Origin of the sequence: Streptomyces sp. NPDC059002, from assembly GCF_042740435.1 — a bacterium.
Taxonomy (GTDB): Bacteria; Actinomycetota; Actinomycetes; order Streptomycetales; family Streptomycetaceae; genus Streptomyces.
In genome coordinates this window covers 1-100,932 of record NZ_JBHYJI010000033.1, presented here as the reverse complement: position 1 = coordinate 100,932, position 100,932 = coordinate 1, and the positions used below count along the sequence as shown (strand labels likewise).

The 100,932-nt window shown below is 71.5% G+C and carries 81 protein-coding genes; 38 read left to right on the top strand and 43 right to left on the bottom strand.

Annotated elements, in window-relative coordinates; all coding sequences use genetic code 11:
* The 3 genes from ACFWZ2_RS26895 to ACFWZ2_RS26885 all read right to left on the bottom strand — a co-directional run.
* Positions 1 to 277, bottom strand: a 277-nt coding sequence (locus ACFWZ2_RS26895) for a transposase (protein WP_384549869.1), incomplete at its 3' end; no start/stop codon positions are given.
* Positions 278 to 342: 65 nt separating this feature from the next.
* Positions 343 to 1,182: an ABC transporter permease gene (locus ACFWZ2_RS26890; RefSeq protein ID WP_384549879.1), complete on the bottom strand. Its 840-nt coding sequence runs from the start codon at positions 1,180 to 1,182 to the stop codon at positions 343 to 345.
* Between the two features lie 92 nt (positions 1,183 to 1,274).
* Positions 1,275 to 2,447: an ABC transporter ATP-binding protein gene (locus ACFWZ2_RS26885; protein WP_384549868.1), complete on the bottom strand. Its 1,173-nt coding sequence runs from the start codon at positions 2,445 to 2,447 to the stop codon at positions 1,275 to 1,277.
* A gap of 207 nt (positions 2,448 to 2,654) precedes the next feature.
* On the opposite strand from ACFWZ2_RS26885, the gene ACFWZ2_RS26880 reads away from it, so the two are divergent.
* A complete protein-coding gene (locus tag ACFWZ2_RS26880) occupies positions 2,655 to 3,707 on the top strand; it encodes a hypothetical protein (protein WP_384549866.1) in 1,053 nt (350 codons plus the stop codon).
* Here the strand turns inward: ACFWZ2_RS26880 and ACFWZ2_RS26875 are convergent.
* The 6 genes from ACFWZ2_RS26875 to mce form a co-directional block, all read right to left on the bottom strand.
* On the bottom strand, positions 3,704 to 4,516 hold the full coding sequence (locus ACFWZ2_RS26875) for a hypothetical protein (RefSeq protein ID WP_384549864.1): 813 nt from the start codon (positions 4,514 to 4,516) through the stop codon (positions 3,704 to 3,706). The two genes, ACFWZ2_RS26880 and ACFWZ2_RS26875, sit on opposite strands and share 4 nt — an antisense overlap.
* Before the next feature lie 15 nt (positions 4,517 to 4,531).
* Positions 4,532 to 5,302: an ABC transporter permease gene (locus ACFWZ2_RS26870; RefSeq protein ID WP_384549863.1), complete on the bottom strand. Its 771-nt coding sequence runs from the start codon at positions 5,300 to 5,302 to the stop codon at positions 4,532 to 4,534.
* A gap of 3 nt (positions 5,303 to 5,305) precedes the next feature.
* Entirely contained in the window at positions 5,306 to 6,280 is a 975-nt protein-coding gene (locus ACFWZ2_RS26865; RefSeq protein ID WP_384549862.1) for an ABC transporter ATP-binding protein, read from the bottom strand.
* Between the two features lie 81 nt (positions 6,281 to 6,361).
* A complete protein-coding gene (locus ACFWZ2_RS26860; protein WP_384549861.1) occupies positions 6,362 to 7,297 on the bottom strand; it encodes a cellulose-binding protein in 936 nt (311 codons plus the stop codon).
* Positions 7,298 to 7,480: 183 nt separating this feature from the next.
* On the bottom strand, positions 7,481 to 11,395 hold the full coding sequence (gene scy, locus ACFWZ2_RS26855) for a polarized growth protein Scy (RefSeq protein WP_384549859.1): 3,915 nt from the start codon (positions 11,393 to 11,395) through the stop codon (positions 7,481 to 7,483).
* 247 nt (positions 11,396 to 11,642) lie between these two features.
* The gene (mce, locus tag ACFWZ2_RS26850) at positions 11,643 to 12,083 is read right to left on the bottom strand and encodes a methylmalonyl-CoA epimerase (RefSeq protein WP_384549858.1); all 441 of its coding nucleotides are present in this window, start codon (positions 12,081 to 12,083) and stop codon (positions 11,643 to 11,645) included.
* Between the two features lie 138 nt (positions 12,084 to 12,221).
* Between mce and ACFWZ2_RS26845 the strand changes: the two genes are divergently transcribed.
* Positions 12,222 to 13,424, top strand: a complete 1,203-nt coding sequence (locus ACFWZ2_RS26845) for an acetyl-CoA C-acetyltransferase (protein WP_384549856.1) — start codon at positions 12,222 to 12,224, stop codon at positions 13,422 to 13,424.
* A gap of 64 nt (positions 13,425 to 13,488) precedes the next feature.
* Positions 13,489 to 14,445, top strand: coding sequence for a methylmalonyl Co-A mutase-associated GTPase MeaB (gene meaB, locus ACFWZ2_RS26840; RefSeq protein WP_384549854.1), 957 nt, complete (start codon positions 13,489 to 13,491; stop codon positions 14,443 to 14,445).
* A 68-nt stretch (positions 14,446 to 14,513) separates the two neighbouring features.
* Here the strand turns inward: meaB and ACFWZ2_RS26835 are convergent, their stop codons facing one another.
* Positions 14,514 to 15,221 (bottom strand): PepSY domain-containing protein, encoded by a 708-nt coding sequence (locus ACFWZ2_RS26835; RefSeq protein ID WP_384549852.1) that lies wholly within the window; start codon positions 15,219 to 15,221, stop codon positions 14,514 to 14,516.
* A gap of 155 nt (positions 15,222 to 15,376) precedes the next feature.
* On the opposite strand from ACFWZ2_RS26835, the gene ACFWZ2_RS26830 reads away from it, so the two are divergent.
* Positions 15,377 to 16,042 carry a response regulator transcription factor gene (locus tag ACFWZ2_RS26830; RefSeq protein ID WP_384549850.1) on the top strand — a complete coding sequence of 222 codons (666 nt, stop codon included), beginning with the start codon at positions 15,377 to 15,379 and terminating at the stop codon, positions 16,040 to 16,042.
* Positions 16,039 to 17,511, top strand: a complete 1,473-nt coding sequence (locus tag ACFWZ2_RS26825; RefSeq protein WP_384549849.1) for a sensor histidine kinase — start codon at positions 16,039 to 16,041, stop codon at positions 17,509 to 17,511. Before ACFWZ2_RS26830 ends, ACFWZ2_RS26825 begins: the two co-directional genes overlap by 4 nt.
* A gap of 31 nt (positions 17,512 to 17,542) precedes the next feature.
* Here the strand turns inward: ACFWZ2_RS26825 and ACFWZ2_RS26820 are convergent, their stop codons facing one another.
* From ACFWZ2_RS26820 to ACFWZ2_RS26805, 4 genes are all read right to left on the bottom strand, one after another.
* A complete protein-coding gene (locus tag ACFWZ2_RS26820) occupies positions 17,543 to 18,019 on the bottom strand; it encodes a MarR family winged helix-turn-helix transcriptional regulator (protein ID WP_384549848.1) in 477 nt (158 codons plus the stop codon).
* A gap of 118 nt (positions 18,020 to 18,137) precedes the next feature.
* Positions 18,138 to 18,893, bottom strand: coding sequence for an AIM24 family protein (locus tag ACFWZ2_RS26815; RefSeq protein WP_384549846.1), 756 nt, complete (start codon positions 18,891 to 18,893; stop codon positions 18,138 to 18,140).
* A 47-nt stretch (positions 18,894 to 18,940) separates the two neighbouring features.
* Positions 18,941 to 19,591, bottom strand: a complete 651-nt coding sequence (locus ACFWZ2_RS26810; RefSeq protein WP_384549844.1) for an AIM24 family protein — start codon at positions 19,589 to 19,591, stop codon at positions 18,941 to 18,943.
* A gap of 1 nt (position 19,592) precedes the next feature.
* Entirely contained in the window at positions 19,593 to 20,231 is a 639-nt protein-coding gene (locus ACFWZ2_RS26805; RefSeq protein ID WP_384549842.1) for an AIM24 family protein, read from the bottom strand.
* A gap of 166 nt (positions 20,232 to 20,397) precedes the next feature.
* Here ACFWZ2_RS26805 and ACFWZ2_RS26800 point away from each other — a divergent pair, with 166 nt between their 5' ends.
* The 7 genes from ACFWZ2_RS26800 (at position 20,398) to ACFWZ2_RS26770 (ending at position 27,798) form a co-directional block, all read left to right on the top strand.
* Positions 20,398 to 20,742, top strand: coding sequence for a DUF3817 domain-containing protein (locus ACFWZ2_RS26800; RefSeq protein WP_384549840.1), 345 nt, complete (start codon positions 20,398 to 20,400; stop codon positions 20,740 to 20,742).
* Positions 20,739 to 21,032, top strand: coding sequence for an MTH1187 family thiamine-binding protein (locus tag ACFWZ2_RS26795; protein ID WP_384549838.1), 294 nt, complete (start codon positions 20,739 to 20,741; stop codon positions 21,030 to 21,032). Before ACFWZ2_RS26800 ends, ACFWZ2_RS26795 begins: the two co-directional genes overlap by 4 nt.
* Positions 21,033 to 21,287: 255 nt before the next feature.
* The gene (locus ACFWZ2_RS26790) at positions 21,288 to 21,998 is read left to right on the top strand and encodes a hypothetical protein (protein ID WP_384549837.1); all 711 of its coding nucleotides are present in this window, start codon (positions 21,288 to 21,290) and stop codon (positions 21,996 to 21,998) included.
* A complete protein-coding gene (locus ACFWZ2_RS26785) occupies positions 21,995 to 22,684 on the top strand; it encodes a DUF4166 domain-containing protein (RefSeq protein ID WP_384549835.1) in 690 nt (229 codons plus the stop codon). The genes ACFWZ2_RS26790 and ACFWZ2_RS26785 overlap by 4 nt, the downstream gene beginning before the upstream one ends.
* The gene (locus tag ACFWZ2_RS26780; protein ID WP_384549833.1) at positions 22,681 to 23,334 is read left to right on the top strand and encodes a TetR/AcrR family transcriptional regulator; all 654 of its coding nucleotides are present in this window, start codon (positions 22,681 to 22,683) and stop codon (positions 23,332 to 23,334) included. The genes ACFWZ2_RS26785 and ACFWZ2_RS26780 overlap by 4 nt, the downstream gene beginning before the upstream one ends.
* Positions 23,335 to 24,039: 705 nt before the next feature.
* Complete coding sequence (locus ACFWZ2_RS26775; RefSeq protein WP_384549831.1) at positions 24,040 to 25,830, top strand: glycosyltransferase family 2 protein; 1,791 nt, start codon at positions 24,040 to 24,042, stop codon at positions 25,828 to 25,830.
* A 3-nt stretch (positions 25,831 to 25,833) separates the two neighbouring features.
* On the top strand, positions 25,834 to 27,798 hold the full coding sequence (locus tag ACFWZ2_RS26770; protein WP_384549829.1) for a galactose oxidase-like domain-containing protein: 1,965 nt from the start codon (positions 25,834 to 25,836) through the stop codon (positions 27,796 to 27,798).
* Positions 27,799 to 27,807: 9 nt separating this feature from the next.
* Here ACFWZ2_RS26770 and ACFWZ2_RS26765 read toward each other — a convergent pair whose 3' ends face one another.
* Entirely contained in the window at positions 27,808 to 28,833 is a 1,026-nt protein-coding gene (locus tag ACFWZ2_RS26765) for a glycoside hydrolase family 6 protein (RefSeq protein ID WP_384549827.1), read from the bottom strand.
* Positions 28,834 to 28,890: 57 nt separating this feature from the next.
* Entirely contained in the window at positions 28,891 to 29,892 is a 1,002-nt protein-coding gene (locus ACFWZ2_RS26760; protein ID WP_384549825.1) for a DUF5937 family protein, read from the bottom strand.
* 84 nt (positions 29,893 to 29,976) lie between these two features.
* On the opposite strand from ACFWZ2_RS26760, the gene ACFWZ2_RS26755 reads away from it, so the two are divergent.
* From ACFWZ2_RS26755 to ACFWZ2_RS26735, 5 genes are all read left to right on the top strand, one after another.
* Positions 29,977 to 31,254: an MFS transporter gene (locus ACFWZ2_RS26755; RefSeq protein WP_384549823.1), complete on the top strand. Its 1,278-nt coding sequence runs from the start codon at positions 29,977 to 29,979 to the stop codon at positions 31,252 to 31,254.
* Positions 31,255 to 31,264: 10 nt separating this feature from the next.
* Positions 31,265 to 31,774, top strand: a complete 510-nt coding sequence (locus ACFWZ2_RS26750; protein ID WP_384549821.1) for a MarR family winged helix-turn-helix transcriptional regulator — start codon at positions 31,265 to 31,267, stop codon at positions 31,772 to 31,774.
* 68 nt (positions 31,775 to 31,842) lie between these two features.
* Positions 31,843 to 32,175, top strand: coding sequence for a DUF3817 domain-containing protein (locus ACFWZ2_RS26745; protein ID WP_384549820.1), 333 nt, complete (start codon positions 31,843 to 31,845; stop codon positions 32,173 to 32,175).
* A gap of 73 nt (positions 32,176 to 32,248) precedes the next feature.
* Complete coding sequence (locus ACFWZ2_RS26740) at positions 32,249 to 33,949, top strand: methylmalonyl-CoA mutase (protein WP_384549818.1); 1,701 nt, start codon at positions 32,249 to 32,251, stop codon at positions 33,947 to 33,949.
* Between the two features lie 150 nt (positions 33,950 to 34,099).
* Positions 34,100 to 35,191: an alpha/beta fold hydrolase gene (locus ACFWZ2_RS26735; RefSeq protein ID WP_384549816.1), complete on the top strand. Its 1,092-nt coding sequence runs from the start codon at positions 34,100 to 34,102 to the stop codon at positions 35,189 to 35,191.
* Here ACFWZ2_RS26735 and ACFWZ2_RS26730 read toward each other — a convergent pair.
* Positions 35,181 to 36,590 carry a sensor histidine kinase gene (locus tag ACFWZ2_RS26730; RefSeq protein ID WP_384549815.1) on the bottom strand — a complete coding sequence of 470 codons (1,410 nt, stop codon included), beginning with the start codon at positions 36,588 to 36,590 and terminating at the stop codon, positions 35,181 to 35,183. The two genes, ACFWZ2_RS26735 and ACFWZ2_RS26730, sit on opposite strands and share 11 nt — an antisense overlap.
* A complete protein-coding gene (locus ACFWZ2_RS26725; RefSeq protein ID WP_384549814.1) occupies positions 36,587 to 37,345 on the bottom strand; it encodes a response regulator transcription factor in 759 nt (252 codons plus the stop codon). The genes ACFWZ2_RS26730 and ACFWZ2_RS26725 overlap by 4 nt, the downstream gene beginning before the upstream one ends.
* A gap of 64 nt (positions 37,346 to 37,409) precedes the next feature.
* Here ACFWZ2_RS26725 and murG point away from each other — a divergent pair, with 64 nt between their 5' ends.
* Both murG and ACFWZ2_RS26715 read left to right on the top strand, forming a co-directional pair.
* Positions 37,410 to 38,591 carry an undecaprenyldiphospho-muramoylpentapeptide beta-N-acetylglucosaminyltransferase gene (gene murG / locus ACFWZ2_RS26720; protein ID WP_384549812.1) on the top strand — a complete coding sequence of 394 codons (1,182 nt, stop codon included), beginning with the start codon at positions 37,410 to 37,412 and terminating at the stop codon, positions 38,589 to 38,591.
* A complete protein-coding gene (locus ACFWZ2_RS26715; protein ID WP_384549810.1) occupies positions 38,588 to 39,586 on the top strand; it encodes an SDR family NAD(P)-dependent oxidoreductase in 999 nt (332 codons plus the stop codon). Before murG ends, ACFWZ2_RS26715 begins: the two co-directional genes overlap by 4 nt.
* 72 nt (positions 39,587 to 39,658) lie before the next feature.
* Here ACFWZ2_RS26715 and ACFWZ2_RS26710 read toward each other — a convergent pair whose 3' ends face one another.
* Complete coding sequence (locus ACFWZ2_RS26710; protein WP_384549809.1) at positions 39,659 to 40,294, bottom strand: TetR/AcrR family transcriptional regulator; 636 nt, start codon at positions 40,292 to 40,294, stop codon at positions 39,659 to 39,661.
* Between the two features lie 314 nt (positions 40,295 to 40,608).
* Between ACFWZ2_RS26710 and ACFWZ2_RS26705 the strand changes: the two genes are divergently transcribed.
* The 4 genes from ACFWZ2_RS26705 (at position 40,609) to ACFWZ2_RS26690 (ending at position 44,914) form a co-directional block, all read left to right on the top strand.
* On the top strand, positions 40,609 to 41,589 hold the full coding sequence (locus ACFWZ2_RS26705) for a tetratricopeptide repeat protein (protein WP_384549807.1): 981 nt from the start codon (positions 40,609 to 40,611) through the stop codon (positions 41,587 to 41,589).
* Positions 41,590 to 42,236: 647 nt separating this feature from the next.
* A complete protein-coding gene (locus ACFWZ2_RS26700; RefSeq protein WP_384549806.1) occupies positions 42,237 to 42,857 on the top strand; it encodes a DUF6230 family protein in 621 nt (206 codons plus the stop codon).
* A 169-nt stretch (positions 42,858 to 43,026) separates the two neighbouring features.
* Complete coding sequence (locus ACFWZ2_RS26695) at positions 43,027 to 43,593, top strand: DUF6114 domain-containing protein (RefSeq protein WP_384549805.1); 567 nt, start codon at positions 43,027 to 43,029, stop codon at positions 43,591 to 43,593.
* Between the two features lie 94 nt (positions 43,594 to 43,687).
* A complete protein-coding gene (locus tag ACFWZ2_RS26690) occupies positions 43,688 to 44,914 on the top strand; it encodes a hypothetical protein (RefSeq protein ID WP_384549803.1) in 1,227 nt (408 codons plus the stop codon).
* A gap of 88 nt (positions 44,915 to 45,002) precedes the next feature.
* On the opposite strand, the gene pyk is transcribed toward ACFWZ2_RS26690, so the two are convergent.
* The 3 genes from pyk to pta form a co-directional block, all read right to left on the bottom strand.
* Positions 45,003 to 46,433, bottom strand: a complete 1,431-nt coding sequence (gene pyk / locus ACFWZ2_RS26685; RefSeq protein WP_384549801.1) for a pyruvate kinase — start codon at positions 46,431 to 46,433, stop codon at positions 45,003 to 45,005.
* 74 nt (positions 46,434 to 46,507) lie between these two features.
* Complete coding sequence (locus tag ACFWZ2_RS26680; protein ID WP_384549799.1) at positions 46,508 to 47,725, bottom strand: acetate kinase; 1,218 nt, start codon at positions 47,723 to 47,725, stop codon at positions 46,508 to 46,510.
* A gap of 26 nt (positions 47,726 to 47,751) precedes the next feature.
* Complete coding sequence (gene pta, locus ACFWZ2_RS26675) at positions 47,752 to 49,827, bottom strand: phosphate acetyltransferase (RefSeq protein ID WP_384549798.1); 2,076 nt, start codon at positions 49,825 to 49,827, stop codon at positions 47,752 to 47,754.
* Positions 49,828 to 50,082: 255 nt separating this feature from the next.
* Here pta and ACFWZ2_RS26670 point away from each other — a divergent pair, with 255 nt between their 5' ends.
* Complete coding sequence (locus tag ACFWZ2_RS26670; RefSeq protein WP_384549796.1) at positions 50,083 to 51,108, top strand: 6-phosphofructokinase; 1,026 nt, start codon at positions 50,083 to 50,085, stop codon at positions 51,106 to 51,108.
* 21 nt (positions 51,109 to 51,129) lie between these two features.
* On the opposite strand, the gene ACFWZ2_RS26665 is transcribed toward ACFWZ2_RS26670, so the two are convergent.
* From ACFWZ2_RS26665 to ACFWZ2_RS26640, 6 genes are all read right to left on the bottom strand, one after another.
* Positions 51,130 to 51,759, bottom strand: a complete 630-nt coding sequence (locus ACFWZ2_RS26665) for an XRE family transcriptional regulator (protein WP_384549877.1) — start codon at positions 51,757 to 51,759, stop codon at positions 51,130 to 51,132.
* A 239-nt stretch (positions 51,760 to 51,998) separates the two neighbouring features.
* On the bottom strand, positions 51,999 to 52,835 hold the full coding sequence (locus ACFWZ2_RS26660) for a carbohydrate ABC transporter permease (protein ID WP_384549794.1): 837 nt from the start codon (positions 52,833 to 52,835) through the stop codon (positions 51,999 to 52,001).
* A 3-nt stretch (positions 52,836 to 52,838) separates the two neighbouring features.
* A complete protein-coding gene (locus tag ACFWZ2_RS26655; protein ID WP_384549792.1) occupies positions 52,839 to 53,741 on the bottom strand; it encodes a carbohydrate ABC transporter permease in 903 nt (300 codons plus the stop codon).
* 260 nt (positions 53,742 to 54,001) lie between these two features.
* Positions 54,002 to 55,369 carry an extracellular solute-binding protein gene (locus tag ACFWZ2_RS26650; RefSeq protein WP_384549790.1) on the bottom strand — a complete coding sequence of 456 codons (1,368 nt, stop codon included), beginning with the start codon at positions 55,367 to 55,369 and terminating at the stop codon, positions 54,002 to 54,004.
* Positions 55,370 to 55,554: 185 nt separating this feature from the next.
* Entirely contained in the window at positions 55,555 to 56,235 is a 681-nt protein-coding gene (locus ACFWZ2_RS26645) for a response regulator (RefSeq protein ID WP_384549788.1), read from the bottom strand.
* Complete coding sequence (locus ACFWZ2_RS26640; RefSeq protein ID WP_384549786.1) at positions 56,232 to 57,908, bottom strand: ATP-binding protein; 1,677 nt, start codon at positions 57,906 to 57,908, stop codon at positions 56,232 to 56,234. Before ACFWZ2_RS26640 ends, ACFWZ2_RS26645 begins: the two co-directional genes overlap by 4 nt.
* Positions 57,909 to 58,084: 176 nt before the next feature.
* Here ACFWZ2_RS26640 and ACFWZ2_RS26635 point away from each other — a divergent pair, with 176 nt between their 5' ends.
* On the top strand, positions 58,085 to 59,491 hold the full coding sequence (locus ACFWZ2_RS26635) for a cation:dicarboxylate symporter family transporter (protein ID WP_384549784.1): 1,407 nt from the start codon (positions 58,085 to 58,087) through the stop codon (positions 59,489 to 59,491).
* 122 nt (positions 59,492 to 59,613) lie between these two features.
* On the opposite strand, the gene ACFWZ2_RS26630 is transcribed toward ACFWZ2_RS26635, so the two are convergent.
* On the bottom strand, positions 59,614 to 60,204 hold the full coding sequence (locus tag ACFWZ2_RS26630; protein WP_384549782.1) for a TetR/AcrR family transcriptional regulator: 591 nt from the start codon (positions 60,202 to 60,204) through the stop codon (positions 59,614 to 59,616).
* Between the two features lie 194 nt (positions 60,205 to 60,398).
* On the opposite strand from ACFWZ2_RS26630, the gene ACFWZ2_RS26625 reads away from it, so the two are divergent.
* Both ACFWZ2_RS26625 and ACFWZ2_RS26620 read left to right on the top strand, forming a co-directional pair.
* Positions 60,399 to 62,099 (top strand): MFS transporter, encoded by a 1,701-nt coding sequence (locus ACFWZ2_RS26625; protein WP_384549875.1) that lies wholly within the window; start codon positions 60,399 to 60,401, stop codon positions 62,097 to 62,099.
* Between the two features lie 178 nt (positions 62,100 to 62,277).
* Complete coding sequence (locus tag ACFWZ2_RS26620) at positions 62,278 to 62,646, top strand: hypothetical protein (protein WP_384549780.1); 369 nt, start codon at positions 62,278 to 62,280, stop codon at positions 62,644 to 62,646.
* Here ACFWZ2_RS26620 and ACFWZ2_RS26615 read toward each other — a convergent pair.
* The gene (locus ACFWZ2_RS26615) at positions 62,635 to 64,734 is read right to left on the bottom strand and encodes an ATP-binding protein (RefSeq protein ID WP_384549778.1); all 2,100 of its coding nucleotides are present in this window, start codon (positions 64,732 to 64,734) and stop codon (positions 62,635 to 62,637) included. The genes ACFWZ2_RS26620 and ACFWZ2_RS26615 overlap by 12 nt on opposite strands.
* Positions 64,735 to 64,878: 144 nt before the next feature.
* Complete coding sequence (locus ACFWZ2_RS26610) at positions 64,879 to 65,988, bottom strand: PP2C family protein-serine/threonine phosphatase (RefSeq protein WP_384549776.1); 1,110 nt, start codon at positions 65,986 to 65,988, stop codon at positions 64,879 to 64,881.
* A 257-nt stretch (positions 65,989 to 66,245) separates the two neighbouring features.
* On the opposite strand from ACFWZ2_RS26610, the gene ACFWZ2_RS26605 reads away from it, so the two are divergent.
* Complete coding sequence (locus tag ACFWZ2_RS26605; RefSeq protein ID WP_384549774.1) at positions 66,246 to 66,854, top strand: dihydrofolate reductase family protein; 609 nt, start codon at positions 66,246 to 66,248, stop codon at positions 66,852 to 66,854.
* 223 nt (positions 66,855 to 67,077) lie between these two features.
* Here ACFWZ2_RS26605 and ACFWZ2_RS26600 read toward each other — a convergent pair whose 3' ends face one another.
* A complete protein-coding gene (locus tag ACFWZ2_RS26600) occupies positions 67,078 to 67,884 on the bottom strand; it encodes an alpha/beta fold hydrolase (RefSeq protein WP_384549772.1) in 807 nt (268 codons plus the stop codon).
* Between the two features lie 112 nt (positions 67,885 to 67,996).
* On the opposite strand from ACFWZ2_RS26600, the gene ACFWZ2_RS26595 reads away from it, so the two are divergent.
* The 3 genes from ACFWZ2_RS26595 (at position 67,997) to ACFWZ2_RS26585 (ending at position 70,621) form a co-directional block, all read left to right on the top strand.
* The gene (locus ACFWZ2_RS26595) at positions 67,997 to 68,908 is read left to right on the top strand and encodes a MerR family transcriptional regulator (RefSeq protein ID WP_384549873.1); all 912 of its coding nucleotides are present in this window, start codon (positions 67,997 to 67,999) and stop codon (positions 68,906 to 68,908) included.
* A 47-nt stretch (positions 68,909 to 68,955) separates the two neighbouring features.
* Positions 68,956 to 69,579 (top strand): DsbA family protein, encoded by a 624-nt coding sequence (locus tag ACFWZ2_RS26590; protein WP_384549770.1) that lies wholly within the window; start codon positions 68,956 to 68,958, stop codon positions 69,577 to 69,579.
* Between the two features lie 148 nt (positions 69,580 to 69,727).
* Positions 69,728 to 70,621, top strand: coding sequence for an NAD(P)-dependent oxidoreductase (locus ACFWZ2_RS26585; protein ID WP_384549768.1), 894 nt, complete (start codon positions 69,728 to 69,730; stop codon positions 70,619 to 70,621).
* Here the strand turns inward: ACFWZ2_RS26585 and narI are convergent, their stop codons facing one another.
* From narI to ACFWZ2_RS26565, 4 genes are read right to left on the bottom strand one after another with little or no spacing between them, the layout of a single operon-like run.
* Positions 70,622 to 71,332 carry a respiratory nitrate reductase subunit gamma gene (gene narI / locus ACFWZ2_RS26580; protein ID WP_384549766.1) on the bottom strand — a complete coding sequence of 237 codons (711 nt, stop codon included), beginning with the start codon at positions 71,330 to 71,332 and terminating at the stop codon, positions 70,622 to 70,624.
* Positions 71,329 to 71,943 carry a nitrate reductase molybdenum cofactor assembly chaperone gene (gene narJ, locus ACFWZ2_RS26575; RefSeq protein WP_384549765.1) on the bottom strand — a complete coding sequence of 205 codons (615 nt, stop codon included), beginning with the start codon at positions 71,941 to 71,943 and terminating at the stop codon, positions 71,329 to 71,331. The genes narI and narJ overlap by 4 nt, the downstream gene beginning before the upstream one ends.
* The gene (narH, locus tag ACFWZ2_RS26570; RefSeq protein WP_384549763.1) at positions 71,940 to 73,556 is read right to left on the bottom strand and encodes a nitrate reductase subunit beta; all 1,617 of its coding nucleotides are present in this window, start codon (positions 73,554 to 73,556) and stop codon (positions 71,940 to 71,942) included. The genes narJ and narH overlap by 4 nt, the downstream gene beginning before the upstream one ends.
* Positions 73,557 to 73,559: 3 nt before the next feature.
* A complete protein-coding gene (locus ACFWZ2_RS26565) occupies positions 73,560 to 77,222 on the bottom strand; it encodes a nitrate reductase subunit alpha (RefSeq protein ID WP_384549761.1) in 3,663 nt (1,220 codons plus the stop codon).
* A gap of 289 nt (positions 77,223 to 77,511) precedes the next feature.
* On the opposite strand from ACFWZ2_RS26565, the gene ACFWZ2_RS26560 reads away from it, so the two are divergent.
* The 3 genes from ACFWZ2_RS26560 (at position 77,512) to ACFWZ2_RS26550 (ending at position 80,675) form a co-directional block, all read left to right on the top strand.
* On the top strand, positions 77,512 to 77,904 hold the full coding sequence (locus ACFWZ2_RS26560) for a MerR family transcriptional regulator (protein WP_384549759.1): 393 nt from the start codon (positions 77,512 to 77,514) through the stop codon (positions 77,902 to 77,904).
* 16 nt (positions 77,905 to 77,920) lie between these two features.
* A complete protein-coding gene (trxA, locus tag ACFWZ2_RS26555; protein WP_384549757.1) occupies positions 77,921 to 78,253 on the top strand; it encodes a thioredoxin in 333 nt (110 codons plus the stop codon).
* Positions 78,254 to 78,425: 172 nt separating this feature from the next.
* On the top strand, positions 78,426 to 80,675 hold the full coding sequence (locus ACFWZ2_RS26550; protein ID WP_384549755.1) for a HelD family protein: 2,250 nt from the start codon (positions 78,426 to 78,428) through the stop codon (positions 80,673 to 80,675).
* On the opposite strand, the gene glgB is transcribed toward ACFWZ2_RS26550, so the two are convergent.
* From glgB to ACFWZ2_RS26525, 5 genes are all read right to left on the bottom strand, one after another.
* Positions 80,650 to 82,869, bottom strand: a complete 2,220-nt coding sequence (gene glgB, locus ACFWZ2_RS26545) for a 1,4-alpha-glucan branching enzyme (protein ID WP_384549872.1) — start codon at positions 82,867 to 82,869, stop codon at positions 80,650 to 80,652. The two genes, ACFWZ2_RS26550 and glgB, sit on opposite strands and share 26 nt — an antisense overlap.
* 224 nt (positions 82,870 to 83,093) lie before the next feature.
* On the bottom strand, positions 83,094 to 84,545 hold the full coding sequence (locus tag ACFWZ2_RS26540; protein WP_384549754.1) for a maltokinase: 1,452 nt from the start codon (positions 84,543 to 84,545) through the stop codon (positions 83,094 to 83,096).
* Positions 84,546 to 84,663: 118 nt separating this feature from the next.
* Positions 84,664 to 86,382, bottom strand: coding sequence for a maltose alpha-D-glucosyltransferase (gene treS, locus ACFWZ2_RS26535; protein ID WP_384549752.1), 1,719 nt, complete (start codon positions 86,380 to 86,382; stop codon positions 84,664 to 84,666).
* On the bottom strand, positions 86,379 to 88,385 hold the full coding sequence (locus tag ACFWZ2_RS26530) for an alpha-1,4-glucan--maltose-1-phosphate maltosyltransferase (RefSeq protein WP_384549750.1): 2,007 nt from the start codon (positions 88,383 to 88,385) through the stop codon (positions 86,379 to 86,381). Before ACFWZ2_RS26530 ends, treS begins: the two co-directional genes overlap by 4 nt.
* A gap of 208 nt (positions 88,386 to 88,593) precedes the next feature.
* Positions 88,594 to 89,808, bottom strand: coding sequence for a S8 family peptidase (locus ACFWZ2_RS26525; protein WP_384549748.1), 1,215 nt, complete (start codon positions 89,806 to 89,808; stop codon positions 88,594 to 88,596).
* A 360-nt stretch (positions 89,809 to 90,168) separates the two neighbouring features.
* Between ACFWZ2_RS26525 and ACFWZ2_RS26520 the strand changes: the two genes are divergently transcribed.
* Both ACFWZ2_RS26520 and ACFWZ2_RS26515 read left to right on the top strand, forming a co-directional pair.
* Positions 90,169 to 90,618, top strand: coding sequence for a nuclear transport factor 2 family protein (locus tag ACFWZ2_RS26520; protein WP_384549870.1), 450 nt, complete (start codon positions 90,169 to 90,171; stop codon positions 90,616 to 90,618).
* Between the two features lie 595 nt (positions 90,619 to 91,213).
* The gene (locus tag ACFWZ2_RS26515; RefSeq protein ID WP_384549747.1) at positions 91,214 to 91,486 is read left to right on the top strand and encodes an IPT/TIG domain-containing protein; all 273 of its coding nucleotides are present in this window, start codon (positions 91,214 to 91,216) and stop codon (positions 91,484 to 91,486) included.
* A 113-nt stretch (positions 91,487 to 91,599) separates the two neighbouring features.
* Here the strand turns inward: ACFWZ2_RS26515 and ACFWZ2_RS26510 are convergent, their stop codons facing one another.
* Both ACFWZ2_RS26510 and ACFWZ2_RS26505 read right to left on the bottom strand, forming a co-directional pair.
* The gene (locus ACFWZ2_RS26510; RefSeq protein WP_384549746.1) at positions 91,600 to 93,948 is read right to left on the bottom strand and encodes a protein kinase; all 2,349 of its coding nucleotides are present in this window, start codon (positions 93,946 to 93,948) and stop codon (positions 91,600 to 91,602) included.
* A gap of 62 nt (positions 93,949 to 94,010) precedes the next feature.
* A complete protein-coding gene (locus tag ACFWZ2_RS26505) occupies positions 94,011 to 96,608 on the bottom strand; it encodes a protein kinase (RefSeq protein WP_384549744.1) in 2,598 nt (865 codons plus the stop codon).
* A 155-nt stretch (positions 96,609 to 96,763) separates the two neighbouring features.
* On the opposite strand from ACFWZ2_RS26505, the gene ACFWZ2_RS26500 reads away from it, so the two are divergent.
* Both ACFWZ2_RS26500 and glgP read left to right on the top strand, forming a co-directional pair.
* Entirely contained in the window at positions 96,764 to 98,092 is a 1,329-nt protein-coding gene (locus tag ACFWZ2_RS26500; RefSeq protein ID WP_384549742.1) for a carboxylesterase/lipase family protein, read from the top strand.
* Between the two features lie 108 nt (positions 98,093 to 98,200).
* Complete coding sequence (gene glgP, locus ACFWZ2_RS26495; RefSeq protein ID WP_384549740.1) at positions 98,201 to 100,858, top strand: alpha-glucan family phosphorylase; 2,658 nt, start codon at positions 98,201 to 98,203, stop codon at positions 100,856 to 100,858.
* Positions 100,859 to 100,932 lie beyond the last annotated feature (74 nt).

The following is a 100,932-nucleotide window of genomic DNA, read 5'->3' as shown; positions in this document are numbered from 1 at the left end:
CGACCAGCCAGTCCACCTCGGCCCGTGCCTGAGCCGAGGCCAGTATCCGCTCGAAAGTGCCGTCGGTGGACCAGCGGGCAAAGCGGCCGTGCACGGTCTGCCAGGGCCCGAACCGCTCCGGCAGATCCCGCCAGGGCAGTCCGGTGCGGAACTTGAACACGATGCCTTCCAGTACCTGACGGTGATCACGCCAGCGGCCCCGGGCCCGACCGGCGGGCGGCAGCAACGGAGCGATCACCGCCCACGCCGCATCAGAGATCTCGGCTGCATCCCTCACACCGAACCCAACGATCCGATGATCGGAAAGACACCCCCTAGGGCCCGCCAGGGCCCCGGCCCGGGCTATACGTCGCGCTTCTCCAAGAGGGCGAACGCGCCGGCCAGGGCCGCGGCCGTGACGACGAGGAGCACCACCAGCTGCGAGCTGCCGCCGGTGCCCGCGTCCTCCGCGCCGAAGATCTTGGCGAGGGCGGTGATGGCGTTGTAGTCGTTCATCTTCTCGCCGAGCGACTGCGTGCTCTCCCAGATCATCAGGAACGCGGGCATGATCGCGGGGACCAGGACGAGGCCGAGCATCGCGGTGATGGCACCCGCGGAGTGCCGCAGCATGGAGCCGACGGCGAGGGCGAGCACACCGAGCAGTGAGACGTACAGGCTGCCCTTGAAGACCGTGCCCATCCACGGGATGTCGCCCGCCTCGGGGCCGCTGTTCATGCTCGACGTCACCAGGCCCACGAACAGGATGGCGCACGCGGACACCACGAAGGCCGTGACGAAGAAGACCAGGACCTTCGCGGCGAGCACGCGGTGGCGCTGCGGCGACGCGGTGAACGTCGTACGGATCATGCCCGTGCCGTACTCGGACGAGGTGACCAGGACGCCCAGCGTGATCAGGCAGATCTGCCCGAGCATCAGGCCGAAGAAGGCCGGCACGGTGAACGGCATGTCCGCGTAGTTGCGCGGCTGGGTGTTCGCGGCGGCGAGCAGGCCGATGCCGACGACGAGGGCCAGGAAGATGCCCAGGGTCCACATCGTCGAGCGGACCGACTTGATCTTCGTCCACTCGGAGGCGAGGGCGTTGCCGATGTGGGTCTTCGTGACCGGGATCGGCGAGGTGTAGGCGTTGGCCATCGCCTGCTGCCAGGCGGAGGGCGGCGCGGGGGCGGCGGGCGGCGGGGCCATCGGGGCGCCGTGCGGCGCGGGCGCGCCGGCCTGCGCGTACATCTGCTGGGGCTGCTGCGCCTGCGGCTGCTGCTGCGGAGTCGGAGGCGTGGTCATCGTGCATCCTCGTTGTCGGTGGCGCGCTTGGTCATGTCGGGGGCCGCAGCCGCGGCCGGAGCCTGCTGCGGCGCCGCGGCGTAGGGGTTCTGCCCGTCCTGCGGCTGCGGCATCGCGAAGGGCTGACCGCCCTGCTGGGGCGGCGGCGGCGCGTACCAGCCGGGCTGGCCCTGGCCGGGCATCGGCATCGGCGGCTGGCCCTGGGGCAGCGCACCGGGCTGCGGCTGCTGCTGCAGGCCCGCGCGCTGGTCGACCGTGGAGCGGTAGTCGACGGCGCCCTGCGTCATCCGCATGTACGCCTCTTCCAGCGAGGCCTGGTGCGGGGAGAGCTCCCACAGGCGGACGTCCGCGCCGTGCGCGAGGTCGCTGATGCGGGGCAGCGGCAGGCCCGTGACGCGCAGCGCGCCGTCCTGCTCGGGCAGGACCTGGCCGCCCGCCTCGGTCAGCGCGGCCGTCAGCTTCTCGCGCTGCTGCGGCTCGCTGTCCGGCGTGCGGACGCGCGCGAAGTCGGCGGAGTTGTGGGAGATGAAGTCCGTCACGCTCATGTCGGCGAGCAGCTGGCCGCGGCCGATGACGATCAGGTGCTCGGCGGTGAGCGCCATCTCGCTCATCAGGTGGGACGACACGAAGACCGTGCGTCCCTCGGCCGCGAGCGACTTCATCAGGTTGCGGACCCAGAGGATGCCCTCGGGGTCGAGGCCGTTGACCGGCTCGTCGAAGAGCAGCACCTGCGGGTCGCCGAGCAGTGCCGCGGCGATGCCCAGGCGCTGGCCCATGCCGAGCGAGAAGCCCTTGGAGCGCTTCTTGGCGACGTCCTGCAGTCCGACCACGCCGAGCACCTCGTCGACCCTGCGGGCCGGGATGCCGGAGAGCTGCGCGAGGCACAGGAGGTGGTTGCGGGCGTGCCGGCCGCCGTGCACGGCCTTGGCGTCGAGCAGCGCACCGACCTGGCGGGGGGCGTTGGGGAGCTTGCGGTACGGGTAGCCGCCGATCGTCACCTGCCCGGTGGTGGGCGCGTCGAGCCCGAGGATCATGCGCATCGTCGTCGACTTGCCCGAGCCGTTGGGGCCCAGGAAGCCGGTGACGGTACCCGGCCGCACCTGGAAGGAAAGGTTGTACACGGCTGTCTTGGCGCCGTAGCGCTTCGTCAGGCCGACTGCCTCGATCATTCTCCGCACCCATCGAATGGTTCAGGACGTCGGGGCACACGCCCCCGTAAGGGTTAGGAGGATAGCCGGGAGCTGACGGTTCCAGCCAAGAGCAGGCAAAGTCGCCGTCCTGTCGCGGGCGCCCCGAGGTTGCCCCCGAGAGCCGCCGGGAATGACCCTCCTCGCACCGCGCGAAGCGACGGGACCGACCGCATTCAGGGGGCTCACGTGAATGTGCTCAGCGGACTCAGGACGCCCGGCGGGCTCAGGACACCCGGCGGACTCAGGGGGCTCGGCGCGCTCAGGACATCCGGCAGGCTCGGCGCGCGGAACCGGCACAGCGGACCGCATCCCCGCCACCACACGTCCGCCCGGCTGTGGATCGCCGCACGCTCCGCGCCCGCACTGCTCCTGATGACCCTCGGCGGTCTGGTCACCCTGTCCGTGGCCATCGCCGCCGTGTGGACGCTGACCGACGATTCGGGGCGGGGCGTGGGGGAGCGGTTCGGCGACGCGGAGCGGCTTCTGAATCTGGGGCTCACCGCCCTGCGGGCCTGCGTGGGCACCGACAGCCTCGACCCGGAGCCCGGCAGCGCGAGCCACGAGCTGCTCGCCACGCTCGCCTCGGTCACCGGTGCGCTCGCGCCCGCGGTGGTGCTCGGGATCGTCCTCGTCAAGCTGTTCGCGCTGCGGCCGTTCGTCTGGCGGCGGCGCGCGAGCGTGTCGTACGCGAAGTACGCGGACTTCTCCGAGTACGCGCGGGCCCACCGGGACAGGGACGACGCGATCATCGCGGTGCGCTTCTACAGCCGCTTCGACAATCTCTCCGTCGTGGACCTGCGGGCGCGGGCCTATCTGCGCTTCCTCGAGCCGTCGCCCCATGACGACGGGGCGAGCCTGATCATCCGCCAGCAGTGGCTCCGGATCCTCGACGAGAAGGGCGAGCCCGCCGATGAGCGGTCCTGGCTCGCGGTCGACCGCGGGGCGCCGTTCACGGTGTGGATACCGGTCGGGGCGCCCGTGTGCCCGCTGCCGCTCCAGGAGATCCAGGGCAAGGACCTGTCGGTCGCCGTCGGTGCCAAGTTGCTCGTCAGGGTGACCGCGCGGACGGTCGGTCTGGGCACGGAGGTGGCCGACGAGCGCTGGTTCGACATCAGGACGGACGACTTCGAGAGTGGCCGCTTCGCTCCGGTGAAGCCCGATCTCACCAAGGCCGTGTGGGAGTGGGAGGGCTGGCGGGACTTCGACGAGCTGCTGAGCGAGGGCGGGGACGGGCCCTAGGCGTCGTCGGCCTGCCCCGGGAAGCTCGCGGGCCGCACCCAGCCCGCCTCGCGGAAGGCGCGGCGGCCGCGTTCGCGCCGTGCCGGATCGGCGGCCGCACGGCACACCCAGGACGCCGGATCGGGACCGAGCAGCTCGCGCAGGACCGGTGACCCGTCGAGCAGCGCGGAGAGCAGGGCCGCCTGGTCGCCCCCGCCGGGGCGGGGCAGGCCGGTGGCGGGGTCGGTGAGGACGCTGTGCGTGCTGACGTAGACGTACGCGGCGGTGAGCGGTTCGCCGGACGGCAGCGTCATCGCGTGCGCGTCGCCCCGCAGCAGCACGCGCCGGTAGTTGAGTTCCGTGCCGTCGACCGCCGCGAGCTGGGCCGGGTCGAGCCAGGAGACGACGAGCGTGGCCCCGGCCGCCGGATCGGGGTAGGGGGCGGCGGCCACGTATCCGGCGCGGCCGATGTGGGCCGAGCAGCCCACGCCGATGCCGCGCGTGCGCACGGGGACCATCGGCACGGCGTCCGGGAGGCCGTGCCGGGCGAGCTTGTGGGCGAGCTGGCCGGGGGAGGCGTTCGAGCCGACGGCGATGACGGGGTCGCGGTGCGCGGTGTCGGCCTGCCCGAGGTCCGTCAGGAGTGCGTCGAGCCGTCGGCCCGCCACCTCCCACGCGCCGATCCCGCCAGGTCGTACGCCGAGTGGGAGCAGCTCGGCGCCGGTCAGCAGGGAAGGGGCCGTGACGGGCAGGCCCGGGTAGCTGAGGGGCTGCAGGGCGGGCACGCCGTCCAGGCCGAGCGCCGCGAGCCCGCGGTCCTGCGTCGTCACACGCCCCGCCCTCTCCTACGCGTCCCGCTTCTTCAGCAGTACGTACCCACCGAGCAGCGCGAGAACGACCCACGCCACCATGATCGCGAGCCCGCCCCACGGCCCGTAGGGCGTGTCGTCGTCGAATGGCGTCTTGACCTGCATGATCTTGCTCCCGGCCTGGTCGGGCAGGAAGCGGCCGATCTTCTTGGTCGCCGAGACATTGCCGAGGATGTTGGAGATCAGGAAGAAGAACGGCATCAGGATGCCCAGCGACAGCATCGGGCTGCGCAGCATGGCCGCGACGCCCATCGAGAACATCGCGATGAGCGTCATATAGAGCCCGCCGCCGATGACGGCGCGCAGGACGCCGGGGTCGCCGATCTGAGCCTTGTACTGGCCGAGCATCGCCTGCCCCACGAAGAACGTGATGAAGCTGGTGGCGAGGCCCACCACGAAGGCCAGCACCGTGGCCACCAGGACCTTGCTGAACAGGAACGTGCCGCGCTGGGGGACCGCGGCCAGCGAGGTGCGGATCATGCCGGTGCTGTACTCGTTCGAGACGACGAGCACCCCGAAGACGATCATCGCGAGCTGGCCGAGGGACATCCCGGCGAAGCTGATGAAGGTCGGGTCGAAGGTCAGCTTGTCCTGGGCGTCGAGCTTGTCGTAGTCGTTCTTGGACAGGATGCTGATCAGCATCCCGAGGGCGATCGTGACCACCACGGCGAGGCCGAGCGTCCACACGGTCGACGACACCGAGCGGATCTTGGTCCACTCCGACTTCAGTACCTGCGTCGCGGCCATCGCTCAGGCCTCCTTCCGCTGCTGCCAGCCATCGCCCCAGCCGGTGGTGTCCGGGGGCGGCGCGCCTTCGTGGTCCGCGTGCGCGTGGTACTCCACGGACTCCGCGGTGAGCTGCATGAACGCCTCTTCCAGCGAGGCCTGCTGGGGACTCAGCTCATGGAGTACGAGCTGGTGGCTCGCGGCGAGTTCGCCGAGCTGCTCCGATGCCGTGCCGTCCACTTCGAGGGTGCCGTTGCCCGCCTCGACGGCGGTGATGCCCGCCTCGTGCAGCACGTCGAGCAGCCGCTCGCGCTGCGGGGAGCGCAGCCGGACGTACGACCGCGAGTTCTGCCGGATGAAGTCCGACATGGAGGTGTCGGCGAGCAGGCGGCCCTGGCCGATGACGACGAGGTGGTCGGCGGTGAGTGCCATCTCGCTCATCAGGTGCGAGGAGACGAAGACCGTACGCCCTTGCGCGGCAAGGGACTTCATCAGGTTCCTGATCCAGTGGATGCCCTCGGGGTCGAGCCCGTTGACCGGCTCGTCGAACATCAGGATCTCGGGGTCGCCGAGCAGCGCGCCCGCGATGCCGAGCCGCTGGCCCATGCCGAGCGAGAAGCCCTTGGCCTTCTTCTTGGCGACGGCGGTCAGGCCGACCGTGTCGAGGACCTCGGTGACGCGGCCGCGCGGGATGCCGTTGCTCTGGGCGAGGCAGAGCAGATGGTTGAAGGCGCTGCGGCCGCCGTGCATGGCCTTGGCGTCGAGGAGGGCGCCGATGTACTTGAGGGGGTCCTTCAGCTGGGAGTAGTGCTTGCCGTCGATGCGGACGGCCCCGGCGGACGGGTTGTCGAGCCCCAGCATCATGCGCATGGTCGTCGACTTCCCCGCACCGTTCGGTCCGAGGAAGCCGGTGACGATGCCGGGGTGGACGGTGAAGGTCAGATTGTTGACGGCCACTTTCTCGCCGTACCGCTTGGTCAGCCCCTCGAGCTCGATCATGCGGCCACGCTAAAACGTGACAAAGCCCCCTGCCACTGGGATGTGGCAGAGGGCTTGGGGGCGCCCCGCAAGGGACGAACCTCAGCGGGTCTGCTGTGCCGGAACCCCACGTGAAATGGGCTCGTCCTCGACCGGCGTACCCGCGGCAGCGACCGCCGCACCGGTGAGCGTCGCCAGCATCTCGCGCACGTTGGTGAGCTGCGCGTTGATGCTGTCGCGCCGGTTCGTCAGCGCCGCAAGCTCCCGCTCGGACTCCGAGCGGATGCGGTCGGCCTTCGCATTCGCGTCCGCGACGATGTCCTCGGCCTGACGCTGAGCCGTCTCGACGGTCTGGCGAGCACGACGCTCCGCGTCGGTCCGGAGCTTCTCCGCCTCAAGACGCAGCTGCTCCGCGCGGTGCTCGATCTCCGCGAGCCGCTTCTCCGCCTTCGCCTGCCGCGAGGCGAGGTCGCGCTCGGACTGCTCGCGGCGCTTGGCGAGGTTCGTCTCGAAGTCCGCGGCGGCCTGGGCGGCCTTGGCGCGGGTCTCCTCGAAGAGGGCGTCCGCCTCCTCGCGCTTGGACTGCGCGTCCTTCTGCGCCTCGGCGCGCAGCGCGTTCGCCTCGCCCTTGGCCTTCTCGACGATCCGGACGCCCTCGTCCTCGGCCTTGGCCTTGCGCTCGGAGGCGAACGATTCGGCGTCGTTGCGCACCTGCTGGGCGGCGGACTCGGCAAGTTCGCGGTGCTGCTCGGCGGCGCGACGGGCCTCCTCGCGCAGGTCCTTCGCCTCCTCCTCGGCGAGGCGGAGGATCTTCTCGACGCGGGCACCGAGACCGGCGTACGACGGCTCGGCGTCGGCAACCTGGGCCTGGGCGTTCTGCGTCTCGAGGTGCAGCTCCTCGATGCGCTTTTCCAGAGCAGTGATACGAGCAAGAGCGCTGTCACGGTCGGAGACGAGCTTGGAGATACGTTCGTCCACCTGAGCGCGGTCGTACCCACGCCGCACAAGCTCGAAGCCGTAGGGGGAAGTGTCGCTCATGGGGTTCCTGTCGAATGAGACCGGTGAGGTGATAGAGGGAATCCTAGGGGTCCAAGCGGCGTGTCATCGAGCAGATGCCCGTTTGATCTGGAGAATGACACCCCTTTTGAGTGGCTAACCGCCGGAGCGCTTGCCAGCGACAGGGCCGAAGGTCCTTACGGAGCACGGAAGATGCCTGGCTGGCTAGCCCTCTGACGGCTTGCCACCCGAACGAGTCGATCCCGCCGCAGCCCCGGCCTTGACGCCACCGTCCTTCGCGCCGCCCGACGGGGCCTCGAAAGATTCCAACGCTTCGAGCACGTCCTGGACACGGGAGATCTCCGCATTGATGTCCTCGCGGCGTCGCACGAGCACCTCCAGCTCGCGCTTGCCCTCGTCGACCAGGCGCGTCGCCTCGGCCTCCGCGTCCGCCTTGATCCGCTCGGCCTCGCCGACCAGCGAGGTCTTCTTCGTCTCGGCCTCCTTGAGGAGCGCCTCCGCCTTCTTCACCGCGGCGATACGGACCTTGCCCGCCTCGGAGTTGGCGTCCGACACCAGCTCCTTGGCCTTCGCCTGGGCCTCGGCGAGCTGCTCCTCGGCGGCCTTGACCAGCGCGTCGCAGCGCTCGCCCGCGGTCTTCATCGCCTCGGCGGACTCGCGGCGGGCGCGCTCGTGCAGCTCCTCGATCTCGGCGGTGAGACGGTCGCGCTGCTCCTCGGAGCGCTCCCTTATGGCGGTCGCGTCGCGGCGGGCGCCGACCAGCAGCTCGTCCGCGTCCGTACGGGCCTTCTCCACCAGGGAGTTGCCCTCGACCGTCGCCTCGGCGACCAGACGCTCGGCCTCGCTGCGGGCCGCGCCGACCATCGTGTCGGCCTGCGCCTCCGCGTCCGTGGTCGCCTTGAGCGCCTTCTCCTGGGCGTCCGCCGTCAGCTTCTCGGCCTCGGCCGCGGCCTCCGTGATGAGCGTGTCGACCTGCTCGGCGGCTTCCTGGCGGCGCTTGTTGGCGGCCTGGCGGGCCTCGTCGAGGGTGCGCTCGGCCTCGTCGCGCGCCTCCGACGTGAGCCGCTCGGCCTCGTTCGCCGCGTCGGCCTTGACGCGCTCGGATTCGCCGCGGATCCGCTCGGCGTGCTGCTGGGCGGAGTTGACCGTCTCGGAGGCCTCGGCGCGCAGCCGCTCGGCGTCGCCCGTCGCGTCCGAGATGAGCTTCTCGGCCTTCGCCACGGACTCCGCGCGCAGCCGCTCCGCCTCGGTGGTCGTCTCGGACTTGAGTCGCTCGGCCTGCTCGGTGGCCTCGGTGCGGACGCGCTCGGCCTCCGCGGCCGTCTCGTTCTGCAGCCGCTCGGCCTCGCTGCGGGCCTCGCCGATCAACTGGTCGGCCTGGCCCGCCGCGTCGCTGCGGATGCGGTTGGCGTCCTCGCGGGCGTCGGCACGCGTGCGTGCGGCGTCCTGCTCGGCGGACGCGATGGTGTCGGATGCCTCCGTGCGCACCCGCTGGGCGTGCTCCGAGGCGTCCGAGCGCATCCGCTCGGCCTCCGCGATCGCGTCCGAAACCGTGCGCTCCGCAAGGGACTTCGCGGCCTCGGAGGACTCGGTCGCCTCGCGTCGGGTGCGGTTGGCGTCCTCGGTGGCGCGCTCCCGCTCGGCGTAGGCGTCGGCGCGGACGCGGTCGGCCTCCTCCTGCGCCTCGGTCTTCGTGCGCTCCGCGGCGTGCTCGGCGGCCGAGCGCAGGCCCGCGACCTCTTCCTGTGCGCTCTCGTGCAGACCCGCGACCGAGTCCCGTACGGACTGGGCGTGCTGCTCGGCGGCCGAGACCAGCTCGGTGGCGCGGCGGTCGGCCTCCTCGACCAGGCGGACCGCCTCGGCCTGGGCCTCCTCGACGCGCTTGCGGGCGGACGCGAGGAGTTCCTCGCTCTGCTCGCGGACCCGCTCGCGCTCCTGATCGGCTTCCGCGCGCGCGGAGTTGAGGGTCTCCTCGGCCTCGCGGCGGCGCCTCGCGGCCTCCTCCTGGGCGGCGGACAGCGCCTCCGCTGCCTCCGCGCCGACGCGCTCGGCGGCCGCGGCGGCCTCCGCGCGCACCCGGTCCGCGGACTCCTGCGCCTCGGTCTTGAGCCGCTCGGCCTCGGCCGCGGCCTCCGAACGCAGCCGTACGGCGACGGACTCGCCCTCCGCGCGGGCCTGCGACGCGTCGGCGGCGGCCTCCGTGCGCAGCCGCTCGGCCTCCGTCTCGGCCTGCGACTGGAGCGTACGGATCCGCTCGGCGGACTCCGTACGAAGCCGGTCGGTCTCCTCCGTGGCCTCCTTGCGGATGCGCTCGGCCTCGGCGCGGGCGTCGGTGAGCGCCTGCTCGGCGGTCGCCAGGCGCTCCTCGGCCTCCGTGTGGAGGCGCGTCAGCTCCTCGGCGGCCTCGGCCTGCCGTGCCGCTATGGCCCGCTCGGTCTCCTCGCGCAGCTCCCGCGCGGCGTCCTCGGCCTCCGACCTGGTGGTCTCGGCCTGCTCGGCGGCCTCCTCGCGGTGCCGCTCGGCCTCCGCGCGGGTGCGCTCCAGGGTCTCCTCGGCCTGCTTGCGCAGCGTCGTGGCGCGCTCGATGGCCTCGGTGCGGACCCGCTCGCTCTCGGCGGTCGCCGCGGACTTCAGCTCGTCCGCGTCGGCCTTCGCCTTGGCGAGCAGCTCCTCGGCGGACCTGGCCGCCTCCTCGATCTGCTGGACGGCCTCGCGGCGGGCCTCGGCCCGGATCCGCTCGCCCTCCTCGACGGCCTCGGCCCGCAGCTGCTCGGCCTCGCCGCGCAGCCTGCGCGCCTCCTCCTGCAGCTCGACGGTCTTGGCGCGGTACTCCTTGGTGTCGTCCTTCGCCGCGCCCTTGAGCTCCTCGGCGATGTCGTGCGCCTGGCTGCGCAGCCGGTCCGCCTCGGCCTCGGCCTCCGAGCGGATCCGCTCGGCCTCCTCGGTGGCGGCCTTGGTGGTCTCCTTGGCCTCCTTGGACGCCTTGTCGAGGACCTCCTCGGCGGTCCGCGCGGCCTTCGCGAGCTGGCCCGCGGTCTCCTCCGCGGTGATCGTGCGGGCCTTCTCGGAGGCGTCCGCGATCAGCTTCTCGGCCTCCGCGCGGGCGTCGGCGACCAGCTGCTCGGCCTCGGACCTGGTGGCCTCGGCCTCCTTGGTGGCCTCGCCGACGAGGCGGGCGACCTGCTCCTTGGCGGTGCGGGTGCGCTGTTCGTTCGCGCCCTCTGCGGCCGCGAGCTGCTTGGACGCGGTCTCCTTGGCCTCGGCGAGTACCTTCTCCGCCTCGGCGCGCGCCTCGCGCAGCGCCGTGTCGGCCTCGGTCATGCGCTGCTCGGCGGCCCGGCTCGCCTCGGCGGCCTGGCGGCGCGCCTGCTCGGACTCGGTGGCCGTGGTGGAGCGCAGCTGCTCGGCGTGGTCGGTGGCCTCCTGCGCCTGTGTGGAGGCGGCGTTCAGGAGGCGCTCGGCGTCCGTGCGGGCGCGGCGCAGGGTGGCCTCGGCCTCGGCGCGGGCGGACTCGGCGTCGCTCGCCATCCGCTGGCGGGCCTGCTCGGCGACGCGCTCGGCCTCGGCGCGGGCGGCGGCGAGGGCCTGGTCGGCCTCGGCGCGGGACTCGTCGAGCAGGCGGCGGGCCTGCTGTTCGGTGCGGGCGCGGAGCTGTTCGGCCCAGGCCACGTTCTCGTTGACGTGGGACTCGACGGTCTGCCGGCGCTCGTTGAGTTCCTGGTCGAGCTGCTGGCGCCGGGTCACGGCCTCGGTGTGCAGCTCGGACTGGAGCCTGGCCTGCTGCTCGGCGTGCTCCTGGAGGATGCGCTGGGTCTGCGCCCTGGCGTCGCGCAGTTCGCGCTCGGCGTCGGCGCGCAGCTGCTCGGCCTGGATCTGGGCGTTGCGGAGCAGCTGTTCGGCCTGGTAGCCGATGTCCGCGCTGTCGTAGGCAGGGCGGGACGCGAGGTTGCGGCGCGCCTCGTGCAGCTTGGCGCGCAACACCTCGACCTGGTAGCCGAGGTCCTCGGCGTGCTGGACGGCCTTCTCCCGCTCGGTCTTCAGCCGGTCCATCTCGGCCTCGAACCGCGAAAGACTGTCGGTCTCAGCCCGCGAGTTCTCCTGGCGTTCGTAGCCCCGCACTGCGCGGTCCCATCCTTCCCCGAGCTCTTGGCTGCGCTCGAGCAGGGGACGCCCCACTCCTGGTCGCAAGTCTCTCCAACGAGCCCCGTCCATCCGCCGAACGGGGCCCCCGGGGGAATGGTGTCAGATCAACAGCGGAGCATGGGCTGCTGCCCCGACGCTCGTCCCCCGAAACCCGGACCCCGGCACGTGGCCGCCCAGAGTTCGGACGGCCGCGACCAACCCTACCGGCCCAGATATACGGAGGTCAGTGCTCCGGTGACTCGGAAGGCGCGGAAGTGACAAGTTCCGTCAGGACGCCGTGGCAGTCCTTGGGGTGCAGGAAGGTGATGCGCGACCCCATGGAACCGATCCGGGGCTCTTCGTAGAGGACGCGTACGCCCTTGTCCTTGATGGCCGCGGCGTCTCCGTCGACGTCCGCGGTGCCGAAGGCGATGTGGTGCACGCCCTCGCCGTTCTTCTTCAGCCATTTGCCCACCGCGGAGTCGTCGCGGGTGGGTTCGAGCAGCTGGAGGTAGGAGGCGCCGCCGTCGCTGGTCTCGTTGATCTTGAGCATGGCCTCGCGTACGCCCTGCTCTTCGTTGACCTCGGTGTGGAACACCTCGAATCCGTACGTCGCGCGGTAGAACTCGACGGTCTTGTCGAGGTCGAAACAGGCGATCCCGATGTGATCGATTCGCGTCAGCATGCTTCAAGTGCAGCGCTTCATGCGGTGATTACGCAACGTGCGCGCGATCACACTCGCCGCCCGGTGACGTCGGAGGTACCGCTCAGTACATTCAGATAAACCCTCGTTAACTCCTCTCCTCCCAAGGGGCCGTGCCACATGTCTGGAACGACCGGTACCACCTCAGTGATCGTCGCGGGCGCGCGCACGCCCATGGGCCGTCTGCTCGGCTCCCTGAAGTCCTTCTCGGGCGCCGACCTGGGCGGCTTCGCCATCAAGGCCGCGCTCGACCGGGCCGGCATCGGCGGCGACCAGGTGCAGTACGTGATCATGGGCCAGGTGCTGCAGGCCGGGGCAGGGCAGATCCCGGCACGCCAGGCCGCCGTCAAGGCGGGCATCCCCATGAACGTCCCCGCGCTCACCATCAACAAGGTGTGCCTCTCGGGCCTCGACGCCATCGCGCTCGCCGACCAGCTGATCCGCGCGGGCGAGTTCGACGTGGTCGTGGCCGGCGGCCAGGAGTCCATGACCAACGCCCCGCACCTGCTCCCCAAGTCCCGCGAGGGCTACAAGTACGGCGCGATCGAGATGCTCGACTCCATGGCGTACGACGGTCTGACCGACTCCTTCGAGGGCGTCGCGATGGGCGAGTCGACGGAGAAGCACAACACCCGCCTCGGCATCGCCCGCCCCGAGCAGGACGAGATCGCCGCGCGGTCGCACCAGCGCGCCGCGGCCGCCCAGAAGAACGGCATCTTCGAGGCCGAGATCACCCCGGTCGAGATCCCGCAGCGCAAGGGCGACCCGGTCCTGTTCAGCAAGGACGAGGGCATCCGCGCCGAGACGACCACCGAGTCCCTCGGCAAGCTGCGCCCCGCCTTCGCCAAGGACGGCACGATCACCGCGGGCACGTCCTCGCAGATCTCCGACGGCGCCGCGGCCGTCGTCGTCATGTCCAAGGCCAAGGCCGAGGAGCTCGGCCTCGACTGGATCGCGGAGATCGGGGCACACGGCAACGTGGCGGGCCCGGACAACTCGCTCCAGTCGCAGCCGTCCAACGCCATCCAGCACGCCCTGAAGAAGGAGGGCCTGGCCGTCGACGACCTCGACCTCATCGAGATCAACGAGGCCTTCGCGGCCGTCGCCGTGCAGTCAATGAAGGACCTCGGGGTGTCCTCGGAAAAGGTGAACGTCAACGGCGGAGCCATCGCCCTCGGCCACCCGATCGGGATGTCCGGCGCCCGTGTCGTGCTGCACCTCGCCCTCGAACTGAAGCGGCGCGGCGGCGGTGTGGGCGCGGCGGCGCTGTGCGGTGGCGGTGGCCAGGGCGACGCGCTGATCGTCAAGGTGGCGAAGAGCTGACGCTCGCCCTCGTATCCCGTACGCGCACGGCGTACGCGTCTCGTACGCAAGGAACGGAGCTGTGATGCAGGACGTCCCCTCCCTGGTGGCGCAGGCCCGCGAGGGCAGGCCGCGGGCCGTGGCCCGGCTGATCTCACTGGTCGAGGGGGCGTCCCCGCAGCTGCGCGAGGTGATGGCCGCGCTGGCTCCGCTGGCCGGTCACGCGTACGTGGTGGGCCTGACGGGGTCGCCCGGAGTCGGCAAGTCGACCTCGACGTCCGCGCTCGTGAGCGCCTACCGGCGGGCGGGCAAGCGGGTCGGCGTGCTCGCCGTCGACCCGTCGTCGCCCTTCTCGGGAGGCGCGCTCCTCGGCGACCGGGTGCGGATGTCGGACCACGCGTCCGACCCCGGCGTCTACATCCGCTCCATGGCCACGCGCGGACACCTCGGCGGACTCGCGTGGGCCGCGCCGCAGGCGATCCGGGTCCTGGACGCGGCGGGCTGCGACGTGATCCTCGTCGAGACCGTCGGCGTCGGACAGTCCGAGGTGGAGATCGCCTCGCAGGCCGACACGTCGGTGGTGCTGCTCGCGCCCGGCATGGGCGACGGCATCCAGGCCGCGAAGGCCGGAATCCTGGAGATCGGCGACGTGTACGTCGTCAACAAGGCGGACCGCGACGGCGCGGACGCGACCGCGCGCGAGCTCAACCACATGCTGGGGCTCGGCGAATCCCGTGGCCCCGGCGACTGGCGGCCGCCCATCGTGAAGACGGTCGCGGCGCGCGGCGAGGGCATCGACGAGGTCGTCGAGGCGCTGGAGAAGCACCGGGCCTGGATGGAGGAGCGGGGCGTCCTCGCGGAGCGGCGTGCCGAGCGGGCCGCGCACGAGGTGGAGGCCATCGCGGTCACCGCGCTGCGGGAACGGATCGGCTCCCTGCACGGCGACCGCCGCCTGTCGGCCCTCGCGGAGCGGATCGTGGCGGGCGAGCTGGACCCCTATGCGGCGGCTGATGAGCTGGTCGCCGGGTTGACGTCGGCCTGAGCGCACGCCGGAGGCGGCGTCGATGACGCCGCCTCCGCGGGGGGACGGGGGTGCTGCTCGGTGCTGCCTCAGTCGTCGGAGTCGTCGGAGTCGTCGTCGTGGCCGTCGTGGTCGCCACGGTCGTCGTGGTCGTCCTTGCCGTCACGGTCGTCGTGACGGTCCGAGCGGTCCGCGGTGACCTTGTCGCCCGTCAGGCCCACGTGCCAGTCGGCCTCGGCGCCCTTGGAGTCGGTCGTCTCGACCTCCCACGCGCCGGCCGTGCCGTCGTCGTCCAGGTCGACGGAGGTCACGGTGCCCTTGGCCGCGCCGGCCCGCGCCGCGTCCTCGGCGCTGGTGGACGCGCCCTTCAGCGCGGAGTTCACGCGGGCGGCGTCGGCGGCGTCCTCAGCGGCGTCGTCACCGTCGTCGTCCTTGTCGACCCAGGAGCCCAGGACCTTGCCGGTGCCGGGGTCGACCTCGACGTTGTGCCAGGTGGTGCCCTTCAGGATGTCGACGCCCCAGACCAGGCCGCCGTCCTCGTCGTCGAGCTCGGCGGAGACGGCGGTGCCGGAGGTGTCCGCGAGGGCCGCCTTGATGGCGTCCGCGGCCGTCACCTTCGCGGCCTTGGCCTCGGTGGTGTTCTCCACCGCGTCGACGCGCTCGTCGTCCTTGACCTGGACGCTCGACCTGCCGGCGGCCGTCGGCTCGTCGTCGCCCGTGACCGCGATGGCGGTGGCGGTGCCTCCGGCGACCAGGGCCGCGGCGGCGACAGTGGCGATGACGATGTTGCGCTTCATGAGGGTTCCTCCCGAGACGGTGGGCGAGTGGCCGCGGCCGGTGAGCCGCGCCGCAGCCGTTCGCTTTCGACGAGGACCAATCTGGCGGAGCGACCCTGAACCCAGCCTGAAGCCGCCTGAAGAACTCTTCAGGTTCGCTCTGCGACCCTGAACGCATGCGTTTGTTGATCGTGGAGGACGAGAAGCGGCTTGCCCTGTCGCTCGCCAAGGGCCTGACCGCCGAGGGCTTCGCCGTCGACGTCGTCCACGACGGCGTCGACGGACTGCACCGCGCCAGCGAGGGAACGTACGACCTGGTGGTCCTCGACATCATGCTGCCCGGCATGAACGGCTACCGGATCTGCTCCACGCTGCGCGCGGCGGGCCACGACGTGCCGATCCTGATGCTCACCGCCAAGGACGGCGAGTACGACGAGGCGGAGGGCCTGGACACGGGCGCCGACGACTACCTCACCAAGCCCTTCTCGTACGTCGTGCTCGTGGCCCGCGTGAAGGCGCTGCTGCGCCGCCGCGGCTCCGCGGGGCCGTTCCCGGTCCACACGCTGGGGGACCTCAAGGTCGACACGGCCGCGCGCCGCGTCTTCCGCGGCGCGGACGAAGTCACCCTCACCACCAAGGAGTTCGCCGTCCTGGAGCAGCTGGTGCTGCGGGCGGGAGAGGTGGTCTCCAAGGGCGACATCCTGGAACACGTCTGGGACTTCGCGTACGAGGGGGACCCCAACATCGTCGAGGTGTACATCAGCACCCTGCGGCGCAAGCTGGGCGCGTCCCTCATCAGGACCGTGCGCGGCGCGGGCTACCGCCTGGAGACCCCGCGATGAGGCGGCTGTTCGGCTCCGTGCGCGCCAGGGCCACGCTCGGCGCGAGCCTCGTCGTCGCCCTCGCCCTGGTCGCCGCGGGCGCCGCCGTGCTGCTCTCGCTGCGCGCCAACCTCACCGACCAGGCGGACGCCAGGGCCGCGTCCGCCGCCCGCGAGGTCGCCTCGCAGCTCGCGTCGAACCGTCCGTACGCCGATCTCGACCTGCCCGACGAAGAGGACGGCCCCGTCCAAGTCGTCGACGAGGACGGGCGGTTGGTGGCCGCCAGTGAGGACCTGGAGCGGATCAGCGGCACCGGGACCGACGAGGTGAAGCCCCGCCCCGCGGCCGGGCAGCCGTCCGGCGACGACGACAGCGAGGAGAAGGACGGGGAGAAGGACGAGAAGCGGGGCGAGGGGAACGGCGACGACTCGTCCGAGTCCGGCGAGATCTCCGACGACACCGAGTACAGCGGCGGGTCCGCCACCATCGACGGCGAGAGCGCCGACTACCGCTTCGCCGCCGTCGAGGTCGGCACGGAGTCGAAGGGCGATCTCACGGTCTACGCGGGAGGCTCCCTCGCCGACGAACAGAGCGCCGTGTCAACGGCGTTGACCGCCATGCTGATCGGTTTCCCGCTGCTCCTCGCCGTCGTCGCGGGGGTGACCTGGCTGGTGACGCGGCGCGCCCTGCGCCCGGTGGCCGCGATCACCCGGGAGATGTCCGCCATCACCGCGTCGGAGGACCTGGCGCGCCGGGTCCCCGAGCCGGACACGCACGACGAGATCGCCCGTCTGGCCCGCACCACGAACGAGACCCTCACGGCCCTGCAGACCTCGGTGGAGCGGCAGCGCCGGTTCGTCGCGGACGCCTCCCATGAGCTGCGCAGCCCCATCGCCTCGCTGCGCACCCAGCTCGAAGTGGGCGCGGCGCACCCGGAGTTGCTGGACGTCGACGGCGCGGTCGAGGACACCGTGCGCCTTCAGGAGCTCGCCGCCGATCTGCTGCTGCTCGCCCGTCTCGACGCGGGGGAGAAGCCGGGCGGCGCGCGGGTCGACCTGGCGGCGTTCGTCCGCGAGGAGCTCTCGCAGCGCACCAGGGACCGCGTCGATGTGCACACCGACCTCAAGAGCGTCGAAGTCGCCGGATCCCGCGGCCAGTTGGCGCGCGTGCTCGGCAATCTCCTGAACAACGCGCAACGGCACGCGCGCTCCCGGGTCACGGTCACCACCCGGACCGATGGTGCCTGGGCGGTCCTTGCGGTGTCCGACGACGGGAGCGGCGTGCCGGAGGGCGAGCGCGAGCGGATCTTCGAGCGCTTCGTACGCCTGGACGACGCACGCAGCAGGGACGACGGCGGGGCCGGGCTCGGCCTCGCGATCGCCCGGGATGTGGCGGTGCGGCACGGCGGCACGCTCGTGGTGCGCGAGGCGCCGTCGGGTGGTGCGCTCTTCGAACTCCGGCTGCCCACCCCTCAGTCGTCGGCGGAATGAGGGACGTCGCTGCCGGGTGCCGAGGTGAGCGTCAGGGCCTGCCGCGCTGTCCCCGCAGATGTTCCGCGATCGGGGTCAGGGCCTTGCGCAGATCGCCGAGCGCCTCGGGTGAGACGAGGTCGACGAAGTGCCGCCGCACGGAGGCGACATGGTGTGGGGCCACCTTCTGCATGGTCTCCATGCCTTCCTCGGTGAGGACGGTGTAGAGGCCGCGCCGGTCGGATTCGCAGTTCTCACGGCGCACCAGGCCCGCGTTCTCCATGCGGGTGATCTGGTGGGACAGGCGGCTCTTGGACTGCAGGGTGGCGGCGGCGAGATCGCTCATGCGCATCCGCAATTCGTCGGATTCGGAGAGATGCACGAGGATGTCGTAGTCGTTCATGGTCAGGTTGAACGGCTGAAGGTCCTTTTCGAGCTGATACGTCAGCATCCTGTTGACCTCCACGTGGGTGCGCCAAGCGCGCTGTTCCTCGTCGGTCAGCCACTGCGGGGCCGTCTCGGTCTCCATGGAATCGATTCTACCTAAGAAGTTGAAAGGTGAACGAACGGTGGGATGTGACGCGCCTCGCACCCCCTGCCTCACGGAGGGGCACAGGCGTTCGCCGTCACACTCCGCAGACTACCGCTCACAGCCCGAAGCGACGCTGGAGGTCTCCCAGTTGTCCGGGAAGACGCGGTGCGCCCGGCTGCTGGCCCGGCTGACCCTGAGCGCCCTGCCCGCCCGGCACCCCCGCCTGGTGCGGCACCTCTCCGACGGTCTGCTCGGCCATGAGCACCTCGGTGGACTGGAGCAGCACCGTGCCGGCGCCCACGAACTCGAACTGGTGCTCCTCACCTGAGCTTCCGCCGATGCCGGTCAGTGCCCGCACGCCTCCGATCACGCCCGTGAGGTATCCGTGGTCGTAGTGATGGCATGGTGAAGGACAGTCGGCCCACCCCACGAGCGCCTGTGGATCCACGCGGATCGGCGGCTCCATGAACACCACGGGGCCGTTCGACGCGGCGACGAACTTTCCGGTGCCGATCAGCGTCAGAAAGCCCGGAACGATCGATTGCTTCAGCGCGAGAGTTGGCTGAAAAGCGAGGAGGTTGCCGGAGCGAATGGTCAGGTTGCCCTCGTCCAGGTCGTAGGAGTTCACGTCGAATGCCCGGTCGGCGAGGAGCATCTTGCCCTGGCCCTCCGCCACGACCCAGTCGCTCGCGTGCAGCGGCGAATGAAAGCTGGTCCGGACCAGTCGGTCGAGGCGGCCGTGCCCGATGCCGTTGAAATCGACGCGCCCGTAGTAGGCGATCATCTTCCCCTTCTGCATGAACCACTGGCTCCCCTTGAGCTCCACGCAGAAGGTGTACGCGTTGACGTTGTCGTCGCTCGGCAGCGTCATGGGGTCGAAGACGGCAGGAGCGCCCGCCGGGGTGAAGACGTTCGGATTCACAGCTTCTCCTCCGAGGCCTGGACGTACACCGCGCCGCTGCCCGACAGCTCCAGCTGGAACGCCTCACCGGACCCGCGGCCCACCATGTCGCGCCAACCGAGCGCCGTGGACAGCTTGTTGCGTACGTCGCCGTGGTGCGCGACATACGCCTGCGGGTCGACATGGACCGGGCGCTGCGGGGTGATCGGGAGCTCGATGACGCCGCCGTGCGCCATCACGGCGACCGCGCCGTGGCCCTTCAGTGTCGTGGTGAACAGGCCCTGGCCGCTGACCTGTCCGCGCACCATGCCCATGATGCCGCCCTGTGAACCCAGGAACATCGTGCCCTGCCGGAGCGTGCCGTCGAAGGCGAGCAGGCGGTCCGCCTCGACATAGAGGGTGTCTCCGGAGAGGCCGATCACCTGGATGTGATGCCCGCCGTGCCCGAACAGGACCGTGCCGCTGCCCTCGACGGTCATCAGGGGCGTGGCCTCATTGGCGATCCGGCGCCCGATCATGGACATCAGACCGCCCTGCCCGCCCTGGAGGTTGGGGGTGAAGGAGACGTCCCCCTTGTAGGCGAGCATGGCGCCGCGCTGGCTGAAGATCTTGGTGCCGGGCTGGACCGTGGCCTCGATCATCTTCGAGTTGATCTCTTGGAAGGGCATCTCAGACGTCCCCCGCGATCGTCGCCCGCTCACTGGGCTGCACATAGACGAGGCCGTCGCCCTCGAAGCGGATCTGGAAGGCCTCGCCGCCGCCCTCGCCCATGAACGTGCGGAAGGTGACGCCGGACTGGAAGCTCTGCCGGACATTTCCCTGATGCGCGATGTACGCCCCCGGGTCCACCGTCAGCGGATACTCCTGCGAGACGCGCAGGACCACCGCGGGGCCGTCGGAGACGATCGCGGCCTGTCCGGTGCCCTCGACGGTCGTCGTGAACACCCCGTTCCCCTGGGTGGCGCCGCGCAGTCCCGTGAAGGTGGTGCCGGTGCGCAGTGCGGCGTCCGTGCACAGCAGATTGCTCGCCTCGACATAGAGCTTGTCGCCGTGCAGCTGCACGAGATTGATCTCGGTGGCACGGTCGGCGAACCAGCACGTGCCGTGTCCTCTCACCTCCATCACCGCCATCTGCTCGCCGGTGACGCGGCGGGTCACCATGCCTCTTATGCCCTCGCCGCCGCCGGTCCTCTTCTTGAAGGCCATCTGGCCGTCGTACGCGACCATCGAGCCGTTCTTCGCCTTTACGGCGTCGCCCGTCATGTCGACGGCGAGCACTCTGCTCCCTTGGAGCCGGAACGTAGCCACGAACCGAAGGTAGCCGTCTCGTACCGGCCCAGAACAGGGTGAAGGGCCCTGAGCGAACCCCGAGAATGCCCCGATGTCACAATGGGGGTCGCTTGTGCGTCCGTTCACAAGATCAGCGCCGCCGAGCGTCCGCCCCTCCCGCCGCCCCACCCACCAAAGGTGACCCGTGGACATCAAGACCGCTTCCGCACTCCGCCGCCTCCGCCTGGTCTCGGCCCCCGAGGCCGTCTCCTTCCTGCTGCTGCTCGTCTGCTCGGTGCTCAAGCGGACCACTGACTTCAACGCCGTGCCGGCGATGGGCATGATCCACGGCGTGCTCTTCGTCCTCTATGTGCTGTTCTGGCTCGACGCCTGGAACCGCACCAAGTGGGACCTGAAGACCGGCGCCCTCTACTTCGTCCTCTCCGTCCTGCCGACCGGCGGCTTCTTCGCCGAGCGCAAGCTCAAGCGCGAGGCCGAGGCCGCGGTGATCGCGTCGCGCGCCCGCCGCGAGGGAGTCGTGGGCGCATGATCGTCGCCTTCTCCGTGACCCCGCTCGGGGTCGGCGAGGATGTCGGCGAGTACGTCGCCGACGCGGTCCGCGTGGTCCGCGAGTCGGGCCTGCCGAACAAGACCGACGCCATGTTCACGTCCGTCGAGGGCGAGTGGGACGAGGTGATGGACGTCATCAAGCGCGCCGTCGCCGCGGTGGAGGCGCGTTCGCCGCGCGTCTCGGTCGTCATGAAGGCCGACGTCCGTCCCGGTGTGACGGACGGGTTGACCTCCAAGGTGGAGACGGTGGAACGTCACCTCTCCGCGTAGGCGCGCCCTCGTTCCCCTTCGGGGGTGCGTGCGCCCCTCCTGAAAGCCCCTGCCTCCCGGCGGGGGCTTTTTGCTGTGCCTGCGGGTGCGGGTCGTATGTGGCTGGTCGCGCAGTTCCCCGCGCCCCTTTGGGCCCGGGGCTTTTGTGTGGGCACGGACTTGAGCGACTGCTCAAACACCTGTACCTTCGGTCGAAGTTGATTTGAGCAGTCGCTCAAAAAGACATCCAAAGACACGCTGACGTGGGGGTTTGTCGTGAGCCTGTACATCGAGGCGCGGATACGTGCCGATCTTGACGAACTCTGGGCCCGCACCCAGGAGCCCGCCCAGCACCAGCGCTGGGACCTTCGGTTCACCGAGATCGCGTATCTGCCGTGCCGGGAAGGGGAGCCGCAGCACTTCCGGTACGCCACGCGCGTGCTGCCCTTCCTGACGATCGCGGGCACCGGGATCTCCGCGGGGGAGAAGCGGCGCCCCGACGGCACCAGGACGTCCGCCCTGCGCTTCGCCTCGCCGCACCCCCTGTCCCTCCTCGAAGAGGGCAGCGGCTACTGGCGCTACGTGCCGACCGACGACGGCGACGGCATCCGCTTCCTCACCGGCTACGACTACCGGCCGCGCTGGGGCCGCTTCGGGAAGACCGCCGACCGCGTGCTCTTCCGCCCCCTCATGGGCTGGGCGACCGCCTGGTCCTTCGACCGGCTCAGGCTCTGGCTGGAGCGGGGCATCACCCCCGAACGCGCCCTCCTGAACACCGCGGCGGACGTCCTGCTGCGTGTCCTGTGCGTGCTCGCCGCGGTGCTCCTCGTCCCCATGACGGCCCTCGCCGCAGCGGCGCTCGCGCTGATCCTGCCGCCCCTGCCGACCACCCCGGCGGCTCGCCGCTGCCTGCGCACCCCACCGGAACGCGCGCGTGCCCCGCGCATCCTGTCCACCCTCGCCACCGCCAAGGAGCAGCACTCATGAAGCAGCCCGCGTCGATCTTCCGCACCGTGCTGGGCGCCGACTTCGAGCGGCTGCACCCGCAGATCCAGCGCCGCTTCTCCGTCGGCCTGGACAGCGGCGAGGCCTGCACGGGCCGGGGCGTGATGGACCGCATCTGGCACGGCAGGGGATTCGTGAAGCCGTTCCTCGCCGTCGGCGGCACGCGCAACATCCTCGTACCGCGCCAGGGCAGGAACGTGCCGTTCGTCATCGAGAACGTGCCGTACGTCGACACATACGGCCGTGAGACGGTGACCTTCGTGCGCACCTTCGACCTGCCAGGCGGCCCCCGCCGCTTCGACGCCCAGATGGTCCTGAGCCCCAAGGGCGACCGCGTGCTCGACTACCTCGGCACGCATCAGCACCTCGCCAGCGACCTGCACTTCCGCGCGGAGCCCGACGGCTCGCTCGTGATCCGCTCCGGAGAACACCGCTTCCGCGAGGGCCCCGTGGACTGCCGCGTCCCCGGGGTCATCGCGGGCGACGCCGAGGTGCGCGAGTCCTACGACGACGCGGCGGGCCGCTTCCGCATCCAAGTCCGGGTGTCCAACCGGTACTTCGGGCCGCTCTTCGGATACGAGGGGTCCTTCGAGGCGACATACGCGGACGTCCGCACGTGCGGGGTCCGCCCCGGGCTGCGCCCGGTGCGTGAGGAGGCGCGCGCGTGAGTGCCGCCAAGGACCCGGCCAAGGGCCAGGAGACCCGGACCAAACTCCTCGACGGCGCGCTGCGCACGCTCACGGAACAAGGCATCGCCAAGACGTCCGCGCGGACCATCGCGGCGACCGCCGGGGTCAATCAGGCGCTGGTCTTCTACCACTTCGGGTCCGTCGACGAACTCCTGTCGGCGGCGTGCCGGCACGGAACGGAGCAGCGGGTCACCCGGTACCGGGAGCGGCTCTCCGCCATCTCCTCCCTCTCCGAACTGCTCGCCTTCGGGCGGGAGATGCACGAAGAGGAACGGGCCGCAGGACATGTCGCCGTGCTCGGCCAGCTGCTCGCCGGATCGCAGACGCAGCCGAGGCTCGCCGAGGCGACGGCCGCGGGGCTCGCCCTCTGGATCGAGGAGATCGAGAAGGTCCTCACCCGCGTCCTTTCCGCCTCCCCGCTGGGGGAGTTCGCGGATCCCGTCGGGCTGTCCCGGGCCGTGGCGGCGTCCTTCGTCGGCATGGAGCTCTACGAAGGGGTTGATCCTGTCGGGACGGGGCGGGCGTTGGACGCGCTCGAGCAACTGTCCGTCCTCGTCACCGCCGTCGAGGACCTCGGGCCCCTCGCCCAGCGAGCCGTCCGCCACCGCCTGCGCCGAACCCGCGCCTGACCCCCACGATGGGCTGCGCCCCGCCTGCGCCTCCGTTCGCGGCCCCCTGCACCGTGGGCTGCGCCCCGCCTGCACCGTGCTTGCGCCTCCGTCCACGGCCCCCGGCGACGTGGGCTGTGCCCACCCTTCCCCAAGCTCTCGGCTTCGCTCGAGCAGGGGAGACCCCACTCGCCCAGCGGCACGATTGCCCACAGCGGCAGCGGCGCGGCCTGCGGCGGCGTTGGGGTGGGTGGGGGAGGCGGTGGTACCGCAGAGCGGCCACCGCAGCGCCGGGGCGGCATCGGGCGGGTGGGGGAGGCGGGGGGGCACACCTGCCCGCCCCGGCCTGCGGGGCGAGGGGGCGGAGGGGCACCCCCACCGGCCCGCAGCCGCGAACGCTCGCGAGGGGACGTGGGGGTATGTGCGCACGGAGCACCTTGACCCACGCTGACGGCAAACACTGACGGAGGCATCAAGCACGGGATGGCGAGTACGCACATACCCCCGCGGCCCCGCCCCACAACCGAAGCAAAGGCGCAGACCCCAGCCAGGCGCCCCCGCCAGCACCCAGCACCCAGCACCCCCCACCCCCCACCGCAACCCCACCAAAACCGCCCACCCTAAAACCGCTCGCACGGGCGAACCCGGTTCGACACGCCGGAGAAACTCCACTTTCGTGTGGGTATCGGCTCGTTCGATCACCGGAACCAGAACCTGGAGGGCGCTGTGCGGCAGCCGGAGGGCTACGACTACGAGACCCACAGCACGCTCGCCGGCCCGCTCACCGAGCCGGACGGCGAAGGCAGTGACGGCCACGGCGGCTATCGGGTCCAGTACCGCAAGCTCCTCTCCCGTGAGCCCCACCGAATACGCGCCGTCCTCCTGATGACGCTGGCCCCCCTGCTCACCGGCCTCCTGCTCGTCTACCTCGTCTGGCCCACGCACTGGACCGAACGCGAGGGCGGCGACCGCTGGCTGATCGGCCTGGACATCACGATGCTCGTGGCGATCGGCCTGATCGAGCTGTTCATGCTGGTCAACGTCATATCGATCGCCCACGCGACGATGGTGGCGAGGGACCCGATCCCGGTCGTCCCCGAGGAAGGCACCCGCGTCGCCTTCCTCACCACGTACGTCCCCGGCAAGGAACCGCTCACCATGGTCCGGGCCACGCTCGAGGGGGCCGTCCGGATACACCACACGGGCCCCCTGGACGTATGGCTCCTGGACGAGGGGGACGACGCCGACGCCAAGGCGCTGTGCGAAGAGCTGGGCGTGCACCACTTCACTCGCGACGGCGTACCGGAGTGGAACCGCAAGAAGGGCCCGCACAAGGCGCGCACGAAGCACGGCAACTACAACGCGTGGCTCGCGATGCACCACGCCGACTACGACTTCTTCGCCTCGGTCGACACCGACCACGTCCCGCTCCCCAACTTCCTGGAGCGGATGATGGGCTACTTCCGGGACCCGGACGTCGCGTTCGTCGTGGGACCGCAGGTCTACGGGAACTACACGACCCCCGTCACCAAGGCCGCCGAGTCCCAGCAGTTCCTCTTCCACGCGCTGATCCAGCGCGCGGGCAACCGCTACCGCGCGCCCATGTTCGTCGGCACGAACAACGTCGTACGCATCAGCGCGCTCACCCAGATCGGCGGCCTGTACGACTCGATCACCGAGGACATGGCGACGGGCTTCGAGCTGCACCGGCACAGGAACCCCGCCACCAAGAAGCACTGGCGCTCGGTCTACACCCCGGACGTGCTGGCGGTCGGCGAGGGCCCGGCGTCCTGGACGGACTTCTTCACGCAGCAGATGCGCTGGTCGCGGGGCACGTACGAGACGCTGTTCAAGCAGTACTGGAAGGCACCGTTCACGATGCCGCCGGGACGGCTGTTCTCGTACACGCTGATGCTCGTGTACTACCCGATGACGGCGGTCAACTGGTTGCTCGGCGTGCTGAGTTGCGTGCTGTTCCTGTGGTTCGGAGCGAGCGGAACCCAAGTGGCGGCCTCCGTCTGGCTGATGCTCTACAGCGACGCGGCGGCGCTCCAGATCGGCCTGTATCTCTGGAACCGCCGCCACAACGTCTCCCCGCACGAGCCCGAGGGCTCCGGGGGCCTCGCGGGCATGGGGATGTCGGCGCTCTCGGCGCCCATCTACGCCAAGTCCCTCGGCGCCGCCTTCCTGCGCCGCCCGAGCCGCTTCGTGGTCACGCCCAAGGGCGGCGACGCGAGCCCGGACCGGATCCTCACCTTCCGGATCCATCTCTTCTGGGCGGCGGTGCTCGCCAGCTCACTGGTCGCCTCCTTCGTGCTCGGCCACACGCACGTGGCGATGCGCACCTGGGCGGTGCTCGCGATGATCATCTCCCTCGCCCCGGTGGCGATCTGGAGCTATACGGCCGTCAAGGAGCGCAGGGCACGCAAGGAGGCCGTGCGGGCCGCGCGGGCCGCGGACGCGGAGGGCGAGCCGGAGCCGGCGTTCGCCACAGGTACGACGACAGGAGGGAACTGACCCATGGCATACCGGCCCTCGAAGCGCACCAAGAAGGCGCTCATCGGAGTCGGCGCGGGCGCGCTGCTCGTCGGACTGAACGCACCGGCCGCGCTCTCCTTCGCCGAGGAGCAGTACTACGCGTACAAGATCGCCCAGCCCGGCTACAAGAAGAAGTACGGCTCCTGGAAGCAGGTCGACATCCCCGAGGAGTTCCGCACGAACGCGATCCACGCGGCGCTCCTGCACACCGGGAAGGTGCTGATCGTCGCGGGCTCGGGCAACGAGCAGAAGAAGTTCGACGCGGGGTCGTTCGACACGGTCCTGTGGGACCCGGCGAACGACACGTTCAAGAAGATCGAGACGCCCGAGGACTTCTTCTGCTCCGGACACGCCCAACTCCCCGACGGGCGGCTCCTGGTGGCGGGCGGCACCGCGCGCTACGAACTGCTCGACGACGAGGTCGAGCGGGCGGGCGGCGGCATGCGGGTGAAGAACGAGAACCCGGACAAGCCGGTGCGCCTGAAGAAGGGCACCACGTTCCGCTCGCCGTCCGGCGTCGAGTACAAGAGCAAGTTCGACGTCGAAGTCCCCAGGGCGAAGCGGGACTTCGAGATCACGTACTCCAAGTCCGGTGTGATGCAGCCCTGGAAGACGAAGGTCAAGGCGAGCGAGGCACGGGTCTTCGTCGAGGCGGTCGAGACGGGCAGGCAGGCGATCACCGAGAAGTCCGCGCAGTACGAGATCGAGGGCCTGACCGGCGAGGACGCCGACAACGCGTACGGCATCGCCGAGAAGATCGACATGGAGAAGCAGGACTTCCAGGGGATCAAGGCGGCGTACGAGTTCGACCCGAAGGCCGAGAAGTACATCCCGGTGGACCCGATGGACAAGGCCCGCTGGTACCCCACGCTCGTCGGCCTCGAGGACGGCAAGGTGCTCGCGGTCTCCGGCCTCGACGACGTGGGCGTCATCGACCCGGGCGACAACGAGATCTACGACCCGAAGACGAAGCAGTGGTCGGAGGGGCCCAAGCGGTACTTCCCGACGTACCCCGCGCTCTTCCTCACCAAGGGCGGCAAGCTCTTCTACCCGGCGTCGAACGCGGGCTACGGCCCCGCCGACAAGGGCCGCGAGCCGGGCCTGTGGGACCTGGACACGAACAAGTTCGAGAAGGTGCCGGGCCTTGAGGACCTCGACCAGACCGAGACGTCGGCGTCCGTGCTGCTTCCGCCCGCGCAGGACCAGAAGGTGATGATCCTGGGCGGCGGGGGAGTGGGCGAGTCGGAGAAGGCGACGCGCCGCACGGCCGTGATCGACCTCAAGAAGGACAACCCGTCCTTCAAGACGGGCCCCGAACTCCCGCAGGGCACCCGCTACTTGAACAGCGTGATCATGCCGGACGACTCGGTGTTCACGTCCAACGGCTCGGGCGACTACCGGGGCCGCAGCGCCAGCAACATCCTCAAGGCGCAGTTCTACGACCCCAAGGCCAACGCCTTCCGCGACGCCGCGTCCCCCAAGGTGGGCCGCAACTACCACTCGGAGGCGCTGCTGCTGCCCGACGGCCGGGTCGCCACGTTCGGCTCCGATCCGCTCTACGACAACGAACAGAACACCAAGCTCGGCCACTTCGAGCAGCGCATGGAGATCTTCACGCCGCCCGCGTTGCACCGGGGCGGCAAGGACCGTCCGGTGCTCGGCGAGGGCCCGGAGCGCCTCGCGGCGGACGGGCGCGCGACGTTCCGGACCGACCACCCCGAGAACATCGCGTCGGCCCGCCTGATGCGGCCGAGCGCGGTGACGCACACGACGGACGTCGAACAGCGCTCGATCGCCCTGGACGTCAGCAAGGGCAAGGGTTCGGTGACGGTGGACGTGCCGCGCGGCGACGCGGCGCTGGTGCCGCCCGGCTGGTACATGCTGTTCGTCACGGACACGGACGGCACGTTCTCGAAGGCGAAGTGGATCCACGTCGGCGACGAGTGAACCCGCGCCTCACGCCTCCTTGGCGTTGCGCGCGAGCCCCAGCGCGTAGTCCGGCCACCACTGCCCGGCCGCGGGGCCGCCCCGGCACGGTCCGTCCGAGTCGCCGGGGCGCTTGATCCACAGGACGGCGTCGAGCAGCGGGTCGCCCGTGCGGTCGGTGGGCGGAGTGCCGAGGCCGCGGCCCGGCGGGTTGCACCACGCGTCCTGGCGGTCGCCCGCGAGGGGGCCCTTGCCGTTGCGGCTGGTGTCCATCACGAAGTGCTTGCCGCCGACGGTGGCCGAGAGCGCCCGGCCGTACGCCTTCGTCGTCTCGTCGTTCTGGAAGTTGGAGACGTTCAGGGAGAAGCCGTCGGCCTGCACGATGCCCGCCTTCTGGAGCGGCTCGGTGAGCTTGCGGGCGTCGGAGATCCAGCCCGGGTTGCCCGCGTCGAGGTAGACCTTCACCTTCGGCTGGCGCTTGAGCCGCTGGATGGCCTCGGACAGGAGCTGGTAGCGGTCCGCGTGGTACTCGGCGGGGGTGCAGCCGTCCACGATGTGCGGGATCGCGTCGGGCTCGAGGACGACCACGGCGGGCGCGGTGCCGATGGCGTCGGCGAAGGTGTTCACCCAGTTCCGGTAGTAGTCGGCGCTGCCCGCGCCGCCCGCCGAGTGCTGGCCGCAGTCGCGGTGCGGGATGTTGTAGGCGACGAGCACGGCGGTGCGGCCCTCCTTCGCCGCGCCCCTGGTCGCCGCGCCGATGTCCGGCGCCGGGTCGTCCCCGGCCGGCCACACGGCCATCGGCTGCTCGGAGATCCGCTTGAGCGCCTCGGCGTCCCGGTCGCGGCCCTGCTCCTGCCACTCCTTGACCTGGCGGGCGGCGGCGCTGTCGGGGTCGACCCAGAAGGCGCCTCCGGGCTGCCGGGCGCCGCCGGTGGCGGGGCCGCGCACGGCGGACGCCTCCTGCGCGCCGGACCCGGAGCCGGACGAGCAGCCCGCCGTGAGCCCGATGGCGGTGAGGGCCGCGAGTGCCGTGAACGTGCGGAGCAGCCGGTGCATCCAGCCCCCTTGGGCGACGGTGACGGTCAGTCAGCCCGGCAATCGTGACATAAAGGGCTAATCCCGCCCTTGTGCCACACCGCCCCCGGCGACGAGCGCGATGCCCAGCGGCGTGCACTCGTAGAACACCTGATGCCCGTACCGCCGCGACACCAGGAGCCCGGCACCCCGCAGCGCCGCCAGATGCGCGGACACCGACGACGGGGCGAGCCCGAGCCGGTGCGCGAGCCCCGACGTGGTGGCGGGCGCGTCGAGCGAGGCGAGCACCGTGGCTCGGCCGCGGCCGAGGAGTCGTACGAGCGCTTCGGGCGTACGTTCCGAGGGCTCGGCCCACAGTCCCGCGATGCCCCGCACCGGATAGGCGATCGTCGGCTGCCACGGAGGGTCGAAACCGCTGATCACGTCCGGCCACGAGAAGACGCTCGGGATCAGGATCAGCCCCTGCCCCGCCAGGTGCCGCACATGCTCCTCGCGCCACTCGACGGTCAGCGTGCCCGCGTCCCAGGACAGCCGGGGATCCAGCTCGGGCAGCAGGCCACCGAGGCCGACCTCCGCCAGCCGCCGCGAATGGAAGGCCACATCGGCCTCCAGCAGAGCGCGCAGGCGCGGCCAGTCCGGCTCGATCAGCGCGTGCCAGGCGGCCTCCAGCGCATCCGCCAACTCCTGGACGGCGCCCGCGGGATCGGCCAGCAGCGCCCGCCCCTTCGGTGAATCCGCGGCCCCCGGCGTACAGGCGAGCGCCCGCGCCATGTCGTCCCGCGCGGCCTCGGGATCGGCCGCGCGCACCCCGGCGATCTCCTCGTCGAACGGGGCGGCGGGCCCGATCGGCGGCGGGCCCAAGAAGTCGGGGGAGTGCCCGCGCCGCGGCATCAGGAGCCAGAGCGCACCGAGGTCGAGGCCCCGGCCCGCCGCGCGGATCCGGCGCAGCCAGTGCGGGTGGTAGCCGTGCCGGTCGGGACGCTTGAGCGTCCGCACGGCCTCCTGCGTCTCCCACAGCGGCGACACCGCGAACCGGCAGCGCAGCAGATCGTCCTGCCCGAAGTGGATGTGGTACGGCATCCGAACCCCCCTCGCCATGCACCGAAGATTCGCCCCAGGCCGAAACTTTAGGGCCCGGCACCGCCCCCGCGTGAGGCTGCGGCCATGCCAGAAGAGCCCACCGGGTACACCCGTGTCTTCGCCGTGCGCGAGTTCCGCGCGGTCTTCGCCGCGTACGCCTTCTCCCTGCTCGGCGTCATCGTCAGCGAGATCGCCCTGACCGTCCTCATCTACGGGCTCACCGGATCACCGCTCCTGAGCGCCCTCACCTTCGCGCTCGGTATGCTGCCCTACCTCGTCGGCGGAACACTCCTGTCCGGGATCGCGGACCGCTGTCCGCCGCGCCGGGTGCTCGTCGTCTGCGACGTACTGTGCGCGGCCTGCGCGGCGCTCATGGCACTGCCCGCCACCCCCGTCGCCGCACTGCTCGCCCTGCGCTGCGCCATCGCCCTCGTCGCTCCCGTCTTCAACGGCACCCGCATGGCGACCCTCACCGACATCCTCGGCGACGGCGACCTCTTCGTGCTCGGCCGCTCCCTGCTGCGGATCGTCTCGCAGAGCTCCGTCCTCGTCGGCTTCGGACTCGGCGGCGTACTCCTCACCTTCGTGACCCCGCGCGGCGCGCTCGTCATCACCGTCTGCACGTTCGCCGTCTCCGCGCTGCTCCTGCGCTGCGGGACGAAGCGGCGGCCCGCGCGCGCGGGCGGCGGTGGCGCGCTCGTGCGGTACTCGCTCGGCGGGGCACGCCAGGTGCTCGGCGACCGCCGCGTACGGGCCCTGCTCCTGCTCTTCTGGACCCCGCCCATGTTCATGGTCGCCCCCGAGGTCCTTGCCGCCCCGTACGCCGACGAGATCGGGATCGGCGTCGCGGGCGTGGGCCTGCTGATGTGCGCCCTGCCGGTGGGCACCATCGCGGCCGAGCTGTACGCGGGGTCCGCGCTGTCCACCGCGGCCCGCGCCCGCATCGTGCTGCCGCTCGCCTCGCTCACGCTGCTCCCGCTCGTCGCGTACGCACTCACACCCGGTCTCGCCCTCGCGGTCCTCGTCCTGGTGCTCGCCGGAGCCGGATCCGCGTACACCCTGGGCCTCGACCGCTGGTTCGTCGACGCCGTGCCCGAGGAGCTGCGGGGGCGCGCGATGACCGTCCACACCGCGGGGCTCATGACCGTCCAGGGGATCGGCATGGCGCTCGCGGGCCTGGCCGCCGAGTTCTTCGCGGTCAGCACGGTCGTCACGGCCGCGGGGCTGCTCGGCACGCTCTGCTGTCTGTTCCTGGTGGCGGAGGTGCGGCGCACGGCCCCGGCGGCTCCCGGGTCCGCGGCCGCGCAGGAACATACGCCCGAATCGCGAGACGGGGCTGACCAGCATATGACCGGCGGGTAAGGTCGTTGGCGTGCCGAAGCCCCTCAGCCTCCCTTTCGATCCCATCGCCCGTGCCGACGAACTCTGGAAGCAGCGCTGGGGATCCGTCCCGGCCATGGGCGCGATCACCTCGATCATGCGCGCGCACCAGATCCTGCTCGCCGAGGTGGACGCGGTCGTCAAGCCGTACGGACTGACCTTCGCGCGGTACGAGGCACTGGTGCTCCTCACCTTCTCGCAGGCCGGTGAGCTGCCGATGTCGAAGATCGGCGAGCGTCTCATGGTGCATCCGACGTCCGTCACGAACACGGTGGACCGGCTCGTGAAGTCCGGCCTCGTCGACAAGCGCCCCAACCCGAACGACGGCCGCGGCACGCTCGCCTCCATCACGGACAAGGGCCGCGAGGTCGTCGAGGCGGCAACGCGCGAGCTGATGGCGATGGACTTCGGGCTCGGGGTGTACGACGCGGAGGAGTGCGCGGAGATCTTCGCGATGCTGCGGCCCCTGCGGGTGGCGGCGGAGGATTTCGAGGAGAAGTAGGGTCCACCCGTTCCGCTCCGGGCGGGGGCGCTGAAGATCGCGCAAATCGGGCCGTTACCCTCGATTGCATGAAGCGAAGCGTGCTGACCCGCTACCGGGTGATGGCCTATGTCACCGCCGTCATGTTGCTCGTGCTGTGCACCTGCATGGTTTTCAAGTACGGCTTCGACAAGGGTGAGGGCCTGACGCTGGTCGTCTCCCAGATCCACGGCGTGCTCTACATCATCTACCTGATCTTCGCCTTCGACCTGGGCTCCAAGGCCAAGTGGCCGTTCGGCAAGCTGCTCTGGGTGCTCGTCTCCGGCACGATCCCGACGGCCGCGTTCTTCGTCGAGCGCAAGGTCGTCCGCGAGGTCGAGCCGCTGATCAACGACGGCTCCCCGGTCACCGTCAAGGCGTAACCTCCACCGCCATGGGCAAGCCCATGGCGGTTTGCCATCGACATTTAGTAGGACGTCCTAGTAAATTCGAAGCATGGACGCTGACGCCATCGAGGAAGGCCGCCGACGCTGGCAGGCCCGTTACGACAAGGCCCGCAAGCGGGACGCGGACTTCACCACGCTCTCCGGCGACCCGGTCGACCCGGTGTACGGGCCCCGCCCCGGGGACACGTACGACGGGTTCGAGCGGATCGGCTGGCCCGGGGAGTACCCCTTCACGCGCGGGCTCTACCCCACCGGGTACCGCGGCAGGACCTGGACCATCCGCCAGTTCGCGGGCTTCGGCAACGCCGAGCAGACGAACGAGCGCTACAAGATGATCCTGGCCAACGGCGGCGGCGGCCTCTCCGTCGCCTTCGACATGCCGACCCTCATGGGCCGCGACTCCGACGACCCGCGCTCGCTCGGCGAGGTCGGGCACTGCGGCGTCGCCATCGACTCCGCCGCCGACATGGAGGTCCTCTTCAAGGACATCCCGCTCGGCGACGTGACGACGTCCATGACGATCAGCGGGCCCGCCGTGCCCGTCTTCTGCATGTACCTGGTCGCGGCCGAGCGGCAGGGCGTCGACCCCGGCGTCCTCAACGGCACGCTGCAGACCGACATCTTCAAGGAGTACATCGCGCAGAAGGAGTGGCTCTTCCAGCCCGAGCCGCATCTGCGCCTCATCGGCGACCTGATGGAGCACTGCGCGCGCGACATCCCCGCGTACAAGCCGCTCTCGGTCTCCGGCTACCACATCCGCGAGGCCGGGGCGACGGCCGCGCAGGAGCTTGCGTACACCCTCGCGGACGGGTTCGGGTACGTGGAGCTGGGGCTCAGCCGCGGGCTCGACGTGGACGTCTTCGCGCCCGGCCTCTCCTTCTTCTTCGACGCGCACGTCGACTTCTTCGAGGAGATCGCCAAGTTCCGTGCCGCGCGCAGGATCTGGGCGCGCTGGCTGCGCGAGGAGTACGGCGCCAAGACCGACAAGGCCCAGTGGCTGCGCTTCCACACGCAGACCGCGGGTGTGTCGCTGACCGCGCAGCAGCCGTACAACAACGTGGTGCGTACGGCGGTCGAGGCGCTCGCCGCGGTCCTCGGCGGCACCAACTCCCTGCACACCAACGCCCTCGACGAGACCCTCGCCCTGCCCAGCGAGCAGGCCGCGGAGATCGCGCTCCGTACGCAGCAGGTGCTCATGGAGGAGACCGGCGTCGCCAACGTCGCGGACCCGCTGGGCGGTTCCTGGTACATCGAGCAGCTCACCGACCGCATCGAGGCCGACGCGGAGAAGATCTTCGAGCAGATCAAGGAACGGGGGCGCCGCGCCCATCCCGATGGGCAGCACCCCATCGGGCCGATCACCTCGGGCATCCTGCGGGGCATCGAGGACGGCTGGTTCACCGGGGAGATCGCCGAGTCGGCCTTCCAGTACCAGCAGTCCCTGGAGAAGGGCGACAAGCGGGTGGTGGGCGTGAACGTCCACCATGGTTCCGTCACCGGTGACCTGGAGATTCTGCGGGTGTCCCACGAGGTGGAGCGGGAGCAGGTCCGTGTTCTCGGGGACCGGAAGGGGGCGCGGGACGATGCGCGGGTCCGGGCCTCGCTCGACGCGATGCTTGCGGCTGCGCGGGGCGGGAGCAACATGATCGCGCCCATGCTGGACGCGGTGCGGGCCGAGGCGACTCTCGGGGAGATTTGTGGGGTTCTCCGGGATGAGTGGGGGATCTATGTGGAGCCGCCGGGGTTCTAGGTTCTAGGTTCGGGGGCTTTGTGGGGGTGGGGATCTGCGGTCCCGTTGTGGCTGGTCGCGCAGTTCCTCGCGCCCCTTACGGGGCTGGTGTGGATGTTGGTGAACTGGGTAGGCGCCGGCGGTCAGCCAGTCCTGTCTCTGGAGTCACCCTTGAGTTCGAACGGTCATGCCCGTACCGCCGCCGTCGCGATAGGCGCCGCCACCTGCACCATCCTCGGTGCGTTGCTCGTGGGTGGTTCCGGTGAGGTGAGTGCGAGTCCGCCGGCGGAGCCGAAGGTGCAGGACGAGTTCGATTCGCTCGGTCCTGAGGTGCGGGCGGCGAAGCTGTCGGACGGGCGGACCGCGCACTACTCGGACACCGGGAACAAGGACGGCAGGCCCGTGCTGTTCATCGGGGGGACCGGGACCAGTGCGCGGGCCTCGCACATGACGGACTTCTTCCGTACGACGCGGCAGGACCTGGGGCTTCGGCTCATCTCCGTGGAGCGCAACGGCTTCGGCGACACCGAGTACGACAAGGGGCTCGGCAAGGCCGACTTCGCGAAGGACGCCCTCGAAGTCCTCGACAAGGTCGGTGTCGACGAGGTGTCCGTGATCGCGATCTCCGGTGGCGGGCCGTACGCCGCCGAGCTCGCCGCGCGGGCCCCCGGGCGGATCGCGCAGCTCCATCTCGCCGCCGCCCTGCCGCCGTTCGGCGCGCGGCCCGCGTACTGCGGGCTCTCCGACGACGCGCTCGCCGCCGCCGTGAAGGAGCAGATCAAGGACCCGCGCAAGTGGTGGGCCTTCCCCGACGACAGTCCCGTGAAGTCGATCCCGGGCTTCGCCGACACGGCGTACGAGGAGGGCGCGCGGACCTACAACCAGCGGGGCCAGCAGGCCGACCCCGCGCCCCAGGTGCACGAGCAGAAGCTGTACTGCGAGCGGCCTGGCCCCGATCTGTCGAAGCTCGACGCGCCCGTGTTTCTCTACGGCGGCAAGAAGGACACCACCGTGCCGCCGTCGACGCTGAAGACGTGGCAGGAGGCGCTGCCGGGCGAGGCGAAGGTGCGGACGTACGCCGACTCGGGGCACGACGTGCAGTACCGGCACTGGGACCAGATCCTGGTGGACCTGGCCGGGCACGGGGACCGTACCGTCGTGTGCAAGGGCGACAGGACCCGTGTCCTCGCCGCCCGTGAGGCCGACCGGTTCGTCGCCAAGGGCAAGGCCACGCTGGGCAGTTGCGCCTGGGTCAAGAAGTAGGCAGCGTCAGGCGGAACAGTGCGCCGCCGCCCGGTGCCTGCTCCGCCGTCAGTTCGCCGCCGTGCGCGTGCGCGATCTGGCGGGCCATCGCGAGGCCGAGGCCGGAGCCGGGCAGGGCGCGGGCCTTCTCGGCGCGGTAGAAGCGGTCGAAGACGTACGGCAGGTCCTCCTCGGCGATGCCGGGGCCGTGGTCGCGGACGGTCAACTCGCGGCCGGACAGGGTGACTTCGACCGGGGCGCCGGGCGGGCTGAACTTGGCCGCGTTGTCCAGGAGGTTGGTGAGGAGGCGGGAGAGGCGGGCCGGTACGCCGGGGACGGTGCGGTCCGCTGCTTCGGGGGTCACCTGGAGCGTGAAGGGGACGGCGGGCCAGTGGCCGCGGGCGGCGTCCACGGCGTGGGCGACCAGCGGGGCGGGCCGCACCTCTTCGAGCAGCGGCTGCGGCTCCTCGTCCCTGGCCAGTTCGATCAAGTCGTTGACGAGGCCGGTGACTTCGCGCAGCTGGCGGCCGAGCGCGCCGGACGCCCGGTCGCGCTGGGCGTCCGTCAGACGGTCGGCCCTGGCGAGGAGTTCGGCGTTCGTGCGGAGCGCGGTCAGTGGGGTGCGCAGCTCGTGCGAGGCGTCGGCGACCAGGCGGCGGCGGGCCGCGACGGACTCCTCCAGTTCGGCGAGCATGGTGTTGAACGTGGCGGCCAGGCGCGTGACCTCGTCTTGATGGCCTCGGTGGCCCTCGCGTCCCGGCGGGCCTGGCGGCAGCTCGATGCGGTGGCGGGCGTCACGGGTCGCCGCGATGCGTTCGGCGGTGGCGGTCAGGCGGGTGATCGGCGCTAGTCCGGTGCGCGAGACCCAGTAGCCGCCGACGGCGGAGAGCAGTACGCCCGCGCCGCCCACGGCCGCGAGCAGGGACGCGGCCTGGCTGACGCCGCGTTCGGCGATGTCGGCGCGCAGGGCGACCTGGACGGCCTCGCCGTCCTTGCCGAACGTGGTGGTGTACATCCGTCCCGGCTTCCCGCCGGGCAGGTCGAAGTTCGAGTAGTACGGGACGTGCCGGCCCGCGGCGACCGCGCGCGTCTCGGCGGACACGGGCAGCAGATACGGCCTGGCCGGGTCGTCCGCCGGGTCCTCGGGGACGATCTGCGAGCAGGCGGGCGCGCCCAGGTACCGGCATTCGCCCGTGATGACGCCGAGGCCCTCGGCGCGGTGCTGCTGCGCGATGAGGGTCGCCGACTGGGCGAGGTTCTGGTCGAGCTGCTGGTACAGCTTGTAGCGGATCACGAAGAACGCGGCGGCGCACACCCCGATCGCCACCAGTGCCACGGCCGCCGCGGCGGCCACCGCGAGGCGGGTGCGCAGCGGCCTGCGGCGCCGCCAGCGCGCGCCGAGCCTGCGCCGCGCGGTCACGGGGAGCCCAGGCGGTAGCCGACGCCGTGCACGGTGTGGACCAGGCGCGGTTCGCCGCCCGACTCCAGTTTGCGCCGCAGGTAACCGACGTACACGGCAAGGGAGTTGGAGTCGGGGCCGAAGTCGCGGCCCCACACCGTGCGCTGGATCAGATCGCGCGGCAGGACCTGGCCCGCGTTGCGCAGGAGCAGTTCGAGGAGGGCGGCCTCGGTGCGGCTGAACTCCACGGAGCGCCCGCCGCGGCGTCCGGTGCGGGTGGCGGGGTCGAGGACGAGATCGCCGTACGAGAGGGTGTCGCCGTCCTGCGCGGGCTGCTCGGGCGTCAGGCGCCGCAGCAGCGCCCGCACCCGGGCCACCAGCTCGTCCAGGGCGAACGGCTTGACCAGATAGTCGTCGGCGCCCGCGTCCAGGCCGTCCACGCGCTCGCTCACCGAGTCCAGGGCGGTGAGCACGAGGACCGGGGTGCGGTCGCCCGCGGCGCGCAGCTGGCGGCAGACCGCGAGGCCGTCCATGACCGGCATCAGGACGTCGAGGACGAGGAGGTCGGGCTGCCAGCGGGCCACCGCGAGCAGCGCGCGATGGCCGTCGGCCGCGCCGCGGACGCGGTGCCCCTCGATGGTCAGGGCGTCCTCCACGGCCGCGCGCACCTCGGGGTCGTCGTCGACGACGAGGATCTTGTGGGGCGCCGCGTCGGCGGCGCCCGGTGGGGCGCCCTTGCCGGTCGCGCTCGGGAAGCCCGTGCTCGGGAAGCTCATGCACCCACGGTGCCAAACGTGCTTCTTAAAACCCTCTTAGACCCTCTCGTAATGCTCCATTGCCATGCGAACCTCTCACTCCGACCCCTCGGAACGCCCGGGCCCCTCCCGTCTCTCCGTCGTGATCGGTGCGGGCGGCACCGGCGGACACATCTACCCAGGCCTCGCCCTCGCCGACGCGCTGCGCCGTGCCGTGCCGGACGCGGTGATCTCCTTCGTCGGCACGGAGCGCGGCCTGGAGACCCGGCTCATACCGGACGCCGGCTACCGCCTGCACACCGTCGACATGATCCCCTTCGACCCCTCGCTCGGCGCCCGCCGCTATCTGCTGCCCGCCGCCCTGATGAAGTCCGGCGCCCAGTGCCGGGCCATCCTGCGCGAGCAGGGCGCGCAGGTCGCCGTCGGCATGGGCGGCTACCCGAGCGCCCCCGTCATCGTCGGCGCCCGCATGGCGGGACTGCCGAGCGTCATCCACGAGTCCAACGCCGTGCCGGGCCGCGCCAACCGGTTCGCGGCCAGGCTCACCCCGAACATCGCGGTCGCCTTCGACCGCAGCCGCGCCCATCTGCCCGGCGGGGAGCGGGCGTTCACCACGGGCATGCCCATCGCCGCGCCCCTCGCCGCGCTCGACAGGGCCGCGCTGCGGGTCGAGGCGCGGCGCGCGCTCGGGGTGCCCGAGGGACGGCGCCTCGTCCTCTTCAACGGCGGCAGCCTGGGCGCCGCGCGCCTGACGGAGGCCGCGCTCGGGCTCGCCGCCCGGTGGCAGGGGCGCTCCGACGTGCAGCTGCTGATCAAGACCGGGCCCGCGGCGCTCGACGACGCGCGCGACCGCCTCGCGTACGAGGGCGGCAGCGCCGTCGCCGAGGCCGTGCCCTACCTCGACCGCATGGACCTCGCCTACGCCGCCGCCGACCTCGTCGTCTGCCGCGCGGGCTCGGCGACCGTCGCCGAACTCGCCGCCACCGGCGTGCCCGCCGTCCTCGTGCCCTACCCGCACGCGCCCGGCGACCACCAGACCCACAACGCCCGGGTCCTCACCGACGCGGGCGCGGGGCTGCTGCTGCCCGACGCGGAGACCACCGCGGAACGCCTCGCGGAACTCGTCGGGCCGCTGCTCGCCGACCCCGCGCGGCTCACCGCGATGAGCGGTGCCGCCGACCCCGCGCCGCACGCCCGCGCCGCCGACCTGCTGGCCGGCCGGGTCCTTCAACTCGCCGATGTATCGCCTCACTTGGAGTACGCATGAACACCCCCTTCTCCTGGCAGAACCGCACCGTCCTCGTCACCGGCGCCGAGGGCTTCATCGGCTCGACGCTCGTCGACCTGCTCCTCGCGGAGGGCGCGAAGGTGCGTGCCTTCGTGCACTACAAGCCGTACGCCGAGAAGGGCCATCTCGCGCATCTGCTGGGTGACCCGCGGGTCGAGATGATCGCGGGCGACGTGCGGGACGCGGGGCGCGTGATGGACGCGGTCGCCGGGTGCGACACGGTCTTCCACCTCGCCGCGCTGATCGGCATCCCGTACTCGTACGACTCCCCGGGCGCGTACGTCCAGACGAACGTCGTCGGCACCGAGAACGTCGCGGAGGCGTGCCGTCGGCACTCCGTGCGGCGGCTCGTGCACACCTCCACCAGCGAGGTGTACGGGACCGCGCTCACGGCGCCGATCAGCGAGTCACACCCGCTGCAGCCGCAGTCGCCGTACTCCGCGTCGAAGATCGGCGCCGACATGATGGCGCTGTCGCACTGGCACGCCTTCGAGCTGCCGGTGACGGTGGTGCGGCCCTTCAACACGTACGGTCCGCGTCAGTCGGCCCGTGCGGTCATTCCCACGATCCTCGCGCAACTGCACGCGGGCGCGCGGGAGATCAAGCTGGGGTCGCTGACGCCCACGCGGGACTTCACGTATGTCACGGACACGGCGCGGGGGTTCATGGCGATGGCTGTCGCCGACCGGGCGCTCGGGCATGCGGTGAATCTCGGGGTGGGGCGGGAGATCTCCATCGGTGACCTGGCGGAGGCGTTGATCGCTGCGTCTGGGCGGGAGGCGTCCGTGGTCGTCGATCCGGCGCGGCTCCGCCCCTCGGGCAGTGAGGTGGAGCGGCTGCTGTCTGACAACTCCCGGGCCCGGGAGTGGGCCGGGTGGGTTCCCGAGGTCTCCTTGGCGGAGGGGCTGAAGCTGACCTCGGCCTGGGTCGCCGAGAATCTGCACCTGTTCGCCGCGGAGCGGTATCAGGTCTGACCTTTGGCTGCGGGGCGTGGGGATTGCTCGCGCCCGCGCGGCGGAGCCGCACATGTCACAGCCCCGCGCCCCTCACGGGGCTTGTGTCGCCGCTGCCGCCAAGCCGCCCAGCAGGAGCAGGGTGAAGCGGGCCGCCCACTCCTCGTCCACCGGTTCCGCGCTGACCAGGGCGCGGTGCACGACCGCGCCCGCGATCACGTCGAAGATGAGGTCGGCGGTGTGGGCTGCGGCGACGGGGTCGGACTCGGGTGGCAGTTCGCCCCGTTCCTGGGCCCGTGCCCGTCCGGCGAGGACCAGGCGTTTCTGGCGGTCGACGATGGAGGTGCGGATGCGTTCGCGCAGGGGTGCGTCCGTCGTCGACTCGGCCACCACCGCCATGAGTGCCGTCTTGGTCTCGGGGCGGCCGAGCAGCACCGCGAACTGGAGGACGACGCCTTCGATGTCGGCGGCGAGGCTGCCCCTGTCGGGGAGTTCCAGCTCGTCGAAGAGTTCCGCGACCGCGTCCACGACCAGCTCGCTCTTGCCCGCCCAGCGCCGGTACAGGGTGGTCTTGGCGACGCCCGCGCGTGTGGCGACGGCGCCGAGCGTCAACTTGGACCAGCCCAGTTCGACGAGGCCCTGACGGGTCGCCTCCAGGATCGCGGCGTCGGCCGTGGCACTGCGGGGGCGGCCTCCGGTGCGGGCGGAAGGGGGGGTGCGGCTCTGCATGCCCGCGACCATACCGGCCAGTACGGTCCGGTTCCCGGCGCCGAGTGAGCGAGATCACCGGGGCCGTCTTCCCACGCCGGGGGCCCGGCAGTTACGCTACGACGCGTAGCGAAAGCAGACGGGCACGGCGAACGGCGAACCTCCGGAGCCCGTCAGCGAGAGCCACGAGTGACAACCACATGCGCGGGGTGGGGACCCCGCACCAACCATCGGTCCTCCTCGGGACCTTGGACTGTTCCTCGCGTATGCCCCGCAATCCGGCGGGGGGCTGCGGACAGGAGCAGTTCCCGCACGGCTTGGGGGAGGATGTACTCATGCAGCCACGGAACATGTCCATGAGCGGAGTCGTCGACCTCGCCGCGGTGAAGGCGGCCCAGGAGGCCAAGGCGAAGGCGGAGCAGGCGCGCGCCGAAGCGGCCAGGCAGGGCGGGGGCGCCCCCGGTGCCGTGTCGCCCGCGAGCCTCGTCATCGATGTCGACGAGGCCGGTTTCGAGCACGAGGTCCTGCAGCGCTCCACCGAGGTCCCGGTCGTCATCGACTTCTGGGCCGAGTGGTGCGAGCCGTGCAAGCAGCTGAGCCCCCTCCTCGAGCGCCTCGCGCAGGAGTACAACGGCCGTTTCCTCCTTGCCAAGATCGATGTCGACGCGAACCAGATGCTGATGCAGCAGTTCGGGGTCCAGGGGATCCCGGCTGTCTTCGCGGTGGTGGCCGGACAGGCCCTGCCGCTTTTCCAGGGTGCGGCCCCCGAGGCGCAGATCCGCCAGACCCTCGACCAGCTCATCCAGGTCGGCGAGGAGCGCTTCGGCCTGACCGGGCTCGTGGTCGACCCGGACGCGCAGGGCGAGCAGGCCCCCGTCGCGGCCGAGGTGCCGGCCGGGCCGTACGACGCGTTGCTCGAGGCGGCCGTGCGGGCGCTCGACGCGGGCGATCTCGCTGGTGCCGTACAGGCGTACAAGAATGTGCTCAGTGACGACCCGGGCAACACCGAGGCCAAGCTCGGCCTCGCCCAGGCCGAACTGCTGCAGCGCGTGCAGGGCCTGGACCCGCAGCAGGTCCGCAAGGACGCGGCCGACCGGCCCGCGGATGTGGCGGCGCAGATCGCGGCGGCCGACCTGGACCTGGTGGGCGGTCATGTCGAGGACGCTTTCGGACGTCTCGTCGACGCGGTCAGGCGCACGGCGGGCGACGACAGGGATGCGGCGCGGGTGCGGCTGCTCGAACTCTTCGAGGTGGTGGGCTCGGACGACCCGCGGGTGACGGCGGCGCGCACGGCGCTCGCGCGGGTGCTCTTCTGACCCGTACGCCGTCCCGTCGGCTGACCAGTCCCTAAACGCCGGGGCTTGTGATGCCCGAGTGAAAACCTTGTCCCCAGGGCGCCACAGTGGCCGCGTTTTACCAAAACTTGGTAAACGCGGCCGCTGTTACTTGGAGTAAGACAGCAGTGCCTTTCTGATCGGATTCGGCCACCGTTGTCCCGTTCTGCTCCAACCGATTACGCCACCGTCTGTGGCCGACCGATACCGCGCGGTCGCGCATCGGTTATCCCCCCGTTACTAGCGAGTAACGAACCCCCTTGTGCGGGGGCCGAGAATGCACCACGATCGGCGACGCTCGGTCCATTAACCCGCAGCCCGAAAGCCACTCGGGGAGCGGTGCTTCTGGGTCCCCACCGAGCAGGCCGGTGACGCCGTCGCCGGTCTTGGACAGGGGGGTTCCTGCCGGTTCCGGCAGGGCCTGTCCGCGAGGTTGTGCGTGATGCGTCAGGCGCGACCAGTGGTTGTCGCTCGGGGGTGATCGCCGGTGATGTGTGGTGCGGTTGTGCGCCTCCGAAGCGGGCGCTCTCCTTCCCGAGGACGTAGCACTTCTCCCATCCCTGCCCGGCTGAGCCGCCCGAACGGGAGCAGTCAGGGCTGGAGATGTACGTCCGAGAAGGAGGAAAGTCATGGAGTCCGTGGCTCGTGGCGGAACCAGATGGAAGCGGTTCGCCGTAGTCATGGTGCCGAGCGTCGCGGCGACTGCCGCGATAGGCGTGGCCCTGTCCCAGGGTGCGCTCGCGGCATCGTTCAGTGTGTCCGGTCAGCAGTTCAAGGTGACGGCTGAGACGCTCGACGGCGAGGGGTTCGTCCAGTACGGCGCCCTCGACAGCGGGAAGTCGGGCAATCACCCGGTGTCCGTGGTCGGCATCGAAGAAGCCAAGATCACCAACCTCTGCCAGTCCGTCGTCGTGCCGGTCCCGGTCTTCGGCGATGTGTCGATGACCCTCAGGGCCGGCGGCAAGGGCAACGACCGCGTCGAGGCCAAGAAGCTGTACATCGACGCCGACAGCATGAAGGTCGCCAAGCCGACCTTCAACAACGTCGACATCGGTGTCTCGGTCGACCAGACCACCAAGGGGCCGGGTCCGGCCAAGGGCGACAAGTACGCCCCGGACTCGTTCGCGCAGCAGGCCGAGTCGGTGCACTTCGAGGGCGTCAAGCAGCGTGCGTGGGCGACCACCGCGGGCACCTTCAAGCTCTCCGGCCTCGGCATGTCGGTCAAGAAGGGCAAGCACGAGTGCTACTAGGGCAGTTGATGCCCTGGTGCCGCGTACGCGGATGAGTACGCGGGTCGGTACGCACTCGATGCGATGAACGGCCGGGCGCGGGGGCGCGACGGCACATTGACGGAGCCGTCCCCGTGCCCGAATCCGCACGACACACAGAACCAACGCCATTCCCGAGGAGCTGTACGACATGAGCGCCGAAGCGCAAGTGGGACTGGGCGACAAGCTCGGCCGGATGCGCCGATCGTTCCGAGGGTGGCGCGGTCAGCGCCCGTTCTGGGGTGGTCTGCTGACACTTCTCGGCGGCATCCCGATCATGTATTTCCCGTACGCGAACCTCACGCTCGGCACGATGACGATCCGGATGGCGACCACCGCCGGTGCCGGATCGCTGATCATCGGCGTGCTGTTGGTCGTGCTCGGCCTGACCATGTGGTTCCAGCCGCACTCCCGGGTCTTCGCGGGTGTCGCGGCGATTCTGCTCGGCCTGGTCTCCCTGGTGGTCTCCAACTTCGGCGGCTTCGTCATCGGCTTCCTGCTCGCCCTGATCGGCGGCGCCCTCGGCGTCTCCTGGGCGCCCGCACGGCCCGCCGGTGAACCCGCGAAGGGCGGGGCCAAGGGGTCCGGCGACCCCGTGGACGACGGGGCTCCCGAGCCCGCCGCCGCGGCGGCCGCGGGCAGGACGAGCGGCGAACAGGACGATCTGTCAGGAACGAGCCCGACAAACGGGACGAACGGGAGGCACCGTGCCGGCTGACGAGGTGCACCACGAGAGCTCCGCGGGGGAGCCTCGTGCGAGAACCGGGCCGCGCCACGCGGCACCCAGGAAGCCGCTCCTTAACCGGCTGCAGGTGCCCGCGGGGAAGGCGATCGCGATCGCGGCGATGCCCACCGCCGTCCTCATGGGCATGGGCCTGACGCCGACGCTCGCGCAGGCGAAGCCGGGTGTGCCGGACAACCCCTTCCAGGACGGCCCGTGTGTCACGGCGCCGGACAAGGACGCGGAGCAGGACGCCGCGGCCAAGGAGAAGGAAGCCGCCAAGAAGGAAGCGGCCAAGAAGGAGGCCGCCGAGAAGGAGGCCGCCGAGAAGGACGCGGCGAAGAAGGACGACGCCAAGGAGCCGACCCCGTCGACCTCGCCCTCGGGCGACAAGGCGGACCAGGACGACAAGGCCGAGCCCACGCCGAAGCCCTCCGACGGTGCGGACGACAAGGAGTCCGAGCCGGCCCCCGAGCCCACCGAGACCAGGAACCCCTGGGACCCGCTGGGTGTCGGTGACGCGCTCAAGGACGTCTTCACGCCCGACGAGAAGGAGTCCGAGAGCCCGGAACCCGACCCGTCGGCGTCGAAGGAGACCGAGTCCCCCGAGGACGCGGCCAAGGACACCACGGACAAGGTCACCGAGCCCGCCGACGACGCGAAGGACACCGTCGACAAGGTCGGGGACGGCCTGAAGGACGGCGCCGACAAGGCGAAGGACGGGGCCGACAAGGTCACGGACGACGTCGGGAAGGCGGCGAAGGGCGCGGCGGACAAGGCGAAGGAAGACGCCGGGGCCGAGGCCGAGGACCCGATGGCACCGGACGAGAACGGCAAGAAGCCGTTCCCGTGCGTGGTCGAGAAGAAGGTCGACGGCAAGACCGAGCAGACGCCCTCGCCGATACCGAACCAGCCGTGGCACCTGGAAGCCAGCTCGCTGACGCTCAAGGGCGCCGACTACCAGGGCGTCGTGAACCTCACGATGCCCAACGGCAAGACCAAGCAGGCCCTGAAGTACGTCATCCAGAAGACCGACATCGGTGACCTGCACCAGATCGTCGAAGGACCGGGCGGCAAGAAGTACCACGTCGAGGCCGCCAAGGGCACCACCTCCACGATCCGTGGCGGGGAGACGACGATGTACACCGAGCGGATCTCGGGCAAGCTGTTCGGGCTCATCCCGATCACCTTCGACCCCGAGCACCCGCCGCCGCTGAACATCCCGCTGATCTACTTCACCGACGTCACGGTGCAGCAGGCGGGCCAGTTCGGCGGCAACCTCACCGTTCCCGGACTGCAGCAGTCGATCACCGGCTAGCCGCGCACGGACCTTTCCGGGAGCCGCAACAAGCACTGAGGGCGCCCCCTTTCACAGGGGGCGCCCTCAGTGTCGTACGAGGCGGGGATCAGTCGCGGTCGCCGCCGCCCAGGTGGTGCACCCGGACCATGTTGGTGGTGCCGGGGACGCCGGGGGGCGACCCTGCGGTGATGACGACGGTGTCGCCGTCGTTGAAGCGGTTGAGCTTGATCAGCTCGGCGTCGACCAGCTCGACCATCGCGTCGGTGTTGTCGACGTGCGGCACGACGTAGGTGTCCACGCCCCAGCTCAGGGCGAGCTGGTTGCGGGTCGACTCGTCGGTGGTGAAGGCCAGGATCGGCTGGGCCGCGCGGTAGCGGGACAGCCGGCGGGCCGTGTCACCGGACTGCGTGAAGGCGACCAGGGCCTTGCCGTCGAGGAAGTCCGCGATCTCGCACGCGGCACGGGCCACCGAACCACCCTGCGTACGCGGCTTCTTGCCGGGCACGAGCGGCTGCAGGCCCTTGGAGAGCAGCTCCTCCTCGGCCGCCTTGACGATCTTCGACATCGTCTTGACGGTCTCGATCGGGTACGCGCCGACGCTCGACTCGGCCGACAGCATGACCGCGTCGGCGCCGTCCAGGATCGCGTTGGCGACGTCGGACGCCTCGGCGCGCGTGGGGCGCGAGTTGGTGATCATCGACTCCATCATCTGGGTCGCGACGATCACCGGCTTGGCGTTGCGGCGGCACATCTCCACGAGGCGCTTCTGCACCATCGGGACCTTCTCGAGCGGGTACTCGACGGCCAGGTCGCCACGGGCCACCATCACCGCGTCGAACGCCGCGACGACGCCCTCCATGTTGGCGACGGCCTGCGGCTTCTCCACCTTGGCGATGACGGGGACCCGGCGGCCCTCCTCGTCCATCACCTTGTGGACGTCCTTGACGTCGTTGGCGTCGCGCACGAAGGACAGGGCGACCATGTCGCAGCCCATCTTCAGGGCGAAGCGCAGGTCCTCGATGTCCTTCTCGGAGAGCGCGGGCACGTTCACGGCCGCGCCGGGCAGGTTGATGCCCTTGTGGTCCGAGATGACACCGCCCTCGACGACGATCGTCTTCACGCGCGGCCCGTCCACCTCGACGACGCGCAGCTCGACGTTGCCGTCGTTGATCAGGACCTGGTCGCCCTTGGAGACGTCGCCCGGCAGGCCCTTGTACGTGGTGCCGCAGATCGACTTGTCGCCGGGGACGTCCTCGGTGGTGATGGTGAACTCGTCACCGCGCACCAGCTCGACGGGGCCCTCGGCGAAGGTCTCCAGACGGATCTTCGGCCCCTGCAGGTCGGCGAGGACGCCGATGGCACGGCCGGTCTTCGCGGCGGCCGCGCGGACCCGGTCGTAGCGACCCTGGTGCTCGGCGTGCGTGCCGTGGCTGAAGTTGAAGCGGGCCACGTTCATGCCGGCCTCGATCAGCGAGACGAGCTGCTCTTCGGAGTCGACGGCGGGGCCCAGCGTGCAGACGATTTTGGAACGGCGCATGGGGGCGATCCTATCGGTTTGTTTCGCTACGGAATATTCCGTCTGGTGGAATCTACAAATGGGCGGATGTGTGCTCAGGCGTTGCGGTCGGCGACCAGGGCGTAGGTCTGGTCGGCGATCTCCAGCTCCTCGTCGGTCGGCACCACGGCGACGGCGACCCGGGCGTACTCCGGCGAGATGAGCCGCGCCTCGTCGGAACGTACGGAATTGAGCTCGCCGTCCACCGCGAGACCCAGCTCCTCCAGGCCCGCCACCGCCGCCTCGCGCACCGGGGCCGCGTTCTCGCCGACGCCCGCCGTGAACGCGATGGCGTCGACCCGGCCGAGCACCGCGTAGTACGCGCCGATGTACTTCTTCAGGCGGTGTACGTAGATGTCGAAGGCCAGCGCGGCCTCCTGGTCGCCCTCGTCGATGCGGCGGCGGATCTCGCGCATGTCGTTGTCGCCGCAGAGCCCGATCAGACCGCTCTTCTTGTTGAGCAGGACGTCGATCTCGTCGATGGACATCCCGCCGACCCGGGCCAGATGGAAGATGACCGCGGGGTCCATGTCGCCGGAGCGGGTACCCATCACGAGCCCCTCAAGCGGTGTCAGACCCATCGACGTGTCCACGCACTTTCCGCCCCGAACCGCGCTCGCCGACGCGCCGTTGCCCAGGTGCAGCACGATGACGTTGACGTCCTCGGGCGCCTTGCCGAGCAGCTCCGCGGTCTTGCGCGAGACGTACGCGTGCGAGGTGCCGTGGAAGCCGTAGCGCCGCACGCGGTGCTGGTCGGCGGTCCGCACGTCCATCGCGTAGCGCGCCGCGGACTCCGGCATCGTCGTGTGGAACGCGGTGTCGAAGACGGCGACCTGCGGCAGGTCGGGGCGGAGCGCCTGAGCGGTGCGGATGCCGGTGATGTTGGCCGGGTTGTGCAGCGGCGCCACCGGCACCAGGCGCTGGATCTCGGCGAGCACCTCGTCCGTGACGACGGTCGGCGCGGTGAACTTCAGGCCGCCGTGCACCACCCGGTGGCCGATCGCGGCCAGCTCGGGGGAGTCCAGGCCGAGGCCGTCGGCGGCCAGCTCCTCGGCGACGGCCTTCAGCGCCGCCTCGTGGTCGGCGATCGGCTCCTCGCGCTCCCGCGACTCGGCGCCGCCGCCGGTCAGCGGGGTGTGCTTGAGCCGTGAGGTCTCCTCGCCGATCCGCTCGACCAGGCCGACGGCGAGGCGTGAGCTGTCCCGCATGTCGAGGAGCTGGTACTTCACCGACGAGGAGCCGGAGTTGAGGACGAGTACGCGCGTGGCGGTCACTGAATTGAGGCGCTTTCTGTGGGGGGCTACTGAGTGGGGGTCTGGGCCTGGATCGCCGTGATGGCGACGGTGTTGACGATGTCCTGGACGAGCGCGCCGCGGGACAGGTCGTTGACCGGCTTGCGCAGGCCCTGCAGGACCGGTCCCACGGCGATCGCGCCGGCCGAGCGCTGCACGGCCTTGTACGTGTTGTTGCCGGTGTTCAGGTCCGGGAAGATCAGCACGCTGGCCTGGCCCGCGACGTCCGAGTCCGGCAGCTTGGTCGCGGCGACCGAGGGCTCCACGGCGGCGTCGTACTGGATCGGTCCCTCGATCTTCAGGTCGGGGCGGGTGGCCCGCACCAGCTCGGTGGCCGTGCGGACCTTGTCGACGTCGGCGCCCGAACCGGACGTGCCGGTCGAGTACGAGAGCATCGCGATCCGCGGGTCCACGCCGAACTGCTCGGCGGTGGCGGCCGCCTGGACGGCGATGTCCGCGAGCTGCTCGGCGTTCGGGTCCGGGTTCACCGCGCAGTCGCCGTACACGAGGACCTTGTCGGTGAGGCACATGAAGAAGACCGAGGAGACGATCGATGCCTCCGGCTTGGTCTTGATGATCTCGAAGGCGGGCCGGATGGTGGCGGCGGTGGAGTGCACGGAGCCGGAGACCATGCCGTCGGCGAGGCCCTCCTGCACCATCAGTGTGCCGAAGTAGTTCACGTCCGCCACGACGTCGTACGCCAGCTCGACGGTGACGCCCTTGTGGGCGCGCAGCTCGGCGTACTTGCCGGCGAAACGGTCCCGCAGCTCGGAGCTCTGCGGGTCGATGAGCTCGGAGTCGGCGAGGTCCACGCCGAGGTCCGCGGCCTTCTTGCGGATCTGCTCGACCGGGCCGAGCAGCGTCAGGTCGCAGACGCCGCGGCGAAGCAGGACGTCGGCGGCGCGCAGGACGCGCTCCTCGGTGCCCTCGGGCAGGACGACGCGGCGCCGGTCGGAGCGGGCCTGCTCCAGGAGCTTGTGCTCGAACATCATCGGCGTGACGCGGTCGCTGCTGGGCGCCGAGACGCGGTTCAGGAGGTCCGCCGTGTCGACGTACCGCTCGAAGAGGCCGAGGGCCGTCTCCGCCTTGCGGGGCGTCGCGGCGTTCAACTTCCCTTCCAGCGCGAAGAGTTCACCCGCGGTCGGGAAGGAGCCGCCGGAGACCGCGATCACCGGGGTGCCGGGGGCGAGGCGGTCGGCGAGGGTGAGGATCTCCTGGCCCGGCTGCTCGTTCAGGGTCAGCAGGACGCCCGCTATCGGCGGGGTGCCCGCGCTGTGCGCGGCGAGCGAGCCCACCACCAGGTCGGCGCGGTCGCCGGGGGTGACCACCAGGCAGCCCGGGGTCAGGGCGTTCAGGAAGTTCGGCAGCATGGCGCCGCCGAAGACGAAGTCCAGGGCGTCACGGGCCAGGCCCGCGTCGTCGCCGAGCAGTACGCGGCCGCCGAGGGCGTGGGTGATCTGCGCGACCGTGGGCGCGGAGAGCGCGGGCTCGTCGGGCAGCACGTAGCAGGGCACGGGCAAGCGGGCCTCAAGACGCTCGTGGATCTCGTCGCGGTCGGCAGGGGCCACCCGGTTGGTGATCATCGCGAGGACGTCGCAGCCCAGGCTGTCGTACGCGCGGTAGGCGTTGCGGGTCTCGGCGCGCACCGACTCGGCGGGCTGGTTCTTGCCGCCGACGACGGGGAGCACGGAGGCGCCGAACTCGTTCGCGAGCCGTGCGTTCAGCGCGAGCTCGTCGGGGAGCTGGGTGGCGGCGAAGTCGGTGCCGAGGACGAGGACGACCTCGTACTCGCGCGCGACCTGGTGGAAGCGGTCCACGAGCCGCGAGACCAGTTCGTCGGTGCCCTGCTCCGCCTGGAGCGCGGACGCCTCGTGGTAGTCCATGCCGTACACGGTGGCGGCGTCCTGCGAGAGGCGGTAGCGGGACCGCAGCAGGTCGAAGAGGCGGTCGGGCCCGTCGTGGACGAGCGGGCGGAAGACGCCGACCCGGTCGACCCGGCGGGTGAGGAGTTCCATCACTCCCAGCTCGACGACCTGGCGGCCGTCGCCGCGGTCGATCCCGGTCACGTACACGCTGCGCGTCACGCGTGCTCTCCCCTTCTTCGCTGCCTGCTCAGGAATGGACAAATGGCCCGATATCGCGGCCATGCCCTCTTGACAATACCTCTGCGGCTGGCTAGGTCGCCCGCCGGACGAAAGGTCCGGGGTCAAGGGCCATAAGGCCCCTTCCCGGGGATCGCGCGCGCATCCGTCGGACATCCGTGAGCGGCGACCCCCTTCCGACCGTGGAACAATCGGACCGGCTCACAAGTACCAACAGCGAGCAGGAGACACAGCGCGATGCGTATCGGAATTCTCACCGCGGGCGGCGACTGCCCGGGCCTCAACGCAGTGATCCGGTCGGTCGTGCACCGCGCCGTCACGCACTACGGCGACGAGGTCATCGGCTTCGAGGACGGCTACGCGGGCCTGCTCGACGGGCGCTACCGCCCCCTCGACCTCAACGCGGTCAGCGGCATCCTGGCCCGCGGCGGAACGATCCTCGGATCCTCCCGCCTGGAGCGCGACCGGTTCCGCGCGGCCTGCGAGAACGCCCCCCAGCTGGCCAAGGAGATCGGCTTCGACGTGCTGATCCCCATCGGCGGCGAGGGCACCCTGACGGCCGCGAAGATGCTGTCGGACGCGGGCCTGCCCGTGGTCGGCGTCCCGAAGACGATCGACAACGACATCTCCTCCACGGACCGCACCTTCGGCTTCGACACCGCCGTCGGCGTGGCCACCGAGGCGATGGACCGCCTCAAGACCACCGCCGAATCGCACCAGCGCGTGATGGTCGTCGAGGTCATGGGCCGGCACGCGGGCTGGATCGCCCTGGAGTCCGGCATGGCGGGCGGCGCCCACGGCATCTGCCTGCCCGAGCGCCCCTTCGACCCCGCCGACCTGGTCGCGATGGTCGAGGAGCGCTTCTCGCGCGGCAAGAAGTTCGCGGTGATCTGCGTCGCCGAGGGCGCGCACCCGCAGGACGGCACGATGGACTACGGCAAGGGCGCGATCGACCAGTTCGGTCACGAGCGTTTCCAGGGCATCGGCACGGCCCTCGCCTACGAGCTGGAGTCCCGCCTCGGCAAGGAGGCCAAGCCGGTCATCCTCGGTCACGTCCAGCGCGGCGGCACCCCCACCGCGTACGACCGCGTCCTCGCGACCCGCTTCGGCTGGCACGCGGTGGAGGCGGCGCACCGCGACGAGTACGGCAAGATGACGGCGCTGCGCGGCACGGACATCACGATGGTGCCGCTCGCGGACGCGGTCACCGAGCTGAAGACCGTGCCGAAGGACCGGATGGACGAGGCCGAGTCGGTCTTCTGAGGTCCCGGCGGGGCCGGGGCTTCAGCCCCGGCCGCCCCGGACCAAAGTCCAGAAATGTTCGAGGATTCGGTCCAGGAAGTCCCGCCCGGCCTCCCCTGACGCGTCGGATCCCGCCCCGCCGCCCCAGCTCAGCGTGCGCGCCATCCGCGACTGGTAGTCGTCGTGCATCTGCCGCAGCGCGTCCTCGACGTGCCGCCGCTCCACGGGCAGCAGCTTGCCGACCGGCCGCACATAGCCCTGCCAGCGGGTGGTGACGGCGCTGCGCAGCAGCTCGGCGAGCGGCTCGGCGCGCCCGGTCACCTGGACGAAGTCGGGCAGCGCGAGATCGAGGACCCGGGCGAGCGCCGCGGACTGCCGCTCGTTCCCGCGCCAGGTGCCGGTCTCCTCCATGCGCAGATACGCCTGGAGCTCCACGCCCGCCGCGCGCGCCACGTCCTCGGGGGCGAGCCCCCGCGCGAGCCGGTGCTCGCGCAACGTCCGCGCCGCGCCCATGAGTTCACCCGGTGAGCACCACAACGTCGCGGCCAGGGCGGTGAGTTCCGCCGAGGTCGGCGAGGCGATCCCGCGCTCCCAGGCCACGATCGTGTCGGGCGTGATGTGGGCGAGCCCGTAACTGGCGCGCATGCCGTACGCGACGTGGCCCGGCGCCATGCCGAGCGCCTCGCGCAGACGGCGGGCGGCCGGGAAGTCGAAGGGCGGCGTGGGCTGGCTCGGTTGCACGGGCACACGGTATGGGGGTGAGGGCCCGGCGACTACGGTGCGTTCATACGAGGTTGCGGATTGGTGGGAAGCTACGGGGCCGCGGGGCCACGGGGCCACGGGGTCGCGGGGTCGGGTGGGGCGGGCGGTGCCGGTCAGCTCTTCGGGCGGCCCTTGAGCCAGCCCTCGGCTCAGCCCTTCACCGCGCCGCCCAGTGCGAAACCGCCGCCCAGGCGGCGGGAGATCAGGACGTACAACAGGATCACCGGCGTCGAGTACAGGATCGAGAACGCGGCCAGCTGGCCGTAGACCACGGTGCCCTTGTTGCCGAAGAAGTCATTGATGCTGACCGACGCCGGCATCTGTTCCGGGGTGAGCAGGAGCATGAAGGGGACGAAGAAGTTGCCCCACATCATGACGAATGAGAAGACCGTCACCACGGCGACCCCGGGGCCCATGAGCGGCAGCACGATCCTGACCAGGGACTGGAACGACGACGCGCCGTCCGTCCATGCCGCCTCCTCTAGCTCCTTGGGGACGCCGTCCATGAAGTTCTTCATCAGCCAGATGGCGAAGGGGAGTTGGGACGCCGCGAAGAAGAAGATCGTGCCCTGCATCGTGTCGATCAGGTCGACCTGGACGAACAGCGCGTACACCGGGACCATGATCGCGGTGATCGGCAGGCTCGTCGCGAACAGGATCGTCAGCATGAACGGGCGGTTCAGGCGCGACGTGTAGCGCGAGAGCGGGTAGGCGGCCAGCGCCGCGCAGACCACCGTGAGCAGGGTGCCCCCGCCGCAGAGCAGCAGGCTGTTGAGGAGCGGGGTGAAGGTGATCTCCGGAGTGAGGACCTGGTCGTAGTTGTCCAGGGTCAGGCCGTCGGGTATCCGGACCCTGAGGTCCGCCTTCGGGTCGAAGGAGGACAGCACCACCCAGGCGAGGGGGAGCACGAACGCGGCGGCCACGGTCAGCAGGCCCGCGTCGGCGGCCAGGCGGCGGGTGGTGCGGCGGGAGAGCTTGGTGGCCACGGCTCAGACCTCCGTACGCAGCAGGCGCATATAGACCAGGGAGAACAGGGAGCCGACCAGGAGCAGCAGGAGGGCCACGGCCGTGCCGTAGCCGATCATGCTCTTCTGGAAGGCCTGTTCGTACATGAACAGGGGGAGGGTCTGGCTGCGGTTGCCGGGGCCGCCGCGCGTCATCACCCAGATCAGGCCGAACACGGAGAGGGTCTGGAGGGTGTTCAGCATCAGGTTCGTGCCGATCGAGCGGCGGATCATCGGCAGCGTGATGTGCCACATGCGGCGCCAGCCGCCCGCGCCGTCCACCTCCGCGGCCTCGGTGATCTCCTTGGGGATCTCGTTGAGCGCGGCCGAGTAGACCAGCATCGAGAAGGCCGTTCCCCGCCAGACGTTCGCGAACGACACCGCCAGGATCGGGAGCGTGAACATCCAGTTCTGGGACGGGAGATGGAGGAAGTCCAGGACTGCGTTGAGGGTGCCCTCGCGGCGGAAGAAGGCGTAGAGGAGGAAGCCCGCGACCACCTCCGGGAGGACCCAGGCCGTGACGATGATCGCGCCGGTGAGGGTGCGGACCGGCTTCGACGCGCGCTGCATGAGGGAGGCGAGGGCGAGGCCCAGGGTGTTCTGGCCGATCAGGGAGGACAGGACGGTGAAGACGAGGGTCAGCCAGACGGCGTTGAGGAAGCGTTCGTCGCCGAAGGCTTCGCGGAAGTTGTCCAGGCCCACGAAGTGGGATTCGGCCTGGCCGGTCAGTTGGAGGTCGGTGAAGGCGATGTAGGCGCAGTAGGCGATGGGGCCGGCGAGGAAGATGAGGAGGAGGATGGTGGCGGGGGAGACGGGGAGGGCGCGGAGCAGGGCTCGGGTGGTGCGGGCTCGGGCTCCGGCTCGGGTGGTTCCGGGTGCGGTCGTCACTGGGGGCACTCACTCTCTGCGGGGCGGTGCGGGTGCGCGGGGGTTCGCTCCGTTTTCCGTGGGGCGGGGCCGCGGCGGTATGTCCGTCCTCGCTATCCCGGTGCACCGCCACCGTCATGTACCTCGGCACGTGGCCTCATGTGCTCCGGGCGGACATACCGCCGCGTCCCCTCCGGTCTCTGTCGCGGCTGCGGGCCGGTGGGCCGTGCAGGTTCCGCTGCGGGCCGGTGGGGGTGTTCCGCTGCCGCGCCACCAAGGGACTATTTGTGGGTGACCTCGCCGTCCGTTGCGGAGTCGACTTCGTCGTCGTAGGTGCCGGCCGCCTTTTCGACGGAGCTGTCGCCCGTGGTGACCGACTCCATCGCTTCCTGGATGGCCGTGGAGACCTTGGGGTACGCGGGGTAGGCGGGGCGGTAGTGGGTCGTGGTGACCAGGTCGGTGAAGAACTTGATGCCGGGCTGGGCCTTGACGTACGCGGGGTCGGACGCGACGTCCTTGCGGACCGAGATGCCGGAGTTGGCGATGTACCACTTCTGGGCGTTGGTCTTGGTCTGCATCGTCTCGATGAACTTGAAGGCCAGGTCGGGGTTGTCGGCCTTGGCGGGGATCGCCCAGGTCCAGCCGCCGGACATGCTCACCTTGCCGGGGGCCTGGCCGTGCTGGGTCGGCATGGCGGCGAGGCCCAGCTTCTGGGACCACTCGGGCCATGCGTGGCCCGCGCCCTTGCCCCAGTCCTGGGGCAGCCAGGAGCCGTCGAGGTTGATGCCCAGCTTGTCCTCGGGGAGGAGTTCGCCGCGTACGCGGGTGGCGAAGTTGGGGTCGAGTGCGTCGGAGACGTCCGGGCCGAGCTTCTCCTTGTAGACCGTCTCCACGAAGCGGAGCGAGTCCTTGAAGCCCTTGCTGCCGGTGACCCACTTCTTTGACTTCGGGTCGTACAGGGGGTTCTTGCCCGTGCCGTACGCCAGCATCTGGAAGCCCTGCATCGAGGCGGTTTCACCGGCGGGCTTGCCCGTGTAGACGTTGAGGGGGGTGACTCCGGGGACCTTCTTCTTGATGGTGCGGGCCGCGGACAGGACGTCGTTCCAGTCCTTCGGCTGCCAGTCGGCGGGCAGGCCCGCCTTCTTGAAGATCGCCTTGCTGAACCAGAGGCCACGGGTGTCGGTGCCGTCCGGTACGCCGTACGTCTTGCCGTCGGCCGCCTTCGCCGCCGTCTTGGACGTGTCGATGAACTGGTCCCAGTCCTTCCACTTGTCCAGATAGGTGTCCAGCGGCTTCAAGTACCCGCTGGTGATGTCCGAGTTGATGAGGAAGGTGTCCTCGTAGACCAGGTCGGGTGCGGTCTTCGGGGAGCGCAGCATCTGCTGGAGCTTGGTGTAGTACTCGGAGTCCGGCGCCTTGATCGGCACCAGCTTGACCTTCTTGCCGGGGTTCGCGTCCTCGAACTGCTTCTTGACGTCCGCCAGATAGGTGTCCATGACCCTGATCTGGTTGTCCGTGGACTGTTTGAAGGAGACCTTGACGGTGTCCGGGTCGTCGCCGGATCCGCCGCCGCACGCGGTGAGGGTGCCGGCGGCGAGCAGGGCGGTGGCGGCGAGGAGCAGCGGGGTGGTGGTGGGGCGCACGGGCACGACCTCCTACGGGCCGACGCGGCTGGGTTGCCACGCGGGGCTGCAGCGCGGGTTGCTGCCCGGTGAACGTAAGGGCGTGATCGGAACAAGGTCAATGCCCGTGCGGGGGCTGGGCGTTGAGGCTTGTCATCATCGTGACAACGTTGTTATTGGCCGGGTGTGGGTGGGGCCCCGGACGTGTCCGTTCACTCTGGGGCGGGGAGCCGGCGGTACACCAGTTCCGGCCGTCCGACATGGCCGTACTGCGGGCTGCGGGCCGCGCGCGCCGTGTCGACCAGATGCTCCAGGTAGCGCCGCGCGGTGATGCGGGACAGGCCCGCCGCCTGGGCGGCCGCGGTGGCGGTCAGGCCGTCGGGGGCGGCGCGCAGGGTGCGGACGACGCGTTCCAGGGTGGGGCCGCTGAGGCCCTTGGGCAGGGCGGCGGGGCCGGGGGCGCGCAGCGTGGCGAGCGCGCGGTCCACCTCGTCCTGCCCGGTGGCCTCGCCGTCGGCGGCGGCCGAGCGGAACTCCGCGTAGCGGGTGAGGCGGTCGCGGAGGGTGGCGAAGGTGAAGGGCTTCAGGACGTACTGCACGACGCCGAGGGACACGCCCTCGCGGACCACCGCCAGGTCGCGGGCCGACGTCACCGCGATCACGTCCGTGGGGTGTCCCGCCGCACGCAGGGAGCGTGCCAGCTGGAGGCCGTGGCCGTCGGGCAGGTGCAGGTCGAGGAGGATCAGGTCGATCGGGGTGCGGTCGAGGACGCGGCGGGCCTCCGCGGCGGAGTGGGCCTTCTCGGTGGCCTCGAAGCCGGGGACGCGGTTCACATAGAGGACGTGGGCGTCGGCCGCGACGGGATCGTCCTCGACCACGAGTACGCGGATCACTCGGTGCCTCCGTGGGCGGTGCGGTCGCCCGTGGGCGGGTCGGTGATCGTGCCGTGGTCCGGCGCGGGGGCGGGCACGGTCACCTCGAACTGCGCGCCGCCCTCCGGGGATTCCTCGATGGTCAGGGTGCCGTTGTTGCGGGTGACCGTCTGGTGGACCAGGGCCAGGCCGAGGCCGCGGCCGGTGGACGCCTTGGTCGACCAGCCGCGTTCGAGGACCGTCTCGCGCTGTGCGGGGTCGACGCCGGGGCCCGTGTCGCCGACGCGCAGCAGCAGGCCCGCCGCGTCCGCCCGTGCCGTGACGGTGACGCGGGCGGCGGGGGAGCCCTGGGCCGCGTCGACCGCGTTGTCGATGAGGTTGCCGAGGATCGTGACCAGGTCGCGGGGCGGCAGGGACGCGGGGAGCATGCCGTCGTCGATGCTGCTGTCCTGGGAGACGACGAGTTCGACGCCGTGTTCGTTGGCCTGTGCCGCCTTGCCGAGGAGGAGCGCCGCGAGGACGGGTTCGCTGACCGCGGCGACGACCTGGTCGGTGAGTGCCTGGGCCAGTTCGAGTTCGGCGGTGGCGAAGTCGACGGCCTCGTCGGCGCGGCCGAGTTCGATGAGGGACACCACGGTGTGCAGCCGGTTCGCGGCCTCGTGGGCCTGCGAGCGCAGGGCGCGGGTGAAGCCGCGTTCGGAGTCCAACTCGCCGGTGAGCGCCTGGAGTTCGGTGTGGTCGCGCAGGGTCACAACCGTGCCGCGGCGTTCGCCTCCGGTCACGGGGGAGGTGTTGACGACGACCACGCGGTCGGCGGTCAGATGCAGTTCGTCGACGCGCGGCTCGGCGGCGAGCAGCGCCCCGGTGAGCGGTGCGGGCAGGCCGAGGTCCGCGACGTTGCGGCCCACGGTGTCGCCGGTGACACCGAGCAGTTCGCGGCCGCCGTCGTTGATCAGTGCGATACGGCGCTGTCCGTCGAGCATCAGGAGCCCCTCGCGCACCGCGTGCAGGGCCGCCTCGTGGTAGTCGTGCATGCGGCTGAGCTCGGCGGCGTTCATGCCGTGGGTGCTGCGGCGCAGGCGGGCGTTGATGACGTAGGTGCCGATGCCGCCGAGGACGAGTGCGGCGGCCGCGACGCCGAGCAGGGCGAGCAACTGGCCGCGTGCCTTGGCGGTGATCTCCTCGATGGTGATCCCGGCGCTGACCAGGCCGATGATCGGGCCGTCCGCGTCGTCGCCCGCGCGGATCGGGGTGACCACGCGCACGGAGGCGCCGAGCGTTCCCGTGTACGTCTCCGAGAAGGTCCTGCCGCGCAGCGCCTGCGCGGTGTGGCCGAGGAAGCGCTCGCCGATGTACCGCTCGACGGGGTGCGTCCAGCGGATGCCGCGCGGATCCATGATCGTCACGAAGTCGACGCCGGTGTGCCGCTGCACCCGGACCGCGTACGGCTGCAGCCGCCGGGTCGGATCGTCGTCGGCGATGGCCTCGCGTACGGAAGGGGAGTCCGCGACCGCCCGTGCCGCCGCGGTCGCCTGGCGCCGCGCGGCCTCCTCGGCCTGGTGCTTGTCGCTCACGTACGTGAAGAGCGCGCACCCGGCGACGACCACCGTGACCAGCACGATCTGCATCGCGAAGAGCTGGCCCGCCAGGCTGCGCGGCAGCCTGCGCGGGCGGGGTCGACGGGTCCGGGGCATGCGGCAAGTCTGCCTCGTCGGTTAAGTACGAACTAAATGAACGCAAGGGTGACCGCCCTCACACGGCGAGAGATAGTCACCGGGATCGCGCAGGACATGAGCCGATCGCCCAGGACGTGAGCCGCACGCACTGCAGGCACCATCAACGCCGACGTCGTCGTTCAAGGAGGGCCCCCGTGACCAGCACGGCCGACCCACAAGCGGCACCCGCAGCCAAGCGGGACCGCACGCACTACCTCTACATCGCCGTCATCGGCGCCGTGCTGCTCGGCATCGCCGTCGGCTTCATCTGGCCGGACTTCGCCAAGGAGCTGAAGCCGGTCGGCGCGGGCTTCGTGAATCTGATCAAGATGATGATCTCGCCCATCATCTTCTGCACGATCGTGCTCGGCGTCGGCTCGGTGCGCAAGGCCGCGAAGGTCGGCAAGGTGGGCGGGCTCGCGCTCGCCTACTTCATGGCGATGTCCGTCGTCGCGCTCGCCATCGGCCTGATCGTCGGCAACATCCTGCACCCGGGCTCGGGCATGGACCTCACCGAGTCCGTGAAGGGCGCGGGCCACACCGCGGCCGACGAGGCGGACAAGGGGCTCGTCGACTTCGTCCTCGGCATCATCCCGACCACGATGGTCTCCGCGTTCACCCAGCAGGAGGTGCTGCAGACCCTGCTGGTCGCGCTGCTCGTGGGCTTCGCGCTGCAGGCCATGGGCCGCTCGGGCGAGCCGGTCCTGCGCGGCATCGAGCACATCCAGAAGCTGGTCTTCCGGGTGCTCGGCATGATCATGTGGGCCGCCCCGGTGGGCGCGTTCGGCGCGATGGCCGCCGTGATCGGCGAGACGGGCGTGGACGCGCTCAAGGCACTCGCCACGATCATGATCGGGTTCTACGTCACCTGTGCGCTGTTCATCGTGGTCGTACTGGGCACGCTGGTGAAGCTGGTGACCGGCGTGAATCTCTTCCAGCTGCTCAAGTACCTGGGCCGCGAGTTCCTGCTGATCCTCTCCACCTCCTCGTCCGAGTCCGCGCTGCCGCGGCTCATCGCGAAGATGGAGCACCTGGGCGTCAGCCGTCCCGTCGTCGGCATCACCGTTCCGACGGGCTACTCCTTCAACCTCGACGGCACCATGATCTACCTGACCATGGCCTCGCTGTTCATCGCCGACGCGATGGACCAGCCGCTCGGCATCGGCGAGCAGATCTCGCTGCTGCTCTTCATGATGATCGCGTCCAAGGGCGCGGCGGGCGTGTCCGGTTCGGGCATCGCGGTCCTCGCCAGCGGACTCCAGTCGCACAAGCCCGCCCTCGTCGACGGCGTCGGCCTGATCATCGGCGTCGACCGCTTCATGAGCGAGGCCCGCGCCCTCACCAACTTCGCGGGCAACGCGGTCGCCACACTGCTGATCGGCACCTGGACCAAGGAAGTCGACAGGGAGAGGGTCGCGTTGGTGCTCTCCGGCCGACTGCCCTTCGACGAACGCACGTTGATCGACGACGGCCACGGGGCGCCGGGCCGCGGCGACGCGGGCGACGACGACGCCGTGCCGGAGCAGCGCGGCGACGGCAAGGAGCCGGCCAAGGTGCTGTAGTGCCCTGACCGGACGGATCGACCCGCGCCGTCCGCGACGTACGAGAGCTTCCCCCTCGTACGCCGCGGGCGGCGCTTCCGCATGGGGAGAGGGACGGGGCGCGGGCACGGGCCCGCGCGTCGTCAGGAGAGGCCCGCGATGATCTCCCGCGTCCGCTCCGCGGAGACGCCCGCGGTCATCAGCGCCGTCGACGCGGCGGCCAGGCCCGCGTCCTTCGGGTCGAGCAGTCCGTCGTTGACGGCCTCCATCAGGCCGAAGAGCTGCTGCTCATGGACGTACGAGAGGGCGGCGGGCGGCAGTGTCGAGGTGAACTCGCCTTTTTCCAGGCCGAGTTGGAGTACGTTCACGCACTGCTCGCGGACCGGGGCGAGGCGCTGCCTGATGCCCTCCATCGCGACGCTGCGCTGGGCGAGCGCGATCAGCAGGCGGTAGCCGTCGGCGATCTCCCAGACGGCGACCATCGAGTGGGCGAGCGATTCGGCGGGGTCGTCGGAGCGGGCCCGGCCCGAGGCGTGGGCCGCGGCGACCGCCTCGACCGCGCCGTCGATGAGCGCGCCGATCAGGGCCTCCCTGCTGGGGAAGTGGCCGTACACCGTCCTGCGGACGACGCCCGCCGCGCGCGCGATCTGGTCCATCGACGCGTCCGGGTCGCGCAGCAGCTCGGCGAGGGCCACCTCCAGGATGCGGCGGCGGTTGGCGTCGGCTCGGCTCATGGGCTCCATTGTGCACGCGGCCTTCCGAGGGGGGTTCCGGGCTTCGCCGCGGGGGTGGTTCCCGCCTGTTTGCACAGAGGTGTGCAGTGGCGTAAGTTGCACACTCGTGTGTAATTGCACAGTGCTGTGCAAGGTCACCGGGCAGGCAGAACGTAGATGGACCATGGAAGGGTGAGGCTTCGGTGGCTCTGCTCATGAAGCAACCGGTCGAGGAGATGAAGCAGCCGTACGCGCGGCGCTGGTGGGCACTGCTCGTGCTCTGCCTGAGCCTCCTGATCATCGTGATGGCGAACACGGCACTGACCGTCGCCGCCCCCGACATGACCAAGGACCTCGGGCTCTCCAGCTCCGACCTGCAGTGGGTCATCGACGGCTACACCGTCCCGTACGCCGCCCTGATGCTGCTGCTCGGCGCGATCGGCGACAAGTACAGCCGCCGCGGCGCGCTCGTGCTCGGCCTCGTCGTCTTCGGCGCCGGATCGGTCGCGGGCTCCCTGGTCGACAGCTCCGGCGGGGTCATCGCGGCCCGCGCGGTGATGGGCTTCGGCGCGGCGATGATCATGCCCGCCACGCTCTCGCTGCTCGCCGCGACGTTCCCGCGCGCCGAGCGGGCCAAGGCGATCGTCCTGTGGACCGCCACGGCGGGCCTCGCGATCGCGGCAGGACCGCTGGTGGCCGGTGCGCTCCTGCAGAGCCACGGCTGGGCGTCGACCTTCCTGATCAACGTGCCGATCGCCGCGCTCGCGATCGTCGGCGCACTCGTCCTCGTACCGCCGTCCAAGGCCGGACACAGCAACCGCATCGACTACGTCGGCGGCGCGCTCTCCGTCATCTGGACCGGCGCGCTCGTCTACATGATCATCCAGGGCCCGCACTTCGGCTGGGACGCCAAGGCGATCTCGGCGGCGGTCGCCGCGGGCGTCGGCCTGCTGGCCTTCGTGGCCTGGGAACTGCGCTACCCGCACCCGATCCTGGACGTCCGCCGCTTCCTCGACCGCCGCTTCGCGGGCTCGAACCTCGCGGTCGCGCTGTTCTTCCTCGCGGTCTTCGGCGCGTTCTACTACCTCACCCAGCACCTCCAGTTCGTGCTCGGCTACAACCCGCTGGAGACCGGCGTACGCATGCTGCCGCTCGCGGGCGCGGTCTTCGTCGGCTCGGCCCTCACGGGCTATCTGACCCCGCGCATCGGCATGAAGATCACGGTGACGGCGGGCATGGTCGCGGGCACGGCGGCGCTCGCGCTCCTGACGCGGGTGGACGCGTCCTCCGCGTACGGCGACTTCGTCGCGCCGCTGATCATCCTGGGCCTGGCCATCGGCCTCGCGCTCTCGCCCTGCACCGACGCGATCATGGGTGCGTTCCCCGAGTCCGAACTGGGCGTCGGCGGCGCGGTCAACGACACCTCCCTCGAACTCGGCGGCTCGCTCGGCATCGCCATCCTCGGCTCCGTGCTCGCCAGTTCGTACTCCTCGAAGCTGTCGGACGCGGCGGCGGCCTCCGGGACGAAGCTGCCGGACGGCACGCTGGACACCGCACAGGACTCCGTCGGCGCGGGCTACGCGGTGGCGCAGGGCATCGGCGACAAGGCCAAGGAGGTCGCCGAGCAGGCGGCGCACGCCGGTTCGCCAGGCCAGGCGGCCCAGCTCAAGGCCCAGGCCGAACAACTCGCCCAGGGCGCCCACAAGATGGCCGACTCGGTCGGCTCCGCGTTCTCGGACGCGGTGGCCCACACGAGCCTGATCGGCGCCGTGATCCTCGGCGCGGGGACGGTCCTTGTGGCCGTGCTGCTGCCGAGGAAGGGGCGGGCGGCCGCCGCGGACCCGACCCCGGCGGCCTCCGTGGCTGCCTCGGGGAAGGCTGCTTCGGAGAAGGCCGTGGAGGAGCTTCAGCGGTAGCGGTCGTGGTGGCGTAGAGGCCACACGGTGCGACGGGTGCGGAACTCACGCGGAGTTCCGCCCCCGACTGCTGTCGGGCGCGGGCCGGGTCTTTCGACCCTATGGGCGGGAATGCCGCCTTTGTTAGCATCGATGGCTCTGTCGTCCGTTCCGACCCGCAGCCGTGGAGGCCCCTCGTATGTCCCAGTGGGCGGTCATCGCCGTCGCCCTCTCCTGCGCGGCCTCCCTGATGAGCCTGGTCTCGTTGGCCAAGACGGTCATGGGGAACCGGCGAGAGGACCGGCGCCGTGCCCTGAGCGGCCCCGACCCGGTCTGCGGATGCGGCCACCACGTGGCCTTCCACGACCCCGCCGAAGGCATCTGCCACTCCCCGGCGCAGGTGGCCGTGGAATGGGACTGGACCGGCGAGCCCAGCAAGTTCGAGGAACGCCGCTGCTCCTGCCGCACCTACGCGGGCCCCGAGCCCCTGCCCTCGTACCACGTGCCCGAACTCGCGACGAAGCACGCCACCCACGACCAGAGCGTGTTCGGCGGATCAGCCCGGTGACGTGAGGGCGTAGGCGATGGCGGCCTCGGGATCCGTGTCGTAGCCGATGTGGAACGCGGACTTGTAGGCGTCGTCGCCGATGAGGCCGCGGGCCTGCTTCTCGCAGGCGTTGCGCGCGGCCACGAGTTCGGGGATGCCCGACTGGGGGGTGCCGACGCTGTGCCAGAGCTGCTCGGCGGTACCGAGGAGCCGGGCGGCCTGCCCGGCGTACCCGGAGGCGAGGGCCGTGGCGGCGAGCAGGTCGACGGCCATGGCGATGCCGACGCTGTCGTGGAGGCGGTGCTTGCCTGCCACGGCGCCGCGGGCATGCGCCGCCGCGTGCTCGGTCCGCCCGAGTCCCAACTCGGCGAGGGCACGCATGTACTCGCTCCAGGCCCGGCACCAGGTCTCGCCGCACCCGGCGCACGCCGCGCTCGCCTCCTCGGCGACGGCCACGGCCTCGGTGAGCTGCCCTAGGTGGACATGGGTCATGGCCCGGGAAGCACGTGCCATGAACCATGCCGCTCGATAGCGCCCTTCGGCCGGCGGGGAGCACGGGGCTTCGTCGAGAGCCTCCGCCGCCTGCGCGTGCAGGCCCCTTGTCACGAGACTGGCACCCTTCAGAACGGCGACGGCGGCCGGAATGGTCGCGTCGGCCTCCCGCAGGTGTTCCGTGGCGGCTCGGAAGGCGGCGTCGAGACGGGCTCCGGCCGCCGCGTCGCCCTGGGTGATGGCGGTGGCGCCGCAGGCCCACAGGGCCTTGGCGCGGACGGGGCCGGGGGTCGGGTCCAGGTCCAGGGCCCGGCCCAGGAAGTGCCTGCCTTCCCTGGAGAAGCCGCAGGCCACCCAGAGGAACCACAGCGCGCCGCCCATGTCCATCGCGCTGTGCCCGTCCCGTTCGGTGAGGCAGAAGTCCAGTGCGGCGCGGAGGTTGGCGTGTTCGGTGGTCGTCCGCTCGTACCAGGTGAGCTGTTCCGGTCCCATCCAGGCGGCGTCCGCTCGGTGGACGAACGCCCGGTAGTGCTCCCGGTGGCGGTGGCGCAGGGTGTGTTCCTCGCCGAGGTGGCGCAGCCAGTGGGCGCCGAACTCGCGGATGGTGTCCAGCATGCGGTAGCGCGGCCCGGGGCCGCCGCCCGGTGCGAGGGTGAGGAGGGACTTGTCCGCGAGTCCGGCCAGGAGGCCGGGGACCGTGCCCCGGGGCAGCCGCTCGTCGGCGCACACCGCCGCCGCCGCGTCGGCGTCGAAGCCGCCCGCGAACACCGAAAGCCGTGCCCAGAGCAGCCGTTCGGCCGGGTCGCAGAGTTCGTGGCTCCAGCCGATCGCCGTGCGCAGGGCCTGATGCCAGGGCGGATCGGCCTCGTCGACCACGGTGTTGGTCTCTCCGAGGACGGCGAAGCGGTCGTCGAGGCGTGCGGTCAGCTCGGCCATGGTCAGCTCGCGCAGGCGGGCTGCGGCCAGTTCAAGGGCGAGAGGCAGGCCGTCCAGGCGGCGGCAGAGGCGTACGAGATCGGGGCGGTTGGCGTCGGTGACGGCGAAACCGGGCACCGAGTCGGCGGCACGCGCGGCCAGGAGGTCGACCGCATCCGCCTCGCCGTGGTTCCCGTCCCGGTCCTGCACCGGCATCGGCGCCACGGTGAGCAGCCGCTCCGGGCGGATGCCGAGGAGGCGGCGGCTGGTCGCCAGGATCCGCAGGCCCGGCGCCGCCGCCAGCAGCTCCTCGACCACCGGCGCGCAGGCGTCCGTCAGATGCTCGCAGGTGTCGAGGACCAACAGCAGCTCCCGGTCGGCCAGGTACTCGGCCACCACCTCGGTCATCGGCCGTGTCGTCTGGTCCGCCAGTGGCAGCGCCTCGGCGATGGTGTGCGCAAGGAGCGCGCCGCGCCGCAGGGCCGAGAGGTCCACCCACCACGCTCCGTCCCGGAAGGACGGCTGTGCCTCGTACGCGGCTCGCAGGGCGAGGCGTGTCTTGCCCACGCCGCCGACGCCCGTCAGGGTGACGAGGCGGGAGTCGCCGAACAGCCGTTGGATCTGGGCCAGTTCCGCGCATCGCCCGATCAACTCCGTGGATTCCGTGGGCAGGTTGTCCGCGAGCTGTCCCTGCGTGGTCATGCTCGTCCCCTCGTCGGCTTCCGAGAGGGGCAGCCTGACGCCTCCTGCCCTGCCGCGTGGCCGCTTGCCGGTAAGTGACCGATTGTGATGACCGCAGGTCGTGATGAGGCAGAAATGGTGCGTGGGTGTGGGTGTGGGCACGAGTCACTGCGAGCGCAGCGGCGGTTGCCGGCCCTCGCTCTCCTGCGCCGGACCCGGGGCGGGCGCCTCGCCGAGCACCTCGGCGCGGGGCTGGACGAGGAGCAGGGTCAGGTCGTCGTCCGCGCCGCGGGCGGCGGCGTGCCGGTGGAACAGGTCGAGGAGGCAGTCGAGTGCCTGCTCGACGGAGGGCGCGGACAGGGCCGCCTTGACCTGATGGTCGAAGGGGAACATGTCGCCCCGGGCGTCGCGGGCCTCGGAGAGGCCGTCGGTGTAGAACAGCAGCCGCTGTTCGGGGCTGAGCATGATCCGCTGCAGACACGGTCGTGGCGAGAGACCGAGGGGCGGGGACGGGCTCGGTGGTTCCAGGAGGTCCAGGCGGCGCCCGGTGCGCAGGGGTGCCGGATGGCCGCAGTTGACCAGGCGGACCCCCTCGGGCACGAAGTCGGCGAGCAGCAGCGTCACGAAGTCCTCGTCGCCCAGGTCGTCCTGGATGCGGTGGTCCAGGGTGCGGGCGAGGCGGACCAGGTCGGGCTCGATGGCCGCGGTCTGCCGGAAGGCGCACACCACGGCCGCGCCGATCCGGGCCGCCTCCACGCCGTGCCCGCGTACGTCCCCGATGACCACCCGGGGACCGGCGGCGGTGAGCGCGACGTCGTACAGATCCCCGCCCAACAGGGTGCCCTCCGTGGCGGAGTTGGTGTGCACGGCCAGGGCGAGGCCGCCGATCTCGGCGGGCAGCGGCCGCGCGTGGGCCTGCTGGGCCAGCTCGGCGATGCGGGTCAGCCGGGCCAGGGCGGCCTCGCAGGACGTACGCGCGTGGGCCATCAGGACCGCCCACAGGCCGACGGCGGCCACGAACAGGACGCACACCGCGTAGTCGGGCGCGACCGGCCATGAGGTCGTGGTGCCGCGTGCGCCCGGGAGCGCCGCGGTGAGGATGACCGCCATGACGGCGAGCGCGGCCGTGGCGCGAACGGTCAGGCGGTAGGCCGCGAGGAGCGGCCCGCCGACGAGGAGTCCGCGGAACGAGACCACCGGGCAGGCAGCGGCGCCCACCGCGACGGCCGCCTCGACCGTCCCCACCCACAGCAGCCAGCCACGCTCCGAGCGCACGCACGCCTCCCCGGCGGCCATCCCTTTCCCGGACGGCGCAATCTCCGCACCCTCTCAGAAATGGTGCGCACGGAGAGTCACTTTCACGCTATCGGTCACCCTGTGTGCAAGTGCGGCTTACATGTGACACGAATGCGGACCAGGGCGACGGCTGGAGAAGAGCCTCGGCGCAATCCATTGACACCACTCCAGGTGAAGTACTACGTTCTGACCACTTCAAGTGAAGTACAACGCTCGACGTGATCCAGAGGAGCCCCATGCGCAAGCTCGTCTACTTCATCGCCGTCAGCCTCGACGGGTTCATCGCGGGCCCCGACGGCTCCGACCCCACGGGCCCCGACGGCTTCTGGCCCGTCGGCCAGGACTATGTGCAGGAACTGGTCGCCCACTACCCCGAGACCCTGCCGGGTCCCGCCAGGGAGGCGCTCGGCATCACCGCGGAGGGGACGCACTTCGACACCGTCCTCGAAGGGCGCAGGACGTTCCAGATCGGCCTGGACGCCGGAGTCCCCAACTGCTACCCGCACTTGAGGCACCTGGTGTTCTCGCGCTCCCTCGCCGAGAGCCCCGACCCGGGCGTCGAGGTGGTCGCCACCGACCCGGTCGCGCGGGTGCGGGAGCTCAAGCGCGAGGCCGGCAAGGACATCTGGCTGTGCGGCGGCGGCGAGCTCGCCGGTGTGCTGCGCGGCGAGATCGACCGCCTCGTCGTCAAGCTCGGCCCGCTGACGCTGGGTTCGGGCATCCCGCTGTTCGGCCAGAAGTCCGCGTTCGACCCCACGGTGTACGAGCGCACGGACGTGACGCTCCTCGACAGCGGGACGGTCTTCCTGACGTACGACAAGACGGTCGGCGCAAGCGATGACTAGGGCCTGTCCGGCGGATCATGCCGCGGGTCGCGGGGTCTGGCACGCACGCCCCCAAGCTCTCGGCTCCGCTCGAGCAGGGAGGTACCCCCTCCGGCGTTGTCGTCGGTTGTCAACGCTCCGCGTTGTCGCCCTCCTCCGCCTTGCAGCTGCACGCACCAGACCCCGCTCACCAGCACCGGACGGTGGGCGCCACCCGTATGCGGCCTGATCCGCCGGACAGACCCTAGCCTTGCGTCAGCCTGTGCCCTTCGCCCTGGGCGGACTTGAGGAGGACGTCCGCGAGTTCGTCCGGGGTGGAGATCATCGGCCAGTGTCCGGTGGCGATCTCGAAGAAGCCCGTGTCGGGGCGGACGAGACCCTGCACGAGGGGCAGGCCCGACGCCACCAGGGCCTCCAGCGCCGAGATGCTCATCGATCCGCCGTCGGTGCAGAAGATGCCCGTGGTCGGCAGGGCGGACGCGGCACCGGAGAGCCGCAGCTTCTGGTTGAGGGGGCCCAGCGGCTGCGGGGACGCGAGGCGCGCGATCCGCTCGAGGCCCTCGGGGGTCACGCCCGCGAGGTTCCCCCACTCCTTCCACTCCTCCAGGGTCGGCACGGGGATCCGCCAGCCGTCCTCGGCGCGCTCCTCCTGGCTCAGCATGCGCCCGCGGGTCGCCTCGTCGGCCATCTGCTCGCGCACCTGGTCCAGCATGGAGTAACCGTCCTGCGGCATCGGCGAGTCCAGGTAGACGAGCCGCGCGACCCGGTCCGCGCGCCGGTCGGCGGCGCCGACGGCCGGGTAGATGCCGTAGCAGTAGCCGACGAGCACCACATCGGGCGCGGCGGTGACATCCAGGTGATCGAGCACCTGCGTCAGGTCCTCGATGTGCGTCTCCAGATCGGTCCCCGGGCCCGCCAGGTGGCGGCGCTCGCCCGTGCCGGTGAGCGTCACCGGATGCGCATCGGCGCCCGCCGCCCGCAGCGCGGCCGCCACGTCCCGCCAGATCCAGCCGCCCGTGTACCCGCCCGACACCAGCACGAACGTCGTCATGAGTCCTCCTCGTACGCCTCGGTCCACGCGGCCCGACCCGAGGGGCCTGCCGCGCTCACCGGTACGGTAGGAACTCCCCCTGAGGGAGGTTCAAGCCTTGTCGACCGACGAAATGTGGAGCATCGGCCGGCTCGCCGAGCAGGCGGGCGTCACCGTCAAGACGGTCCGCTTCTACTCGGACCGCGGCCTGCTGCCCGAGGCCGCCCGCAGCAGCGGAGGCCACCGCCGCTACGGCCCCGACGCGCTCGACCGGCTGCACCTCATCCGCTCCCTGCGCACCCTCGACCTGCCGGTGCCCGACGTGGGCCGGGTCCTTGAGCAGGAGGACACCCTGGGCGACGCCCTGGAGGGTGCCATCGAGGGGCAACTGCGCGAACTGGGCACGCGCTTGACCGCCCTGCGCTGGCGCGAGGCCGCGCTCCGGCTGCTCACCGACTGCACCGCCCAGGAGCGCGCCGAGCGGCTGCGTCTGGTCGGCGCGCTGTCCACGCCGCCCGACACCACTCCGCTCGCGCGGTTCTGGCGCGGCTGGCTGCCCGCCCGCCTGCCCGCCCGGGTCGTCTCCGCGATCGTCGAACAGGCCGTCCCCTCGCCGCCCGACGACCCCACACCGGCCCAAGTCCTCGCGTTCGCCCGGCTGCAGGCGTTCGTCTCCGCGCCCTGCGACGGCAGCGCCCGCTTCCAGCCCGAGGCGCACAGGGCGGGCCGCGGCTACCGCCCCGCCGTGCTCTACGACGGCCTCGCCGAGGCCTACGCGCTGGCGTCCGACGACGTGCGCGCGGGTCGCGCCCCGCACCGGGGCGAGGCGCTCGACTGCTTCGTCGCCGCCCACGCGGGCGCGCTCGGCACCCGAGACACCCCCGACTTCCGGCGGAGCCTCGGTCCCCGACTCGCCGCCGAGCCGCGCCTGGACGGGTACTGGGGGCTCGTCGCCGAACTCACCGCCCCGCCGTCGGGCCCGCGGGAGCCGACGCCCGGCGCGACGGACGACTGGCTCAGGGCGGCTCTGCGCACCGCGGCGTAGGCGCCCCGCACCGAACCTTCAACTTCCCGAAGGCGTACGGTGGTTGAGTGAACGGCACCGACCCCGAACGGCACCGGGTGAACGTCGACTTCTGGTTCGATCCGGTGTGCCCGTACACCTGGATCACCGCACGCTGGCTGCGCGAGGTGGAGCGGGTGCGGGACATCCGCGTGCAGTGGCGGGTGATGAGCCTCGCCATGCTCAACGAAACCCGCGAGATCGACCCGGAGGACCCCGAGGGGCTCTACGGCGAGTACATGAAGGCACACGGCAGAGTGTGCGCCGCGGTGCGGGAACGGCACGGCAACGAAGCGCTCGGGCGGTACTTCGACGCCCTGGGACAGCGCATCCACGCACGGCAGGACTGGTCGGGCATGGCGGCCGCGCTCGCCGAAGCGGGCCTCCCCGCGGAGCTGGAGTCCGTGGCGATGACCGCGCAGTACGACGCCGTGGTGCGCGCCTCGCACGAGGAGGGCGTCGCGCTCGTGGGCGACGACGTCGGCACACCGGTGCTCTCCGTGGAGGGCGTGGGCGCGGTCTTCGGGCCCGTGGTCTCCCCGGCGCCGAGGGGCGAGGCGGCCGGGCGGCTGTGGGACGGCGTGGTGCTGATGGCCGGGGTGACGGGCTTCTACGAGTTCAGACGGCCTTATGGGGAACTGGACTTCGGCTGAGGGGGCGTACGTACGGAACCTGTGTGTACCGGACGTGCGAGGGCCGGACGTGTGCGCACCGGAGTCGCCCCATGCTTACCTTTCGGTGCGTACCTGACCAAATAGTCGGTACTTGTGGGAAGTTGGGCGCCCACGAAGCATGGTGCCCATGACGAACCACACCTCACAGACCCTTCCCCCCGTCACCGTCCTCGGACTCGGAGCCATGGGCCAGGCCCTCGCGGGCGCCTTCCTGAAGGCCGGCCACCCCACCACGATCTGGAACCGCTCCGAGGGCAGGGGCGAGGACCTCGTCGCCCGGGGCGCCACCCGCGCCGCGACGCCCGCCGACGCGGTCCGCGCGAGCGAGGTGGTCGTCGTCTGCGTCGTCGACTACGCCGCGGCCCAGGCGATCCTCGACCAGGCGGCACCCGAGGACTTCGCGGGGCGGCTCCTGGTGAACCTCACCTCCGACACCCCCGAACGCGCCCGCGAGGCCGCCGCCTGGGCCGCCCGGACCGGCGTCGACTATCTGGACGGCGCGGTCATGGTGCCGGTGCCGATGATCGGGACGGCGGACGCGCTGATCTTCCACAGCGGGACGCGGGCCGCGTACGAGAAGTACGAGGCGACGCTCAAGGCGCTCGGCGGGCAGAGCGCCTACGTCGGCGAGGACCACGGGCTCGCCGCCGTGTACGACCTGTCGGTCCTCGACTTCTTCTGGACGGCGATGCACGGCCTGGTGCACGGGTACGCCCTGGCGGCCGCGGACGGGGTGAAGGCCGCGGCCGTCGCCCCCTACATGAAGGTCCTCGTCGACCTGCTGGCGAACGTGGTCGACGGCACGGCGCGGGACGTGGACTCGGGAGAGTTCCCCGGCGAACTGGACAACCTCGTCGTGGAGGCGGCGAACGTCGAGCACATCGCGCACGCCGCCGAGCACCGCGGCCTGGACGCGTCCGCGCTGCGCGGGGTGCTCACCGTGGCCCGCAGGGCGATCGACCTCGGGCACGGGGCCGGCAACTGGTCCTCCTCGGTCGAGGGCATCCGCAAGCCCGCCTGATCACCGGCGCGGCACGGCGGTGGCCCGGGAGCGCGCGCCGCGCGAGCGGTAGACGACGTACGGCCGGACCAGATAGCCGACGGGCGCGGTGAACGCGTGCACCAGGCGGCTGAAGGGCCACAGGGCGAACAGCGCCATCCCGAGCAGGGCGTGGATCTGGTACGCGAGCGGGGCATGGGCCATGGCGGGGACGTCGGGGTCGAGCGTGCCGAGCGAGCGGAACCAGACCGCCACGCCGCGCCGGTAGTCGTAGGGGTGCGGGGCGAGGGTGGTGGCCGTGGCGAAGAGGCCGCTGAGCAGGACGGTGGCAAGGACCGGGTGGACGACGCGGTCGCTGCGCAGGGTCGCGGCACGCACGGCGGGCACGCTCAGCCTGCGGTGCAGCAGGACGGCGAGGCCCGCGAGGGTGGCGAGGCCCGCCGCGCCGCCGACGGCGAGCGCGTTGGCGTGGTACAGCCACTCGTGCACGCCGAGCCGTTCGGTGAGCGACTCGGGGATCAGCAGGCCCACGACGTGACCGGCGACGACGAAGAGCAGGCCGTAGTGGAAGAGGGGGCCTCCCACGGCCAGGAGCCGGTGTTCGTGGAGCTGGCTGGAGCGGGTGGTGAAGCCGAAGCGGTCGTAGCGGTAGCGCCAGGCCGTGCCCGTCACGAGCAGTGCGACGACGAGATAGGGCAGCACGCCCCACAGGGCGGTGTGCAGATGGTTCATCGGGCCGCCCGTGACGGCGGTCCCGCGGTGAACGGCAGCAGGCCGACCGTCTCGGTGGGCGGTCCGGTGCGGGCCATCCGCAGCGCGGCGGCACGGTCGGCGGGCGCCGCCCCCGGCAGGGTGTGGCAGACGGCGCCCACGACGTCCGCGTACGGGCTGCGGTGGTCGGTCAGGGCGATGCGCAGCAGTTCGAGCGCGGCGCGGTGTTCGGTGAGCGCCCGGATGCCGGGGGCGGGGCAGCGGGCGGCGAACTCCAGGGCGAGGGGCAGGAAGTCGGGCAGTTCGTCGGCGGGCGGCTGCCAGCCGTGCGCGCGGTAGAGGTGCTGCCAGCGCAGCAGGGACTCGCCGCGGCGGCGGGTGTCCCCGTCGGTGTAGTACGTCAGGTGCAGGGTGCGGCGGCGGCTCCGGTCGAAGGTGACGATGTACCGGGCGGACAGGTCCAGTTGGGGCGTGTCCGCGACCGCGTCGCAGAACCGGCGCAGTATGTCGGCCTCGTCGCCGGGCAGCCCGGTGAGGGATGCGCGGATGAGGGGCAGGCGGCCGGGCCACTGGAGGCCGGGGTGCTGCAGGAGAAGGGCGGCGGCCTGATGGATGACCGCGGTGTGCGTCATGCCTGTTCTGCTTTCCGGTGGTGGGGGAAGAGTCCGGCGGGGCGGCCCGTGCCGTTCCAGCCGAAGAGGTTGAAGCGGCCGCGCGTGGCGGCGTCCCGCTCCGCGGCGGCGGGTTCGGGTGCCGGGGGCGCGTGGAAGGTGTCGGCCGCGTACATGCCGGGGCCGCCGTCGCCGTCGAGGCCGCATCCGGCGGCCAGGTCGTCGGCGCTGCGGCCGGTGGCGGCCGTATAGCTGGTGGGGATGACGTAGCGGTCCTCGTACTTGGCGACGGCGAGCAGCCGGTACATCGCCTCGATGCCCGCGGGGTCCATGCCGACGGCGCGGGAGATGGTCTCGTCCTGCTCCTCGCCGAGGTTGACGCGCCGCATGTGGGAGCGCATGGCGGCCAGACGGCACAGCGCGGCCTCCACGGGTGCCGGGTCGCCCGCGGTGAACAGTCCCGCGAGGTAGCCGACGGGGATGCGCAGCGAGTCGATCGCGGCGAACAGCTTGGCCGGGTCCTCGCCGTCGTGTCCGGTGGCGGTCAGCGACTCCACGACCGGGGACAGGGGCGGGATGTACCAGACCATGGGCAGGGTGCGGTACTCGGGATGCAGGGGAAGGGCCACCTTGTACGTGCTGATCAGCGCGTGCACGGGAGAGCGGCGGGCGGCGGTGATCCAGTCGTGCGGGATGCCGGAGCGCTCGGCGGCCCTCGCCACCGCGGGGTCGTGCGGATCGAGGAAGCATGCCAACTGGGCGGCGTACAGGTCCTGTTCATCGCTCACGGACGCCGCGTCGCCGACCTTGTCCGCGTCGTAGAGCATGACGCCGAGGTAGCGCAGGCGCCCGACGCAGGTCTCGGAGCAGACGGTGGGCAGTCCGGCCTCGATGCGCGGGTAGCACAGGGTGCACTTCTCGGCCTTGCCGGTGTGGTGGTTGAAGTACACCTTCTTGTACGGGCAGCCGGTGACGCACATGCGCCAGCCGCGGCAGCGGTCCTGGTCGACCAGGACGATGCCGTCCTCGATCCGCTTGTACAGGGCGCCCGACGGGCACACCGCCACGCACGAGGGGTTCAGGCAGTGCTCGCAGATCCGCGGCAGATAGAACATGAACGCCTGCTCGTACTCGTGCCGCACCTGCTCGTTCATCGTCCGCAGCACCGGATCGCCCGCCAGGTGCTCGGGCCCGCCGCCCAGGTCGTCGTCCCAGTTGGGGCCCCAGGTCACCTCGGTGGGGCGGCCGTCGATCAGGGAGCGGGGCGGTGCGGTGGGCACGTCGTCGCCGAGCGGGGCGCTTGTGAGGTTCTCGTAGTCGTACGTCCATGGCTCGTAGTAGTCGTCCAGGGACGGGAGTTCGGGGTTGGCGAAGAGGCGGGCGAGGCGGCGGGCGCGGCCGCCGCTGCGCGGCACGAGGCGGCCGTGCTTGAGGCGCCAGCCGCCCCGCCACTTGTCCTGGTCCTCGTGGCCGCGCGGGTAGCCCTGTCCGGGGCGGGTCTCGACGTTGTTGAACCACACGTACTCGGTGCCGGTGCGGTGGGTCCAGGTCTGCTTGCAGGTGACCGAACAGGTGTGGCAGCCGATGCACTTGTCGAGGTTCATGACCATCGCGACCTGTGCCATGACCTTCATCCGTCAGTACTCCACATTCTGTGCGCGGCGCCGGATCGTGGTCAGGGCGTCGCGCTGGTTGCCGGTGGGGCCGTAGTAGTTGGGCGCGAAGCAGAGCTGGGCGTGGCCGCCGATCAGATGGGTGGGCTTGATCAGCAGCCTGGTCAGGGAGTTGTGCACGCCGCCGCGCCGCCCGGTCGCCTCGGACCTGGGCACGTTCACCAGGCGCTCCTGGACGTGGTACATGAACACGGTGCCGGCCGGCATGCGGTGCGAGACGATCGCGCGGGCCACCACGACGCCGTTGGCGTTGACCGCCTCGATCCAGTCGTTGTCGGCGACACCGACGGCCGCCGCGTCGTCGGGGCTGATCCAGATGACGGGGCCGCCCCTGGCCAGGGTCTGCATCAGCAGGTTCTCCTGGTACTCGGAGTGGATGGACCACTTCGAGTGCGGGGTGAGATAGCGGACGGTCACCGAGCGCTCGTCGCCCGACTCGTGTCCGCGGGTCTGCCCGGAGAGGTCCAACGGCGGCCGGTAGCCGGGGAGTTGCTCGCCGAACTCGGCGATCCACTCGTGGTCGAGGTAGAAGTGCTGGCGCCCGGTGAGGGTGTGCCAGGGCTTGCGGTGCTCGGTGTTGATGGTGAACGGCGCATAGCGCCGGTCCGGGGCCTCCTTGCCGGACCATTCGAAGCTCGCCCCCACCTGCACCGGACGCGCCTGGGTGTCGGAGAAGACGATGCGGCGGTCGGCGACGGACGCGGCGAGTTCCGCCAGGTCGCTCCCGGCTCCGCAGCGTTCGGCGAGCCGGTCGAAGCCCTCGGCGGCGACCCGGCCGTTGGTGGTGCCCGAAAGGGCCAGGATCGCCTCGCAGAGCTTGACGTCCGTGTCCAGGAGCGGCCTGCCGCGCGCCACCCCGCCGTCGGCGGTGCCGCAGCGCTCCGCGAGCCACCGGGATTCGGCGCCCGTGCGCACGGTGAGGCCGCGCACCTGCATGCCCGCGGTGTCCGGCAGCGGCCCGAAGGCCGCCAACTGCTGTGCGAGCGCGGTGTAGTCCCGCTCGACCAGCGTGTACGTGGGCCCGGTCGGTCCTTCGGGCGGGGCCTCGTCCGGGGTGTCGTGCTGCAGGGGAGTGGCCACCAGGTCGTGGCGGACGTCGAGGCGGCCGGGCGCGAGGCGGCTCACCTCGGCGGCCAGGCCGTGGAAGATCTCGAAGTCGGTGCGGGCCTGCCACGGCGGGTCGATGGCGGGGGAGAAGGCGTGCACGTAGGGGTGCATGTCCGTGCTGGACAGGTCGTGCTTCTCGTACCAGGTGGCGGCGGGCAGCACGAGGTCGGCGAAGAGCGTGGTCGACGTCATCCTGAAGTCGAGGGCGAGCAGCAGGTCCAGCTTTCCCCGGGGTGCCCGGTCGCGCCAGGTGACCTCGCGCGGGCGCCGGTCGGGCGGGGCCTGCGGGGCGTCCGCGTTGTCGTCGGCGCCGAGCAGATGGCGCAGGAAGTACTCGTTGCCCTTGGCCGACGAGCCGATCAGGTTGGCCCGCCACACGGTCAGGACCCGCGGCCAGTTCGCCGGGTCGTCCGGGTCCTCGCAGGCGAAGGAGAGACGGCCCGCGGCCCGCTCGCGGCGCACCCACTCGCGCGGCTCCGCGCCCGCCGCGTGCACCCGGCCGCCCAGGTCGAGGGGGTTGTCGGTGAAGGTGGGGCTGGACGGCATCCACCCCTGGCGCACCGAGCGGGCGACCAGGTCCGCGGTGTGCAGCCCGGCGAACGTGCCACGGCCCGTCGCCGCCGCGAGCCCGTCGGCGCCCGCGTCCTCGTAGCGCCACTGGTCCGTGTGCAGATACCAGTACGGCGTGCCCGCCATCTGCCGCGAGGGACGCAACCAGTCGGCGGCGGTGGCCAGTTGCTGCCAGCCCGCGTACGGGCGGACCTTCTCCTGCCCGACGTAGTGCGCCCAGCCGCCCCCGTTCACCCCCTGGCAGCCCGTCAGCAACAGCAGTGACAGGAAGGACCGGTAGATCATGTCGGAGTGGAACCAGTGGTTGGTGCCCGCGCCCATCACGATCATGCAGCGGCCGCGGGTCGCCTCGGCGGTCCGTGCGAACTCCCGCGCCGTGCGCACCACGGCACTGGCGGACACCGAGGTGAGCGCCTCCTGCCAGGCCGGGGTGCAGGGGACCGATGCGTCCTCGTACGAGGCGGGCCACTGCCCCGCAAGGCCCGGCCGCGCCACCCCGTACTGGGCGAGCATCAGGTCGAACACCGTGGTCACCAGGCGCCCGCCGACGCGCCGCACCGGCACGGAGCGTGCCACCGTCCCGTCCGGCGCGTCGAAGCGGGGCAGCAGCACCCGCGCCGAGGGCCCCGACCCGTCGCCGTACAGGCTCAACTCGGGCTCGATGCCGCCGAGGTCGAGGTTCCAGCGGCCCTCGCCGCCCTTGGCCCACCGGTCGCCGAGCGTGCCGTTCGGTACGACGGGTGCCCCGCTCGGCGCGTCGATCAGGACCGGCATCCAGCGCCGCGCCGCGCTCTCCGCCTCCTGCGCCAGATCCAGGTCCGCGGCCGTCACGAAGCGCCCCGGCAGGTACTGGCCGGGACCGCGCTCCTCCACCTCCACGAGGAACGGCAGATCCGTGAACCGCCGTACGTAGTCCGCGAAGTGGGGCACCTGGCGGTCGACGAAGCACTCCTTGAGGATCACGTGCCCCATCGCCATGGCGAGCGCCCCGTCGGTGCCCGGGTGCGGGTGCAGCCATTCGTCGGCGAACTTCGTGGCGTCCGCGTAGTCCGGCGACACCACGACGACCTTCTGGCCCCGGTAGCGCGCCTCCGCCATCCAGTGCGCGTCCGGGGTGCGCGTGACGGGGACGTTGGAACCCCACAGCATCAGATACGCGGCGTCCCACCAGTCACCCGACTCCGGCACGTCGGTCTGGTCGCCGAACACCTGTGGCGAAGCCACCGGCAGGTCCGCGTACCAGTCGTAGAACGACAGCATCGGCGCGCCGATCAGCGCGTGGAAGCGGGCGCCGACCGCGTGCGACGCCATCGACATCGCGGGGATCGGCGAGAACCCCGCGATGCGGTCCGGACCATGCACCTGCAACGTGTGAACATGCGCCGCGGCCGCGATCTCCAGGGCCTCTTCCCAGCTGATCCGGACGAGGCCGCCCTTGCCGCGCGCCGACTGGTAGCGGCGCCGCTTGTCCGGATCCGACGTCACCTCCGCCCACGCCGCGACGGGATCTCCGCCCAGGCTCCGCTTGGCATCCCGGAACATCTCCACCAGGACGCCGCGGGCGTGCGGATAGCGCACCCGGGTCGGCGAGTACGTGTACCAGGAGAACGCGGCACCGCGCGGACAGCCGCGCGGCTCGTACTCCGGGCGGTCGGGCCCCGTCGTGGGGTAGTCCGTCGCCTGCGTCTCCCAGGTGATCAGGCCGTCCTTGACGTACACCTGCCAGGAACAGGAGCCCGTGCAGTTCACCCCGTGGGTCGAGCGGACCACCTTGTCGTGGGCCCAACGCTCCCGGTACGGCGCGTCGTTGACGCTCTGGTCGGTGCGGAAGACGGCCCGCTGGTCCGGCGTGCGCGGCACCGGGCTGAGCCGGCCGCCCGCCCGCAGGAGCCGGTCCGCCGCCTCCGCGGCGGCCCGCTCCGCCTTCCGCCTCGCCCCGCCGAGCGCCACGCCGTGCCCCTTCCGGAATTGGGCATGCCGACCCTGCCGGAGCAGACCGACGCGCCACGAACCGCGTCCGAACGACAGCCTGCTCCCGCCCGCGCCGGTGAAAGGAACCGCTTTTTCGCCACTTGGAGGGATCGGGGATGCATCTTTACTTCACGTTGGCGAAGGAACGTTGTTCGTATAGCGGAGGCCAAGAGGCGGCTCAGCGGACGGTGGCGTGGAGGAGGCCGACGACCCGGTCGTCGCCCGCGGTGCTGGCCTTGACGTCCGGGTCAAGGATTACGGTCGGGGCATGCGAATCGGCGAGCTCGCGGCGCGGGCGGGGACGACGACACGGGCGCTGCGTTACTACGAGGCGCGTGGGCTGCTGCCCGCGCGGCGTACCGGCAATGGGTACCGCACGTACGACGAGGAGGACGTGCGGCTCCTTGAGCAGATCAGGACCCTGCAGGACTTCGGGTTCGATCTTGAGGAGACACGGCCCTTCGTGGAGTGTCTGCGTTCCGGGCATCCGGAGGGCGACTCGTGTCCCGCCTCGCTCGACGTGTATCGGCGCAAGTTGAGCGAACTCGACGCGCTGATCGGCGAGTTGGGTGCGGTGCGGGCTCAGGTCGGTGCGCAGCTGGCGCGCGCGGAGGCGGCGCTCGAAGGCGGGCCCGAGCCGCGGTGCGAACTGACGGGATGAGGACGAGGAGAGCGGCATGAAGGCAGTGGGTGTGGCCGAGGTGACGGACGCGGATTTCGAGGGGGAGGTGTTGCGTGAGACGGACCGGCCGGTGCTCGTGGAGTTCACCGCGGACTGGTGCGGGCCGTGCCGGCAGCTCGCGCCGGTGCTGAGCGAGATGGCGCGGGAGGAGGCGGACCGGCTGAAGATCGTGCAGCTGGATGTGGACCGGAGTCCCGAGACCGCGATCGCCTACAAGGTGCTCTCGGCGCCGACCATGATCGTGTTCCGTGGGGGTGAGCCCGTGCTGCAGATGGTGGGGGCCAGGCCGAAGCGGAAGCTGCTCGCGGATCTCGCCGACGTGCTCTGAGGACCCTCGCTCGACGGACTGAAGGTCCCCGCTCAAGAGAAATGCCCCGGACGAATTGACGTCCGGGGCATTTCTCTGCGTATATTAGATTCTTTCGCGAAGCTCTTGTCATTTACGCATGACGGCTTCACGGGAAGCTTTATAAGAGCACTGTAACCGGCGAGGGGCTGAATTGTCAACCGAGGAATTGCGGGAAGAGCAGCAATTCGTCTCCGGGCTGTACGCGCGTCTGGACGCGCTGCGCGAGGAGGCCGAGACCGCCGTGAAGGCGTCGTTGTCGCAGGTGGGCAACGGTCTGCAGGCGCGCCTTGAGCGCGATGTGATGGTGGCGGAGCAGTCCGGTGTGCTCGCCGCCCTCAACGCGGAGGAGAACGGGCTCTGCTTCGGGAGGCTCGAATTCCGCGACGGCCGTGATCACCACATCGGGCGCATCGGTATCCGCGACTCCGATGCCGAACGCACCCCACTCGTGATCGATTGGCGTGCCGATGTCGCGCGCCCCTTCTATCTCGCGACGGGGCATACGCCGATGGGCCTGCGCAGGCGCCGGCACATCACCACCAAGGGCCGCGAGGTCACGGACCTGCACGACGAGATCCTCGATCTCAGCGACACCACGCGCACCGGCTTCGAGGGCGCCGACGCCGACGAGGTGCTGCTGGCCGCGCTCGACTCGGCGCGCACCGGGCGCATGCACGACATCGTGCAGACCATCCAGGCCGAGCAGGACCGCATCATCCGCGCCCCGCACCGCGGTGTCCTCGTGGTGGAGGGCGGCCCCGGCACCGGGAAGACCGTCGTGGCGCTGCACCGTGCCGCGTTCCTGCTGTACGCGCACCGTGAACTGCTCGCCAAGCGGGCGGTCCTGGTCGTCGGCCCGAACCCGGCGTTCCTCGGCTACATCGGCGAGGTGCTGCCCGCGCTCGGCGAGACGGGGGTGCTCCTTTCCACGGTCGGCGAGCTGTTCCCCGGCGTGACCGCGACGGGCACCGACGGCCCCGCCGCGGCCGAGGTGAAGGGCCGCGCGGAGATGGCGGACGTGCTCGCCGCCGCCGTCCGCGACCGGCAGCGGACCCCCGAGCCGGGCGAGCCCGTCGTCATCGCGCACGACGACGGCGATCTGATCCTGGACTGGACGGTCGCCGACCAGGCGCGCGAGGCGGCCCGCGCCGCGGACGTGCCGCACAACCTGGGGCGCCCGCACTTCGCCTTCCGGATCATCGACGCGCTGACCCGGCAGCTCGCCGACCGCATCGGCGCCGACCCGTACGGCGGCCCCAACTTCCTGGGCCCCGACGACATCGCGCAGCTCGGCAAGGGCATCGCGGCCAGCGCCGAAGTGCACGCGGCCATCGACGAGTTGTGGCCCACGCTCACCCCCGAGGGCTTCGTCGCCTGCTACCTGGAGGAGCCGACGGGCCTCGGCGAGGAGGACGCCGCGGCGATCCGCAGGCCGCGCGGCTCGGCCTGGACGGCCGCCGACGTTCCACTGCTCGACGAGGCGGCCGAGCTGCTCGGGCACGACGACAGCGCCGAGCGGGCGGCGGCCGAGGCCGAGCGGGCCAAGGAGATCGCGTACGCGCAGGGCGTCCTCGACGTCTCGCGCGCGTCCCGTACGTACGAGTTCGAGGACAAGGACGAGGAGGACGCCGAGGTCCTGCTCGCGCACAACATCATCGACGCCGAGCGGATGGCCGAGCGGCACGAGGAGGCCGACCACCGCAGCGCCGCCGAGCGCGCGGCCGCCGACCGCACCTGGGCGTTCGGGCACATCATCGTCGACGAGGCGCAGGAGCTCTCGGCGATGGCCTGGCGGCTGCTCATGCGGCGCTGCCCGACCCGCTCCATGACGCTCGTGGGCGACCCGGCGCAGACCGCGGAGGCGGGCGGCTGCGGCTCGTGGGAGAGCATCCTCGCGCCGTACGTCCAGGACCGCTGGGAGTACACCCGGCTCGGCGTCAACTACCGCACGCCCGTGGAGATCATGGACGTGGCGGCCGAGGTGCCGCGCCTTGCGGGGAACCCCGACTTCCGGCCGCCGAGCTCGGTGCGGTCCACGGGCGTGCGCCCCTGGACGCGCCGCGCCGAGGACCTCGCGGCCGCCGTGGCCGACGCGGTGGCGGCGGAGCGGCGGGACGAGGGCCGCCTCGCGGTGATCGCCCCGCGCGAACTCCACCCGGAGCTCGCCGCACAGCTCCCCGGAGTGACGGCCGGGGAGGCCCCGGACCTGACGCGGCCGGTCGTCCTGATCGACCCGCGTCAGGCGAAGGGCCTGGAGTTCGACACGGTCCTGGTCGTCGAGCCCGCGCGGTACGGCACGAGCGATCTGTATGTGGCGCTGACCCGGGCCACCCAGCGCCTCGGCATCCTGTACGCCGAGGAACTGCCGGTCGCGCTCAAGCAGGTCGAAGCCACACCGTAGCCAGCGGCGGCAGGGTCAGGCGCAGTGACGCGGGGCGGCCGTGGGACGGCACCGGGTCCGGCTTGAGCGGGTCGGGGTTGGTGACGTCGCTGCCGCCGTAGCGGGCCTCGTCGGTGTTGAGGATCTCCTGCCAGGCGGCGAACTCGTCGGGGACGCCCAGGCGGTAGGCGTGCCGGACGACCGGCGAGAAGTGCGAGACGGCGAGCAGCGGCGCGGCCGCTGTGTCTTCGGAGGCATAGCGCAGGAAGGCGAAGACGTTGTCCTCGGCGGCGTCGCCGGCCACCCAGGCGAAGCCGCCGGGGTCGGTGTCGCGCTGCCACAGGGCGCTCTCGCCGCGGTAGCGGGTGTTCAGGTCGCGGACGAGATCGCGGACGCCCCGGTGGTCGGGCTCGGCGCCGTATGCGGGGTCGAGCAGCCACCAGTCCGGGCCGTGCCCCTCCGACCACTCGGCGCCCTGGGCGAACTCCTGCCCCATGAACAGGAGTTGCTTGCCGGGGTGGGCCCACATGAAGCCCAGGTAGGCGCGGTGGTTGGCGCGCTGCTGCCACCAGTCGCCGGGCATCTTCGACACCAGTGCCCGCTTGCCGTGCACCACTTCGTCGTGCGAGATGGGCAGGACGTAGTTCTCGCTGTAGGCGTACACCATCGAGAACGTCATTTCGTTGTGGTGGTACTTGCGGTGCACCGGCTCCTTGGCGACATAGCCGAGGGAGTCGTGCATCCAGCCCATGTTCCACTTCAGGCCGAAGCCGAGACCGCCGAAGCCGCCGGGTCCCTTGTGGTGGGTGGCCCGGGTCACGCCGTCCCAGGCCGTGGACTCCTCGGCGATGGTGACGACGCCGGGGGCGCGGCGGTAGACGGTGGCGTTCATCTCCTGGAGGAAGGAGACGGCGTCGAGGTTCTCGCGGCCGCCGTGCACGTTCGGTGTCCACTCGCCGTGCTCGCGGGAGTAGTCGAGGTAGAGCATGGAGGCGACCGCGTCGACGCGCAGGCCGTCGATGTGGAACTCCTCGCACCAGTAACTGGCGTTGGCTACCAGGAAGTTGCGTACTTCCTTGCGGCCGTAGTCGAACTCCAGGGTGCCCCAGTCGGGGTGCGCGGCACGGCCCGGGTCCTCGTGCTCGTACAGCGTCCTGCCGTCGAACTCGGCGAGCGCCCAGTCGTCGCGCGGGAAGTGCGCGGGCACCCAGTCCATCAGGACGCCGATCCCCGCCCGGTGCAGCGCGTCGATCAGATACTTGAAGTCGTCGGGGGTGCCGAGACGGGCCGTCGGCGCGTAGAAGCCGGTGACCTGATAGCCCCAGGAGCCGCCGAAGGGGTGCTCGGCGACGGGCATCAGCTCGACGTGCGTGAACCCCAGGTCGGCGACGTACGGGGGGAGCTGCTCGGCGAGCTGGCGGTACGTCAGACCGGGCCGCCAGGAGGCCAGATGCACCTCGTACACGGAGAACGGCGCGCGGTGGACCGGCAGTTCGGCGCGTCGCGCGAGCCAGTCCGCGTCGTGCCATTCGTGGTGCGACTCGTGCACGACCGAGGAGTTCGCGGGCGGCGCCTCGGTGCGGCGGGCCAGCGGGTCGGCGCGCAGCGTCGTGGAACCGTCGGGCCGGGTGATCTCGAACTTGTACAGCTCGCCCTCGCCGACGGACGGCACGAACAGCTCCCAGACGCCGCTGCCGCCCAGCGACCGCATCGGGAAGCCGGTGCCGTCCCAGAAGTTGAAGTTCCCGACGATCCGTACGCCCCTTGCGTTGGGCGCCCACACCGTGAACCGGGTGCCGGTCGCGCCCTGGTGGGTCATCGGCCGGGCGCCGAGCGCCTCCCACAGCTGCTCGTGCCGCCCCTCGCCGATCAGATGCAGGTCGAACTCGCCGAGCGAGGGCAGGAATCCGTACGCGTCGGGGATCTCCAGTTCCGCTTCCTCGTACGTGATGCGGAGCCGGTAGTCCTCGGGCACCGACCGCAGCGGCAGCACGGCGGAGAAGAAGCCGTCGCCGTCGTCGTGCAGTTCGGCGCGGAGCTCGGCGGCGACGACGGCGACGGCCTTGGCGTACGGCCGCAGCGCGCGGAAGGCGATGCCGCCGGGCACGGGGTGGGCGCCGAGCACGCCGTGCGGGTCGTGGTGGGTGCCGCTCAGGAGGCGGCCGCGGTCGTCGTCGGGGACGGGGGACTCCGCCGCGACGGGCGCGGCCGGCATGGGCGGCACGCGCGGCGCGGGCTTCGCGGGGGCCTTCGCCGTCGCCTTCTTCGCCGCCGTCGCCCTTTTCGCGGTCTTGGCGGTCTTCGCAGTCTTCTTGGCGCTCCTGGTGGTGCCGGCGGCCTTTCCTGCGCCCTTCGGGCCCTGGGGCTGCGCGGTGGCTTCGTCGTCGGACGGTTTGCGGGGGCGCGGGGTCACGGGGTGGGCCTCCTCCGGGGAGTGGGTCAGTGGGCGTCGTCGGTGGAGCCGTTCCGGGCGAGACGGCGGACCGCGGCCAGCGGGACCGGCAGCCAGTCGGGGCGGTGGCGGGCCTCGTAGAGGACTTCGTAGACCGCCTTGTCCGTCTCGTGGGCGCGCAGCAGCACCGGGTCCATGCGCGGGTCGCGGCCCGAGACGTCCGCGTACCCCGCGCAGTACGCGGCCCGGCAGTCCGCGGCCCACTCGGGCGTCCGCGGCTCGGCGGAGGACACCGCGTAGTCGAAGGACCGCAGCATGCCCGCGACGTCCCGGGCGGTGGGCTGCGGCATGCGGCGTTCGGTGAGCGGGCGCGCGGGCTCGCCCTCGAAGTCGATGAGCGACCAGGTGCCGTCGGGGGAGCGCAGGAACTGCCCCAAGTGCAGGTCGCCGTGGACGCGTTGGGCGGTCCATGCCGTCGGGGACCCGCCTTCGCCGCCCAGGTCGGCCAGCGCCTCGTACGCGGTGAGCAGCGCGGGCGCGAACGGCCGCAGCGCGGGGACGGCCTGCGCCGCGGCGCCGAGGCGCTCCGCCATGCCGTCGGCGATGAGCTCCACCTGGGCCCGGCCGAGCGAGACGGTGGGCAGCGCGGCGGCGAGATCCCTGTGCACCTCGGCGGTGGCCCGGCCGAGCGTCCGTGCCTCGCCGGTGAAGTCCTCGCCCTTGCCGAGCATGCGCAGGGCGAGCTCCCAGCCGTCCTCGGCCCCGGCCAGATAGGGCTGGACCACGCCGAGCCCGTAGGTGTCGGCCGTGGCGGTCGTCTCGGTCGCGAGGTCCGCGTGGAACCACGCGGCGGGCGCGGGCACCCGTGCGCAGCCCCGGCGCGCGAGGTGCAGCGGCAGTTCCAGGTCGGGGTTGACGCCGGGCATGACGCGGCGGAACAGCTTGAGGATGAACGTATCGCCGTACACCACCGAGGAGTTGGACTGCTCGGCGGTGAGCACGCGCGGGGTGAGCCCGGAGGGGATGTCGGTGTGCGGGTCGCGCTCGAAGCGCAGCACGCCGTGCCGGCCGGGCATCCGCAGCCGCTCCAGGAGCAGCGTCATCAGGTGCGGGTCGTGCAGCGCCTCGTACACCGTGTACCCGGCGAGCGGGCCCGTGGTGACGTGGCCGATCAGCGCGGGGGCCAGATGCGGGGCCAGGGCGCGGCGTACGCCGATGAGCAACTGGTAGCAGTCTGCGGCGCGTTCGGCGGTCCTGCCGTCGGCCGCGGTGTCCTGGGCGGGGACCATCGGCCTGCGGGCCCGCACGAGGAGGTGCAGCAGGCCCGTGGGGGAGCTGGGCGGGAGCAGTTCGGTCACCGACACCGGTTCGAGGACGCTGATCGGGCGTCCCTTGCCCGCGAACCACCGTTGCCGCGGCAGCCAGGCGCGCAGCAGCGGGTCGAGCGAGGCGAGCAGCGCGCCGGAGTTCGCATGGGGGCGGGTGGCGGCTTCCGACATGGCGTCGCGTCCTTTCCGCGTCGCGGACAAGGCAGAGTGCGGGAGTGCCGGTTGTGCGTAGGAGTGCCCAGGGCGGGGCGGTGGAAACCGCCCCGCGAGAGTGTCGCGCTGCCGGAGCCTACGCCGGTTCCTTGCGCAACCGGAACCAGTAGAAACCGTGTCCGGCGAGCGTGAGGAGGTAGGGGAGTTCACCGATGGCCGGGAAGCGCACGCCACCGATCAGCTCCACCGGGTGGCGCCCGTTGAAGACTTGGAGATCCAGTTCGGTGGGCTGCGCGAAACGCGAGAAGTTGTGCACGCACAGCACCAGGTCGTCGTCGCCCCCGCCGGATGCGGGAGCCTCCCTGAGGAAGGCGAGCACGGCCGGGTTGGACGAGGGGAGTTCGGTGTAGGAGCCGAGTCCGAACGCCGGGTTCTGCTTGCGGATCTCGATCATCCGGCGCGTCCAGTGCAGGAGCGAGGACGGCGACGACATGGACGCCTCGACGTTCGTGACCTGGTAGCCGTAGACCGGATCCATGATCGTCGGGAGGTAGAGGCGGCCCGGGTCGCAGGACGAGAAGCCCGCGTTGCGGTCGGGCGTCCACTGCATCGGGGTGCGCACCGCGTCACGGTCGCCGAGCCAGATGTTGTCGCCCATCCCGATCTCGTCGCCGTAGTACAGGATCGGGGAGCCGGGCAGCGAGAGCAGCAGGGCGGTGAACAGTTCGATCTGGTTGCGGTCGTTGTCCAGGAGCGGGGCGAGGCGGCGCCGGATGCCGATGTTGGCGCGCATCCGCGGGTCCTTGGCGTACTCCGCGTACATGTAGTCGCGCTCTTCGTCCGTGACCATTTCCAGCGTCAACTCGTCGTGGTTGCGCAGGAAGATGCCCCACTGGCAGCCGGAGGGGATGGCCGGGGTCTTGGCGAGGATCTCCGAGACGGGATAGCGCGACTCTCGGCGCACCGCCATGAAGATGCGCGGCATGACGGGGAAGTGGAACGCCATGTGGCATTCGTCGCCGCCCTGTTCGAAGTCGCCGAAGTAGTCGACGACGTCCTCCGGCCACTGGTTGGCCTCGGCGAGAAGGACCGTGTCCGGGTAGTGGGCGTCGATCTCGGCGCGGACGCGTTTGAGCAGTTCGTGGGTGCGCGGGAGGTTCTCGCAGTTGGTGCCCTCCTCCGCGTACAGATAGGGCACCGCGTCGAGCCGGAAGCCGTCGATGCCGAGGTCGAGCCAGAACCGCAGCGCCGAGACGATCTCCTCCTGTACGGCCGGGTTCTCGAAGTTGAGGTCCGGCTGGTGGGAGAAGAAGCGGTGCCAGTAGTACTGCTTGCGGACCGGGTCGAAGGTCCAGTTCGACGCCTCGGTGTCGACGAAGATGATCCGCGCGTCCTGGTACTGCTTGTCGTCGTCCGCCCAGACGTAGTAGTCGCCGTAGGGGCCCTCGGGGTCGCTGCGGGACTGCTGGAACCACGGGTGCTGGTCGCTGGTGTGGTTCATCACGAAGTCGATGATCACGCGCATGCCGCGCTGGTGCGCGCAGTCCACGAACTCCACGAAGTCGGCGAGGTCGCCGAACTCCGGCAGCACGGCCGTGTAGTCCGAGACGTCGTAACCGCCGTCGCGCAGCGGCGACTTGAAGAACGGCGGCAGCCACAGGCAGTCCACGCCGAGCCACTGGAGGTAGTCCAGCTTGGCCGTGATGCCCTTGAGGTCGCCGATGCCGTCGCCGTTGCTGTCCTGGAAGGAGCGGACGAGCACCTCGTAGAACACGGCGCGCTTGAACCAGTCGGGGTCGCGGTCCTTGGTGGGCGTGTCCTCGAAGGTGTCCTGGACGGGCTCATTGACGATCATGGTGTGGATGACCCTCCGATCAACGTCCGCCCGACGACGAGTATGTGCGCGCCGCCCGGGCCGAGACGCACATAGTTGGCCCTGCCCCAGTGGTAGGTCTCGCCGGTGAGCTCGTCGCGCACCGGTACGGCCTCGTGCCAGCCGAGGCCGAGTCGCGGCATGTTCAACGACACCGTGGCCTCCTGGGTGTGGTGAGGGTCGAGGTTCACGACCACCAGAACCGTGTTCGATCCCGCCGGTCCGTTCGCGGACTTGGAGTAGGCGATCACCGCTTCCTTGTCGGTGGCGTGGAAGTGGAGGTCGCGCAGTTGCTGCAGGGCGGGATGGGACCGCCTGACGCGGTTCAGCGCGGTGAGGAGCGGGGCGATCGTCTCGCCCCTGCGGGCCGCCGACTCCCAGTCCCGTGGCCTGAGTTGGTACTTCTCCGAATGCAGATACTCCTCACTGCCGTGCCGCACGGGGGCGTTCTCGCACAGCTCGAAACCGCTGTAGACGCCCCACGTCGGTGACAGCGTGGCGGCGAGGACGGCCCGCGCCTCGAAGGCGTGCCTGCCGCCCTCCTGGAGATAAGCGTGCAGGATGTCCGGGGTGTTCACGAAGAAGTTCGGCCGCAGATAGTGCCCGGTCTCCGTCGACAACTCGACCAGATAGTCGGTGAGTTCGTCCTTTCCGTTGCGCCAGGTGAAGTACGTGTACGACTGCTGGAAGCCGATGGCGGCCAGCGTGCGCATCATCGCGGGCCTGGTGAACGCCTCGGCGAGGAAGATGACGTCCGGGTCGGTGCCGTTGATGTCCGCGAGCACCTCCTCCCAGAACACCACGGGCTTGGTGTGCGGATTGTCGACGCGGAAGACGCGCACGCCGTGCCCCATCCAGAAGCGCAGGAGCCGCACCGTCTCCGCGATCAGCCCCGGCATGTCCTTGTCGAAGGCGAGCGGGTAGATGTCCTGGTACTTCTTCGGCGGATTCTCGGCGTACGCGATGGAGCCGTCCGCCCGGCGGCGGAACCAGTCGGGGCGCTTGTCCACCCACGGGTGGTCCGGGGAGCACTGCAGCGCGAAGTCCAGGGCGACTTCGAGGCCGAGCCCCTGTGCCGTACGGACGAAGTCGTCGAAGTCGTCGAGCGTGCCGAGGTCCGGGTGGACGGCGTCGTGGCCGCCCTCCGGCGAACCGATCGCCCAGGGCACGCCGACGTCGTCCGGGCCCGCGGAGAGGGAGTTGTCCGCGCCCTTGCGGTAGGTGGTGCCGATGGGGTGGATCGGGGGCAAGTAGACGATGTCGAAGCCCATCTCCGCGATGGCGGGGAGGCGTTCGGCCGCCGTGCGGAAGGTGCCGGAGACGGGCGGGGCGCCCGCGCGGACGACGGCGCCCTCCGAGCGCGGGAAGAACTCGTACCACGCACCGAACAGGGCCCGGCGCCGCTCCACCAGCAGGGGCAACGGTGCGGAGGACGTGACGAGTTCGCGCAGCGGGTGGCGTCCGAGGACCCGCGTCACCTCCGGGGTGAGCGCGGCAGCGAGACGGGCCGCCGGTGGGCGGCCCGTGTCGCGCAGTGCCTCGGCCGCACCGATGACGACCGGTCGTTCGGCGCGGGGGACCCCGGCCGCGGCGCGCTCGTGCAGACGGGCGCCCTCCTCGAGGACGAGATCGGTGTCCAGGCCCGCAGGGATCTTGATGCCCGCGTGGTGCCGCCAGGTGGCGAGCGGATCGCCCCACGCCTCCACGGCGAACGTCCAGCGGCCCTCGGCGTCCGGCGTGACGTCCGCGCCCCACCGGTCGGTGCCGGGGGCGAGCTCGCGCATCGGGGTCCACGGGCCGGGGCGTCCCGCCGGATCGCGCAGGACGACATTGGCGGCGACCGCCTCATGGCCTTCGCGGAAGACGGTCGCGGTGACCTGGAACGTTTCTCCCGGCACGGCCTTCGCGGGTTTTCGGCCGCAGTGGACGGCGGGACGGACGTCCAGGATCGGGATGGTGGGCTGCGAGGTTGAGCCGAGAGACATGTGTGACCGCTCCTGTCCGCGTGCACGGATACGGGGGTGTGGAGAGGTACCGCGGTGCGTGCCGGCCTGTCGCCGGAGTGCGTACCGGAGGAGCCTGCCCACGCGCGTCGGGTGCGCAATCCGGCGCTTTGTTAACTACTAGCGCGTAACGGCACATGCAAGACCGGCCCCGCCCCCAAGGGCAGGACCGGTCCACAACGCATATGCCCTACGGGTTGTTCACCTGGAGGATCCTGTTCGGTGAACCGGGCCCGCCGCCCGTCACCTTGCCGGGCACCGCGCGCTCCACGAGGGCCTTGGCGACCTCCGCGGGCGGCGCCGACGGGTGGTCGGCGAGATAGAGCGCGGCCGCGCCCGCGACGTGCGGCGAGGCCATCGACGTACCGGAGAAGGTCTCCTTGGCCGTGTCACTCGCGTTCGACGCGGAGGTGATCGCCACGCCGGGCGCGAACAGGTCGAGCCTGCCGCCCCAGTTGGAGAAGCTCGCGCGGGCGTCCTTCTGGTCGGTCGCGCCGACCGTGACGGCCTCCTTCACGCGGGCGGGCGAGTAGAGCTCCGCGGGCAGTCCGTCGTTCCCGGCCGCGACGGTGTACGTCACGCCGGACGCGATGGAGTTGCGTACCGCCGCGTCCAGTTGGGCGTTGGCGTAGCCGCCGAGGCTGAGGTTGGCGACGGCGGGCTTCTTCGCGTGCTTGGTCACCCAGTCGATGCCCGCGATGACTTGGGCGGTCGTCCCCGACCCCGCGTCGTCGAGCACGCGCACGCCCACCACGTCGGCCTTCTTGGCGACGCCGTAGCTCTCGCCCGCGACGGTCCCCGCGACGTGCGTGCCGTGGCCGTTGCCGTCCTGCGCGGTGGCGTCGTTGTCGACGAAGTCCCAGCCGCTGTGGGCGCGTCCGCCGAAGTCGTGGTGCGTGGTGCGGATGCCGGTGTCGATGACGTACGCGGTGACGCCCGCGCCCGCCGACTCCGGCCAGGTGTAGGACTTGTCGAGCGGCAGGTCGTTCTGGTCGATGCGGTCGAGGCCCCAGGACGGCGGGTTCTTCTGGGTGTGCCGCAGTGACACCTTGCTGTCCTGGACGACCGAGGCGACCTTCGGATCGGCGGCAAGCCGCTTGGCGTCGACCGAACCGGCCTTCACCGCATAGCCGTTGAGCGCCGTGCTGTAGGTGTGGCGTATTTTCGCCCCGTACTTGGCGGCGAGGTCCTTGCCCGCCTCGGACGGCGCCTTCGTCCCTCCCTTGAGCGTGACGATGTAGCTGTTGCTGACGGAGCCGGGTTTCCCGGCGCCGAGTATGTGCCCCGTGGGTCCCTCGGACGGGGCGGCGCTGACGGGTGACGTGATGGCCGAAAGTACCGCCGCCGTGGTGGCGGCGGTGACGGCTCCGGTCCACCGCAGGCGCCGGGTGCGCGACAGAGTCATACGCTGGCTTCCCCTCCCCAAAACTTCCCTCCCCTACTGGCTACTGGGCAGCCTCTCGTGCGGTGTGAAGTGCCACAAGGCCGTACGAGGGGGCGGAATCGGCCATATCGCCCGTGACGGGTGTGTGAGGGTTGCGGCGATTTCCGGACGGAGTGCGGCCGTCGCGCGAGGTCGACGTCCGATAGCCGCCGGTCCGGGGCGGACGGGCCGGTCAGGGTGGTGACCATGACCACGAACGCTCCCGTCGACCCGCTCGACCCGCTCGACCCGCTCGACCCGCTCGACCCGCATGACGCGCACGGCTCCCACGGCTCCCACGATGCGCACGGCTCCCGCGACGCGCTGCGCGTCCTGACCGGCATGTACGAGGCCGAGGCGGAGTACCTGGCCGCGGGCGGCCCCGGCCGCGCCTCCTTCGACGTGCTCGCCCCCTACTTCGCACCCGATGTCGTGCTGCACCAGGCGCAGGCCCTGCCGTACGGCGGCACCTGGCGCGGCCACGCGGGCATGACCCGCTTCTTCGTCGCGATGAGCGAAACGTGGGAGGTCTTCGACATCGCACACCAGGAGTTCCTCGCCCTGGGGGAGGTCTCGGTGGTCCACAGCGACATCCGCGCCCGCGCCCGCGCGACCGGCAGCGAACTCGCCTTCCCGATCCTGCAGACGCTCACGGTGCGGGCCGGACGGATCGCCGAGGTCCGGCCCTTCTACTGGGACACGGCGCGGATCGCCCGGGCATGCGATATCACGTCGCGTATTCCGCGCGGAGATGGCCGGGGGGTCGCCTCCCTTGAGGTGGAACATCGTTGAACGGGGAATTCTTCGGAGGGGTGAATGGGGTTTCGGGTGACTCGGTTTCCTCTCCCGTACCGGCGGACATCTGCCGTTGCATGATGGGCATTTCTATAGTTGCGCGAGTCATGAAGGAAGCGTCGGGAACTGTCGCGTGCGGGGTTTCCTTCGGGCCCGCACGGCGTCGCTCGAAGGTGACTTCCGCCTCTTGCCGGGACCGTTCCGGGACGCCAGAGTCGTGCGGGCCCAGCCAGCAGCTATAGCGGCCCGCACCCTCAGAGGTGCGGGCCTTTTTTGCTGCCGTGTTGCGCCATTGATAATTCTTCCGCGGGGATTTCAGGTCAGTGTTTCGGTGGCCATTCCGGCGGGGTGGGGCGGAGTGGGGAGGCGCGGCGCGCACTATGGGCCAACATCTTCCGGGTATTCCTGGTCCGATACTCGGATCCCCTGCTCGGGGCCGCGTGAAAGAGTGTCAAGCGCGCCGTACGGGCCATGCGTCAAAAGGGCGGGAGGGGGTGGCCTGTTGGGGATATTCTTCATGGTCGCCGCAATGAACGCCCGCTACCTTCGCTCTGCACGCTCTTCGCTCGCTCATCGAACAAGGGAGCAGGGAATGGCCATTGAGAGCGACCCGCGGCCCGAGCTCATCCGCTTCGAGCCCCCGTCGGGGACCGTGGACGGCGGCCAGCAGGTGACGGTGCACGGCAACCACCTGCAGTACGTCATCGACATCTACTTCGACCACGACGCGGCCATCATCAAGGAGCAGACGGCGACCAAGCTGGTCACCATCACCCCGGCCCACGAAGAGGGACCGGTCTGGGTCGTCGCCGAGAGCAGCGGCGGCTACAGCAACGGGCTGCGCTACCGCTACACCAGCGGCTGATCACCGGACCGACGGCTGATCGCCGCCGGTCGCCCCAGAGGGGCCCGGCCACCGCCGGGCCCCTCTTCCTGTGCCCGCCCGCGCCCGTCCGAGCCCGCCCCGCGCCCGCCGGTTCAGGGCGAGTAGCCGGAGAGGATCCTGCCGTCCTCGGAGTCGGCGAAGAGGGCGCCGCCCGCGTACAGGGGGGACCCGAGGGCGCGGCGGTCGTCGTACTCCGTCTCGCCGTCGGGGCGTGGAATGTCCTTCCTGCGGTAGGAGTTGATGTCGTCCGCCGTGGACCGGCCCCACATCTCGTACAGGCCGACGGCGAGGACCCGCTTGCCCGAGAGGGCGACCGTGACGGTGTCCTGCGGGGCGCCGTAGCGCCACAGGCGTTTGCCGGTGCGCCAGTCGTACGCCGTCATGAAGTGCGTGACCGGGGACTCGGTGTCCTCGTTGCGGCTCGTCACGACCAGGACGCCCGCATCGCCGACCACCGGGGGCAGCGCGGGCGTGCGGTCCGGGGCCAGGGTGCGGCGCGGCTTGAGGGTCGTGGCGTCCAGAACGCGGACTCCGGCGCGGTCGAGGGCCCAGCACAGGATCGTGTCGCGGTGGGCGACGACGCCGTTGCAGCTCTCGTCGGGGGCGGTCGCGGCGCGTTCGCCGTCCTTCGCGGACAGGGCCACCACGCCGTCGCCCTCCAGGGCCGCGTACACCCGGCCGTCCTTGACGAGCAGCGGGCCCTGCACCTTGGTGGGGAGCGGGTCCGACGTCCAGAGGCTGCGGCCGTCGCGGCCGCGGCGGGCCCGCACGATCGCCCTGCTGGAGCCCGACGCCTCGTCCGTGAAGCTGAACTCGGCGGTGTAGACGACGCCTTCGGCCTGGGTGAGTGCCATCACCGCGGCGTTGGAGGGCAGCGGCTTGCGCCAGCGTTCCGCGCCGGACGCCACGTCCACGGCGATGACACCGCGCTCGCTGGGGACGTAGACGCGCCTGCCGTCGCTCTCGGGCGGCAGGACCTGGATGCCCTGCAGCTCGTCCGCGCGGTCGGTGAAGCCGCGCGAGGTCCAGCGGTGGGCGCCGGTCGCCGCGTCCAGGGCCGTCGCCGCGCCCTTGCCGTCCCTGCACACCAGCTTCGGGCCGACCAGGACACAGCCGTACCCCCGGTCGTCCAGGCCCTTCGGGCGCCGCACCGACCAGGGCCGCCATCCCTCGGGCCGGGCGGCAGCGGCGCGCGTGGCGGCCCCGAACTCGCCGGAGTGGCCGGGGTTTCCGTACTCGGTGACGACGCGGGTGGACTTCCCGGGCGCGCCCGGCGCAGTGGGTGCGGGGCCGCCCGCCTCGTTCCCGCCGTTCCCGCCGTTCCCGTCGCTCCCGCCGTCCCCCGGTATCAGCACCGCCGCCACGGTCACCGCGGCCGCCGCCAGCGCCGCCGCGGCGATCCACCGGCCGCGTCGGCGGGGCGCGGCGGGCGTGGGGGACGGGGGCGCGAGCGGCGCGAGCGGTGCGGGCGGCGGCGGGGTGGGCAGGCGCGGGCCGCTGCCGGACGCGCCCGCCGCGGTGTCGGCCGCCGCGAACGAGCCCTCCGCCAGGGCGCGTTCGCAGCGCGCCACCGCCTCCCTGTGCTCGGCGAAGAGGGAGAGCACGGGCGCGGGCCACGGCACGGACGCGGTGGTGCGGTCCGCGAGGCGCTCCGCGAGCCGCGCCGCCGTCGGCCGGTCCTCGGGCGCCGGACGCAGACAGCCGGCGACCACCTCGCGCAGCTCTTCCGGTACGGCGGAGAGGTCCGCGTCGCCCTGTGCGATGCGGAAGATCACCGAGGCGAGTTCCTGGTCGTCGAACGGGCCGCGCCCGGACGCCGCGAAGCACAGCACCGCGCCCAGCGAGAACACGTCGGAGGCGGGCACCACCGCATGGCCGCCCTCGATCTGCTCGGGCGCCATGAAGCCGGGCGTGCCCACCACCATCCCGGCCGCCGTCAGCGCCGTCGCGTCGAAGGCCTGGGCGATGCCGAAGTCGATGAGGGTGGGGCCTTCGGGGGTGAGGAGTACGTTGCCGGGCTTGAGGTCGCGGTGCAGGACCTGCGCGGCGTGCACCGCGGCGAGCGCGCGGGCGAGCCCCGCGCCGAGCGCGCGCACCGCGTCGACCGGCAGCGGACCGCAGCGGCCCACCGTCTGGGCCAGCGAGGGACCGGCGACGTACTCCGTTGCCAGCCAGGGGACGTCGGCGTCCGCGTCACCGTCGAGGAGCGCCGCGGTGCCCGCCCCCGACACCGCCCGCGCCGCCGCGATCTCCCGCCGGAAGCGGATCCGGAAGTCGCGGTCGATGTCGAGGTCGGGCCGCACGGTCTTCACCGCGACGAGCGGCGCGCCGGGCCCAGGACCGCGGGCCAGATACACCTCGCCCATGCCGCCCGCGCCGATGGCGGCGAGCAGCCGGTACGGGCCGACGTGGCGGGGCGGCCCGGACAGGGGGTCGAGCACGGCTTCTCCTGGGGGCGTCGAGTCGAGGGGGGTGGGGCAAGTGGGGTGCGGGTCAAGGGTGTTCAGGAGCGGGGCGGGAGCGCCGTCGACACGACCGTTCCCTGGTCGTACACGATCGTCACGACCCCGCCCAGCGGAAGCACCGTCGGCGGCTTCGGCTTGTCGGCGATCACCGTGCCGGTGTCGACGGGCTCCTTGGGGGTGCGGTTGCCGGGGGCGCCGGGCACGCGCACGGTCTTCGCCGTGCCCTTGGCCGTCAACGGCACGGTCCTGAGCGTGGAGTTGTCGGCGGTCAGGGCCCGGTCCCCGATGAGCAGCGCCGGTGACGACACCGGTTCCTTGATCATGTACTCGGCGACGGAGAGCGGCTCCTTGCGGGTGATGCGGCCGTTGCGCGCGTCGGCGACCAGGAGCTTCTCGCCGGTCGTGTCGTACGCGAGCGCGGTGCCCGAAGCGACCGCGCTCACCACGATGTCGCGCCCCGGGTGCCCGTCCGCGCCGATCGGCGGCGCCTTGAAGCCGAACGCGCCCTTGACCGCGAGGGTCTTGGCGTCGAGCCGGGTCACCCGGGTCTGCGGGTCGGCCGTCGGGTCGTCGAGGCCGCCGGAGTCGCCGACGTGCTGGGTGCACAGGATCTGTCCCGCGGCCGGGGCGGCCATGAGGGCGAGACACTGGCCGCCGTCGTAGACGCCGCCCACCCGGCCGCCCTTCTTCTCCCGGAGGGCGACGACACCGTCCTTGGAGTTGGCGTAGACGACGCCGTCCAGGGCGGTCTCGGCGGTGTAGTTGCCCAGCTCGGCCTCGGCGAGGGTGTCGCCGCTCAGTTCGTACGTCCATGCGGGCCGGGTCCCGCCGTCGAGCGGATACGCCCGGAGCGTGGCGCCCTTCGGCCCTTCCGCGTCCCGCGCCGATCCCTCCGCCGCGAGGACGAGGCGCTCGTCGGTGAGGAGCGCGGAGGTGAAGTGCGTGCCGGCCGGGGCGTCGACGTACCAGCGGACCTTCCCGGACGCCGAGTCGCGCACCTGCACGCGCCCCTTGTACGCGATCACCGCGGTGCCGCCGCGGACCACGGGATGCTGCTGGTCGCCGGGCATGAACAGGTTGCCGGACGGGCTGATGTACGCCTCGCCGCCCATGTCGCCGTCCGCCGCCGACCGGCCGTCGGACGTCCACAGGCGGTGGCCGTCGACGGCACTGCGCGCCTCGTACGTGCCGTTGGTCAGCAGACACACCACGGCCTTCGTGTCGGCCGAGCAACTCATCGGCGCATGACCGAACGTGGCGCGCCACGGCTTCCATCCCCGGGGGCGCTGCGCCTTGAACTGCGGGACGGAGCCGCTGCGTTCGAGCGTGCCCGCGGAGTCGACGCCCGCCCGGGCGACCAGTTCGGCGGGGGACGCCCCCGCCGCGCCCCCGCCCGTGCCGGGCGACCCCTGACCCGCGCCGCCGCTCCCGCCCTGCCCGCCGCTTCCGCCGTCCCCGTCCGGCCCGCGCAACGCGAGCAGCGCACCGACGGCCCCGCCCGCCACGGCCACCGCGAGGACCGTGGCGAGCGCGCCCTTGCGGCCGATGCCGCGGCGGCGCGGGGCGGCGGGCGCCGCCGCGCTCATGGTGGGGAGCCCGTGCACTTCCTGGGCGGGGGAGAGGGGGGTGCCCGGTGCGGCCGGAGTGCGGGTCGGTGTCTGCGTGGGCGTCTGCGTCGCCGGGTGCGGGGCGTCGTGCCCGGGCTCGGGCAGCGGCAGCAGCGGGCTGCCCGCCGCGCACAACTGCGCCACGTCGCGCCGCACTTCGGCGATGGCACCCCGGACGGACGCGGGCCAGGGGGCATCTGCCGCCCCCGCGCCTGCCCCCATCAGCCCCGCGAGCCCCTCCGCAAGCTCCTCGGGCCCGGGGCGTCCGCCCGCCTCCCGTGCCAGACAGGGGGCGAGCAGCTCCCGCAACTCGGCGGGCACGTCGTCCAGCCGGGCCTCGGCCCGCGACACCCGGTACAGCACCGCCGCCACCGGGCCGTCGCCGAACGGGTCGCTGCCCGTGGCCGCGTAGGCCAGGACCGACGCCAGGCAGAAGACGTCCGACGCGGCCACCACATGGCGGCCGCCCGCCACGTGTTCCGGGGACATGAAGCCGGGCGTGCCGACGAGGAGGCCCGTCGAGGTCATCGTGGTCGCGCCGAGCGCCCTGGCCACGCCGAAGTCGATGAGCTGGGGGCCCGCGGCGCCGAGGAGGACGTTCGCGGGCTTCAGGTCGCGGTGCAGGGCGCCCGCCGTGTGCACCGCGGCGAGTGCGCGGGCCACCCCGGCGCCGAGCGCGGCGACGGACGCGGTGGGGAGCGGGCCGTGCCGGCGGACCGCTTCGGCGAGGGTCGGCCCGGCGACGTACTCCGTGGCGAGCCAGGGCTGTTCGGTGCCTTCGTCCGCGTCGCCCGCGACGAGCCGGGCGACGTACGGGCTGTCGACGGAGGCGGCGACGGCGAGCTCGCGCCGGAAGCGGGCGCGGAAGCCGGTGTCGCCCGCGAGGTCCTTGCGGATCGCCTTGACGGCGACCAGCGCGTCGGGTTCGTAGGGCCCTCGCGTGGCCAGGAACACCTCGCCCATGCCGCCCGCGCCGAGCCTCGCCAGCGTCTCGTACGGACCAATCCGCAGCGGCGAAGACTGCCGCAACCGGCCGATCATCAGCCCTGCCCCCCGATGTTTCTGTTGTCAATCCCTGTGACGCGTCAGCGGGTTGCAGATTACAGCGGGTCGCCCGGTGAGGGGGTGCGGAATGCGGGGCACCGGTGTTGCGGATACGGCCGAATCAGGTGTCCAGTGGCTCCATGGCCGACCAGCCGACCGTCTCCACCGCCCACGGCCCGGTCCGCGGCGAGCGCCGTCCCACCGGAGCCCGCTTCCTCGGCATCCCGTACGCGGCGCCGCCGGTCGGCGGACTCCGGTTCGCCGCGCCCGTGGCGCCCGCCCCGTGGGCCGCACCGCTGGACGCCACCGCGTACGGGCCGACCGCGCAGCGCCACGGCCCGGTGGACGGCGCCACGATCCCCGAGCCGTCCGTCCCCGGCGCGGGCACCCTCAACCTGAACGTCTTCACGCCCGCACCGGACCCGGGCGCCGCGCTGCCCGTCCTCGTCTGGATCCACGGCGGCGGCTACGTCGCGGGTTCCGCCGCCAGCCCCTGGTACGACGGGGCGGCGTTCAACCGCGACGGCGTCGTGCTCGTCTCGCTCGGCTACCGGCTCGGCATCGAGGGCTTCCTGCACCTGGACGACGCCCCGGACAACCGGGGCGTGCGCGACTGGATCGCCGCGCTGACCTGGGTGCGCGACAACATCGCGGCGTTCGGCGGCGACCCGGCCAAGGTCACCGTCGCCGGACAGTCGGCGGGCGGCGGCGCCGTCCAGGCGCTCCTCGCCGCACCGGCCGCCCGCGGCCTGTTCCGCGCGGCGATCTCCATGTCCGGCGCGCTGATCGATCCGCAGGAGCGGTGGGTGGGCCCCGCCGCGGCCGAGCTGTTCACCCGGCGCACCGGCGTGCCCGCGACCGCGGCGGCGCTCCGCGACCTCTCCGACGACCGGCTGCGCGCGCTCCAGGACGTCCTGAGCGCCCCGGGCCCCGACCGGGAGCGGCTGCCCGGACCGCTGCTCGGCCCGGTCGCCGACGGCGATGTGCTGCCGCGGCCGGTCCTCGAAGCGCTCACGGAGAGCGACACGGCCGCGGACGTGCCGCTGCTCATCGGCTGCACCCGCGAGGAGTTCCACGCGTTCGGCGGCCAGGACCTCACCGACCTCGTCTTTCGCACCCCCGCCCGCAGGCTCGCCGAGGCCCGTGCGATACGTGAACACCCCACCTGGCTCTACGAGTTCATTTGGCCGTCGGCCGCGCCCGGCGCGACGCACGGCCTGGCCTTCCACTGCCTCGACCTGCCCTTCGCCTTCGACCTGCTCGGCGCCGAAGGCGTCACCGCCGCCACCGGCGAAGGCCCGCCGCAGGCCCTCGCCGACGCGATGCACGCCGCCTGGGTCGCCTTCGTCCGCGACCTGGACCCGGGCGCCGACTGGCCGCGCCACACGACGGCACACCGCGCCACCCGCCGCTGGGACGCCGTGCCGGACCTCGCCGACGATCCGCCGCGGTCCCGCCGGATGGCCTGATCCCCTGACGCGCGCCCCGACGCGCCGTGGTCGGGGACGGCGGGCCGCGGCTACCGTCGATGCGTCACGTCGTCGCGTACACGTACACGCCGTACGAAGGTGGAGACCGTGAAGGCAATCCGTCGATTCACCGTACGTCCCGTCCTTCCCGAACCCCTCGGCGCGCTCGCCGAGTTGGCCCGCAATCTGCGCTGGTCATGGCATCCGCGGACCCGTGATCTCTTCGAGTCCGTCGACCCGGGACTGTGGGAGTCGTCCGGCTGCGACCCCGTGCGGCTCCTCGGCGCCGTGTCGCCCGCGCGGCTCTCCGAACTCGCCCGCGACGAGAGCTACTTGCGACGGCTCGCCGAGGCCGCCGACGAGCTGCGCGCGTACCTCACCGGGGACCGCTGGTACCAGGAGCGGGACCGCGACGTCGAAGGGCGGGCCCGGCTCGGTGCCGAACTCCCGCACGCCGTCGCCTACTTCTCGCCCGAGTTCGGCATCACGGCCGCCCTGCCGCAGTACTCCGGCGGCCTCGGCATCCTCGCCGGTGACCATCTGAAGGCCGCGAGCGACCTCGGCGTCCCCCTCATCGGCGTCGGACTGCTCTACCGGCACGGCTACTTCCGCCAGTCACTGTCCCACGACGCCTGGCAGCAGGAGCACTATCCGGTCCTCGACCCGAACGAACTCCCCGTCTCCCTGCTGCGCGAGGCCGACGGCACCCCCGCCCTCGTCGCGCTCGCCCTGCCCGGCGGGCGCGCGCTGCGGGCCCACGTCTGGCAGGCGCAGGTCGGCCGCGTGCCGCTCCTGATGCTCGACTCGGACGTCGAGGAGAACGACCCCGGCGAACGCGACGTCACCGACCGGCTCTACGGCGGCGGCAGCGAGCACCGGCTGCTCCAGGAGATGCTCCTCGGCATCGGCGGGGTGCGCGCCGTACGCACGTACTGCCGTCTCACCGGCCACCCCGAACCCGAGGTCTTCCACACGAACGAGGGCCACGCGGGCTTCCTCGGCCTGGAGCGCATCCACGAACTGGCCGTCCAGGGCAGCGACTTCGACCCCGCGCTCGAAGCGGTGCGGGCCGGGACCGTGTTCACCACGCACACCCCCGTGCCCGCGGGCATCGACCGCTTCGACCGCGAACTGGTCGCCCGCCACTTCGGGCCCGACGCCGAACTGCCCCGCATCGACGTCGGCGACATCCTGCGGCTCGGCATGGAGACCTACCCGGGCGGCGAGCCCAACGTCTTCAACATGGCGGTGATGGGACTGCGGCTCGGCAGCCGCGCCAACGGCGTCAGCACCCTGCACGGCTCGGTGAGCCGCGAGATGTTCGCGGGGCTCTGGCCGGGGTTCGACGCCGAGGAGATCCCGATCACCTCCATCACGAACGGCGTGCACGCCCCGACCTGGGTGGCCCCCGAGGTGTTCCGGCTCGGCGCCCGGCAGATCGGCGAACGCCGCACCGAGCGCGCCCTCTCCGTCGGCGGCGCGCCGGGCGACGACCGGTGGGACGCGGTGGCCGACATCCAGGACGCCGACATCTGGGAGCTGCGCCGCACACTGCGCGCCCAGCTGGTCCAGGAGGTCAGGCGGCGCCTGCACGACTCCTGGCGGCAACGCGGCGCCGCCACCGCCGAGTTGGGCTGGATCGACGAGGTGCTCGACCCGGACGTCCTCACCATCGGCTTCGCGCGCCGCGTCCCCTCGTACAAACGGCTCACGCTGATGCTCCGCGACCGCGACCGGCTGATGGAGCTGCTCCGGCACCCCGAACGCCCGGTGCAGATCGTCGTCGCGGGCAAGGCGCACCCGGCGGACGACGGCGGCAAGCGGCTCATCCAGGACCTCGTGCGGTTCACCGACGACCCGCGCGTGCGGCGGCACATCGTGTTCCTGCCGGACTACGGCATGGCGATGGCGCAGAAGCTCTACCCGGGCTGCGACGTGTGGCTGAACAATCCGCTGCGGCCCCTGGAGGCGTGCGGGACCAGCGGCATGAAGGCCGCCCTCAACGGGTGCCTCAACCTGTCCGTCCTCGACGGCTGGTGGGACGAGTGGTTCGAGCCGGACTTCGGGTGGGCCATCCCCACGGCGGACGGCGCGGCCACCGACGACGACCGGCGCGACGAACTGGAGGCGGCGGCCCTGTACGACCTGCTGGAGCGGAGGGTCGCCCCCCGCTTCTATGAGCAAGGGCCCGGCGGGCTGCCCGACCGGTGGATCGAGATGGTCCGCAGAACCCTGACCCGGCTGGGCCCGAAGGTGCTCGCGGGGCGCATGGTGCGGGAGTACGTCGAGAAGCTGTACGTCCCTGCCGCGCGGGCGCACCGCGTGCTCGACGCCACGACCGCGGGGGAGCTCGCCGCCTGGAAGACGCGGGTCCGGGCCGCGTGGCCGCGGGTCGCCGTCGACCACGTCGAGGCGTCGGCGACCGGTGCGACGGCCGAGCTGGGCGCCACGCTGTCCCTGCGGGTACGGGTGCATCTGGGGGCGCTGGGCCCGGACGACGTGGAGGTCCAGGCGATCGCCGGGCGCGTCGACCCCGAGGACCACATCGCCGATGCCTCGCCGGTTCCGCTGAAGCCGACGAGCGGGGCGGACGGGGAGGGGCGGTGGGTGTACGAGGGGCCTCTCGCGCTGGACCGCACGGGGCCCTTCGGGTACACGGTGCGGATTCTGCCCTCGCATCGGCTGCTGGCCAGCGGGGCCGAGTTGGGGCTCGTCGCGGTTCCCTCCGAGGCGACAGGGGAGGAGGCGGGGGTGTTGATGCGGTGACTTGGCCGCGGGGTGTCCGTGGCCGGGCCAGAAGATCGCGCAGTTCCCCGCGCCCCTGATCAGGGGCGCGGGGA

Bases quoted from the DNA above. Each gene is read 5' to 3' on its own strand.
- ACFWZ2_RS26890 (WP_384549879.1), bottom strand. From the start codon at position 1,182: ATGGCCCCGCCGCCCGCCGCCCCCGCGCCGCCCTCCGCCTGGCAGCAG.
- ACFWZ2_RS26885 (WP_384549868.1), bottom strand. From the start codon at position 2,447: ATGATCGAGGCAGTCGGCCTGACGAAGCGCTACGGCGCCAAGACAGCC.
- ACFWZ2_RS26870 (WP_384549863.1), bottom strand. From the start codon at position 5,302: ATGGCCGCGACGCAGGTACTGAAGTCGGAGTGGACCAAGATCCGCTCG.
- ACFWZ2_RS26865 (WP_384549862.1), bottom strand. From the start codon at position 6,280: ATGATCGAGCTCGAGGGGCTGACCAAGCGGTACGGCGAGAAAGTGGCC.
- ACFWZ2_RS26860 (WP_384549861.1), bottom strand. From the start codon at position 7,297: ATGAGCGACACTTCCCCCTACGGCTTCGAGCTTGTGCGGCGTGGGTAC.
- mce (WP_384549858.1), bottom strand. From the start codon at position 12,083: ATGCTGACGCGAATCGATCACATCGGGATCGCCTGTTTCGACCTCGAC.
- ACFWZ2_RS26845 (WP_384549856.1), top strand. From the start codon at position 12,222: ATGTCTGGAACGACCGGTACCACCTCAGTGATCGTCGCGGGCGCGCGC.
- meaB (WP_384549854.1), top strand. From the start codon at position 13,489: ATGCAGGACGTCCCCTCCCTGGTGGCGCAGGCCCGCGAGGGCAGGCCG.
- ACFWZ2_RS26835 (WP_384549852.1), bottom strand. From the start codon at position 15,221: ATGAAGCGCAACATCGTCATCGCCACTGTCGCCGCCGCGGCCCTGGTC.
- ACFWZ2_RS26830 (WP_384549850.1), top strand. From the start codon at position 15,377: ATGCGTTTGTTGATCGTGGAGGACGAGAAGCGGCTTGCCCTGTCGCTC.
- ACFWZ2_RS26825 (WP_384549849.1), top strand. From the start codon at position 16,039: ATGAGGCGGCTGTTCGGCTCCGTGCGCGCCAGGGCCACGCTCGGCGCG.
- ACFWZ2_RS26820 (WP_384549848.1), bottom strand. From the start codon at position 18,019: ATGGAGACCGAGACGGCCCCGCAGTGGCTGACCGACGAGGAACAGCGC.
- ACFWZ2_RS26815 (WP_384549846.1), bottom strand. From the start codon at position 18,893: ATGACGCTGCCGAGCGACGACAACGTCAACGCGTACACCTTCTGCGTG.
- ACFWZ2_RS26810 (WP_384549844.1), bottom strand. From the start codon at position 19,591: ATGCCCTTCCAAGAGATCAACTCGAAGATGATCGAGGCCACGGTCCAG.
- ACFWZ2_RS26795 (WP_384549838.1), top strand. From the start codon at position 20,739: ATGATCGTCGCCTTCTCCGTGACCCCGCTCGGGGTCGGCGAGGATGTC.
- ACFWZ2_RS26785 (WP_384549835.1), top strand. From the start codon at position 21,995: ATGAAGCAGCCCGCGTCGATCTTCCGCACCGTGCTGGGCGCCGACTTC.
- ACFWZ2_RS26770 (WP_384549829.1), top strand. From the start codon at position 25,834: ATGGCATACCGGCCCTCGAAGCGCACCAAGAAGGCGCTCATCGGAGTC.
- ACFWZ2_RS26765 (WP_384549827.1), bottom strand. From the start codon at position 28,833: ATGCACCGGCTGCTCCGCACGTTCACGGCACTCGCGGCCCTCACCGCC.
- ACFWZ2_RS26760 (WP_384549825.1), bottom strand. From the start codon at position 29,892: ATGCCGTACCACATCCACTTCGGGCAGGACGATCTGCTGCGCTGCCGG.
- ACFWZ2_RS26755 (WP_384549823.1), top strand. From the start codon at position 29,977: ATGCCAGAAGAGCCCACCGGGTACACCCGTGTCTTCGCCGTGCGCGAG.
- ACFWZ2_RS26745 (WP_384549820.1), top strand. From the start codon at position 31,843: ATGAAGCGAAGCGTGCTGACCCGCTACCGGGTGATGGCCTATGTCACC.
- ACFWZ2_RS26740 (WP_384549818.1), top strand. From the start codon at position 32,249: ATGGACGCTGACGCCATCGAGGAAGGCCGCCGACGCTGGCAGGCCCGT.
- ACFWZ2_RS26725 (WP_384549814.1), bottom strand. From the start codon at position 37,345: ATGAGCTTCCCGAGCACGGGCTTCCCGAGCGCGACCGGCAAGGGCGCC.
- murG (WP_384549812.1), top strand. From the start codon at position 37,410: ATGCGAACCTCTCACTCCGACCCCTCGGAACGCCCGGGCCCCTCCCGT.
- ACFWZ2_RS26715 (WP_384549810.1), top strand. From the start codon at position 38,588: ATGAACACCCCCTTCTCCTGGCAGAACCGCACCGTCCTCGTCACCGGC.
- ACFWZ2_RS26710 (WP_384549809.1), bottom strand. From the start codon at position 40,294: ATGCAGAGCCGCACCCCCCCTTCCGCCCGCACCGGAGGCCGCCCCCGC.
- ACFWZ2_RS26705 (WP_384549807.1), top strand. From the start codon at position 40,609: ATGCAGCCACGGAACATGTCCATGAGCGGAGTCGTCGACCTCGCCGCG.
- ACFWZ2_RS26700 (WP_384549806.1), top strand. From the start codon at position 42,237: ATGGAGTCCGTGGCTCGTGGCGGAACCAGATGGAAGCGGTTCGCCGTA.
- ACFWZ2_RS26695 (WP_384549805.1), top strand. From the start codon at position 43,027: ATGAGCGCCGAAGCGCAAGTGGGACTGGGCGACAAGCTCGGCCGGATG.
- pyk (WP_384549801.1), bottom strand. From the start codon at position 46,433: ATGCGCCGTTCCAAAATCGTCTGCACGCTGGGCCCCGCCGTCGACTCC.
- ACFWZ2_RS26670 (WP_384549796.1), top strand. From the start codon at position 50,083: ATGCGTATCGGAATTCTCACCGCGGGCGGCGACTGCCCGGGCCTCAAC.
- ACFWZ2_RS26665 (WP_384549877.1), bottom strand. From the start codon at position 51,759: ATGGCGCCGGGCCACGTCGCGTACGGCATGCGCGCCAGTTACGGGCTC.
- ACFWZ2_RS26640 (WP_384549786.1), bottom strand. From the start codon at position 57,908: ATGCCCCGGACCCGTCGACCCCGCCCGCGCAGGCTGCCGCGCAGCCTG.
- ACFWZ2_RS26630 (WP_384549782.1), bottom strand. From the start codon at position 60,204: ATGAGCCGAGCCGACGCCAACCGCCGCCGCATCCTGGAGGTGGCCCTC.
- ACFWZ2_RS26625 (WP_384549875.1), top strand. From the start codon at position 60,399: ATGAAGCAACCGGTCGAGGAGATGAAGCAGCCGTACGCGCGGCGCTGG.
- ACFWZ2_RS26620 (WP_384549780.1), top strand. From the start codon at position 62,278: ATGTCCCAGTGGGCGGTCATCGCCGTCGCCCTCTCCTGCGCGGCCTCC.
- ACFWZ2_RS26615 (WP_384549778.1), bottom strand. From the start codon at position 64,734: ATGACCACGCAGGGACAGCTCGCGGACAACCTGCCCACGGAATCCACG.
- ACFWZ2_RS26605 (WP_384549774.1), top strand. From the start codon at position 66,246: ATGCGCAAGCTCGTCTACTTCATCGCCGTCAGCCTCGACGGGTTCATC.
- ACFWZ2_RS26600 (WP_384549772.1), bottom strand. From the start codon at position 67,884: ATGACGACGTTCGTGCTGGTGTCGGGCGGGTACACGGGCGGCTGGATC.
- ACFWZ2_RS26595 (WP_384549873.1), top strand. From the start codon at position 67,997: ATGTGGAGCATCGGCCGGCTCGCCGAGCAGGCGGGCGTCACCGTCAAG.
- ACFWZ2_RS26585 (WP_384549768.1), top strand. From the start codon at position 69,728: ATGACGAACCACACCTCACAGACCCTTCCCCCCGTCACCGTCCTCGGA.
- narI (WP_384549766.1), bottom strand. From the start codon at position 71,332: ATGAACCATCTGCACACCGCCCTGTGGGGCGTGCTGCCCTATCTCGTC.
- narJ (WP_384549765.1), bottom strand. From the start codon at position 71,943: ATGACGCACACCGCGGTCATCCATCAGGCCGCCGCCCTTCTCCTGCAG.
- narH (WP_384549763.1), bottom strand. From the start codon at position 73,556: ATGAAGGTCATGGCACAGGTCGCGATGGTCATGAACCTCGACAAGTGC.
- ACFWZ2_RS26560 (WP_384549759.1), top strand. From the start codon at position 77,512: ATGCGAATCGGCGAGCTCGCGGCGCGGGCGGGGACGACGACACGGGCG.
- trxA (WP_384549757.1), top strand. From the start codon at position 77,921: ATGAAGGCAGTGGGTGTGGCCGAGGTGACGGACGCGGATTTCGAGGGG.
- glgB (WP_384549872.1), bottom strand. From the start codon at position 82,869: ATGCCGGCCGCGCCCGTCGCGGCGGAGTCCCCCGTCCCCGACGACGAC.
- ACFWZ2_RS26540 (WP_384549754.1), bottom strand. From the start codon at position 84,545: ATGTCGGAAGCCGCCACCCGCCCCCATGCGAACTCCGGCGCGCTGCTC.
- treS (WP_384549752.1), bottom strand. From the start codon at position 86,382: ATGATCGTCAATGAGCCCGTCCAGGACACCTTCGAGGACACGCCCACC.
- ACFWZ2_RS26530 (WP_384549750.1), bottom strand. From the start codon at position 88,385: ATGTCTCTCGGCTCAACCTCGCAGCCCACCATCCCGATCCTGGACGTC.
- ACFWZ2_RS26525 (WP_384549748.1), bottom strand. From the start codon at position 89,808: ATGACTCTGTCGCGCACCCGGCGCCTGCGGTGGACCGGAGCCGTCACC.
- ACFWZ2_RS26520 (WP_384549870.1), top strand. From the start codon at position 90,169: ATGTACGAGGCCGAGGCGGAGTACCTGGCCGCGGGCGGCCCCGGCCGC.
- ACFWZ2_RS26515 (WP_384549747.1), top strand. From the start codon at position 91,214: ATGGCCATTGAGAGCGACCCGCGGCCCGAGCTCATCCGCTTCGAGCCC.
- ACFWZ2_RS26500 (WP_384549742.1), top strand. From the start codon at position 96,764: ATGGCCGACCAGCCGACCGTCTCCACCGCCCACGGCCCGGTCCGCGGC.